General features: G+C 71.2%; 99 protein-coding genes, 4 tRNA genes and 1 pseudogene. 24 read left to right on the top strand and 80 right to left on the bottom strand.

Annotated features, from left to right (window positions below; translation table 11 throughout):
* Nucleotides 1–44: 44 nt before the first annotated feature.
* Nucleotides 45–1,427: a glycine--tRNA ligase gene (locus IE257_RS02875; protein WP_189964160.1), complete on the bottom strand. Its 1,383-nt coding sequence runs from the start codon at nucleotides 1,425–1,427 to the stop codon at nucleotides 45–47.
* Nucleotides 1,428–1,582: 155 nt separating this feature from the next.
* Between IE257_RS02875 and IE257_RS02880 the strand changes: the two genes are divergently transcribed.
* From IE257_RS02880 to IE257_RS02895, 4 genes are read left to right on the top strand one after another with little or no spacing between them, the layout of a single operon-like run.
* Nucleotides 1,583–2,560, top strand: a complete 978-nt coding sequence (locus tag IE257_RS02880; RefSeq protein ID WP_189964162.1) for a metal ABC transporter substrate-binding protein — start codon at nucleotides 1,583–1,585, stop codon at nucleotides 2,558–2,560.
* A 27-nt stretch (nucleotides 2,561–2,587) separates the two neighbouring features.
* Nucleotides 2,588–3,379: a metal ABC transporter ATP-binding protein gene (locus tag IE257_RS02885; protein WP_189964164.1), complete on the top strand. Its 792-nt coding sequence runs from the start codon at nucleotides 2,588–2,590 to the stop codon at nucleotides 3,377–3,379.
* Nucleotides 3,379–4,245 carry a metal ABC transporter permease gene (locus IE257_RS02890; protein WP_189964167.1) on the top strand — a complete coding sequence of 289 codons (867 nt, stop codon included), beginning with the start codon at nucleotides 3,379–3,381 and terminating at the stop codon, nucleotides 4,243–4,245. The genes IE257_RS02885 and IE257_RS02890 overlap by 1 nt, the downstream gene beginning before the upstream one ends.
* A gap of 51 nt (nucleotides 4,246–4,296) precedes the next feature.
* Nucleotides 4,297–4,725 carry a Fur family transcriptional regulator gene (locus IE257_RS02895; RefSeq protein WP_078626133.1) on the top strand — a complete coding sequence of 143 codons (429 nt, stop codon included), beginning with the start codon at nucleotides 4,297–4,299 and terminating at the stop codon, nucleotides 4,723–4,725.
* A 202-nt stretch (nucleotides 4,726–4,927) separates the two neighbouring features.
* On the opposite strand, the gene IE257_RS02900 is transcribed toward IE257_RS02895, so the two are convergent.
* From IE257_RS02900 to IE257_RS02920, 5 genes are all read right to left on the bottom strand, one after another.
* Complete coding sequence (locus tag IE257_RS02900; RefSeq protein ID WP_189964170.1) at nucleotides 4,928–5,476, bottom strand: YcxB family protein; 549 nt, start codon at nucleotides 5,474–5,476, stop codon at nucleotides 4,928–4,930.
* Between the two features lie 49 nt (nucleotides 5,477–5,525).
* On the bottom strand, nucleotides 5,526–6,350 hold the full coding sequence (locus IE257_RS02905; protein WP_189964172.1) for an isoprenyl transferase: 825 nt from the start codon (nucleotides 6,348–6,350) through the stop codon (nucleotides 5,526–5,528).
* A gap of 11 nt (nucleotides 6,351–6,361) precedes the next feature.
* Nucleotides 6,362–7,108 (bottom strand): DNA repair protein RecO, encoded by a 747-nt coding sequence (recO, locus tag IE257_RS02910; protein ID WP_030757462.1) that lies wholly within the window; start codon nucleotides 7,106–7,108, stop codon nucleotides 6,362–6,364.
* Between the two features lie 155 nt (nucleotides 7,109–7,263).
* A complete protein-coding gene (locus IE257_RS02915) occupies nucleotides 7,264–8,766 on the bottom strand; it encodes a nucleobase:cation symporter-2 family protein (RefSeq protein ID WP_229920074.1) in 1,503 nt (500 codons plus the stop codon).
* Between the two features lie 604 nt (nucleotides 8,767–9,370).
* Nucleotides 9,371–10,066 carry a TerB family tellurite resistance protein gene (locus IE257_RS02920; protein WP_189964175.1) on the bottom strand — a complete coding sequence of 232 codons (696 nt, stop codon included), beginning with the start codon at nucleotides 10,064–10,066 and terminating at the stop codon, nucleotides 9,371–9,373.
* 171 nt (nucleotides 10,067–10,237) lie between these two features.
* Between IE257_RS02920 and IE257_RS02925 the strand changes: the two genes are divergently transcribed.
* Nucleotides 10,238–10,996 carry an SDR family NAD(P)-dependent oxidoreductase gene (locus IE257_RS02925; protein WP_189964178.1) on the top strand — a complete coding sequence of 253 codons (759 nt, stop codon included), beginning with the start codon at nucleotides 10,238–10,240 and terminating at the stop codon, nucleotides 10,994–10,996.
* 56 nt (nucleotides 10,997–11,052) lie between these two features.
* Here the strand turns inward: IE257_RS02925 and leuA are convergent, their stop codons facing one another.
* A complete protein-coding gene (gene leuA / locus IE257_RS02930; protein ID WP_189964181.1) occupies nucleotides 11,053–12,816 on the bottom strand; it encodes a 2-isopropylmalate synthase in 1,764 nt (587 codons plus the stop codon).
* Between the two features lie 366 nt (nucleotides 12,817–13,182).
* Between leuA and IE257_RS02935 the strand changes: the two genes are divergently transcribed.
* The 4 genes from IE257_RS02935 to IE257_RS02950 all read left to right on the top strand — a co-directional run bounded on the left by IE257_RS02935 (nucleotide 13,183) and on the right by IE257_RS02950 (nucleotide 16,183).
* Nucleotides 13,183–14,259: a M4 family metallopeptidase gene (locus IE257_RS02935; RefSeq protein WP_189964183.1), complete on the top strand. Its 1,077-nt coding sequence runs from the start codon at nucleotides 13,183–13,185 to the stop codon at nucleotides 14,257–14,259.
* A 9-nt stretch (nucleotides 14,260–14,268) separates the two neighbouring features.
* Nucleotides 14,269–14,538 (top strand): protealysin inhibitor emfourin, encoded by a 270-nt coding sequence (locus tag IE257_RS02940; protein WP_189964186.1) that lies wholly within the window; start codon nucleotides 14,269–14,271, stop codon nucleotides 14,536–14,538.
* A 56-nt stretch (nucleotides 14,539–14,594) separates the two neighbouring features.
* Nucleotides 14,595–15,413, top strand: a complete 819-nt coding sequence (locus IE257_RS02945; RefSeq protein WP_229920075.1) for a GNAT family N-acetyltransferase — start codon at nucleotides 14,595–14,597, stop codon at nucleotides 15,411–15,413.
* Nucleotides 15,414–15,511: 98 nt separating this feature from the next.
* Complete coding sequence (locus IE257_RS02950) at nucleotides 15,512–16,183, top strand: SAM-dependent methyltransferase (RefSeq protein WP_229920076.1); 672 nt, start codon at nucleotides 15,512–15,514, stop codon at nucleotides 16,181–16,183.
* A gap of 85 nt (nucleotides 16,184–16,268) precedes the next feature.
* On the opposite strand, the gene era is transcribed toward IE257_RS02950, so the two are convergent.
* From era to IE257_RS02965, 3 genes are all read right to left on the bottom strand, one after another.
* Nucleotides 16,269–17,219 (bottom strand): GTPase Era, encoded by a 951-nt coding sequence (era, locus tag IE257_RS02955; protein ID WP_030862481.1) that lies wholly within the window; start codon nucleotides 17,217–17,219, stop codon nucleotides 16,269–16,271.
* Between the two features lie 1,085 nt (nucleotides 17,220–18,304).
* The gene (locus IE257_RS02960) at nucleotides 18,305–19,627 is read right to left on the bottom strand and encodes a WxL domain-containing protein (protein WP_189964189.1); all 1,323 of its coding nucleotides are present in this window, start codon (nucleotides 19,625–19,627) and stop codon (nucleotides 18,305–18,307) included.
* Nucleotides 19,628–19,744: 117 nt separating this feature from the next.
* Nucleotides 19,745–20,788, bottom strand: coding sequence for a GlxA family transcriptional regulator (locus IE257_RS02965; protein WP_189964192.1), 1,044 nt, complete (start codon nucleotides 20,786–20,788; stop codon nucleotides 19,745–19,747).
* Between the two features lie 71 nt (nucleotides 20,789–20,859).
* Here IE257_RS02965 and IE257_RS02970 point away from each other — a divergent pair, with 71 nt between their 5' ends.
* Nucleotides 20,860–22,140: an MFS transporter gene (locus tag IE257_RS02970; protein WP_189964195.1), complete on the top strand. Its 1,281-nt coding sequence runs from the start codon at nucleotides 20,860–20,862 to the stop codon at nucleotides 22,138–22,140.
* A gap of 178 nt (nucleotides 22,141–22,318) precedes the next feature.
* Here the strand turns inward: IE257_RS02970 and IE257_RS02975 are convergent, their stop codons facing one another.
* From IE257_RS02975 to hrcA, 12 genes are all read right to left on the bottom strand, one after another.
* Complete coding sequence (locus IE257_RS02975; RefSeq protein WP_189964199.1) at nucleotides 22,319–22,675, bottom strand: cytidine deaminase-like protein; 357 nt, start codon at nucleotides 22,673–22,675, stop codon at nucleotides 22,319–22,321.
* 78 nt (nucleotides 22,676–22,753) lie between these two features.
* A complete protein-coding gene (locus tag IE257_RS02980; RefSeq protein ID WP_189964202.1) occupies nucleotides 22,754–23,116 on the bottom strand; it encodes an MmcQ/YjbR family DNA-binding protein in 363 nt (120 codons plus the stop codon).
* A complete protein-coding gene (locus tag IE257_RS02985; RefSeq protein WP_189964204.1) occupies nucleotides 23,113–24,417 on the bottom strand; it encodes a hemolysin family protein in 1,305 nt (434 codons plus the stop codon). Before IE257_RS02985 ends, IE257_RS02980 begins: the two co-directional genes overlap by 4 nt.
* Entirely contained in the window at nucleotides 24,414–24,911 is a 498-nt protein-coding gene (ybeY, locus tag IE257_RS02990) for an rRNA maturation RNase YbeY (protein WP_189964207.1), read from the bottom strand. Before ybeY ends, IE257_RS02985 begins: the two co-directional genes overlap by 4 nt.
* Before the next feature lie 13 nt (nucleotides 24,912–24,924).
* Nucleotides 24,925–25,968 (bottom strand): PhoH family protein, encoded by a 1,044-nt coding sequence (locus IE257_RS02995; protein ID WP_189964210.1) that lies wholly within the window; start codon nucleotides 25,966–25,968, stop codon nucleotides 24,925–24,927.
* A 161-nt stretch (nucleotides 25,969–26,129) separates the two neighbouring features.
* Nucleotides 26,130–27,230, bottom strand: coding sequence for a carbohydrate kinase family protein (locus IE257_RS03000; protein WP_372453042.1), 1,101 nt, complete (start codon nucleotides 27,228–27,230; stop codon nucleotides 26,130–26,132).
* 219 nt (nucleotides 27,231–27,449) lie between these two features.
* Nucleotides 27,450–28,355: a ribonuclease Z gene (locus IE257_RS03005; protein ID WP_189964213.1), complete on the bottom strand. Its 906-nt coding sequence runs from the start codon at nucleotides 28,353–28,355 to the stop codon at nucleotides 27,450–27,452.
* 3 nt (nucleotides 28,356–28,358) lie between these two features.
* On the bottom strand, nucleotides 28,359–28,718 hold the full coding sequence (locus IE257_RS03010; RefSeq protein WP_189964216.1) for a histidine triad nucleotide-binding protein: 360 nt from the start codon (nucleotides 28,716–28,718) through the stop codon (nucleotides 28,359–28,361).
* Between the two features lie 212 nt (nucleotides 28,719–28,930).
* Entirely contained in the window at nucleotides 28,931–29,674 is a 744-nt protein-coding gene (locus IE257_RS03015) for a 16S rRNA (uracil(1498)-N(3))-methyltransferase (protein ID WP_189964219.1), read from the bottom strand.
* A complete protein-coding gene (locus tag IE257_RS03020; protein ID WP_189964221.1) occupies nucleotides 29,671–30,762 on the bottom strand; it encodes a nitronate monooxygenase in 1,092 nt (363 codons plus the stop codon). The genes IE257_RS03015 and IE257_RS03020 overlap by 4 nt, the downstream gene beginning before the upstream one ends.
* 157 nt (nucleotides 30,763–30,919) lie before the next feature.
* Entirely contained in the window at nucleotides 30,920–32,059 is a 1,140-nt protein-coding gene (gene dnaJ / locus IE257_RS03025; protein WP_030010180.1) for a molecular chaperone DnaJ, read from the bottom strand.
* The gene (hrcA, locus tag IE257_RS03030; RefSeq protein ID WP_189736873.1) at nucleotides 32,060–33,076 is read right to left on the bottom strand and encodes a heat-inducible transcriptional repressor HrcA; all 1,017 of its coding nucleotides are present in this window, start codon (nucleotides 33,074–33,076) and stop codon (nucleotides 32,060–32,062) included. It lies immediately after the preceding gene.
* A 147-nt stretch (nucleotides 33,077–33,223) separates the two neighbouring features.
* Here hrcA and IE257_RS03035 point away from each other — a divergent pair, with 147 nt between their 5' ends.
* From IE257_RS03035 to IE257_RS03045, 3 genes are all read left to right on the top strand, one after another.
* Complete coding sequence (locus IE257_RS03035; protein WP_189964223.1) at nucleotides 33,224–33,949, top strand: MBL fold metallo-hydrolase; 726 nt, start codon at nucleotides 33,224–33,226, stop codon at nucleotides 33,947–33,949.
* Nucleotides 33,950–33,977: 28 nt separating this feature from the next.
* Nucleotides 33,978–34,778 carry a DUF3097 domain-containing protein gene (locus IE257_RS03040; RefSeq protein WP_189964225.1) on the top strand — a complete coding sequence of 267 codons (801 nt, stop codon included), beginning with the start codon at nucleotides 33,978–33,980 and terminating at the stop codon, nucleotides 34,776–34,778.
* Nucleotides 34,779–34,887: 109 nt separating this feature from the next.
* Nucleotides 34,888–35,526 (top strand): ADP-ribosyltransferase, encoded by a 639-nt coding sequence (locus tag IE257_RS03045; RefSeq protein ID WP_189964228.1) that lies wholly within the window; start codon nucleotides 34,888–34,890, stop codon nucleotides 35,524–35,526.
* Between the two features lie 19 nt (nucleotides 35,527–35,545).
* Here IE257_RS03045 and hemW read toward each other — a convergent pair whose 3' ends face one another.
* From hemW to lepA, 3 genes are all read right to left on the bottom strand, one after another.
* Nucleotides 35,546–36,778, bottom strand: a complete 1,233-nt coding sequence (gene hemW, locus IE257_RS03050) for a radical SAM family heme chaperone HemW (RefSeq protein WP_189964230.1) — start codon at nucleotides 36,776–36,778, stop codon at nucleotides 35,546–35,548.
* A 179-nt stretch (nucleotides 36,779–36,957) separates the two neighbouring features.
* Nucleotides 36,958–38,850, bottom strand: a complete 1,893-nt coding sequence (locus IE257_RS03055; protein WP_189964232.1) for an AMP-dependent synthetase/ligase — start codon at nucleotides 38,848–38,850, stop codon at nucleotides 36,958–36,960.
* A 234-nt stretch (nucleotides 38,851–39,084) separates the two neighbouring features.
* On the bottom strand, nucleotides 39,085–40,950 hold the full coding sequence (lepA, locus tag IE257_RS03060; protein ID WP_189964235.1) for a translation elongation factor 4: 1,866 nt from the start codon (nucleotides 40,948–40,950) through the stop codon (nucleotides 39,085–39,087).
* Between the two features lie 256 nt (nucleotides 40,951–41,206).
* Between lepA and rpsT the strand changes: the two genes are divergently transcribed.
* Nucleotides 41,207–41,473, top strand: coding sequence for a 30S ribosomal protein S20 (gene rpsT / locus IE257_RS03065; RefSeq protein WP_030384651.1), 267 nt, complete (start codon nucleotides 41,207–41,209; stop codon nucleotides 41,471–41,473).
* Nucleotides 41,474–41,670: 197 nt separating this feature from the next.
* On the opposite strand, the gene IE257_RS03070 is transcribed toward rpsT, so the two are convergent.
* Together IE257_RS03070 and holA are read right to left on the bottom strand one after the other, a co-directional pair.
* Nucleotides 41,671–42,063 (bottom strand): hypothetical protein, encoded by a 393-nt coding sequence (locus tag IE257_RS03070; RefSeq protein WP_189964238.1) that lies wholly within the window; start codon nucleotides 42,061–42,063, stop codon nucleotides 41,671–41,673.
* 12 nt (nucleotides 42,064–42,075) lie between these two features.
* Nucleotides 42,076–43,068 carry a DNA polymerase III subunit delta gene (holA, locus tag IE257_RS03075; protein ID WP_189964241.1) on the bottom strand — a complete coding sequence of 331 codons (993 nt, stop codon included), beginning with the start codon at nucleotides 43,066–43,068 and terminating at the stop codon, nucleotides 42,076–42,078.
* Between the two features lie 61 nt (nucleotides 43,069–43,129).
* Between holA and IE257_RS03080 the strand changes: the two genes are divergently transcribed.
* Nucleotides 43,130–43,372 carry a hypothetical protein gene (locus tag IE257_RS03080; protein WP_189964244.1) on the top strand — a complete coding sequence of 81 codons (243 nt, stop codon included), beginning with the start codon at nucleotides 43,130–43,132 and terminating at the stop codon, nucleotides 43,370–43,372.
* An 11-nt stretch (nucleotides 43,373–43,383) separates the two neighbouring features.
* Here IE257_RS03080 and IE257_RS03085 read toward each other — a convergent pair whose 3' ends face one another.
* The 14 genes and pseudogenes from IE257_RS03085 to IE257_RS03150 form a co-directional block, all read right to left on the bottom strand.
* Nucleotides 43,384–44,274: a YceI family protein gene (locus IE257_RS03085; RefSeq protein WP_189964246.1), complete on the bottom strand. Its 891-nt coding sequence runs from the start codon at nucleotides 44,272–44,274 to the stop codon at nucleotides 43,384–43,386.
* 136 nt (nucleotides 44,275–44,410) lie between these two features.
* Nucleotides 44,411–46,786, bottom strand: a pseudogene (locus tag IE257_RS03090) (ComEC/Rec2 family competence protein); the annotation flags it as partial.
* Nucleotides 46,783–47,775, bottom strand: coding sequence for a ComEA family DNA-binding protein (locus IE257_RS03095; protein WP_189964249.1), 993 nt, complete (start codon nucleotides 47,773–47,775; stop codon nucleotides 46,783–46,785). The gene IE257_RS03095 and the pseudogene IE257_RS03090, both read right to left, overlap by 4 nt.
* A 98-nt stretch (nucleotides 47,776–47,873) precedes the next feature.
* A complete protein-coding gene (locus IE257_RS03100; RefSeq protein ID WP_189964250.1) occupies nucleotides 47,874–48,719 on the bottom strand; it encodes a DegV family protein in 846 nt (281 codons plus the stop codon).
* 235 nt (nucleotides 48,720–48,954) lie between these two features.
* Nucleotides 48,955–49,686, bottom strand: a complete 732-nt coding sequence (locus tag IE257_RS03105) for a hypothetical protein (RefSeq protein WP_189964252.1) — start codon at nucleotides 49,684–49,686, stop codon at nucleotides 48,955–48,957.
* A gap of 136 nt (nucleotides 49,687–49,822) precedes the next feature.
* A complete protein-coding gene (gene leuS, locus IE257_RS03110; protein ID WP_189964255.1) occupies nucleotides 49,823–52,693 on the bottom strand; it encodes a leucine--tRNA ligase in 2,871 nt (956 codons plus the stop codon).
* 263 nt (nucleotides 52,694–52,956) lie between these two features.
* Nucleotides 52,957–53,029, bottom strand: a tRNA-Ala gene (locus IE257_RS03115).
* A 131-nt stretch (nucleotides 53,030–53,160) separates the two neighbouring features.
* Nucleotides 53,161–53,394 carry a hypothetical protein gene (locus tag IE257_RS03120; protein ID WP_008738908.1) on the bottom strand — a complete coding sequence of 78 codons (234 nt, stop codon included), beginning with the start codon at nucleotides 53,392–53,394 and terminating at the stop codon, nucleotides 53,161–53,163.
* Nucleotides 53,395–53,538: 144 nt separating this feature from the next.
* Nucleotides 53,539–53,611 (bottom strand) — tRNA-Ala (locus IE257_RS03125).
* A gap of 122 nt (nucleotides 53,612–53,733) precedes the next feature.
* A complete protein-coding gene (locus IE257_RS03130; protein WP_189964783.1) occupies nucleotides 53,734–54,390 on the bottom strand; it encodes a histidine phosphatase family protein in 657 nt (218 codons plus the stop codon).
* Entirely contained in the window at nucleotides 54,387–54,833 is a 447-nt protein-coding gene (gene rsfS / locus IE257_RS03135) for a ribosome silencing factor (protein WP_030008628.1), read from the bottom strand. Before rsfS ends, IE257_RS03130 begins: the two co-directional genes overlap by 4 nt.
* 163 nt (nucleotides 54,834–54,996) lie before the next feature.
* Nucleotides 54,997–56,718, bottom strand: coding sequence for an LCP family protein (locus IE257_RS03140; protein WP_189964258.1), 1,722 nt, complete (start codon nucleotides 56,716–56,718; stop codon nucleotides 54,997–54,999).
* A 24-nt stretch (nucleotides 56,719–56,742) separates the two neighbouring features.
* Nucleotides 56,743–57,360, bottom strand: a complete 618-nt coding sequence (gene nadD, locus IE257_RS03145; RefSeq protein WP_030008626.1) for a nicotinate-nucleotide adenylyltransferase — start codon at nucleotides 57,358–57,360, stop codon at nucleotides 56,743–56,745.
* A gap of 56 nt (nucleotides 57,361–57,416) precedes the next feature.
* Nucleotides 57,417–57,584, bottom strand: coding sequence for a hypothetical protein (locus IE257_RS03150; protein ID WP_184791954.1), 168 nt, complete (start codon nucleotides 57,582–57,584; stop codon nucleotides 57,417–57,419).
* Nucleotides 57,585–57,724: 140 nt separating this feature from the next.
* Between IE257_RS03150 and IE257_RS03155 the strand changes: the two genes are divergently transcribed.
* Nucleotides 57,725–58,819 carry a M48 family metallopeptidase gene (locus IE257_RS03155; protein WP_189964261.1) on the top strand — a complete coding sequence of 365 codons (1,095 nt, stop codon included), beginning with the start codon at nucleotides 57,725–57,727 and terminating at the stop codon, nucleotides 58,817–58,819.
* On the opposite strand, the gene IE257_RS03160 is transcribed toward IE257_RS03155, so the two are convergent.
* The 7 genes from IE257_RS03160 to IE257_RS03190 form a co-directional block, all read right to left on the bottom strand.
* Complete coding sequence (locus IE257_RS03160) at nucleotides 58,803–59,948, bottom strand: SCO2583 family membrane protein (protein ID WP_189964266.1); 1,146 nt, start codon at nucleotides 59,946–59,948, stop codon at nucleotides 58,803–58,805. The two genes, IE257_RS03155 and IE257_RS03160, sit on opposite strands and share 17 nt — an antisense overlap.
* Nucleotides 59,949–60,016: 68 nt before the next feature.
* Complete coding sequence (locus tag IE257_RS03165) at nucleotides 60,017–60,568, bottom strand: SCO2584 family spore wall biosynthesis protein (protein ID WP_189964269.1); 552 nt, start codon at nucleotides 60,566–60,568, stop codon at nucleotides 60,017–60,019.
* 77 nt (nucleotides 60,569–60,645) lie between these two features.
* Nucleotides 60,646–61,923 carry a glutamate-5-semialdehyde dehydrogenase gene (locus tag IE257_RS03170; RefSeq protein ID WP_189964272.1) on the bottom strand — a complete coding sequence of 426 codons (1,278 nt, stop codon included), beginning with the start codon at nucleotides 61,921–61,923 and terminating at the stop codon, nucleotides 60,646–60,648.
* A gap of 215 nt (nucleotides 61,924–62,138) precedes the next feature.
* Nucleotides 62,139–62,555: a DUF8830 family protein gene (locus IE257_RS03175; protein WP_229920077.1), complete on the bottom strand. Its 417-nt coding sequence runs from the start codon at nucleotides 62,553–62,555 to the stop codon at nucleotides 62,139–62,141.
* An 88-nt stretch (nucleotides 62,556–62,643) separates the two neighbouring features.
* Nucleotides 62,644–63,771 carry a glutamate 5-kinase gene (gene proB / locus IE257_RS03180; protein ID WP_189964274.1) on the bottom strand — a complete coding sequence of 376 codons (1,128 nt, stop codon included), beginning with the start codon at nucleotides 63,769–63,771 and terminating at the stop codon, nucleotides 62,644–62,646.
* A gap of 79 nt (nucleotides 63,772–63,850) precedes the next feature.
* Nucleotides 63,851–64,282, bottom strand: coding sequence for a GtrA family protein (locus IE257_RS03185; RefSeq protein ID WP_189964277.1), 432 nt, complete (start codon nucleotides 64,280–64,282; stop codon nucleotides 63,851–63,853).
* Nucleotides 64,279–65,277, bottom strand: coding sequence for a glycosyltransferase family 2 protein (locus IE257_RS03190; protein WP_189964279.1), 999 nt, complete (start codon nucleotides 65,275–65,277; stop codon nucleotides 64,279–64,281). Before IE257_RS03190 ends, IE257_RS03185 begins: the two co-directional genes overlap by 4 nt.
* Nucleotides 65,278–65,466: 189 nt before the next feature.
* Between IE257_RS03190 and IE257_RS03195 the strand changes: the two genes are divergently transcribed.
* Together IE257_RS03195 and IE257_RS03200 are read left to right on the top strand one after the other, a co-directional pair.
* Nucleotides 65,467–68,346 carry a bifunctional glycosyltransferase/CDP-glycerol:glycerophosphate glycerophosphotransferase gene (locus IE257_RS03195; protein ID WP_189964281.1) on the top strand — a complete coding sequence of 960 codons (2,880 nt, stop codon included), beginning with the start codon at nucleotides 65,467–65,469 and terminating at the stop codon, nucleotides 68,344–68,346.
* Complete coding sequence (locus tag IE257_RS03200; protein WP_189964284.1) at nucleotides 68,343–69,515, top strand: glycosyltransferase; 1,173 nt, start codon at nucleotides 68,343–68,345, stop codon at nucleotides 69,513–69,515. Before IE257_RS03195 ends, IE257_RS03200 begins: the two co-directional genes overlap by 4 nt.
* A gap of 74 nt (nucleotides 69,516–69,589) precedes the next feature.
* On the opposite strand, the gene galE is transcribed toward IE257_RS03200, so the two are convergent.
* From galE to folC, 18 genes are all read right to left on the bottom strand, one after another.
* Nucleotides 69,590–70,603, bottom strand: coding sequence for a UDP-glucose 4-epimerase GalE (gene galE / locus IE257_RS03205; protein ID WP_189964286.1), 1,014 nt, complete (start codon nucleotides 70,601–70,603; stop codon nucleotides 69,590–69,592).
* Between the two features lie 83 nt (nucleotides 70,604–70,686).
* Nucleotides 70,687–72,303 carry a glycosyltransferase family 2 protein gene (locus IE257_RS03210; protein ID WP_189964288.1) on the bottom strand — a complete coding sequence of 539 codons (1,617 nt, stop codon included), beginning with the start codon at nucleotides 72,301–72,303 and terminating at the stop codon, nucleotides 70,687–70,689.
* Between the two features lie 70 nt (nucleotides 72,304–72,373).
* Complete coding sequence (obgE, locus tag IE257_RS03215; RefSeq protein ID WP_189964291.1) at nucleotides 72,374–73,819, bottom strand: GTPase ObgE; 1,446 nt, start codon at nucleotides 73,817–73,819, stop codon at nucleotides 72,374–72,376.
* A gap of 169 nt (nucleotides 73,820–73,988) precedes the next feature.
* Nucleotides 73,989–74,243, bottom strand: a complete 255-nt coding sequence (rpmA, locus tag IE257_RS03220) for a 50S ribosomal protein L27 (RefSeq protein ID WP_112446573.1) — start codon at nucleotides 74,241–74,243, stop codon at nucleotides 73,989–73,991.
* Between the two features lie 13 nt (nucleotides 74,244–74,256).
* The gene (gene rplU, locus IE257_RS03225; protein ID WP_030384677.1) at nucleotides 74,257–74,577 is read right to left on the bottom strand and encodes a 50S ribosomal protein L21; all 321 of its coding nucleotides are present in this window, start codon (nucleotides 74,575–74,577) and stop codon (nucleotides 74,257–74,259) included.
* A gap of 282 nt (nucleotides 74,578–74,859) precedes the next feature.
* A complete protein-coding gene (locus tag IE257_RS03230) occupies nucleotides 74,860–78,861 on the bottom strand; it encodes an Rne/Rng family ribonuclease (protein WP_189964294.1) in 4,002 nt (1,333 codons plus the stop codon).
* 235 nt (nucleotides 78,862–79,096) lie between these two features.
* Nucleotides 79,097–79,876: a TIGR03936 family radical SAM-associated protein gene (locus IE257_RS03235; protein ID WP_189964787.1), complete on the bottom strand. Its 780-nt coding sequence runs from the start codon at nucleotides 79,874–79,876 to the stop codon at nucleotides 79,097–79,099.
* Nucleotides 79,877–80,003: 127 nt separating this feature from the next.
* Complete coding sequence (locus IE257_RS03240) at nucleotides 80,004–80,807, bottom strand: hypothetical protein (RefSeq protein ID WP_189964296.1); 804 nt, start codon at nucleotides 80,805–80,807, stop codon at nucleotides 80,004–80,006.
* 77 nt (nucleotides 80,808–80,884) lie between these two features.
* On the bottom strand, nucleotides 80,885–82,810 hold the full coding sequence (locus IE257_RS03245; protein ID WP_189964326.1) for a TIGR03960 family B12-binding radical SAM protein: 1,926 nt from the start codon (nucleotides 82,808–82,810) through the stop codon (nucleotides 80,885–80,887).
* 72 nt (nucleotides 82,811–82,882) lie between these two features.
* On the bottom strand, nucleotides 82,883–84,403 hold the full coding sequence (locus IE257_RS03250; protein WP_189964327.1) for a CYTH and CHAD domain-containing protein: 1,521 nt from the start codon (nucleotides 84,401–84,403) through the stop codon (nucleotides 82,883–82,885).
* 49 nt (nucleotides 84,404–84,452) lie between these two features.
* A complete protein-coding gene (gene rodA, locus IE257_RS03255) occupies nucleotides 84,453–85,652 on the bottom strand; it encodes a rod shape-determining protein RodA (protein ID WP_189964330.1) in 1,200 nt (399 codons plus the stop codon).
* 14 nt (nucleotides 85,653–85,666) lie between these two features.
* Nucleotides 85,667–87,838, bottom strand: coding sequence for a penicillin-binding protein 2 (gene mrdA / locus IE257_RS03260; protein WP_189964333.1), 2,172 nt, complete (start codon nucleotides 87,836–87,838; stop codon nucleotides 85,667–85,669).
* A 13-nt stretch (nucleotides 87,839–87,851) separates the two neighbouring features.
* Nucleotides 87,852–88,559 carry a rod shape-determining protein MreD gene (mreD, locus tag IE257_RS03265; RefSeq protein WP_189964336.1) on the bottom strand — a complete coding sequence of 236 codons (708 nt, stop codon included), beginning with the start codon at nucleotides 88,557–88,559 and terminating at the stop codon, nucleotides 87,852–87,854.
* Between the two features lie 11 nt (nucleotides 88,560–88,570).
* A complete protein-coding gene (mreC, locus tag IE257_RS03270) occupies nucleotides 88,571–89,518 on the bottom strand; it encodes a rod shape-determining protein MreC (RefSeq protein WP_189964339.1) in 948 nt (315 codons plus the stop codon).
* Between the two features lie 135 nt (nucleotides 89,519–89,653).
* Complete coding sequence (locus IE257_RS03275; protein WP_008738981.1) at nucleotides 89,654–90,673, bottom strand: rod shape-determining protein; 1,020 nt, start codon at nucleotides 90,671–90,673, stop codon at nucleotides 89,654–89,656.
* Between the two features lie 295 nt (nucleotides 90,674–90,968).
* Nucleotides 90,969–91,379 carry a nucleoside-diphosphate kinase gene (ndk, locus tag IE257_RS03280; protein ID WP_030008577.1) on the bottom strand — a complete coding sequence of 137 codons (411 nt, stop codon included), beginning with the start codon at nucleotides 91,377–91,379 and terminating at the stop codon, nucleotides 90,969–90,971.
* 64 nt (nucleotides 91,380–91,443) lie between these two features.
* Nucleotides 91,444–91,812, bottom strand: coding sequence for a DUF4233 domain-containing protein (locus tag IE257_RS03285; protein WP_189964342.1), 369 nt, complete (start codon nucleotides 91,810–91,812; stop codon nucleotides 91,444–91,446).
* 3 nt (nucleotides 91,813–91,815) lie between these two features.
* Entirely contained in the window at nucleotides 91,816–93,354 is a 1,539-nt protein-coding gene (folC, locus tag IE257_RS03290) for a bifunctional tetrahydrofolate synthase/dihydrofolate synthase (protein ID WP_372453174.1), read from the bottom strand.
* A 116-nt stretch (nucleotides 93,355–93,470) separates the two neighbouring features.
* Between folC and IE257_RS03295 the strand changes: the two genes are divergently transcribed.
* Nucleotides 93,471–94,520: a rod shape-determining protein gene (locus IE257_RS03295; protein ID WP_189964345.1), complete on the top strand. Its 1,050-nt coding sequence runs from the start codon at nucleotides 93,471–93,473 to the stop codon at nucleotides 94,518–94,520.
* A 16-nt stretch (nucleotides 94,521–94,536) separates the two neighbouring features.
* On the opposite strand, the gene IE257_RS03300 is transcribed toward IE257_RS03295, so the two are convergent.
* Nucleotides 94,537–95,685, bottom strand: coding sequence for a sensor histidine kinase (locus IE257_RS03300; RefSeq protein WP_229920078.1), 1,149 nt, complete (start codon nucleotides 95,683–95,685; stop codon nucleotides 94,537–94,539).
* Between the two features lie 242 nt (nucleotides 95,686–95,927).
* Complete coding sequence (locus IE257_RS03305; protein WP_189964360.1) at nucleotides 95,928–98,549, bottom strand: valine--tRNA ligase; 2,622 nt, start codon at nucleotides 98,547–98,549, stop codon at nucleotides 95,928–95,930.
* 127 nt (nucleotides 98,550–98,676) lie between these two features.
* Between IE257_RS03305 and IE257_RS03310 the strand changes: the two genes are divergently transcribed.
* Nucleotides 98,677–99,627, top strand: a complete 951-nt coding sequence (locus tag IE257_RS03310; protein ID WP_189964364.1) for a hypothetical protein — start codon at nucleotides 98,677–98,679, stop codon at nucleotides 99,625–99,627.
* 72 nt (nucleotides 99,628–99,699) lie between these two features.
* On the opposite strand, the gene clpX is transcribed toward IE257_RS03310, so the two are convergent.
* The 5 genes from clpX to IE257_RS03335 all read right to left on the bottom strand — a co-directional run bounded on the left by clpX (nucleotide 99,700) and on the right by IE257_RS03335 (nucleotide 104,393).
* Entirely contained in the window at nucleotides 99,700–100,986 is a 1,287-nt protein-coding gene (gene clpX / locus IE257_RS03315; protein WP_189964367.1) for an ATP-dependent Clp protease ATP-binding subunit ClpX, read from the bottom strand.
* A 153-nt stretch (nucleotides 100,987–101,139) separates the two neighbouring features.
* Nucleotides 101,140–101,814: an ATP-dependent Clp protease proteolytic subunit gene (locus tag IE257_RS03320; protein WP_281064147.1), complete on the bottom strand. Its 675-nt coding sequence runs from the start codon at nucleotides 101,812–101,814 to the stop codon at nucleotides 101,140–101,142.
* 55 nt (nucleotides 101,815–101,869) lie between these two features.
* Nucleotides 101,870–102,487, bottom strand: coding sequence for an ATP-dependent Clp protease proteolytic subunit (locus tag IE257_RS03325; RefSeq protein WP_030026957.1), 618 nt, complete (start codon nucleotides 102,485–102,487; stop codon nucleotides 101,870–101,872).
* 275 nt (nucleotides 102,488–102,762) lie between these two features.
* A complete protein-coding gene (gene tig, locus IE257_RS03330; protein ID WP_189964370.1) occupies nucleotides 102,763–104,151 on the bottom strand; it encodes a trigger factor in 1,389 nt (462 codons plus the stop codon).
* A gap of 165 nt (nucleotides 104,152–104,316) precedes the next feature.
* Nucleotides 104,317–104,393, bottom strand: a tRNA-Pro gene (locus IE257_RS03335).
* Between the two features lie 168 nt (nucleotides 104,394–104,561).
* Between IE257_RS03335 and IE257_RS03340 the strand changes: the two genes are divergently transcribed.
* Nucleotides 104,562–104,632, top strand: a tRNA-Gly gene (locus tag IE257_RS03340).
* A gap of 347 nt (nucleotides 104,633–104,979) precedes the next feature.
* Here the strand turns inward: IE257_RS03340 and IE257_RS03345 are convergent.
* From IE257_RS03345 to IE257_RS03360, 4 genes are all read right to left on the bottom strand, one after another.
* Nucleotides 104,980–105,291 carry a hypothetical protein gene (locus IE257_RS03345; RefSeq protein WP_189964373.1) on the bottom strand — a complete coding sequence of 104 codons (312 nt, stop codon included), beginning with the start codon at nucleotides 105,289–105,291 and terminating at the stop codon, nucleotides 104,980–104,982.
* Nucleotides 105,292–105,358: 67 nt separating this feature from the next.
* On the bottom strand, nucleotides 105,359–105,553 hold the full coding sequence (locus IE257_RS03350) for a membrane protein (protein ID WP_030008564.1): 195 nt from the start codon (nucleotides 105,551–105,553) through the stop codon (nucleotides 105,359–105,361).
* Between the two features lie 176 nt (nucleotides 105,554–105,729).
* Nucleotides 105,730–106,185, bottom strand: coding sequence for an HD domain-containing protein (locus IE257_RS03355; protein WP_189964375.1), 456 nt, complete (start codon nucleotides 106,183–106,185; stop codon nucleotides 105,730–105,732).
* Nucleotides 106,182–107,570: a pyridoxal phosphate-dependent decarboxylase family protein gene (locus IE257_RS03360; RefSeq protein ID WP_189964378.1), complete on the bottom strand. Its 1,389-nt coding sequence runs from the start codon at nucleotides 107,568–107,570 to the stop codon at nucleotides 106,182–106,184. The genes IE257_RS03355 and IE257_RS03360 overlap by 4 nt, the downstream gene beginning before the upstream one ends.
* A gap of 82 nt (nucleotides 107,571–107,652) precedes the next feature.
* Between IE257_RS03360 and IE257_RS03365 the strand changes: the two genes are divergently transcribed.
* Nucleotides 107,653–108,285, top strand: coding sequence for a DUF4232 domain-containing protein (locus tag IE257_RS03365; protein ID WP_189964380.1), 633 nt, complete (start codon nucleotides 107,653–107,655; stop codon nucleotides 108,283–108,285).
* A gap of 92 nt (nucleotides 108,286–108,377) precedes the next feature.
* Here IE257_RS03365 and IE257_RS03370 read toward each other — a convergent pair whose 3' ends face one another.
* A complete protein-coding gene (locus IE257_RS03370) occupies nucleotides 108,378–109,520 on the bottom strand; it encodes a PP2C family protein-serine/threonine phosphatase (RefSeq protein ID WP_189964383.1) in 1,143 nt (380 codons plus the stop codon).
* Nucleotides 109,521–109,637: 117 nt separating this feature from the next.
* On the opposite strand from IE257_RS03370, the gene IE257_RS03375 reads away from it, so the two are divergent.
* Nucleotides 109,638–110,873 (top strand): GNAT family N-acetyltransferase, encoded by a 1,236-nt coding sequence (locus IE257_RS03375; protein WP_189964385.1) that lies wholly within the window; start codon nucleotides 109,638–109,640, stop codon nucleotides 110,871–110,873.
* A gap of 10 nt (nucleotides 110,874–110,883) precedes the next feature.
* Here IE257_RS03375 and IE257_RS03380 read toward each other — a convergent pair whose 3' ends face one another.
* Nucleotides 110,884–111,690, bottom strand: coding sequence for an Fpg/Nei family DNA glycosylase (locus IE257_RS03380; RefSeq protein WP_189964387.1), 807 nt, complete (start codon nucleotides 111,688–111,690; stop codon nucleotides 110,884–110,886).
* A 67-nt stretch (nucleotides 111,691–111,757) separates the two neighbouring features.
* Nucleotides 111,758–112,243, bottom strand: a complete 486-nt coding sequence (locus IE257_RS03385) for a ribose-5-phosphate isomerase (RefSeq protein ID WP_189964390.1) — start codon at nucleotides 112,241–112,243, stop codon at nucleotides 111,758–111,760.
* A 219-nt stretch (nucleotides 112,244–112,462) separates the two neighbouring features.
* Between IE257_RS03385 and IE257_RS03390 the strand changes: the two genes are divergently transcribed.
* Nucleotides 112,463–113,896: an amino acid permease gene (locus IE257_RS03390; protein ID WP_189964392.1), complete on the top strand. Its 1,434-nt coding sequence runs from the start codon at nucleotides 112,463–112,465 to the stop codon at nucleotides 113,894–113,896.
* Nucleotides 113,897–113,963 lie beyond the last annotated feature (67 nt).

Raw genomic sequence — 113,963 nt, forward strand, 5'->3', positions numbered from 1 at the left:
GGCGCACCGGGCCACCCGTCTTTGTGCGGCAGAGCCGGCAGGACCTAGCAGCCGAGCAGGCGGCTGCCGAGGTAGGCCTGGATCTGGTCCAGGGAGACGCGCTCCTGCTTCATGGTGTCGCGCTCGCGCACGGTCACCGCGTTGTCGTCCAGGGTGTCGAAGTCGACGGTGACGCAGAACGGCGTACCGATCTCGTCCTGGCGGCGGTAGCGGCGGCCGATGGCGCCCGCGTCGTCGAACTCGATGTTCCAGTTCTTGCGCAGGTCGGCGGCGAGGCCCTTGGCCTTCGGCGACAGCTGCGCGTTGCGGGACAGCGGCAGGACGGCGACCTTGATCGGGGCCAGGCGCGGGTCGAAGCGCATCACGGTGCGCTTCTCCATGACGCCCTTGGCGTTCGGGGCCTCGTCCTCGTTGTACGCGTCGAGCATGAAGGCGAGCATGGCGCGGTTGACACCGGCCGCCGGCTCGATGACGTACGGGGTGTAGCGCTCACCCGACTCCTGGTCGAGGTAGCTGAGGTTCTGACCGGAGGCGGCGGAGTGGGCCTTGAGGTCGAAGTCGGTGCGGTTGGCCACACCCTCGAGCTCGGAGAACTCGCTGCCACCGAAGTTGAAGCGGTACTCGATGTCGGCGGTGCGCTTCGAGTAGTGGGACAGCTTCTCCTTCGGGTGGTCGTACCAGCGGATGTTCTCCTCGCGGATGCCGAGGTCGCGGTACCAGTTCCACCGCTCCTGCATCCAGTACTCCTGCCACTGCTCGTCCTCGCCCGGCTTGACGAAGAACTCCATCTCCATCTGCTCGAACTCGCGGGTGCGGAAGATGAAGTTGCCCGGAGTGATCTCGTTCCGGAAGGACTTGCCGACCTGCGCGATGCCGAAGGGGGGCTTCTTGCGCGAAGTGGTCTGCACGTGGGCGAAGTTGGTGAAGATGCCCTGGGCGGTCTCGGGGCGCAGGTACGCCTTCGAGCCGGTGTCCTGGGTCGGGCCGAGGTGGGTCTCCAGCATGCCGGAGAACTGCTTGGGCTCGGTGAACTGGCCCTTCACACCGCAGTTGGGGCAGTTGATGTCGGCAAGACCGTTGGCGGCCGCACGGCCGTGCTTGGCCTCGTACGCCTCTTCAAGGTGGTCGGCGCGGTGGCGCTTGTGACAGGAGGTGCACTCGGTGAGCGGGTCCGAGAAGGTGGCGACGTGGCCGGAGGCCACCCACACCTCGGGGGCCAGGATCACGGACGAGTCGAGGCCGACGACATCCTCACGCCCGGTGACCATCGCCTTCCACCACTGGCGCTTGATGTTCTCCTTGAGCTCGACGCCGAGCGGGCCGTAGTCCCAGGCGGCCCTGGAGCCGCCGTAGATGTCACTGCACGGGAAAACGAAGCCACGGCGCTTGCTCAGGCTGACGATGGTTTCGATCTTGTCGGCGGCCACGGTGCTCTCTTCATTACGAGGACGAACGGCGAAGTCTTTAGATTACCGGCGCCCGCACCCCCCCTTTCAAATCGGTTCCCCTTCCACGGCCGCCCGCCCAGGCCTCCCACCTGGGTTTTTGACAATCGTTTCCATCTTTGATGAAAATGGATGTCATGAACGTACGACGCCTCATACCCACCGCCGCCCTCGCCGGAGCCGTCGCCCTCGGCGCCACGGCCCTGACCGCCTGCTCCGGAGCCGCCGGAGCCGCCGGCAGCAAGGACGGCAAGGTCGGCGTGACGGCGTCGTTCTACCCCATGGCATTCCTCGCCGAGCAGATCGGCAAGGACCACGTGAAGGTCGACAGCCTGACCAAGCCCGGCGTCGAACCGCACGACCTGGAGATCACCCCCAAGCAGACCGCGCAGCTCGGCGAGGCCGACGTCGTCATCTACCTCAAGAGCCTGCAGCCCGCCGTCGACAAGGCCGTCGCCCAGTCCGGCGTGAAGAACGTCGTCGACGCCGCCACCCTGACCGAGCTGGAGGTCCACGGCTCCTCCGGCCACGACCACGGCGCCGAGGAGGGCCACGCCGAGGGCGAGGGCCACGACCACAGCCACGGCGAGGCCGGCCAGGACCCGCACGTCTGGCTCGACCCCGCCAAGTACGCGGAGATCGCCAAGGGCGTCGGCGCGGCCCTGGCGAAGGCCGACCCCGACCACGCGGCGGACTACCGCAAGAACACCGACGAGCTGGTCGGCAAACTGACCGCGCTGGACACGGAGTTCAAGGACGGCCTGCAGAACACGGCGTCGAAGACCTTCATCACCACCCACTCCGCCTTCGGCTACCTCGCCGAGCGCTACGGCCTCGACCAGGAGGCCATCTCCGGCGTCGACCCCGAGTCCGAGCCGAGCCCGGCCCGGATGAAGGAACTCCAGGGCCTCGCGAAGCAGGAGAATGTCTCCACCGTGTTCTTCGAGACCCTGGCCAGCGACAAGACGGCCCGGACCCTGGCGGCGGACACCGGTCTGAAGACCGACGTCCTGGACCCGCTCGAAGGAATCACCGACAAGTCCCAGGGCGCTGACTACTTCGAGGTCATGCGGTCCAACCTGAAGAACCTCCAGAAGGCGCTCGGAGCCAAGTAGATGACAGCAGCAACGGAGGCGCGAACCATGCAGTCGACGCCGGCACAGGCAGCGGACCAGCCCGTCATATCCCTGCGCGGGGCCACGGCCTCGCTCGGCTCGCGCCCCGTGCTGCGCGGGGTCGACCTCAGCGTCCACCGCGGTGAGGTCGTCGCCCTGCTCGGTGCCAACGGCTCCGGCAAGTCCACGGCCGTGCGTGCCGTGGTCGGCCAGGTCCCGCTGACCGATGGCGAGCTGTCCCTCTTCGGCACCGACTTCAAGCGCTTCCGCTCGTGGTCGCGCATCGGATACGTCCCGCAGCGCACCACGGCGGCCAGCGGGGTCCCCGCCACCGTCCGCGAGGTCGTCTCCGCCGGCCGACTCGCCCGCTCCCGCTTCGGGATCCTGCGCAAGGCCGACAAGGCGGCGGTCGAGCGCGCGCTGGCCCTGCTCGGCATGGAGGAGTACGCCTCCTCCTCGGTCAACGCCCTCTCCGGCGGCCAGCACCAGCGGGTGCTCATCGCCCGGGCGCTCGCCGTCGAACCCGAACTGCTGATCATGGACGAGCCGATGGCGGGCGTGGACCTCGCCAACCAGGAGGTCCTGGCGAACGCCCTGCGCGAGCAGAAGGCCCTCGGCACCACCCTGCTCCTCGTCCTGCACGAGCTGGGCCCGCTGGAGCCCCTGATCGACCGGGCCGTCGTCCTGCGCGACGGCTGCGTGGTCCACGACGGGCCGCCCCCGGAGGCCGTGGGGCAGCACGCGCTGCCCGGCCACGACCACGTACACCCCCACGCGGCGCACGACGCCGAGCCCCTGCGGACGGGACTGCTGAGCTGATGGACCTCCTCGAATACGCCTTCATGCAGCGGGCCCTGATCGCGGCGGCCATCGTCGGCCTCACGGCGCCCGCGATCGGCACGTACCTCGTCCAGCGCCGCCAGGCGGTCATGGGCGACGGCATCGGCCACGTGGCCACCACGGGTGTCGGCCTCGGCTTCCTGCTCAACACCAGCCCCGTGTGGATGGCCTCCCTCGTGGCCGTCATCGGTGCGGTGGGCATGGAGCACATCCGCTCCCGCGGGAAGACCAGCGGCGACATCGCGCTCGCCATGCTCTTCTACGGCGGCCTGGCCGGCGGCGTCATGATCATCAACATGGCCGGCGGTTCCACCGCCACCCTGAGCAGCTACCTCTTCGGTGGCATCACCACCGTCGCGCCGGAGGACGTCTGGGCCGCGGTGATCCTCGCGGTCTTCGTGCTCGCCGTCACCGTCGGACTGCGCCGCCAGCTGTTCGCCATCAGCCAGGACGAGGAGTTCGCCCGGGTCACCGGCATGCCGGTGCGCGCACTGAACCTCCTGATGGCCGTCACGGCCGCCCTCACCGTCACAGTGGCGATGCGGATCGTGGGCCTGCTGCTGGTCAGCGCCATGATGGTGATCCCCGTCGCGGCCGCCCAGCGGGTCACCCGCGGCTTCGCCGCGACGCTGTCGCTGGCCATGCTGATCGGCGTGCTGGTCTCCCTCAGCGGCGTGACCGCCACGTACTACCTCGACGCGCCCTCCGGCGCGGCGATCGTGCTCCTCGCCATCGCCGTCTTCGTCGTGATGACGGCCGTGTCGGCGCCTCTGGCCAGGCGCCGGGCGAAGGCGGCCCGCGCCGCCACCGAAGAGGTCTGCCCGAGGGACGATGTGAAGGTCTAGAAATGTCGGCCGCCTGGCACAATGGGCCGAGGCCGATACGAGGAGGAACCGGTGGCGACTGCGCCTGGCGAGATGAATACCGCGCCAGTACGAGGACGATCCACCCGGCAGCGGGCCGCGGTCGCGGCGGCGCTGGACGAGGTGGACGAGTTCCGCAGCGCCCAGGAACTCCACGACATGCTCAAGCACCGTGGCGACTCCGTGGGCCTGACCACCGTCTACCGCACCCTCCAGTCGCTCGCGGACGCCGGTGAGGTCGACGTCCTGCGCACCAGCGACGGCGAGTCCGTCTACCGCCGCTGCTCCACCGGCGATCACCACCACCACCTGGTGTGCCGCAAGTGCGGCAAGGCGGTGGAGGTGGAGGGTCCGGCCGTGGAGAAGTGGGCGGAGTCCATCGCGGCCGAGCACGGCTACGTGAACGTGGCGCACACGGTGGAGATCTTCGGCACCTGCGCCGACTGCGCCGCCGCGGGCTGACCGGAACGGCCGGCCCGGGGCAGGCCCGGCTCGGTCGCTGGGCCGTCTCTTTCGGATCTTGTCGGCCGAGCCCGCGGCGTCCGGTGCCGTGGATCGCACGGCGGAGGGTCGTCCTCGTACTGGACGTACTGGGGCGGGCCCGACAACGCAGCGAGGTGCGGTGCCGGGCGCCGCGGGCCCGGCAAGATCCGGAAGAGACGGCCTAGAGCCTGCGCAGGTGCGTGTCCAGGAGGGCCCGCAACCCGTCGACGTCGGCCGGTTCCCGGATCCCCCGCTTGGGCAGGACCGTCATGGCCAGCGCCTGCTTGTCCTCGCTCAGCATGACGAACGCCTCGGCCGTCTCCACGTACCTCGGCTGCGCGGCCCAGCCGATGCGCACCTCGCAGGACGCCGACGTCAGCAGGGCTCCCGAGCCGTCGATGACGGCCCGGGTCTCCCCCGACTTCTCCAGCAGGCCGCGGAAGGCCCGTGCCTGGAGCCGCGGACCGAAGAGGGTGGTCACCCACAACAGCACGCCGGCGGCCACCAGGCCCAGCGGCGCCCCGGTGACGGTCCCGTCGGTGACCGTCACCAGCAGGCCGACGCCGATTCCGAAGCTCCCGGCGGCGGGAAACGCCCATCGCCTGCGCCGCCCCGCGGCCGTGTGTACGTTCCTGGCGCGGAGGGCGTGCGCCATGTCCGCCGTGGTGGTCCGGTAGACGAGCTCGATCGTCCGCTCGTCCCGCCGAACCGCCTGGTCATTCGTGTTCATGACAACGAACCCTACCGACGGGTCGGAGTCCGGCGATCACACGCCCCGGTCAGGCGGAGGTGCCCGGCTCCGGCTGGTTCGGGACGGCGCCGCCGAAGCGGCGGTCGCGCTGCGCGTACTCCAGGCAGGCCGCCCACAGGTTGCGGCGGTCGAAGTCCGGCCACAGGACGTCCTGGAAGACCATCTCGGCGTAGGCGCTCTGCCAGAGCAGGTAGTTGGACGTGCGCTGCTCGCCGCTGGGGCGCAGGAAGAGGTCCACGTCCGGCATGTCCGGGTAGTACATGTACTTGGCGAAGGTCTTCTCGTTCACCTTCGACGGGTCCAGCCGGCCCGCCGCGACATCGCGGGCGATGGCCTGCGCCGCGTCCGCGATCTCCGCGCGGCCGCCGTAGTTGACGCAGAAGTACAGGGTCATGGCGTCGTTGTCGACGGTCTGCTCCTGGGCGACCTGGAGCTCCTGGACGACCGACTTCCACATCTTCGGCATGCGGCCGACCCAGCGGATGCGGATGCCCAGCTCGTTCATCTCGTCGCGGCGGCGCCGGATGACGTCGCGGTTGAAGTTCATCAGGAAGCGGACCTCGTCGGGCGAGCGCTTCCAGTTCTCCGTCGAGAAGGCGTACAGGGAGAGGTTCTTGACGCCCATCTCCAGGCAGCCCTTGAGCACGTCGAGCACGACGCCCTCGCCGACCTTGTGGCCCTCGGTGCGCGGCAGACCGCGATCCTTGGCCCAGCGGCCGTTGCCGTCCATGACGACCGCGACGTGGTTCGGGACCAGCTCACCGGGGATCTTCGGCGGGACCGCGCCGGAGGGGTGCGGCTCGGGAACCTTGTACTCGCGGCGAGAGCGCCCCAGAATCCCGCGTCGTGCCATGTGTCCAGCTCCTATTTCTCGACGTATCGCAGGGAGCGTAGCCCGCGCTCCAGATGCCAGTGCAAATAGGCGGAGACCAGCCCGCTGCCCTCCCGCACGTGACGCGCCTCGCACGCGTCGGCATGCCCCCAGTCGCCCGTCAGCAGGGCGCTGAGCAGGGCGATGGCCTCCGACGAGGGTACGACGCTGCCGGGCACCCGGCAGTCCCCGCATATCACCCCGCCCGCGGCGACGGAGAAGTGCCGGTTGGGGCCGTGGATGCCGCACTTCGCGCAGTCCTCGAAGCTGGGCGCGTAGCCGTTGACGGCGAGGGAGCGCAGCAGGAAGGCGTCGAGGATCAGGTGGGGCTCGTGCTCGCCGCGCGAGAGGGTGCGCAGGGCTCCGACGAGCAGCAGGTACTGCTGCACGGCGGGCTCGCCCTCGTTCTCGGTGAACCGCTCGGCGGTCTCCAGCATCGCGGTGCCGGCGGTGTAGCGGGCGTAGTCCGTGACGATGCCGTTGCCGTACGGGGCGATGATCTCGGTCTGGGTGCAGAGCGGGAGGCTGCGGCCGATCAGTTCGCTGCCGCGGGCGAAGAACTGCACGTCGGCGTGGGAGAAAGGTTCCAGCCGGGCGCCGAATTTGGATTTGGTGCGCCGGACGCCCCGGGCGACGGCCCGCACCCGGCCGTGTCCGCGGGTCAGCAGCGTGATGATGCGGTCCGCCTCACCCAGTTTCTGGGTGCGCAGCACGATGCCGTCGTCGCGGAACAGACTCATGCGCCCATTGTCCCGTACGCCGCCGACAGCGGGACGCGACGGGCAACGGGCGCGGTGCCCGTCCGGCGGGGGCGATCGGTGTCGGGTGGCGGGCACAGCGATGGCCCCTCGTCCGGACCCGGGTCCGGACGAGGGGCCAGCACCCCTTGGGAGGGTCAGGAGGCCGGTGTCCGGGCTGCTTCACCCTCACCCGACGGTTTCGGTACGGCTGCTGCGGAGTCCGCGTCGTCCGCGGTGTCCGCGGTGTCCGCGGCCGCCGCCACCTGGGCGGGCAGTTCGACCTTGGGTACGTCGTGGGCCCCGTCCTCGGCCAGACCGTTGAAGATCAGGTTCAGGACGATGGCGGACGTGGCGCCCAGTGTCACACCGCTGTTGAGCAGCGAGGACAGGTCCGGGTCCATGTGCTTGGTGAAGAACACCGGGACGGTCGCGGGGAGCAGGGCGAAGGCGAGGGAGACGCCGACGATCAGCGCGTTCTTCTCCTCCTTCAGGTCCACCTTGGCCAGGGTCTGGATACCGGCCAGGGCGACCATGGCGAACATGACGGTCGCGGCGCCGCCGAGGACCCCGTGCGGGACGGCGGCGACGATCGCGGCGGCCTTGGGCAGCAGACCAAGAATGATCATGAAGACACCTGCGGCCACGACCACGAACCGGCTCTTCACCTTCGTCATCCGCACCAGGCCCACGTTCTCGGCGAAGGCCACGTACGGGAAGGAGTTGAGGACACCGCCGAGGGCGGTCGCGGCGCCGTCGGCGCGCAGGGCGCGGGCCACGGTCTCGCTGTCGACCTCCTTGCCGACGATGTCGCCGACGGCGTAGGTGTCACCGGTCGTCTCGACCATGGTGATCAGCATGACGATGAGCATCAGGACGATCGGGAACCACTCGAACTTCGGGGCACCGAAGTGGAAGGGGGTGGTGATGCCGATCCACTCGGAGTTGCCCACGTCGCCGAACTTCGCGTCCCCGAGGAGGAAGGCGACGGTGGTGCCGACGACCAGGCCGAGCAGGATCGAGATGCTGGAGAGGAACGGCTTGCCGATCTTCATCAGGATGAGGATGAAGAGCATCGTGCCGCCGGCGTAGGCGAAGTTCTTCGGGTCTCCGAAGTCGGGGCTGCCGAGGCCGCCTGCCGCGTCGTTGAGACCGACCGGGATCAGGACGATGCCCAGCACGGTGATCACCGTGCCGGTGACGACCGGTGGGAACAGCCGCATGACGGTCCGGAACGCCTTGGCCGGCAGCCAGGCGAAGGCGAAGGTGGCGATGCCTGCGGTGATCACCGCGCCGTAGATGACCAGGAGGGCGGCGGTGCCGCCGCCGGCGCCGAGGCCGATGGCGATCATCGGGGAGACCGCGGTGAAGGTCACGCCCTGGATCAGCGGCAGCCGGGCACCGATCCGGCCTATGCCCAGGGCCTGGATGATCGAGGCGATACCGCAGGTGAAGAGGTCCGCGTTGATCAGGTAGACCAGCTGTTCAGGGCTCAGCTTCAGCGCATTGCCGACGATGATCGGAACGATCACCGCACCGGCGTAGAAGGCGAGTACGTGCTGGAAGCCGTACAGCGCGAGCTTGGGGACGGGGAGCACCTCGTCGACCGGGTGGGTGCTCTGCTCTCCGTCGGTGGAAAGCCGGGCGGCGACACGTGCCATCTCAGCCTTGCCCTTCAAGGTAGGTAAGTGAGAGGAGATCTGGTTGTCCCTGGGCGCAGTGGGTCGCTAACCCGTTGGTACGCCAGGGTTGTCAGTACGTTCACGTCGAGGTGAATCGAAGCCGCGCTGTGTTAACGGCGCCGTCTTGTCGTGTGACCGGAATTGAACGCCTGTGGGAGGCCTCACAGGTATCGTCGACTTCGACAAACTGTTGACGTTCAGGCGTGCTCGATCTGGAGGTTTCTCCAGTGGTGCGGACTCCGCGACAGGAGTATGCGCGCAGCGCCGTGGAGTCCGGCCTTTCCGCCCCGCGACCGCGAAGCGCACCTGCCGTGACGTGCGGGTACGGCGTTCGCGACGGCCCCGACGGGCAAACGAGAAGGCGCTGTTCCGGCCGTCCGACTGGTGGACAGACCGGGCTTGGAGGGATCGCCTCCGGCCTTCACGCGACGTTCACGCGTCCCGAAATCGGCCCTGCGAGGCCGGATCGTTACGTCGAGGAGGGCCGTTTCGGACGGATCGGGGCCACCGAACGGACACGAAGAGGCCCTGCGCCGCATCCTCGCGCAGGGCCTCTCGCCTCTCCACGTCCTGTCCCCGCTCGCTACGGCGCGCGTACCGCCGACAGCAGCCGGGACACCTCGTCCGTGTCGATCCGCAGGGCCGAGCCGACCGTGGCGAGCACCTCGCGCTCCGCCGGGGTGTACGGGCCGTCCGCGAGCGCGATACGGGCCCCCTGGAGCAGGATCGATTCGCGGCCCGGGCCGGCCAGGTGCGGAGCCAGCGGCTCCAGGGCCTCGTGCAGCTCTATCGACAGCGCCGCCCCGCAGCACTCCGGGACGTCGTACAGCCCGAGCCGGCCCTCGTCCGTGGACAGCGCCTCCACGAGGGACTCCAGCTGCTCCTCGGTGCAGTCCTGGAAGCCCGCGGCCCGTACGGCGCCCACCGCGGCCTCCAGCGCGCTGCGAGAGGCCGTGCCGCCCGCGGTGAGCACGGCCAGCGCCACGGTGTGCACCGCGTCCCGCAGCAGGGCGGTGAAACGGGTCGTGGTGAGGTGGTCCAGGACGTCGGTGTCGAAGCGGGCCCGGCAGCCCTGGCACTCGATGACGGGCCCGTCCTGCCCGCGGGGCAGCAGCGGCACCCCCAAGACGGTGAACCGGCGTCGTCCGGTACGCCGGCGGTAGTTGCGGTCGCCACCGCAGGCGGGGCAGAAGAACTCCCCGTCGCCCACGGTGCTCCAGGTGGTACGGGTGCCCCAGACCGTCAGCTTCCGGCCGTCCCCACCCCGAACTGGCAGCACGTCGCACCTCCGTAACCTTCCGGCAACATCGCCGGGTGGGCGTGATGTTAGCCACATCGATGAGGATGCGTCAGTCGTGTGACAAGACAACATGTGCCGGGCGGCGGACTTGGCCGGTCTGCGCCCCCGGCCTCCCCGCTTCCCCGCCCCGCTCGCCCTAGGGTTCGCGTCATGAACGAGAAGTCCTGTCTGGTCACGGGCGCGGCGAGCGGGATCGGCCGGGCCACCGCCCTGCTCCTGGCCCGCTCCGGGGCCCGGGTGACCGCGGCCGACATCAATGGCCCGGGGGTGGAGGCCCTGCGCGGAGAACTGGCCGCCGAGGGGTACGAGATCACCGCGGTCGCCGGTGACGTCGCCGATCCGGAGGCCAATCACGCGATGGTGGCGGCCGCGACCCGGGCGTACGGGCGCCTGGACGTCGCCGTGGCCAACGCCGGGGTGCTGCCGCTGTCCGACGTACGGGAGACCAGCCCCGAGGACTGGGACCACGTCATGGCGGTGGACGGCCGCGGCATGTTCCTGACCTGCAAGTACGCCATCGAGGCGATGACCGCGCAGCCGCGGCCCGGCGGGGCTCTGGTCTGCGTGTCCTCGATCTCGGGAGTGGCAGGGCAGGCCCGCCAGGCCGCGTACGGGCCCGCGAAGTTCGTCGCGTCGGGGCTGACCAAGCACCTCGCGGTGGAGTGGGCCGCGCGCGGGATCCGGGTCAACGCGGTGGCGCCCGGAACCATCCGTACGGAGCGGGTGATCGCGCTGAAGGACGAGCCGGGCGGGCCGGAGTACCTGGCCGAGATCACGGGCGCGCACCCGATGGGCCGGCTCGGCGAGCCCGAGGAGGTGGCCCGGGTCATCGCCTTCCTGGCCTCCGACGCGGCCTCGTTCGTGACGGGCGCGATCGTGCCGGTGGACGGCGGCTATCTGGCCCGCTGAACGGCGGAGCCCCGCCCCCTCCGGCGAGGAAGGGGCGGGGCTTCACGAAGGAAGGGTCAGCGGCCCGCGCGGTTGACGGCGGAGATGACCGCCTTCAGGGAGGCCCGGGTGGTGTTGGCGTCGATGCCGATGCCCCACAGGACGCGGCCGTCGATCGCGCACTCGATGTACGAGGCGGCCACGGCGGAGGCGCCCTCGCTCATGGTGTGCTCGGTGTAGTCCAGCAGGCGGGCGTCGACGCCGATGCCGGCCAGCGCGTCGAAGAAGGCGGAGATCGGACCGTTGCCGGTGCCGTTCAGGACCGTCTCCACGCCGTCCACGACCGCCTCGACGGTCAGCGTGTCCGTGCCGTCCTTGTCGGTGGCCGTCGAACCGGAGCGCAGCTGGATGCGGCCCCACGGGTTCTCGGGGTTGGGCAGGTACTCGTCGGAGAAGACGTCCCAGATCGCCTTCGGCGTGACCTCGCCGCCCTCGGCGTCGGTCTTGGCCTGGATGATCCGCGAGAACTCGATCTGCATGCGGCGCGGCAGGTCCAGCTTGTGGTCGTTCTTCAGGACGTACGCGATGCCGCCCTTGCCGGACTGCGAGTTGACCCGGATGACCGCCTCGTAGGAGCGGCCGACGTCCTTCGGGTCGATCGGCAGGTACGGGACCGCCCACTCGATGTCGTCGACCGTCTTGCCCCGGGCGGCCGCGTCGGCCTCCATGGCGTCGAAGCCCTTCTTGATGGCGTCCTGGTGGGAGCCGGAGAAGGCGGTGTAGACCAGGTCGCCCGCGTACGGGTGGCGCGGGTGGACCTCCATCTGGTTGCAGTACTCGCTGGTCCGGCGGATCTCGTCGATCTGCGAGAAGTCGATCTGCGGGTCGATGCCCTGCGAGAACAGGTTCATGCCCAGGGTGATCAGGTCCACGTTGCCGGTGCGCTCGCCCTGCCCGAACAGGCAGCCCTCGATGCGGTCGGCGCCGGCCATCAGGGCCAGCTCGGCGGCGGCGACGGCGGTGCCGCGGTCGTTGTGCGGGTGGACGGAGATGCAGATGTGCTCGCGGCGGGTCAGGTTGCGGGCCATCCACTCGAAGCGGTCCGCGTGCGTGGACGGCGTCGAGCGCTCCACGGTGGCGGGCAGGTTCAGGATGATCTCGCGGCCCTCGGACGGCTGCCAGACGTCGCAGACGGCCTCGCAGACCTCCAGGGCGAAGTCCAGCTCGGTGTCGGTGAAGATCTCCGGGCTGTACTGGTAGCCGAAGGTGGTCTCCGGGCCCAGCAGCTTCTCGGCGTACTCCATGACCAGGCGGGTGCCCTCGACGGCGATCTGCTTGATCTGCTCCTTGGAGCCGCGGAAGACGACCCGGCGGAAGGTCGGGGCGGTCGCGTTGTACAGGTGCACGGTGGCGCGCTTGGCGCCGACCAGGGACTCCACCGTCCGCTCGATCAGGTCCTCGCGGGCCTGGGTCAGTACGGAGATGGTGACGTCGTCCGGGATCGCGCCCTCTTCGATGATGGAGCGCACGAAGGCGAAGTCGGTCTCGCCGGAGGAGGGGAATCCGACCTCGATCTCCTTGTAGCCCATGCGCACCAGCAGGTCGAACATCTCGCGCTTGCGGGCGGGGGTCATCGGGTCGATCAGCGACTGGTTGCCGTCGCGCAGGTCGGTGGAGAGCCAGCGGGGGGCCTTGGTGACGCGGGCGTCCGGCCAGGTGCGGTCCGGGATGTCCACCTGCTCGTACTGTCCGTACTTGTGGATCGGCATCCCGGTGGCCTGCTGGGTGTGGGTCGCGTTCGTGATGGGCGTGGGGCGACCGACAAAAGGCTGCTGGCTCATGGCGTTGGGCTCCTCGCGTGTCCGCGTGTAGTTCGCTGGGACGGCCGACGGCGGTAGTGAAAACCGCAACACCAAACTCCGCGGGGAGGGGGTCGGCCTACGACTACAGACCCTCGCCGCGGCAGCTAAGGAGAAGCAGCCCGAAACGCATGATGGACCGAGCCTAGCCGAGCCGCGCCGTATCGCGAGGACCTGTTTCAGTATGCAAGACCCGCTGGTCCGATTTGCACCAAATGTGAGCCAAGCCTCGTTTCGCCCCGCGGAGTCGGGATGTTCCGTCAATCCGGCGTTGCCGCTTTCAGACAAGTGAATGAATCATGGTCGCAGCTAGTGACAGCGTCATGACCCACTGCCACATTGCCGGGCATGGATGCCTCCCACGCTCACCGCCATCACCCCGTCTTCTGCACGGTCGTACCGCCGCACCTCCTCGACAAGGCCGCCCGGTCCGCCGACGCCCGCCGCGCCGACCTCGCCCAGCGCACCCTCGAACGCGACTCCCTCCTGCGCACCAGGCGCCGGGTCACGGCCGTGCGCGGGATCGTCCCCACCCTCGCCGCGCCGGCATCCGACGAACCGGACCGGACGATCTACGACGCCCAGCACCGCACCCGGCTGCCCGGCAGGAAGGTCCGCGGCGAGGGCGACCCGCTGAGCAAGGACGCCACCGTCAACCGCGCCTACGCGGGGCTCGGAGCCACGTACGACCTGTTCCTGAAGGGCTTCGGGCGGCGCTCGATCGACGACTCCGGGCTCGCGCTGGACGCGACCGTCCACTACGGCGAGGAGTACAACAACGCCTTCTGGGACGGTCAGCAGATGGTCTTCGGCGACGGGGACGGGGACCTCTTCCTCGACTTCACCGTGTCGGTGGACGTCATCGGGCACGAGCTGACCCACGGGGTCACCCAGTACACGGCGAACCTGACCTACCACGGGCAGTCCGGCGCCCTGAACGAGTCGATGTCGGACGTCTTCGGCTCGCTGATCAAGCAGTACTCGCTGGAGCAGACGGCCGAGCAGGCCGACTGGCTGATCGGCGCCGGGCTGCTCGGCCCCAACGTCACCGGGGTCGCACTGCGCTCCATGAAGGCACCCGGCACCGCGTACGACGACGACGAGCTCGGCAAGGACCCGCAGCCGGCCACGATGGACGACTACGTGAACACCCACAGCGACAACGGCGGGGTCCACATCAACTCGGGCATCCCCAACCACGCCTTCTACATCGCGGCGACCGAGCTGGGCGGCAAGGCCTGGGAGCGGGCCGGGCAGATCTGGTACGACGCCCTGACCGGCGGGGAGCTCGCCGAGAACGCGGACTTCGCCGACTTCGCCCGGCTCTCGACGGCGGCGGCCGTCGCCCGGTACGGAGAGGGCGGCGCCGAGCACCAGGCGCTCCAGAAAGCGTGGTCCGCGGTGGGCGTCCCGCTCGTGGGGTAGAGGGCTCCCATGCGGATTCAGGTGATACGGACGGGCGGCTTCGCGGGCATCGAGCGCCGGGCCGAGGTGGACACCACGGGCCGGCCGGACGAGGTCGAGTGGCAGGCCCTGGCCCGGCTCGCGCTGCGGCCCGGTTCGCCGGGCCACCCGGCCGACCGGGTACGGGACGGCTTCTCGTACCGGATCACGGTGGACGGGCGGACGGTGGCCTGCGAGGAGCCGAACCTCTCGGAGGCCCAGCGGACCCTGATCTCAAGGGTCTTGAAGGAGGGCGCCTGACGGAGGGCGCCCGGAAAGAAGGTGCCCGGGCGGCGCCGCTTTGTTTGGATGGCCGGATGACCGACCACATGATCGAATCAACGCTGTCCGAGCTGGAGCGGTACTACGACACGGTGCCGCGGGTGGGCGGGGCCCGCGCCGAGGACTTCGGCGCGCTGACCCTGTTCGTCCAGGAGGGCGCGGGCTGGCCCTACTACGCCCGGCCCGCGCTCGGCGGCCCCGAGGCGACCCCGGCCGACGTGCAACGGGTCCTGGAGCGCCAGCGGGAGCTGAAGGCGCCCGAGGCCTTCGAGTGGGTGGCCGAAACCAGCCCCTCACTGCGGACCGCGGTGGAGGCGGCGGGACTCCATGTCCACGCCCACCCCCTCATGGTGCTCGACCCCTCGGCCGAAGCCCTTCCCCCGCATCCGGACGTACGTCTGCTCGGGGCGGACGACCCGCTGCTGACCGCCGCGGTGACGGTCCCGGCCCTGGCCTTCGCGGCCCCGGGCACGGCGGTGGGCGAGGCCGGACCCGCGGAACTGGCGGCGGCGACGGCGCAGCCCTCGGCCGAGGAGGGCCGGGCCCGGGTGGCCGGCAAGCTGGCGGCGGGCACTTCGGCCATGGCCGCGGCCGTACGGGACGGCGTCGTCCTCTGCTCCGGCATGTACAACCCGGTCGGGGACGTCGCGGAGGTCGTGGGTGTCGGCACCCTCCCGTCGGCCCGCCGCCAGGGCCTGGCCCTCGGCGTGACGGCCGCGCTCGTCGCGGAGGCCCTGGCGCGCGGGGCCCGTACGGTCTTCCTCTCGGCCGGCGACGAGGACGTGGCCCGCGTCTACGCCCGCATCGGCTTCCGCCGGGTGGCCACGGCCCTGATCGCCGAACCGCAGGGGTGACGCGCTCCCTGTTTGCCGGAACGGCAACAGAGTTTGCCCGTACGGACGGGTCGGGCGGAGCATCGGCCGTACCGGCACCCGTACTGGAAGAGGGACCCATGACCGAACACACGCACACGCACGCGCACTCCCACGACTACCCCGTGGACGGGCCCCCGGCGGGCGAGGAGTTCTGGGACGGCCGCTACGGCGAGAGCGACCGGATCTGGAGCGGCGAGGCCAACGCCATGCTGGTGCGCGAGGTGTCCGGCCTCGCCCCGGGGCGGGCCCTGGACCTCGGCTGCGGTGAGGGCGGCGACGCCGTCTGGCTGGCCCGCCAGGGGTGGACCGTCACCGGGACCGACATCTCCGGGGTCGCCCTCGGCCGGGCGGCCGAGCACGCGGCGGACGCCGGGGTCGCGGACCGGATCTCCTTCGCCCGGTACGACCTGACGGAGTCCTTCCCCGAGGGGGAGTTCGACCTCGTCTCGGCGTGCTTCCTGCACAACTACGGGGACTTCCCCCGTGATGTAGTCCTGCGCACGGCCGCCGCGGCCGTGGCCCCCGGCGGCACCCTGCTGGTGGTCGGCCATGCGGGCTGGGCACCGTGGCAGGAGGAGCGGGAGGAGGCGCACTTCCCCACGCCCGAGGAGGTCCTCGCGCAGCTGGAGCCGGTCACGGCGGGCTGGGAGGTGCTGCGGGCCGAGGAGACCGAGCGGGTCCAGGCGCAGCCCGACGGTACGCCGGGCACCCGTACGGACAACGTGGTGCGGGTGCGCCGGCCCGCGTAGCCGCACCCGGACGAACGACGACGCACGGACGCGGTCCCCCGGCGGGGGCCGCGTCCGTGCGTCGTCGTGTCGTTCGCTTCGCGCCTCAGAAACCGAGCTTGCGCAGCTGCTTGGGGTCCCGCTGCCAGTCCTTGGCGACCTTCACGTGCAGGTCGAGGAAGACCGGGGTGCCGAGCAGCGCCTCGATGTGCTTGCGCGACTTCATCCCGACCTCCTTCAGGCGGGAGCCCTTCGGGCCGATGATGATGCCCTTCTGACTCGGCCGCTCGATGTAGACGTTGGCGTGGATGTCGAGCAGCGGGCGGTCCGCCGGACGGTTCTCGCGGGGGATCATCTCCTCGACGACCACGGCGATGGAGTGCGGGAGCTCGTCCCGTACGCCCTCCAGCGCGGCCTCGCGGATCAGCTCCGCGACCATGACCATCTCGGGCTCGTCGGTGAGGTCGCCCTCCGGGTAGAGCGGCGGGCTCTCCGGCAGCAGCGGCGCGATCAGGTCGGCCAGCAGCTGGACCTGGGTGTCCCCGACGGCCGAGACCGGGACGATCTCGGTCCACTCGAAGCCCAGCTCCTCGGCGAGCTGGTGGACGGCGAGCAGCTGCTCGCCCACCTGCTTGGACTCGACCAGGTCGGTCTTGGTGATGATGGCGATCTTGGGGGTCTTCTTGATCCCCGCAAGCTCCTTGGCGATGAACTTGTCGCCGGGGCCGAGCTTCTGGTCGGCCGGCAGGCAGAAGCCGATCACGTCGACCTCGGCCCAGGTGGTCCGCACGACGTCGTTGAGGCGCTCGCCGAGCAGGGTGCGCGGCTTGTGCAGGCCGGGCGTGTCGACGAGGACGAGCTGCGCGTCGGGGCGGTGCACGATGCCGCGGACGGTGTGGCGGGTGGTCTGCGGCCGGTTGGAGGTGATCGCGACCTTGGTGCCCACGAGTGCGTTGGTGAGGGTCGACTTCCCCGCGTTGGGGCGGCCGACGAAGCAGGCGAACCCCGCACGGTGCGGGGCGGTGGACTCGGGGGAACGATCGCTCATACGGGCCATTCTCCCCGATGCGGCCCGCAGCGCCGACCAGATCGCCGCGGCGAGGGCCGGCAGGGCCGTGAGCGAGGGGTACTCGGCGAGGTCCGCACGGCCCTGAGCTGTGGTTCCGTCGGCCCGGGCGTGCACCGTGACCTCGGCCCATTCCGCTCTGGGCGCGCCCTCCCAACGGGCGCCGATGCGTACTTCCTGACCCGGCAGCAGCTCGGCGGGCAGCCCGCCGGTCTCGCGGCCGAGGAGCCGGCGGCCGAGGACTCCGGTGGCGGTGAGGGCGACGCGGGGGCGGAGGGTGACATTGCCGGTGTTGTGGAGCGTGTACGAGATGTCCGCGCCGGAACCGCGACGGTTCACGGTGACCCCCCGGACGGTGAGGGCGGGCGCGGTGGGGCCGGTCACCCGCAGGTACAGCCGGGCGGCGACGGCCCGCTGTACGCCGATCCCGCCGCCGGTGGGGGCCGCGGCGGGGCGCTCCTCCAAAGCCACGACGGCGCCGGGGTGGTCCCCCGGTTCCGCCCGGTCGGGGACGGTGACGGTGAAGCCGACGGCGACCGAGCCCCCGGCCGGTACGGTCACCCGCTCCCGGTCCAGCTTCGCCCACGCGCCGGCGGCCGACCGCGGCTCGTCGGGCCCGCGCACGGCGAAGCCGCCGTCGCGGGCGGTGTTGTGGGCGTCGGCGGCGTAGAGGCGGAAGGTGCGGGGCCGGTCGGTGCGGTTGGTGACGGTGACGGCGTCGGTCACGGCCTGGCCGGGCGCGGCGGCGAGGTAGAAGCAGGGCCGCTGCGCGACGCTGTTCGCGACGGGCAGGACGGACCACTGACCACTGTCCACGGCGGCGGCCGTCCCGCAGAGCCCGCCGAGCCCGCCGAGCATCACCAACGCCGCCCCTCCTGCGGCTGCCGCTGCGCGGAGCCGTCCCCCACCCGCCCATCCGCCGTTCCCCGGGCTCTGCCCGGACCCGGTCCTCGAACGCCGGACGGCCTGAATATCAGCCCCGCCGGCGTTTGAGGCGCGGGGTCTGGGGAGCACCAGGAAACGGAGAAGGGGCGGGGCGGGGACAGCTCCGCGCAGCAGCGGTCGCAGACGGCCCGTCACGACAGGGTCAGCGTCAGGACCGCCGTGTACGCACCCGGCGGGGTGTACGGCGGCACCTGGAGGGTGACCGTGGCATCGATGGTGAAGGTGCCGCCGACCAGGGGCGCGTCGGGGGTGGAGGCGAGGAGGGCTCCGTCCGGCCCGACCACACCCGCACTGCCCGCCGTACACGCGCTCCGGCTCCCCTCGGCGGCCACGCACCGCGGGGTCCAGGACAGGGAGGCGCCCGGGATGCGGATCCCACCGGGGCCGGTGAAGTCGGTGACCTTGCCGATCAGGGACCAGCCGGCCGGGCCGCCGCGGGCGTCGGTGACGGTGACCGTCCCGATCCGGCCGGGGGCCGCGCCACCGGCGCCGTAGGGGACGGCGCCCAGGGTGATGTCCTCGCCGGTCTGGATCAGGCCGAGGGCGCCCGGCTCGACCGTCGCCGTGACCTTCTGGGTACCGGAGGGCGGCGGCGGGGTGACGGAGGGCGGCGGGGTGACGGCGATGACGGTGTACGCGGCCGGGCCCGAGCCCTTGCCCGCCGACCAGGCGGCGCCCTCGTAGGCCACCACCCCTGTAGTGGCCCGGTCCGTGACCGGCAGCTCGACCAGAGCCGTGCCCAGTGCGTCGGCGGTGGCGCGGACCCGGTCGGCGGTCTCGGCCGCGCCCGCCCGCCCGGCCACCGTGACGGCCGTGCCCGGCGGGAACCCCGCGGCGGTGACCTTGACCCGGGCGCCCGGGCCGCCGTGGGCCGCGCCGAGGAAGACGCTGCGCAGGTTGGCCGTGGGCAGTGCGGTCGCGGTCAGGCGTGCGGAGACGGGGGAGGCGGTGTCCGCGGTGCAGGTGGTGTCGAGCTCCAGCGGGTGGCTGGTGTGCAGGGTGTAGCTGCCCGGGGCCAGGGTGGTCTCGCCGGGCGCGGTGACGGTGAAGGTGCCGGTCATGGTGACGGCCGGCAGGGGCTCGCCCGCCGGGACGGGGTCGTTGCGCTTGACCCCGACCACGGTGACCTCGCCGCTCTGGGCGCCCGCCAGCAGGATCCGGCCGGTCGGGGTCAGCGTGTCGGCGGGGAGTTCGCCGCCGGCCCCGTCCGGGTCCAGGGGCGCGACGGCAGGGGTGCGGAGCACCTGGTAGGTGACGGTGACGGTGTCACCGACCCGCGGGGCCGGGTTGTCGACGGTGATCCGAGCGGTGGTCGGCCCGTCCGCGGGCGGGAGCCCGGCCTCCTGGGGCGGCAGGCAGTGCGACGGGAAGTCCACCTGGCCGGGGGGCGTCTCGCCCTCGGCCGCGGCGGGCCCGCTCAGGGCGCCCCCGGCCGTGGCGGCCAGCACGGCCATGCCGACGGCTGCCGACCATCTCCGCTTCCGCGCCCCTGTTCGCACTGCCCGCCCCCTGGGTTCCCTCGCGCCCGCGCCCTGCGCAGGGGGTCATTCACGAGCGGGGGGCAGGAGAAGTCAATGCACGGGTCCGGCATCAACTGATGGCCCATCAGGAGGTGGCAGGTTACCCGCCGGCTCCGTCGCGGCTGCCGCACGGAAGGTGCGGCGGTAGGCAGTCGGGCTCACCCCCAGCGCCGCCTGCACGTGCTTGCGCAACGACTGGGCCGTCCCGAAGCCGCTGTCCCGCGCGACCTGCTCCATCGGCAGCTCTGTCTGCTCCAGCAGCTGACGGGCCCGCTCCACCCGCCGGCCGACGATCCACTGGCCGGGGCTGACGCCCGACTCCTCCCGGAAGCGGCGCGTGAAGGTCCGCACCGACATGGCCTCCTGCCGGGCCAGATCGGTCAGCCGGAGCGGTTCGTGCAGCCGGTCCAGCACCCACGCGCGGGCCGCCGTGGTGGTGGCGAGCTGCGGCTCGGGCATCGGACGTGCGATGAACTGCGCCTGCCCGCCATCGCGGTGGGGCGGCACGACGGTTCGCCGGGCCACCTCGTTGGCGACGGCCGTGCCGTGGTCGCGGCGCACGATGTGCAGGCACAGATCGACGCCGGCGGCGACCCCGGCCGAGGTCAGCACGTCCCCGTCGTCGGTGTAGAGCACGTCCGGGTCGACCCGGACGGCCGGGAAGAGCCGCTGGAAGTGTTCGGCCGAGGCCCAGTGGGTGGTGGCGGGACGCCCGTCGAGGAACCCGGCGGCGGCCAGCACGTAGCCGCCCGTACAGATGGAGACGAGCCGGGTGCCCGGACGGATGTGGGCGAGGGCCGCCGCGAGCTCGTCGGTCAGCCTGCCCTCCTCGTGCACCGGGCCCAGTTCGTACGAGGCCGGCACCACCACCGTGTCGGCCGTGGCCAGCAGTTCGGGGCCGTGCTCGACGTGGATCGCGAAGTCGGCGTCCGTGCGGACCGGCCCGGGGGCGAGCCCGCACGTGAGGATCTCGTACAGCGGCCGCCCGGCCGGGTCCTTGGCCCGCCCGAAGATCCGGTGCGGGGTGCCGAGCTCGAAGGGCAGCAGCCCGCTGAGCGCGAGGACGACGACCCGATGTGCCTGTTGCGACTCCATGGCCCGATCGTAGCGAAGCATGACAGTCAAGCCACTTTCGTACGGTCCCCCGCCGGCCGGAAGCTGTCGGCGTGACCCAGACAGTCCCCGCCTCCACGGCCCCCGCGCGCGCCCCGCGGCAGCCCGCCCGCATCCACCGCGCCTGGTTCGTCGCCGCCGTCGCCTTCGTGACGATCATCGGCGCGGCCGGCTTCGCCTCCCTGCCCGGACTGCTCATCGAGCCTCTGCACGCGGAGTTCGACTGGTCGCGCGGCACCATCGGCCTCGCCGTCTCGGTCAACCTCGCGCTCTACGGGCTCACCGCGCCCTTCGCCGCGGCCCTGATGGACCGCTTCGGCATCCGCCGGGTGGTGGCCGTGGCCCTGCTCGTCATCGCCTGCGGCGCGCTGGCCACGGTGTGGATGACCGCGCCGTGGCAGCTGGTGCTGTGCTGGGGCGTACTGGTCGGACTCGGCAGCGGCTCGATGGCCCTGGCCTTCGCGGCGACGGTGACCAACCGCTGGTTCACCGCCCGGCGCGGCCTGGTCACCGGCGTCCTGACCGCGGCCGGGGCCTCCGGTCAGCTGGTCTTCCTGCCGCTGCTGGCCTGGCTGGTGGACCACCACGGCTGGCGCCCGGCCACGGTGACGGTCTCCCTGGCGGCGCTGGCCGTCGCCCCCTTCGCGTGGCTGCTGATGCGCGACCACCCGGCGGACGTGGGGCTCGCACCGTACGGCGGCACGTACGAGCCGAAGCCGGCCCCCACCCCCGGGGCGACCCGGCGGGCGCTGAAGGTACTCCTCGACGCGGCCCGGACCGGGCCCTTCTGGCTGCTGGCGGGCACCTTCGCGATCTGCGGCGCCTCGACGAACGGCCTGGTCAGAACCCACTTCGTGCCCGCCGCCCACGACCACGGCATGCCGGTGACGGCTGCCGCCGGGCTACTGGCGGTGGTCGGCGTGTTCGACGTGATCGGCACGGTGGCCTCGGGCTGGTTCACGGACCGCTTCGACTCCCGGCGGCTGCTGGCCGTCTACTACGCCCTGCGCGGGATCTCGCTCCTCTTCCTGCCGATCCTGCTGGCGCCGTCGGTCCGGCCACCGCTGGTCTTCTTCATCGTCTTCTACGGCCTGGACTGGGTCGCGACCGTCCCGCCGACGATCGCGCTGTGCCGCGAGCACTACGGGGACGACGGCGCGATCGTCTTCGGCTGGGTCCTGGCCTCGCACCAGCTCGGCGCGGCGGCGGTGGCGTTCCTGGGCGGCCTGGCCCGTGACCTCACCGGCTCGTACGACGGGGTCTGGTACGCGTCGGGCGCGCTGTGCGCGATCGCTGCGCTGCTGGCCATGACCATCCACCGCCGCCGCCACTAGCCTCCGACGGCCCGGGCCACCTTCACGCTCGCCCGGCCGAATCCAGCCCCGCCGGCGTTTGAGCAGGTGCACCTCCCAGCGGTAGCTGGGGGAGGGTCCGGGCGGGGCCGGGTCCCGGCGGAGCCGCCCCAGACCCCGCCTCAAACGCCGGCGAGGCTGAGGGTGTCCCGCCGGGAGGCTAGGCGCCGGCCGGGGTGGTGGACTTCAGGGTGCCGTCCGGGCCTGCCAGCAGGACCGGGGTGTCCGGGCCACCGAGGTCGCGGACCGCCGCGCGGTCGGCCTCGGCCGGGGCGTCGGCCGCGCTGACGACGGCCGCCGCCTCCAGGGACCGCGCCCCGCTCGCCACCGCCATCGCGACCGCCGTCTGCAGCGCGGTCAGCTTCAGGGAGTCGAGCTCCACCGTCCCGGCGACGTACGTGCGGCCCGTCTCGTCCCGCACCGCCGCCCCTTCGGGCACCGCGTTGCGGGCCCGGGCGCTGCGCGCCAGCGTGATGATCTTGCTGTCCTCGGGGTCGATCCCGGTGCTGTCGGTCATGGTCGAAAGCATAGGGAGCCGCCCTGCGCCCCCGCACGACCACCCCGCCGAAGCCCCGCCGAAGCCCCGCAGGGCCCGTCACGGCCGGTCGAGCCGCAGCCGCTCCGCCCTCGGCAGACCCGCGACCACCAGGTCGTACGAGTCCTCCACCAGCTCCCGCACCAGCCGGTCCGGCAGACCGCCCGGCCCGCCCACCGTCACCGTGTTCCAGTGCCGCTTGTTCATGTGGTAGCCCGGCACGATCGCCTCGTGCTCCTCGCGCAGCCGCACCGCCAGCTCCGGGTCGCACTTGAGGTTGACCTTCAGCGGCTCCGCGTCCAGCGCCGACAGCGCGAACACCTTGCCCAGCACCTTGAACACCGAGGTCTCCGGTGTGAAGGGGAACTCCTCCACCGCCGCGTTGAAGCCCAGACAGAACGCGCGCAGCTGCTCCGGGGTCATTCCCGCTCCTCCCCCGCGGACTCCGCCGCGGCCACCGGCTCCACCAGCACCGTAACGATCTTGTTCCGCCGTCCCGCCGGGGACTCGGCCGTCAGCCGCAGCGGACGGCCGTCCGGCAGCTCCACCACCGACGAGGCACCGGCGATCGGTACCCGGCCCAGCGCCTTGGCCAGCAGCCCGCCGACCGTCTCCACGTCCTCGTCGTCGAAGGCCTCGACCTTGAACAGCTCACCGAGGTCGGTGATGTCCAGCCGCGCCGTGACCCGGTAGCGGTCCTCACCCAGGTCCTCGACCGGCGGGAGTTCCCGGTCGTACTCGTCGGTGATCTCGCCGACGATCTCTTCCAGGATGTCCTCGATGGTGACGATGCCGGCCGTGCCGCCGTACTCGTCGATGACGACCGCCACGTGGTTGCGCACCTGTTGCATCTCGCGCAGCAGATCGCCCGCGTTCTTGGTGTCCGGCACGAAGACCGCCGGCCGCATCGCCGTCGACACCAGGTCGGCCTCCGCCTCCCGGCTGATGTGCGTCTTGCGGACCAGGTCCTTCAGGTAGACGATCCCGACTATGTCGTCCTCGTTCTCCCCGGTCACCGGGATGCGCGAGAAGCCGGACCGCAGCGCGAGCGTGGTCGCCTGACGGACCGTCTTGTACCGCTCGATGCAGACCAGGTCGGTGCGCGGCACCATCACCTCGCGCACCAGCGTGTCACCGAGCTCGAAGACCTGGTGCACCATGCGGCGCTCGTCGTCCTCGATGAGCGATTCCCGCTCCGCGAGGTCCACCATCGCGCGCAGCTCGGCCTCGGAGGCGAACGGCCCCTTGCGGAAGCCCTTCCCGGGCGTGAGGGCGTTGCCGATGAGGATCAGCAGCTGCGGAATCGGGCCCATGATCCGGGCCAGCGGTACCAGCACGTACGCGGCGGCCGTCGCCGTGTTCAGCGGGTGCTGGCGGCCGATCGTACGGGGGGACACGCCCACGGCGACGAAGGAGACCAGCACCATGACGGCGATGGCCACCAGCAGCGCGGTCCAGTTCTCGCCGAACTCGTCGAGGCAGACGTAGGTGACGAGCACCCCGGCGGCCATCTCGCAGGTGACCCGGACCAGCAGGGCCACATTGAGGTAGCGGGTGGGGTCACCGGCGACCTGGGCGAGCTTCTCGCTCCCGCGCCGGCCCTCCCGTACCGCCTGCTCGGCCCGGAAGCTCGAGATGCGGGCGATGCCGGACTCGGCGCACGCCGCGAACCAGGCCACCACCACCAGCAGGACGGCCCCGGTGATCAGTTGCGGCGCGTTCACGAGACGGTCGGAGCCGGGGACGGGCCCGTGATACCGCGCTCGCCGCGCCAGCCGTCGACGATGGCCGCCTGGAGGCCGAACATCTCGGCCTTCTCGTCCGGCTCCTCGTGGTCGTAGCCGAGCAGGTGCAGCACTCCGTGGACGGTCAGGAGCTGGAGCTCCTCGTCCATGGAGTGCTCCGTCGGGGCTTCCTCGCCCTGCCTCTTGGCGACCTCGGGACAGAGCACGATGTCACCGAGGAGCCCCTGCGGGGGCTCCTCGTCGTCCTTGGTCGGCGGACGGAGCTCGTCCATCGGGAAGGACATGACGTCGGTCGGACCGGGCAGATCCATCCACTGGATGTGGAGCTGCTCCATGGCGTCCTCGTCGATGACGATGACGGAGAGCTCGGAGAGCGGGTGGATCCGCATCCGGGTGAGCGCGTAGCGGGCGATGTCGAGGATCGCCTGCTCGTCGACCTCGGTTCCGGACTCGTTGTTGACGTCGATCGACATGGTGCGCTGGGTTCTACTTCCGTGGATGGCCGTTCGCGGCCTGCTGGCTGTCGTCGTACTTCTCGTACGCGTCGACGATACGGCCGACCAGCTTGTGGCGGACGACATCCTCGGACGTGAGCCGCGAGAAGTGGATGTCCGGGAGCCCTTCGAGGATCTCCTGGACCTGACGCAGACCGCTCTTGGCGCCACCCGGCAGGTCGATCTGCGTGACGTCACCGGTGACGACGATCTTCGAGTCGAAGCCGAGCCGGGTCAGGAACATCTTCATCTGCTCGGCGGTCGTGTTCTGCGCCTCGTCGAGGACGACGAACGCGTCATTCAGGGTGCGCCCCCTCATGTATGCGAGGGGCGCGACCTCGATCGTGCCGGCCGCCATCAGCCGCGGGATCGAGTCGGGGTCGAGCATGTCGTGCAGCGCGTCGTAGAGCGGGCGCAGGTACGGGTCGATCTTGTCGAACAGGGTGCCCGGCAGGAAGCCGAGCCGCTCGCCCGCCTCGACGGCGGGCCGCGTCAGGATGATCCGGCTGACCTGCTTGGACTGGAGTGCCTGGACGGCCTTGGCCATGGCGAGGTAGGTCTTGCCGGTACCGGCGGGGCCGATGCCGAAGACGATCGTGTTCTTGTCGATCGCGTCGACGTACCGCTTCTGGTTCAGGGTCTTGGGGCGGATGGTGCGGCCGCGGCTGGAGAGGATGTTCTGGGTGAGCACCTCGGCCGGTGTCTCGGCGGGCCCGTTGCCATTGCCGTTGCCGCTCGCCCTGAGCATGTCGATCGAACGTTCCACTGCGTCCTCCGTCATCGGCTGCCCGGTGCGGAGCACCAGCATCATCTCGTCGAAAAGTCGCTGGATCAGGGCGACTTCCGCCGCTTCGCCGATCGCGCTGACCTGATTGCCTCGAACATGGATGTCGGCCTTCGGGAAGGCCTTCTCGATCACGCGCAACAGGGCGTCGCCCGAGCCGAGGACGGTCACCATCGGGTGCGTGGCCGGAACGGTGAAGTGGGCTCGCGCCTGCCCCGGCGCAGGGATGTGGCCTGTCGGTGTCTGAGTCATGGGCCGGCACTGTGGCCTGCACATACCTCCCGCTGAGGGGCCGCGCCGATCGACGACCTCCGGATTACCAAGCGTACGTCTCCGCCGCGGCTTCCCCGAGGGGTTTTACCGCCCGTCCGCGCGCACGCACGCCCCGCCCGCCCGCGCTCCCGCCCGCGCTGCTACGCGGAGTGCCGGAAGCCGATCGTCGGTACGGCCCTGCGCCGGGCCGCCGGGGCTCCGCCCGACGGGATCAGGTCGTCGAGGAAGCCGTACCGGCCGCGCAGCTCCTGCGGGGCCGCCTGCCACCAGTGGGCCACCTCCGGCCAGCCCGGGGCGGACAGGGAGCCGCCGAACTCCTGGACCGACAGGGCCGCCGTCAGGCCGGCGAAGGCGAGCCGGTCCGCGAGCGGCCAGCCCGCCAGGGTTCCGGTCACGAAGCCCGCCACGTAGACGTCGCCCGCACCGGTCGGGTCCAGCTCGTCCACCGTGATCCCGGGGACGTGCGCCGTCTCCCCGGTGCGCCCGTCCACCGCGTACGAGCCCTCCGCGCCCATCGTCACCACCGCGATCGGCACCTTCTCGGCCAGCGCCCGGGCCGCGGCTCTCGGACAGTCGGTCCGGGTGTACCGCATCGCCTCGCCCGCGTTCGGCAGGAAGGCCTCGCAGTGCTCCAGGTCGGCCAGGGCCCCCAGGTCCCAGCGGCCGCTCTCGTCCCATCCCACGTCGGCGAAGATCCGGGAGCCGCGCCGGGCGGCCTCGCCGATCCACTCCTCGCCGCGGCCGGGCCCGAGCGAGGCCACGGCCGCACGGGCCAGCGGCGGGCACTGCGGGAAGGGGCCGGGGCCCGCGGGCGGAGGGGCTTCGTGGCCGTGCGAGACCATCGTGCGCTCGCCCTCGTAGGCCATCGAGACGGTGACGGGGCTGTGCCAGCCGGGGATGGTGTGCGACATGGACAGGTCGATGCCCTCGCCCTGCTCCAGGGCGTCCCAGCAGTACTCGCCGTAGTGGTCGTCCCCGAAGGCGGCGGCCAGTGAGGTGCGCAGACCGAGCCGGGCCAGGGCGGTGGCCATGTTGGCGACGCCGCCGGGGCTGGAGCCCATGCCGCGCGCCCAGGACTCCGTACCGCGCACCGGGGCCGAGTCGAGGCCGGTGAAGATGATGTCGAGGAAGACCGTTCCGGTCAGGAAGACGTCGCAGCCCGGTTCCTGGGGGTCGCGCAGCGGACCGAGCGGGTCCACTGCTGCTGCGCGGATTTCGTAGTCCCGACCGGTCACGGCGATCTCCCCGTTGCTTCTCGAAGGCCCGTTTCTGCATGACGTTTTCCAGTGGAAAGCTGCCGGTCCTGCCCGCAGCGGGCAGGACCAAACCCAGTGTGGCGCAGATCACCCTCGGGTGGCCCCTCGTCACTCGGACCACTCGACGAACGGCTCGACGAACCGCTCGGCGAGCCGGGACCCGGCCGGCACCCGGCGGGGACCGGACCGGCCCCCGGGCCGCCGTCAGCCCCGCTTGGGCAGGGGCACCCGCATCAGGTCGGCGGCCACCGTGAGCTCGCCCTCGAAGCCGGCCGCGCGCGCCTGGCGCTCGAACTCGGCGGGGTCGGTGTAGCGCTGCGAGAAGTGCGTCAGCACGAGGTGCCGCACGCCCGCGTCCCGCGCCGCGCGCGCCGCCTGGCCGGCGGTGAGGTGTCCGTGGTCGGTGGCCAGCCGTTCGTCCTCGTCGAGGAAGGTCGACTCGATGACCAGCATGTCGCAGCCCTCGGCGAGCGCGTCCACGCCGGGGCACAGCCGGGTGTCCATGACGAACGCGAACCGCTGCCCGGGCCTGGGCTCGCTCACCTCCTCCAGGGTGACCGCGCCGAGCCTGCCCTCGCGCTGGATCCGGCCCACGTCGGGCCCCTTGATCCCGTGCCGGGCGAGCAGCTCGGGCACCATGCGGCGCCCGTCGGGCTCGGTGATCCGGTAGCCGAAGGACTCGACGGGGTGCGAGAGCAGCCGGGCCTCAAGGGTGTACGAGGGGCCCTGTGCCAGCGCGCCGTCTGCGGAAACCGGTTCCTCGCGGAGCGGGACGGTCTCGCGGTAGGCCGTGGCGTACCGCAGCCGGTCGAAGAACTTCTGCCCCGAGGCCGGGTAGTGCGCGGTGACGGGGTGCGGGACCTGGTCGAGGTTGATCCGCTGGATCACCCCGGCGAGGCCGAGGCTGTGGTCACCGTGGAAGTGGGTGACGCAGATCCGGTTGATGTCGTGCGCGGCCACCCCGGCACGCAGCATCTGGCGCTGGGTGCCCTCGCCCGGGTCGAAGAGGATGCCCTCGCCGTCCCAGCGCAGCAGGTATCCGTTGTGGTTGCGGTGGCGGGTGGGCACCTGGCTGGCGGTGCCCAGCACCACGAACTCTCGTACGGACACGTGCTATCCGGGGGGCCACTGGAGGCCGCGGCCGCCGAGGACGTGCGCGTGGGCGTGGAAGACGGTCTGACCGGCGCCTGAGCCGGTGTTGAAGACGATCCGGTAGCCGTGGTCGACGATCTTCTCGTCGAGGGCGACCTGGCCGGCCTCGCGCAGTATGTCGGCGGCGACGGCCGGCTCGGCGGCGGCCAGCGACGCCCCGTCGGCATAGTGCACCTTCGGGATCACGAGCACGTGCGTGGGCGCCTGCGGGTTGATGTCCCGGAAGGCGACCGTGGTCTCCGTCTCCCGGACCACGGTCGCGGGGATGCTCCCCGCGACGATCTTGCAGAACAGGCAGTCGGCCTGCGGTTCCCCGGCCATTGCTGAGCCTCCCGTGACGTTGATCGGTCCGGGCATCGTATCCAGCCCGGCGCCTGCCGCGGGCGGGCATTTCGGCCCGCCGGACCCGAGTCCGGAGCCCGTCGGGGCGGGGGGCACGGCCGGTCGGGCCGATCGGGGCCGGACACGGCCGGACCGGGAGGCGGAGCGGACCGTCAGGACCGGCTCGCCGTCAGGAGCACGTCAGGACCGCGTCAGGACCAGCGGCCCGTGCGGGCCAGCAGGACCGCGGTCGCGGCCGTCCCGGCCGTGGAGGTCCGCAGGACGGAACGGCCCAGGCGGTAGGGGCGGGCCCCCGCCTCGGCGAAGACCGCGAGCTCCTCCGGGGAGACGCCCCCCTCCGGGCCGACCACCAGGACGACGGAGCCCGAGGCGGGCAGCTCGGCCGTGGCCAGGGCCCCGGAGGGGGTGTCACGGTCCTCGTGCAGGACCATCGCCAGGTCGGCGCCGGCCAGCAGGGCCGCCACCTGCTTGGTGGACATGGCCTCGGCCACCTCCGGGAAGCGCACCCGGCGGGACTGCTTGCCCGCCTCCCGGGCCGTGGCCCGCCACTTGGCCAGGGACTTCGCGCCGCGGTCCCCGCGCCACTGCGTGATGCAGCGGGAGGCCTGCCAGGGCACGATCGCGTCCACGCCGGTCTCGGTCATCGTCTCGACGGCCAGCTCGCCCCGGTCGCCCTTGGGAAGGGCCTGGACCACCGTGATCCGGACCGGCGGCTGCTCCTCCTGCCCGGCCGAGGAGACCGCCACGACGAGCCGGTCCTTGCCCTCGGCGGCCTTGACGACCGCCTCCGCCCAGCCACCCCGGCCGTCCGTGAGGACCACGGCCTCGCCCGGGTTCAGCCGCTTCACGGACACGGCGTGCCGGCCCTCCGGGCCGTCCAGGACGAACTCCGCCCCCGCGGGGACCTCTTCCACCACGAACACCGGGGCGGTCATGACGCACTCCTCATCTGCATTGCCTTCAACGTGCTCTGTGCCTCGGCCAGTTCGGCCGCCAGCACCTCCACCAGCTGCCCCGCCGGGAGCGGTCGCGCCAGCCGGTGCCCCTGGCCCGCCCACAGGGCCATGCCCTGCGGGTCCCCGGCCGCGGCGGCGGCCTTGCGCAGCCCCGAGGTCAGGTGGTGGACCTGCGGGTACGCGGCCGGGGCGTACGGCCCGTGCTCGCGCATGAAGCGGTTCACCAGCCCCCGCGCCGGCCGCCCGGAGAACGCCCGGGTGAGCTCGGTGCGGACGAACAGCGGGTCCGTCAGCGCCTTCTTGTGCACCGGGTCCGCCCCGGACTCCGGGCAGGCCAGGAAGGCCGTCCCGAGCTGCGCCGCCTCCGCGCCGGCCGCCAGCAGGGCCGCGATCTGCGCGCCGCGCATGAGACCGCCCGCCGCGATGATCGGGAGGGCCACGGCCTCGCGTACCTGGGCCACCAGCGCGAGGAGGCCCACGGCCGCCGTGCCGTCGATCTGCGGGTCGTCCCGGTGGGTGCCCTGATGGCCGCCGGCCTCGGTGCCCTGGACGCAGACCGCATCGGCGCCCGCGTGCTGAGCACTGCGGGCCTCCTCGACGGAGGTCACCGTGACGACGGTGTACGTACCGGCCTTGCGCAGCGCGGCGAGGGCGGCGGAGGCGGGGCAGCCGAAGGTGAACGAGACCACGGGGACCGGGTCTTCGAGGAGGATGGCGAGCTTGGCGTCATAGCCGTCGTCGCTGGTGCCGAACACCTCCTCGTCGGCGAGCGAGATCTCGTACCAGCTCGCCTCACCGGCCAGCTGCCCGCGGTAGGTCTCCACGGCGGCCGGATCGACGTAACCGGTCTGCGGCATGAAGAGGTTGACGCCGAACCGGCGCCGGGTGAGCGCGCGCACCTGCTTGATCTCGTGGTACATCCCGTCGGCGGTCTTGTAGCCGCCGGCCAGGAACCCCAGTCCGCCCGCCTCGCACACGGCGGCGGCGAGCGGGGGACAGGAGGCGCCGCCCGCCATGGGAGCCTGCACGATCGGGTACGGGGAGAGACCGTTCGGTGCCGAGGACATGGACTGCATCGTGCCACGTCCCGGGCAGGGGGCCGAACCACCGCATTCGCCTGGCATAGTCCCCTTCCCGACGGGGCTGCGGTCCCCGGCCGGGCTCGTGCGACGAGCCCGGCGGGGGGATTCCCCGGCCGGGCTCGTGACGGTGGTGCGCGGTCGGTCAGCGACCGTTGAACGCGTCCTTCAGACGGCTGAACAAGCCCTGCTGACCCGGCGCGAACTGGCCCATCGGCCGCTCCTCGCCGCGCAGCTTCGCGAGCTGGCGCAGCAGGTCCTCCTGTTGGGCGTCCAGCTTGCCCGGGGTGGTGACCTCGACGTGGACGATCAGGTCGCCGCGTCCGCCACCGCGCAGGTGGGTGACGCCGCGGCCGTGCAGCGGGATCGCCTGGCCGGACCCGGTGCCGGGCCGGATGTCGATCTCCTCCAGCCCGTCGAGCGTCTCCAACGGGCATTTGGTGCCCAGTGCGGCCGCCGTCATCGGGATGGTCACCGTGCAGTGCAGGTCGTCCCCGCGCCGCTGGAAGGTCGGGTGCGCCAGCTCGTGGATCTCCACGTACAGGTCACCGGCGGGGCCGCCGCCGGGGCCGACCTCGCCCTCGCCCGCGAGCTGGATCCTGGTGCCGTTCTCCACACCTGCCGGGATCTTGACCGTGAGGCTGCGGCGGGAGCGGACCCGGCCGTCGCCCGCGCACTCGTGGCACGGGGTCGGGACCACGGTGCCGAAGCCCTGGCACTGCGGGCAGGGGCGCGAGGTCATGACCTGGCCCAGGAAGGACCGGGTGACCTGCGAGACCTCACCGCGGCCGCGGCACATGTCACACGTCTGCGCCGAGGTGCCGGGAGCGGCGCCCTCACCGGAGCAGGTGTTGCAGACCACGGCCGTGTCGACCTGGATGTCCTTGGTGGTCCCGAAGGCCGCCTCGTCCAGCTCCAGGTCCAGGCGGATCATGGCGTCCTGGCCGCGGCGGGTCCGCGAGCGCGGGCCGCGCTGCGAGGCCTGGCCGAAGAAGGCGTCCATGATGTCGGAGAAGTTGCCGAAGCCACCCGCTCCGAAGCCGCCCGCTCCGCCGCCGCCGCCCGAGGAGGACAGCGGGTCGCCGCCGAGGTCGTAGACCTGCTTCTTCTGCGGGTCCGACAGCACCTCGTAGGCCGCGTTGATCTCCTTGAAGCGCTCCTGCGTCTTCGGATCCGGATTCACATCCGGGTGGAGTTCACGCGCGAGGCGCCGGAAGGCCTTCTTGATCTCGTCCTGCGATGCGTCGCGGCGCACGCCGAGAACGGCGTAGTAGTCCGTGGCCACTTACGACTCCGCCAGGATCTGTCCGACGTAACGTGCCACTGCGCGTACCGCTCCCATCGTTCCGGGGTAGTCCATGCGGGTCGGTCCGACCACGCCGAGTTTGGCGACTGTTTCGCCGCCCGAACCGTAACCGACCGAGACGACCGACGTGGAGTTCAGTCCCTCGTAGGCGTTCTCATGCCCGATCCGTACGGCCATTCCCGACTCGTTGGCCTCGCCCAGCAGCTTGAGGAGCACGACCTGCTCCTCCAGCGCTTCGAGCACCGGCCTGATCGTCAGGGGAAAATCATGTCCGAAGCGGGTGAGATTGGCGGTACCGCCGATCATCAGCCGCTCCTCGGCCTCCTCGACCAGGGTTTCGAGGAGGGTCGCGAGCACCGTGGAGACCGTGCCGCGGTCCTCGGCCTCGAAGGATTCGGGGAGGTCCTGGACGAGCGGGGGCACATCGGTGAAGCGCCGCCCGACCACCCGGCTGTTGAGCCGGGCCCGCAGGTCCGCGAGAGAGGTCTCGCCGAAGGGGCTCGGGCAGTCGATGAGCCGCTGCTCGACGCGTCCGGTGTCCGTGATCAGTACGAGCATCAGGCGCGCGGGAGCCAGCGAGAGCAGCTCCACGTGCCGGACGGTCGACCGGGTCAGGCTCGGGTACTGGACGACGGCGACCTGCCGGGTGAGCTGCGCGAGCAGCCGCACCGTGCGGCCGACCACGTCGTCGAGGTCGACGGCGCCGTCGAGGAAGTTCTGGATGGCCCGGCGCTCGGGCGACGACAGCGGCTTGACCCCCGCCAGTTTGTCGACGAAGAGGCGGTAGCCCTTGTCGGTGGGGATCCGGCCGGCGCTGGTGTGGGGCTGGGCGATGTAGCCCTCCTCCTCCAGCACCGCCATGTCGTTGCGCACGGTGGCGGGCGAGACGCCGAGCCGGTGCCGCTCGGTGAGCGCCTTGGAGCCGACCGGCTCCTCCGTCCCGACGTAGTCCTGGACGATGGCGCGCAGCACTTCGAGTCTGCGTTCGCTGAGCATCGCGCGCACACCTCCAGCTGTGGTCCGTTGCCGTGTTCTGCCGTGTTCGTTGGCACTCTGATCGTTCGAGTGCCAGAGAACCCCCGCTCAGTGTACGGCCGGGCGGTGAGCCCCTGGCAAGGGAGGCCCGCCAGGTAGCGTCGCCGCATGGACGTGCATTGGGAAGACTCCGGCTGGGAAGGGCTGACCGGACGGGCCGGCCGGCGGCGGCTGCCGGTGTGGGACTGCACCGTGGGGCTGGTGGTGGGCGAGGATTCGGTCCTCCTGATCGACCCCGGATCGTGTCTGCGCGAGGGCGCGCAGGTGCGGGCCGAGGCGGAGCGGCTGACGGGCCGGAGCGTGACCCATATCGCATTCACGCACGGCCACTTCGATCATGTCCTGGGCGGAGCCGCCTTCCCCGGGGCCGAGGTGTTCGGGGCGGTCGGGCTGGCCGCGCTGCTGTCGACGGGACGCGAGGAGCTGCGCGGGGACGCGGTACGGCACGGGCTCGCGGAGGCGGAAGCGGCGGAGGCGGTGGACCTGCTGGTGCTGCCCCGGCACGAGGTGTCGGGCGAGTGGACGCTGGAACTGGGCGGCGTACAGGTGCTGCTGGCCAATGTGGGGCCCGGGCACACCGGGCACGACCTGGCCGTCTTCGTGCCGGGCGAGCGCGAGGTGGTCTTCTGCGGGGACCTGGTCGAGGAGTCGGGCGAGCCCTTGGCGGGCCCGGACGCCGTCCCGGGGCAGTGGCCCGCCGCCCTGGACCGGCTGCTGTCGCTGGGCGGGGACGACGCACTGTACGTACCGGGTCACGGAGCGGTGGTCGGGGCGGAGTTCGTCCGTGCGCAACGCGCCACACTGGCGGCCCGTTCCGGCGTGTCGGAGGCGTGACGAGCGCGGCTCTCCTAGTCTCGGCCGGATGCGCGAGTACTCCCCCGACCTGACCCCGCAGTGGAAGCGACCCGAGGCCGTGCCGGAGGTGGCGGCGGACCGGGACCTCGTGGTCGAGGTCGCCGGTACGGACTTCTGCGGCGCGGTGGTGGCCTGCGAGGCGGGCACGGTGACGCTGGAGGACCGCTTCGGCAAGCGGCGGGTGTTCCCGATGGAGCCGCGGGGGTTCCTGCTGGACGGCGAGGTGGTCACCCTGGTCCGGCCCGCGCGCGGGCCCTCGGGGCCCCGACTGACGGCCTCGGGCTCGCTGGCCGTTCCCGGGGCGCGGGCACGGGTGGCGCGGGCGGGCCGGATCTACGTCGAGGGCCGGCACGACGCGGAGCTGGTGGAGCGGGTCTGGGGGGACGACCTGCGGATCGAGGGCGTGGTGGTCGAGTACCTGGAGGGCATCGACGACCTCCCGGCCGTCGTCGCCGAATTCGCCCCGGCCGCGGACGCCCGCCTCGGCATCCTGGTGGACCACCTCGTCCCGGGCTCGAAGGAGTCCCGCATCGCGGCGTCGGTGACCTCCCCGCACGTCCTGATCGTGGGCCACCCGTACGTGGACGTCTGGCAGGCGGTGAAGCCGTCCGCGCTGGGCATCCCCGCGTGGCCGGTGATCCCGCCCGGCCAGGACTGGAAGACGGGCGTCTGCCGGGCCCTGGGCTGGCCGGAGAACACCGGCGCCGCCTGGCAGCACATCCTGTCCCGGGTGACGTCCTACAAGGACCTGGAGCCGACGCTCCTGGGCCGCGTCGAGGAACTGATCGACTTCGTGACGGCCCCCTGATCGGACGGCGGGCAGACGTTCGTCAAGCAGGATGCACCTCGGGGCGGACACGCCCACCTTCGAGTGACGGTGCGTAATCGCCATCGCGCGGAACGCAAGGGTGACCTTCATGATCACCTTTGCTCTGCGGCATCGAGCCGCCCTCTTCGCGACCGTGCTCGCCGCCACCCTTCTGCCGTCCGCCTCCGCCTCCGCCGTCGCCGAGGCGCCCGCGCACACCACGCGTGCCGCACACGCCGCCCCGGCGAACTCCTGTCCGCGCGTGGACGACCACCTCTTCGCCGCCGCGGACCAGCGGGCCGACGTCGCCCGCATCACCCCGACCCCCGCCTGGCGCACCAACTGCAAGCAGCTCTACCGCGCGGACAGCCGTCCGCCGTCGATCGTGTTCGCGGAGGGCTTCCACCCCAGGGCCACGCTGGACGGGCAGTACGACATCGAGCAATACGTCCTGGTCAACCAGCCCTCCCCGTACGTCTCCACGACCTACGACCACGACCTGTACAAGACGTGGTGGAAGAGCGGCTGGAACTACTACATCGACGCCCCGGGCGGGGTGGACGTCAACGAGACCATCGGCGACACCCACAAGTGGGCCTCCCAGGTCGAGGTGGCCTTCCCCGGAGGCATCGAGCGCTCCTTCATCGTCGCGGTCTGCCCGGTGGACAAGACGACCAAGACCGAGATCATGAACGAGTGCCAGGACAACCCGTACTACCAGCCCTGGCGCGAGAACCACCCGGGCTGAGCGGCCCCTCGGGACCTGGTCAGTCGACCAGGTCCCGGACCACGGCGTCGGCGAGCAGCCGGCCGCGCAGGGTCAGGACGGCCCGCCCGGCCTCGTACCGCGCGGCGTCCAGCAGCCCGTCCGCGAGGGCCTTGCGGGAGGCCGCGAGCCCGGCCGGGGCGAGCAGGGACAGCGGGACCCCGTCCACGAGGCGCAGCTCCAGCAGGATCCGCTCGACGCGCCGGTCCTCCTCGGAGAGGAGCTCCCGGCCCGCGCCCGGGGAGCGGCCCTCGGCCAGGGCCGCCGCGTAGGCGCCCGGGTGCTTGACGTTCCACCACCTGACCCCGCCCACGTGCGAGTGCGCACCCGGCCCCGCGCCCCACCAGTCGGCGCCGCGCCAGTACAGCTCGTTGTGCAGGCAGCGGCCGGCCTCCGAGGTGGCCCAGTTCGACACCTCGTACCAGGAGTACCCGGCCTCGGCCATGACCTCGTCCGCGATCAGGTAGCGGTCGGCGTGCACGTCGTCGTCCGTCATGGGGACCTCGCCGCGGCGGATCCGGCGCGCCAGCTGCGTGCCCTCCTCGACGATCAGCGCGTAGGCGCTGATGTGGTCCGGCCCGGCGCCGAGCGCGGCGGCGAGCGACGCCCGCCAGTCCTCGTCCGACTCCCCGGGCGTCCCGTAGATCAGGTCCAGGTTGACGTGCTCGAAGCCCGCCGCCCGCGCCTCCGCGACGCACGCCTCGGGCCGCCCCGGCGTGTGGGTGCGGTCCAGCACCTTCAGGACGTGCTGCTTGGCGCTCTGCATGCCGAAGGAGACCCGGTTGAAGCCCCCGGCGCGCAGCTCGGCCAGGTACTTCGGGTCCACCGACTCCGGATTGGCCTCCGTGGTGATCTCGGCGTCCTCGGCGAGGCCGAATTCGTCCCGGATCGCCGCGAGCATGCGTACGAGGTCGGCGGCGGGCAGCAGCGTGGGCGTGCCTCCTCCGACGAAGACGGTCCGGACCTGGCGCGGGTCGTCGCCGAGCACCTTCCGCGCGAGCCTGACCTCGTCGATCAGGGTGTCGGCGTAGTTCTCCCGGGAGGCGAGCACGCCGCCGGTGCCCCGCAGCTCGGTGGCCGTGTAGGTGTTGAAGTCGCAGTAACCGCAACGCGTGGCGCAGTAGGGGACGTGCAGGTAGAAACCGAGCGGCCGCTCCCCCGCGCCCGCCAGGGCATGCGACGGCAGCGAGCCGTCTTCGGGCATGGGTTCACCGTCGGGGAGTGCGGAAGGCATGCCCCCATCATCCCGCACCCCGCACATGGTCGGCCCCGCCGGCGTTCGAGGCGCGGGGTCCGGGGCGGAGCCCTGGGAAGCGGACCCGCAGGGGAGCCTGAACCGGCAGCCCCCTCACGGGCCCCGCCAGGGCCCGGTGGGGCGGCTCGCCGGCCGCCCCACCGGGCCCGCGGCAGGCGCTACGCCTCGCGGGACCCCTCGTACATCTCCTCGATCAGGTGCTTGAACTCACGCTCGACCACCGGCCGCTTCAGCTTCAGGCTGGGCGTGAGGTCGCCGTGCTCGACATCGAGGTCGCGCGGCAGCAGCCGGAACTTCTTGACCGTCTGCCAGCGCTGCAGTCCCTCGTTGAGGGTCTGTACGTAGGTCTCGATCAGGCGGTTGGTCTCCGGCGCCGCGAGGACCTGTCCGTACGTCTTGCCCTCCAGCCCGTTGTCGGCCGCCCAGGTCAGGATGGACGGCTCGTCGAGGGCGATCAGGGCGGAGCAGAAGTTACGGTCGGCGCCGTGCACGACGATCGTGGACACGTACGGGCAGATCGCCTTGAACTGGCCCTCGATCTCCGCCGGGGCGACGTACTTGCCGCCCGAGGTCTTGATCAGGTCCTTCTTGCGGTCGGTGATGCGCAGGTAGCCGTCGGCCGACAGCTCGCCGATGTCGCCCGTGTGCAGCCAGCCGTCGGACTCCAGGACCTCGGCGGTCTTGTCCGGCTGCCCGTGGTAGCCCTGCATGATGCCGGGGCCGCGCAGCAGGACCTCGCCGTCGTCGGCGATGCGTACCTCGGTGCCGGGGAGCGGCTTGCCGACCGTGCCGGTGCGGTAGGCCTCGCCCGGGTTGACGAAGGAGGCCGCGCTGGACTCGGTGAGGCCGTAGCCCTCGAGGATGTGCACGCCCGCGCCCGAGAAGAAGAAGCCGATCTCGGGGGCCAGGGCGGAGGCGCCGGAGACGGCGGCGCGGAGCTTGCCGCCGAAGGCCTCGCGGAGCTTGGAGTAGACGAGCGCGTCGGCGATCTTGTGCTTGGTGGTGAGGCCGAAGGGAGCGGTCGCCCGGCCGGTGCGGCGGAAGTTGTCCTGCGTGACCTTGGCGTACTCGCGGGCGACGCCCGCCGACCACTGGAAGATCTTGTACTTGGCGCCGCCGGCGGCCCGGGCCTTGGCGGCCACGCCGTTGTAGACCTTCTCGAAGATGCGCGGGACGGCCGCCATGTAGGTGGGCTGCACGACCGGCAGGTTCTCGATGATCTTGTCGATCCGGCCGTCGACGGCGGTCACGTGGCCGGCCTCGATCTGCCCGGAGGTCAGCACCTTGCCGAAGACGTGGGCCAGCGGCAGCCACAGGTACTGGACGTCGTCCTTGCCGATCAGCCCGGTGGCCGTCATGGCCTTGGCCAGGTACGACCAGTTGTCGTGGGGCAGCCGGACGCCCTTGGGGCGGCCGGTCGTGCCGGAGGTGTAGATGAGGGTGGCGAGCTGGTCCGAGGTGATGGACGCGATCCGCTCGTCGACCGCCTCGGGGTGCTTGGCGAGGTACTCCTTGCCGCGGGCTTCCAGCTCGGCGAGGGAGAGCACCCAGCCCTCGGGGTCGCCCTCGGCCGCGACCGCGTCGGCGGCGTCCAGGACCACGACGTGTGCGAGATTCGGCAGGTCGGCGCGGCGCTCGCGCGCCTTCGCCAGCTGCTTCGCGTTCTCGGCGATGAGCACCCGGCTCTCGGAGTCCGAGAGGATGAAGGCCGACTCGTCGGCGTTGGTGCTGGGGTAGATCGTGGTGACCGCGCCACCGGCGCACATCACGCCGAGGTCGGAGAGGATCCAGTCGACCCGGGTCTCGGAGGCGAGCGCGACGCGCTGCTCCGTCTCCAGGCCGAGGGAGATCAGCCCGGCCGCGATGGCGAATACCCGCTCGGCCGCTTGGCCCCAGCTGAGTGATTTCCAGTCGTCTGGGCCGCCCCGGCCGCCGGCCGCGGGCACCGGGTACCGGTAGGCCTCGTCGTTCGGCGTCGCGGCGACGCGCTCAAGGAAGAGCACCGCCACGGTGGGCGGGCGGTTCTCGAGATAGGTCTGTGTGTCGCTCACGACATCCTCCGGACCGTTCCACGCGGCAGTGCGTGGGCGTGGGGCGCTGGGGGCGCTTGGGACTGGCGGGTTTGCAGCCGTTGACTTTTTAAACTGGCGAGTAACCGTCGAGCAGTGATCAGACTAGAGCGACTCCGCCGCGCGCGTAAGAGCCCGCGAGCGGCCGCTTCATAACGAAACAGGCCCCCGCACCGGAGTGCGGGGGCCTGCTCGCGACGGGTGACGGCGGGGCGGCTACTTCTTCTTGCCGCCGGACTCGTCACTGGAGAGGACGGCGATGAAGGCCTCCTGCGGGACCTCCACGGAGCCGACCATCTTCATCCGCTTCTTGCCTTCCTTCTGCTTCTCCAGCAGCTTCCGCTTACGGGAGATGTCACCGCCGTAGCACTTGGCGAGGACGTCCTTGCGGATGGCGCGGATGGTCTCGCGGGCGATGACGCGGGAGCCGACGGCCGCCTGGATCGGGATCTCGAAGGCCTGCCGCGGGATGAGCTCGCGCAGCTTGGCGACCAGGCGCACGCCGTAGGCGTAGGCGGCGTCCTTGTGGCAGACGGCGGAGAAGGCGTCGACCTTGTCGCCGTGCAGCAGGATGTCGACCTTGACCAGGCTGCCGGACTGCTCCCCGGTGGGCTCGTAGTCCAGGGAGGCGTAGCCGCGCGTCTTGGACTTCAGCTGGTCGAAGAAGTCGAAGACGATCTCCGCGAGGGGGAGGGTGTAGCGGATCTCGACGCGGTCCTCGGAGAGGTAGTCCATGCCGAGGAGGGTGCCGCGGCGCTGCTGGCAGAGCTCCATGATCGCGCCGATGAACTCGGAGGGCGCGAGCAGGGTGGCCCGGACGACCGGCTCGAACACGTCCGAGATCTTGCCCTCGGGGAACTCGCTCGGGTTGGTGACGGAGACTTCCTTGCCGTCTTCCATGACGACGCGGTAGACCACGTTGGGCGCGGTGGCGATCAGGTCGAGACCGAACTCGCGCTCCAGGCGCTCGCGCACCACGTCCAGGTGGAGCAGGCCGAGGAAGCCGACGCGGAAGCCGAAGCCGAGCGCCGCCGAGGTCTCCGGCTCGTAGACCAGCGCGGCGTCGTTGAGCTGGAGCTTGTCCAGAGCCTCGCGCAGGTCCGGGTAGTCCGAGCCGTCGAGCGGGTACAGGCCGGAGAAGACCATCGGACGCGGGTCCTTGTAGCCGCCGAGGGCCTCGGTCGCTCCGTTGTGCAGGCTGGTGATGGTGTCACCGACCTTGGACTGGCGGACGTCCTTCACGCCGGTGATGATGTAGCCCACCTCGCCGACGCCGATGCCGTCGGCCGGGGTCATCTCCGGGGAGGAGACACCGATCTCCAGCAGCTCGTGGGTGGCGCCGGTGGACATCATCCGGATGCGCTCGCGCTTGTTGAGCTGGCCGTCGACCACACGGACGTAGGTCACGACGCCGCGGTACGAGTCGTAGACCGAGTCGAAGATCATCGCGCGGGCCGGGGCGTCCTTGGGGCCGACCGGGGCCGGGACCGTGGCGACGATCTTGTCCAGCAGCACGTCCACGCCGAGACCGGTCTTGGCCGAGACGCGCAGGACGTCCTCCGGCTGGCAGCCGACCAGGTTCGCGAGCTCCTCGGCGAACTTCTCCGGCTGGGCGGCCGGCAGGTCGATCTTGTTCAGGACCGGGACGATCGCGAGGTCCTTCTCCATCGCCAGGTACAGGTTGGCGAGGGTCTGGGCCTCGATGCCCTGGGCGGCGTCCACGAGGAGGACGGTGCCCTCGCAGGCGGCGAGGGAGCGCGAGACCTCGTAGGTGAAGTCGACGTGCCCGGGGGTGTCGATCATGTTGAGGACGTGGGTGTTGCCCTGACCCTCGCCCGTGGTGGGCGCCCAGGGCAGCCGGACCGCCTGGGACTTGATCGTGATGCCGCGCTCACGCTCGATGTCCATGCGGTCGAGGTACTGGGCACGCATCTGCCGCTGGTCGACCACACCGGTGAGCTGGAGCATCCGGTCGGCGAGGGTCGACTTGCCGTGGTCGATGTGCGCGATGATGCAGAAGTTGCGGATCAGCGCCGGGTCGGTACGGCTCGGCTCGGGCACGTGGCTGGGGATCGCGGGCACGCAGTGTCCTGATTCTCGGTCGCAGTCGGAAGCGTTTGCGGAGCGTCGGTCGGAGCGAAAGTCCGGCTCCCGTCGCTCTCGGCGGCGCGATGTCGGATCTATACGCAGACTCCCATGGTCCCATGGACGGGGCAGTGCGCTCGGTTTGGGCCGCCAGGAGCGTGCCTGGTAGCCTGGGCAGCTGTGTCTCGTATGCCCTCTCAGCTGTCGAGGCACAATCCGAAGATCAACCTCTGAACCTGAAAAGGCTCTATTCGTGGCGAACATCAAGTCCCAGATCAAGCGGAACAAGACGAACGAGAAGGCGCGCCTGCGCAACAAGGCCGTCAAGTCCTCGCTCAAGACCGCGATCCGCAAGGCCCGCGAGGCCGTCGTCGCCGGTGACGTCGAGAAGGCCACCGTGGCTTCCCGCGCTGCCGCGCGTGCGCTCGACAAGGCTGTCTCGAAGGGTGTCATCCACAAGAACGCCGCCGCCAACAAGAAGTCGGCGCTGGCCACCAAGGTTGCCTCCCTGCAGGGCTGAGCTCCCTGATGTGAATGCCGGGAAGGACCCAGCGGGCCCTCTCTCCCGCTCCTGACCGGCACCCCGCTCCGCACACGAAGCGTTCGCCACGCGGGTGCGGAGCAATCCAGAAGTAACCCGAAGGCCCCGGCCTCCACCCTTCCCCAGGGCGGTGGCCGGGGCCTTCGTGCTGCCCGGGGGCCTCACCCCGGGCGGGCTCAGTCGTAGATGTGCTGAGGCGGTACGCGGTGCGGCAGGGGCCTGCGCCAGTCGCCCTCGCGGGCGACGAGGATCCGGCGGGCCAGGGTGCGCACCTCGCTCCAGGCGGGCTCGGCGGTCAGTGACCGGGCCCACAGGCCGGCGCGGCCACGGATGTCGGCCTCGCCGAGGATCCGGCCGATGGCCCGGAGGTCCTGCAGGGCCTCGGGGGCGAAGGTTCCCCGCTCCGCCATCCCCTCGGCCAGGTGGAGGACGAAGTCGGCGTCGTCGGTGACAGGAACGCTCTTCACCCCGTGCTCACCGGCCCAGGCCAGCTGATCCGCGGCATCGGCGGCGAGGACGGCCATCAGCCTCGCGATCCAGCGCTCCCAGCAGTCGGCATCGTCATACATGCGGGGTGCGGGCTAACGGCGCTGGGGGCGGGCCGCGCGGGCCACCGCCACGACGGCCTTCTCCAGGGCGTACTCGGGGTCGTCGCCGCCGCCCTTGACCCCGGCGTCGGCGGCGGCCACGGCGCGCAGGGCCTCCGAGACCCCGTCCGCCGACCAGCCGCGCATCTGCTGGCGGACCCGGTCGATCTTCCACGGGGGCATGCCCAGGTCCCGGGCGAGGTCACCGGGGCGGGCTCCGCGCGGGGCCGAGGCGAGCTTGCCGATCGCGCGGACCGCCTGGGCCAGGGCGCTGGTGATGAGGACCGGCGCCACCCCGGTGGACAGGGACCAGCGCAGGGCTTCCAGGGCCTCGGCCGCCCGCCCCTCGACCGCCCGGTCGGCGACCGTGAAGCTGGAGGCCTCGGCCCGGCCCGTGTAGTAGCGGGCGACGACGGCCTCGTCGATGGTGCCCTCGACGTCGGCGCACAGCTGCGCGGCCGCACTGGCCAGCTCCCGCAGGTCGCTGCCGATCGCGTCCACCAGGTTCTGGCAGGCCTCCGGGGTCGCCGACCGGCCGAGCGTGCGGAATTCGCCCCGCACGAAGGACAGCCGGTCCGCCGCCTTCGTCATCTTCGGGCAGGCGATCTCCCGCGCGCCCGCCTTGCGCGCCGCGTCCAGCAGGCCCTTGCCCTTGACCCCGCCCGCGTGGAGGAGGACCAGGATGATCTCCTCGTAGGGCGCGGCGAGGTAGGCCTTGACCTCCTTGGCCGAGTCCGCGGACAGGTCCTGCGCGTTGCGCACGACCAGCACCTTGCGCTCGGAGAAGAGCGAGGGGCTCGTCAGCTCGGCGAGCGTGCCGGGCTGGAGCTGCTCGGAGGCGAGGTCGCGGACGTCCGTGTCGGCGTCGGCGGCGCGGGCGGCCGCCACCACCTCGCGCACGGCGCGGTCGAGCAGCAGCTCCTCCTGCCCCACCGCGAGGGTGAGCGGGGCAAGCGGATCGTCGGTGGAGTTCTTCCTGGTGGCCATCGCGTCCAGCATCCCACGCCGCACTGACAGCCCTCCGCCCCGCGTGCCCGAGAATGGTCGCGTGAATGTGCGACATGTACTCGTCCTGCCCGACCGCGACGCCGCCGAGGAGGTGGCCCGGGAAGCCGTCGACCGCTTCGGACTCCCGGAGGAGCCGCAGTTGTTCCGCGACGCGCTGGCCGGCGAGGACGACGCCGAGGACGCCCAGTGGCTGGTGGTCGTCGAGGACCCGCGGGAACGGCTCGACACGACCTCGCTGGACGACCTCGCCGCCGAGTACGAGGGCTGGCTGGAAGCCCCGTAGGGCTCTGCCGATCAGGCCTTGCGAACGGCCTGGATGTCCAGCGTCACTTCCACGCTCGAACCGATCGCCGCGATCCCGTGCGCCAGCATCGACTGCCAGTTGAGGGTGAAGTCCTCGCGGTGCAGTTCGGTGGTGGCCCGGCAGGCCGCCCGCAGTTCGCCCTCCATTCCGGTGCCCAGACCGAGGTACTCGGTGTCCAGGGTCACGGACCGGCTGACCCCGTGCAGGGTGAGCGCGCCGGCGACGGTCCAGCGGCTGCCGCTGCGGTGGATGAACCGCTCGCTGTAGAACTCCACCGTGGGGTGGCGGACCGCGTCCAGGAAGTCCCCCGACCTCAGGTGGTCGTCGCGCAGCCGCACCCCGGTGTCGATGCTGGCCGCGTCGATGATCACGTGCATGGAGGAGTCCTCCATCCGCTCGGCTATCCGCACCGCCCCGGCGAACGTGCTGAACCGGCCGCGGATCCGGGCCAGGCCGATGTGCCGGGCCGTGAACCCGACGGTCGAGTGCGTCGGGTCGAGCTCCCAGTGGCCGGGCTGCGGCAGCAGCGGCGGCTCCACCGCGTCCAGGATGATCTCCGCGGTGCCGGACTGCGCCGGGTCCCCCACGATCGTCACCCCGTGGAACGGCGCGTACCCCTCGGCGGTCACCGAGAGCCTGTACTCCCCCTCCGGCACGGCCGCGGTGAAACCGCCGTACGGATCGGTCTCGCCCCTGACGATGCGGCGGCCGATCGGGTCGGTCACCTCGAACTCGGCCTGCCGGAGCGGCCGGTGAACCGTGTCGAGGACCCGGCAGCTGAGCAGGCGCGCCGTCGGCGGCAGCGTCAGTGTCGCGGATGTGGAGGGACTGGAACTCCCGGCCGTCCCGGCCGATTCCATCCCCCGTCTGCGACCGAACATGGCTGATGCACCCCCGTGCTGTGTGGACTTGGACCGTTCTGGCGAAGACGCATTCGATCATGCTGTCGGGTTGTGGGCAAACAGAGCGGTCACGCCCGGTATGACCGCGCCTTTTCCGCCGCCCTCCGGCCGGAAACACCTGTAGTCGAACTCCGGCTCCGGCAACGGCGATCGAGCCGTCGATGTCGGTACGCAGCACGGTCGCCCCCATCTCCCGCAGCCGGGCGAGCGTACCCGGCGCGGGGTGTCCGTAGCGGTTGCCCACGCCGACGGGAACCAGCGCGACGCGCGGCCTCACCCGTGCGTACAGCTCGGGGTCCTGGTGCGCGGAGCCGTGGTGGGCGACCTTGAGCACGTCCACCGGACCGAGATGCGGGTGCGCCCTCAAGAGGCCCTGCTGCGCGGGCGGTTCGAGATCTCCGAGCAGCAGCAGGGTCAGGCCCGCACCACGCACCAGCAGGGCGACGCTCGCGTCGTTGGGCCCTTCGGGCGGCGGGCCGCCCGGCGGCGGCCAGAGCACCTGCCACTCGAGCGCCCCGGCCCGGCGCCGCTCCCCCTGCACGGCCCGCACGATCGGCACACCGGCGGCCGCCGCGGTCCGCCGGACGAACTCGGCCTGCGCCGGGGGCTCTTCCAGTGCGGTGGCCTGGATCACACCCACGGACCGGCCCCGCAGGACGCCCGACAGGCCTCCCACGTGGTCGGCGTGAAAATGCGTCAGCAGGAGCAGCGGCACCCGGTGCACCCCCAGGGTGCGCAGGCACTCGTCGACCGGGCCGGGATCCGGGCCGGCGTCGACCACGAGGGCCTCGCCCGGGCCGACGGCAAGGACGGCGGCGTCCCCCTGCCCCACGGCGCACTGGACGTAGTTCCAGTCGGGCGGAGGCCAGCCGGTGAGCGTACGGGTGAGCTGCGGCGGCCGCAGCACGGCCAGGAGCAGCAGCAGCGCCAGCGCCGAGCAGAACCACCCGCGCCCCCGGAACCGGGCACCGGCGAGGGCCACGACGGCCAGGGTGACGCCGGCCAGCAGTACGCCACCGGTGAGCCCGCCCGGCCAGGGCAGCTCCGCGCCCGGAAAGCCCGCCCCGGCCCGGGCCACCCCCGCGATCCACCCGGCCGGCACCCCGGCGCACCGGGCCAGCACCTCCGCGGCGGGCATCCACATCGGGGCGGCCGCCAGCGCGGCGAAACCGAGGACCGTCGCCGGACCGGCCGCCAGCTCGGCCAGCAGGTTGCAGGGCACTGCCACCAGGCTGACCCGGGCGGCGAGGACGGCCACCACGGGCGCGCACACCGCCTGGGCGGCCGCAGCGGCTCCCAGCGCCTCGGCGACCCGGGGCCCCGTTCCACGGCGCCTCAGTGCTTCGCTCCACCGGGGCGCGAGGGTGAGCAGCGCCCCGGTGGCCAGGACGGAGAGCAGGAAGCCATGGCTGCGGGCCAGCCACGGGTCGTGGAGCACCAGCAGCAGCACGGCCGCGCCCAGGGCCGGGATCAGGGACCGGCGCCGCCCGGTGGCGATGGCCAGCAGGGTGACCGCCCCGCAGGCCGCGGCCCGGAGCACGCTCGGCTCGGGCCGGCACACCACCACGAACGCCAGAGTCAGGGCCGCCCCGCACAGGGCGGTGACCCTCAACGAGAGCCCGAGCCGGGGTGCCAGCCCGCGCCGCTCGGCCTGCTGCGCGCGGGCCGGGGGCCCGATGAGCAGGAACAGCACCACGGTCAGGTTGGACCCGGAGACGGCCAGCAGGTGCAGCAGGTCGGTGGCCCGGAAGGCCTCGTGCAGATCGGGCGGAACCCTGGAGGTGTCCCCGACGACCAGTCCCGGCAGCAGGGCCCTGGCATCCGGCGCGAGCCCCTCGGTGGCCTCGCGCAGCCCGGCCCGCAGCCGCCCCGCGAACCGCTGGACGGCGTCCGGGCCACCGGTCACCCGGGGCGGGGTGTCACCGGCCGGCCGGAGCAGCGCCACGGCCCGCTCCCCGGACCGCGCCGGGGCCAGCCGGGCGACGACCACCACCCGGGTGGACGGCTGGAGCCGAGCCCATTGCGCATGCGCGGCCAGCACCCGCACGGGGGTCTCGACCCGGGTGCTCGCCCCGTCGGGCCCGGTCACCCGGGTCACCACCGCGTCCAGGACCGTCACCGGCGGCCCGCCCCCGCTCCGGGCGGCCCTCGGGTCGGAGCCCACGGTGAGCTCCGCGAGCACGCGGGCGTGTTCCTGCGCCAGCCCCGCCACCGGCCCGGCCCGCGCCTCGGCCCTCTGCAGCCCCGCCACGCCGGCCCCGGCGGACGCGCACAGCAAGGCCGCTGCCGCGGCCGGGGCGAGCCGCCAGAGCCGTCCCGGACGCAGGCACGCGCACAGCATCAGCAGGCCCGCACAGGCCACCCCCAGCCCCACCCCGAGGGCAGTGCGGCCGACGGGCGCGTCCAGGGCGAGGGCGGCGGCCGCCCAGGCGGACACGGCGGGCACCGCGAGGCGCAGGTCCACGGGGCCCGCGCCCTCCGGGCCGTTCACGGCCGCACCAGCGTGCGCAGGTCGGCGAAGCGCCGCTCCCCGATGCCGTCGACCTGGCGGAGCTCCTCCACGGAGCGGAAGCCGCCGCGGGCCGTACGGAAGTCGACGATGTGCTGGGCCAGCACCGGCCCGACCCCCGGCAGGCCGTCCAGCTGGGCGACCGTGGCGGAGCCGAGACTGAGCGGTCCGGGGGCCGGCCCGCCGCCCGCCCCGCCCGGTGGCGGCTGCGCCGGGGCGCCGACCACCACCTGCTCACCGTCCACCAGCACGCGGGCCCGGTTCAGCCCGGTGGTGTCGGTTCCCGGGCGCACTCCCCCGGCGGCGGCCAGCGCGTCCTCCACCCGCGAACCTGCGGGCAGCCTCCGCACCCCCGGGTCCCGGACCTTGCCGCTGATGTCGACGACGATCCGCACAGCGCCACCGGACCCACCGGCACTGCTTCCCCCGGCCGGAGCCCCTGCCGACGCCGCGGACGCCGCCGGTACCGCCCCCGGGGTCACCACCGCAGGTGCGGTGACCGTCTGCGGCCGGGCCCTCCAGTACTGCTGCCCGGCGAATCCGACGGCGGCGACCAGCACCACCGCGACCGCCGCCACCGTGCGCGGCCGTACCTCGCACCGGTCCTGCAGCCACAGCGGCAGTCGCTCCCGGACGGCCAGCCCCCGCGCGGCCCCCGGGGACAGCCCGGGCGCCTCGGCAGCCGGCACCTGCGGATCCGCCCCGGCCCGAGCCCCGGCCGACACCCCGGCCGGCACCTCGGGCAGCGCCTCAGCCGCAACCTCGGCCGGCGCTCCGGCCGATGCCTCGGGCGGGCTGCTCCCCCCGAGCAGGACCTCGGCCCGCCGACGCACCGCGCCCGGGTCGGGATGAGCAACCAGCCGGCCGCGACGGGCCGCACGGCGGTGCCGCAGACGGCTGTCGGAGAGTCGGGGACGGCCCGGGCCGCTGGTGGCGCCCGACGGATACGAAGCACGCGTTCGAAGAGTCATGCGACGACCGTAGGGGCCGATCCCCGACCCCGTTCGGAACACTCAATTCCGGTGGAAAAAAAGATCGTTGTGGATAACCGGGCCACTCGTTCCGGTGGTCAGCGGGGTGAGACGACCGCCGCCAGAAGCCCGGGCCCGGTGTGCGCCCCGATCACCGCGCCCACCTCACTGACGTGCAGCTCGACCAGGCCGGGGATGCGCTCGCGAAGCCGCTCGGCGAGTTTCTCCGCCCGCTCCGGAGCGGCCAGGTGGTGCACCGCCACGTCCACAGCGGCGGACCCGGCGCGGTCGACGGCCAGCTCCTCCAGCCGGGCAATGGCCTTGGACGACGTACGGACCTTCTCCAGCATCTCGATCCGCCCGCCGTCCAGCGTCAGCAGGGGCTTCACCGCCAGGGCGGAGCCGAGCAGCGCCTGCGCGGCCCCGATCCGGCCGCCGCGGCGGAGGTAGTCGAGGGTGTCGACGTAGAAGTACGCGGACATGTCGGCCGCCCGCTTCTCGGCGGCCGCCACCGCCTCGTCCACGGACCCGCCCGCCTCGGCCACCTCGGCGGCGGCGAGCGCGCAGAAGCCGAGGGCCATCGCGACCATGCCGGTGTCCAGGACGCGGACGGGCACGGGAGCGGTCCTCGCCGCGACCACGGCGGCGTCGTAGGTGCCGGAGAACTCGGCGGACAGGTGCAGGCTGACGATGCCGGTCGCCCCGGCGTCCGCCGCCGCCCGGTAGGCCCGGACGAACTCCTCCGTGCTGGGGCGCGACGTGGTGACCGAGCGACGCTTCTGCAGGGCCAGGGCCAGGCTGCGCGCCGAGATCTCGGTGCCCTCCTCGAGTGCCTCGCCACCGAGTACGACGGTGAGCGGGACGGCGGTGATTCCGTGCCGCGCCATGGCCGGTCGGGGCAGGTAGGCCGTGGAATCGGTGACGATGGCGACATGGCGGGACATGAGCCGGAGGTTACCGCCAGTGGGGGCAGGACGGCAGCCTGGGCCCGTGACGCGACCGTGGACGGTGCTCCCGAAGGCGACGCGAGCCTACGGCACGAGCCCCCGCCCGGCTCACCTGCCGGCCCTACCGCTCCCTGCTCCGGCCCGCCAGGCCCGCCCGGTCAGCCCGTCCCGGGGCGTGAACGCAAGCCGTGCCCGCAAGCCGTGCCCCCAGGTCGCGCCTGCAAGCCGTGCCTCAGGTCGTGCTCTCAGGCCGGCGCGTCTTCTGCCAGGGGTACTGCGGCGCCGGGGCCGCCGGGTTCAGGGCGGCCCGGGACTGCTCCGTGCCCGGGCCCGTACCGGCCGCCGGCCCCGCCGCCGGCCCGTTCGCCTGGGCCGCGTCCCATGCCGCGGCCGCCGCCGCGAGGTCGTCCACCGGCTCCCGCGACCAGTCCCGCAGCGCGTCGGACTCGACCTCGATCTGCTCCGACAGCGTGGACAGGTCGTCCTGTGCGAAGCGCTGGGCCCGGTCCCGCGCGGCCCACCGCAGCGAGTCCGCGGCCTGTTTGATCTTGGCCGTCCGCTCCCGCAGGTCCGGCAGGCGCTCCGCGATCCGCCCGCGGTCCGGGTCCTGCTCCAGCCGCTTCAGCTCGTCGTCGAGCTCGCGTCCGTGCGCGCTCAGCCGATCGAACAGCGCGATCGACTCCTGGAGCGAGGCGTCCGTCCGGACCCCGTCCTGCAGGGCCTGCTCCGTGGCACGCATCGAGGTCCGCAGGTCGAGCCGCAGCTGCGCCAGCGCTCCCGCGACCCCGACCTGCCCGAAGCTCTTGGCGCGCAGAGTGGTGTCCTCCACGGTCCGGCGCGCCTGCGTGATGGTCCGGTCCACACCGCGCTTGGTCGCCTGCACCACCTTGACGGTCGCGTACACACCCAACCCCAGGAAGGTGAAAAGCACCATCAGCGCGAAGATGATCAACGCGGCCTCCATGAGCGTCCCTTCCCCAGAACCCGACGGCTCTTTTCCGTCCCCTCCACGGTAAACGCAACGGGCAGGTCGGGGGTTCCCATCGAACCCCCAACCTGCCCGTACGGGATCCCCCCTACGCGGGAGGGGCGCCTCGGACTCAGATGACGATGTTCACCAGCTTCGGCGCGCGCACGATCACCTTGCGGATCTCCGCGCCGCCCAGCGCCGCCACGACACCCTCATCGGTCACGGCCAGCTGCTCCAGCTCCGCCTCCGAGATCGTCGGCGACACCTCCAGCCGCGCCTTGACCTTGCCCTTGACCTGCACCACGCACGTCACGCTCTCGTCCACGACGTACGCCGGGTCCGCGACCGGGAAGTCCTGGTGAACCACCGACTCGCTGTGGCCCAGGCGGTGCCACAGCTCCTCCGCGATGTGCGGGGCCAGCGGGGCTACCAGCAGGACCAGGGCCTCGGCGACCGAGCGCTCCAGCGGGCGGCCGGCCTTCGTCAGGGCGTTGTTCAGCTCGGTGATCTTCGCGATGGCGGTGTTGAAGCGCAGCCCCGTCAGGTCCGAGCCGGCCCCGTCGATCGCCTTGTGCAGCGCGCGCAGCGTGTCCTCTGCGGGCTCGGCGTCGACGACCGTCACCGCGCCCGTCTCCTCGTCCACGATGTTGCGCCACAGGCGCTGCAGCAGCCGGTACTGGCCGACCACGGCCCGGGTGTCCCACGGACGGGAGACGTCCAGCGGGCCCATCGCCATCTCGTACAGGCGCAGGGTGTCCGCGCCGTACTCCTCGCAGATCTCGTCCGGCGTGACGGCGTTCTTCAGGGACTTGCCCATCTTGCCGTGCTCGCGCTTGACCTGCTTGCCCTCGTAGAAGTAGGCCCCGTCGCGCTCCTCGACCTCGGCCGCCGGGACGTACACACCGCGCTCGTCGGTGTAGGCGTACGCCTGGATCATGCCCTGGTTGAAGAGCTTGTGGAACGGCTCCGCCGAGGACACGTGACCCAGGTCGAACAGCACCTTTGACCAGAACCGGGCGTACAGCAGGTGCAGCACGGCGTGCTCGGCGCCGCCCACGTACAGGTCGACACCGCCGTGCGGCGCGCCCTCGCGCGGCCCCATCCAGTACTGCTCGATCTCCGGGTCCACCAGGGCCGAGGCGTTGTTCGGGTCCAGGTAGCGCAGCTCGTACCAGCAGGAACCGGCCCAGTTCGGCATGGTGTTGGTCTCGCGGCGGAAGGAGCGCACGCCCCGGCCGTCGCCCAGGTCCAGCTCGACGTTCACCCACTCGCCGTTGCGCGACAGCGGGGTCTCCGGCTTGGAGGTGGCGTCGTCCGGCTCGAAGGTGCGCGGGGAGTAGTCCTCGACCTCCGGCAGCTCCAGGGGCAGCATCGACTCGGGCAGCGGGTGTGCGACGCCGTCCTCGTCGTAGACGATCGGGAAGGGCTCGCCCCAGTAGCGCTGCCGGCTGAACAGCCAGTCGCGCAGCCGGAAGTTGACCGTCCCCTCACCGATACCGCGCTCGGCCAGCCAGTCGGTGATCGCGGCCTTCGCCTCGACGACGCCCAGGCCGTCCAGCGCGATGCCCTCGCCCGTCGAGTTGACCAGCTTCGCGTCGTAGGAGACGAAGGCGTCGTCCCACTCGGCCGGGTCGGTGCCGCGCCCGTCCGACGGCTCCACGACGCAGCGCATCGGCAGCTCGAAGGCGCGCGCGAACTCGAAGTCGCGGCCGTCGTGCGCCGGGACGGCCATGATCGCGCCGGTGCCGTAACCCATCAGCACGTAGTCGGCGATGAAGACCGGGACCTTGTCGCCGCTGACCGGGTTGATCGCGTACTCGCCGGTGAAGACACCGGTCTTGTCCTTGGCCTCGGCCTGCCGTTCGACGTCCGACTTGGAGGCGGCCTGCTTGCGGTACGCGCCGACGGCCTCGGCCGGCGTGGCGTGCCCGCCGGTCCACACCTCGTGGGTGCCCTCGGGCCAGGCGGCCGGGATGAACTTCTCGACCAGCGGGTGCTCGGGCGCCAGCACCATGTAGGTGGCGCCGAACAGGGTGTCGGGGCGGGTGGTGAAGACGGTGATGGCCTCGTCGCCCAGCGCGAAGTCGACGCGCGCGCCCTCGCTGCGGCCGATCCAGTTGCGCTGCTGCAGCTTGATGGCCTCGGGCCAGTCCAGCGCGTCCAGGTCGTCCAGCAGCCGGTCGGCGTAGGCGGTGATCCGCATGTTCCACTGGCTCAGCCGGGACTTGAAGACGGGGAAGTTGCCGCGCTCGGACCGGCCGTCGGCGGTGACCTCCTCATTGGCCAGTACGGTGCCCAGCCCCGGGCACCAGTTCACCGGCGCGTCCGAGGAGTACGCCAGCCGGTACTCGTTCAGCACGTCGGCCCGCTCGGCCGCGGTCAGACCGGCCCAGGCACGGCCGCCGGGGACCTCACGGGAGCCGTCCTCGAAGGCGGCGACCAGCTCGGTGATCGGCCGGGCCTTCTTCGCGTCGGCGTCGTACCAGGAGTTGTAGATCTGCAGGAAGATCCACTGGGTCCACTTGTAGTAGTCGGGGTCGATCGTGGCGAACGACCGCCGCTTGTCGTGGCCCAGGCCCAGCCGGCGCAGCTGGACCTTCATGTTCTCGATGTTGGCCTCGGTCGACACGCGCGGGTGCGTGCCGGTCTGCACGGCGTACTGCTCGGCCGGCAGGCCGAAGGCGTCGAAGCCCAGGGTGTGCAGGACGTTGTGGCCGGTCATCCGCTGGTGGCGGGCGAAGACATCGGTGGCGATGTACCCGAGCGGGTGTCCGACGTGCAGGCCGGCACCGGAGGGGTACGGGAACATGTCCATGATGAACTTCTTGGGCCGTGCGACCACCGCGGGATCCCCGGCCAGGTCACCGGTCGGGTTCGGGGCCTCGTAGGTGCCCTGCGCGTCCCATACGTCCTGCCAGCGTGCCTCGATGTCGGCGGCCATGGCAGCCGTGTAACGGTGCGCCTCGGCCGCCTCGGGGGCCGGGGTGTTCGTCTCGCTCATGATTTCTGAAGCTCCATCGATCGTCTCTGCCGTCTCTGCCTGCCCAAACGAAAAAACCCCTCGCACAGGAGGGGACGCCGCGCCGGGTCCGACCATCTCGGAGGGTCGGTACTGATCAGCGCGGCTCGGTAAGCAGAAGGCGTACGGCACGCATGGCGTCAGGGTACCGCAGCGGCCCCTTCCGACGCTCGGCCGTTCCACCCGTCGACACGGGGCACAACGAGAAGAGGGCCACCCGATCCGGGTGACCCTCTTCTTCACTGTGGAGCTAAGGAGAATTGAACTCCTGACCTCCTGCATGCCATGCAGGCGCTCTACCAACTGAGCTATAGCCCCTCGTTGTGCTTGCCTCTTCGGTTCCCCTTGCCGGTTCCCCTTGGCGACGTCCCAAACATTACACGGTCATGGCCCTGGTCCAAAAATCGGTTTCCGCCGACCATGGGCCATGTCCGATTTGATCCAACTTGTCACGCTCGCGCGAACTGATAGAACCGCTTGAGCGTGCAGTGCTCGTCGAGCAGCCGCCCGTAGATCGGCTCCCCTTCCAGCTCCCGGTACGTCTCGATCGGGTCGCCCTTTATGATCAGCGCCCGCGCGCATTCCTCGCACCAGTACTGGTAGTCGGGGTTGACCGGGTCCATGTCCCGCACGATCGGCGTGCCGTTGTTGCACCAGTCGCACCGGCGCCGGTGTGCACCCATCCGTCAGCGACTCCCTCCCGCGTCGGGCCGTCGTCTCCCCCTCCGGCGGTCACGATTCTGCCATGCCGGTGCGGGGCAGGTCAGCAAACGCAAAGGGTACAAAAGCAAGGATCCCGCCCCCCATTGGGGACGGGATCCTGATTGTGGAGCTAAGGAGAATTGAACTCCTGACCTCCTGCATGCCATGCAGGCGCTCTACCAACTGAGCTATAGCCCCGCTCTCCGCCGCGCTCCCCCCGTCTCCGGTGTTCTGCGCTGCGAACAAGAAGAACTCTAGCCTGTGACCAGCCGGAAAGTGAAATCCGGGTGGCAGCCCCACCGGGGGCGGCGGAAGGCCGGTCAGTCGTCGTCGCCGAGCACCGGTTCCGGCAGCGTGCCGGCGTTGTGCTCCAGCAGGCGCCAGCCTCGCGCGCCCTCGCCGAGGACGGACCAGCAGCAGTTGGAGAGCCCGCCCAGGCCCTCCCAGTTGTACGAGTCCAGCCCGAGCAGCCGCCCGATCGTCGTACGGATGGTGCCGCCGTGGCTGACCACGACGAGCGTGCCGGACTGCGGGAGCCGGGCGGCGTGTTCCAGCACCACCGGCGCGGCGCGGTCGGCGACCTCGGTCTCCAGCTCACCGCCGCCGCGGCGAACCGGTTCGCCGCGCTTCCACGCCGCGTACTGCTCGCCGTACTTCTCGAGGATCTCTTCGTGTGTGAGGCCCTGCCACTCGCCGGCGTACGTCTCGCGCAGTGCCGCGTCCCGGGTCACCGGCAGCCCCGTGACGGCGGCCAGCTCGGCAGCCGTGTCGGAGGCGCGCCGGAGGTCGGAGGCGACGATGGCGTCGGGCTTCAGCGAGGCGAGCAACCGGGCGGAGCGGCGCGCCTGCGCCACACCCGTCTCGGTCAGCTCGATGTCCGTGGAGCCCTGGAAGCGGCGCTCCAGGTTCCACGAGGTCTGGCCGTGTCGCCAGAGGACGATCTTCCTACCGGACTTGCCCGAGGTGGTCGTGCTCAGAACAGATCACCGTCCAGTTCGTCGTCGCCCGCCGCCTCTCGCAGCTTGGCGTGCTCCTCGGCCTTGCCGATGGTGAGCTTGGCGTCCTCGGGAAGCTCGATCTCGGGGCAGTCCTTCCACAGACGCTCCAGCGCGTAGAAGACGCGCTCCTCGCTGTGCTGGACGTGGACGACGATGTCGACGTAGTCGAGGAGGATCCAGCGGGCGTCGCGGTCGCCCTCGCGGCGCACCGGCTTGGCGCCGAGCTCCTTGAGGAGGCGCTCCTCGATCTCGTCGACGATCGACTTGACCTGGCGGTCGTTGGGCGCCGAGGCGAGCAGGAAGGCGTCGGTGATCGACAGCACGTCGCTGACGTCGTACGCGATGATGTCGTGCGCGAGCCGGTCGGCCGCAGCCTGGGCGGCGGCGGTGATGAGCTCGATGGAGCGGTCCGTGGCGGTCACTGGCCATGCTTTCGGGTTGGCGGGCAGATCCTTACAAGGGTCTCATGTACCGCCGACACCGCCCGCGCGCAGCGTCGCGCGCGGGCGAAAGCCCCCTCGGGGCCCCCTCGGACCCCCGGGGAGTCCCCTCCCGGGCCCCGGACGGGACGGGGACGCCGCCCGGTCAGGACGCCTTGTAGTCCTTGCCCAGGATCACCACGACCTCCGCGTTCACCGCGTTCTCGGCCTTCTTCACGACCGTCTCGGGCAGCCCGAGGGTCTTGGCCACCTCGATCGCGCGGTCCCGCTGCGCGTCGTCCTGGTAGGTGATCTGCGAGGTGGTGGCGCTCTTGTCGGCCTTGCCGCCGTCGACGAAGGTGTAGCCGCCGTTCATCAGCGCCGCCTTCGCCGCGATCTGCGTCTTCTCGTCGCCAGTGGCGTCCTTGAGGCCGACGCGCGGGGCGGCGCCGGGCTGCGCCGCGCCGACCGAGCCGCCCAGTACCTCCTTGACGACGTTCTTGTTGGCCTCGTCCGTGAGCGTGCCGTCCTGCTTCACCGTGAGGACGTCGGTGCGGTACGCGCCCACCTTGGCGTGCTCGCCGAGCCGGGACAGCAGGGCCCCGAGGGTCTGCGCGTTCAGGGCCGGGTCGAGGATCTGGCCGATGCTCTCGACGGTCACGGCGGCCGCCTTCGGGTCGCTCGGGACCTTGCGCAGCACCGCCTGGAGCACCTTGCCCACCCGGTCCAGCTGCTTGGCCTCCGGCTCGCCCTGGCCGCGGAAGGTGGCGTACGCCACGGCCATCGGGCCGCTCAGGCTCTGCTTCTGGCCCTGGGCCACGGCCGGGGTCTTGGCCGCGTCGTCGGCGGGGACCGCGGTGTCGGTGTCGACCTCGATGCCGCCGACCAGCTCGACCAGGTTCTCCAGGAAGGGGGTGTCCAGGCGCCAGGTGCCGCCGATGTGCGTGCCGAGCACGGAGTCGAGGGCCTCGCGGGTGCCGAGGCCGCCCTCCTCGACCGACTTGCCGAGCGCCATGACCGTCCCGTCCTGGCCGGTGACGCCGAGGGTGTTCGGCAGCAGCACGGTGGCGCCCTGCTTGGTGGTGACGTTGTCGACGAGCAGCGCCGAGGAGGTGCCGCCCTTCTTGGTGTTGTGCAGGTGGACGACGATCATGTCGCGCTTCTGCGCCGCGGCGTCGGCGGTCGCGACGGTCTTCTTCTGGCCGAGGCCGTCGAGGAACGGCAGCTTGCCCGCGTACCAGAGGTAGCCGAGGCCGCCGACGACGAACAGGGCGAGGACGACGATCAGCGCCACCACCCGGTTGCGGCCGCGGCGGCGGGCCTCCTCGCGGCGCTCGGTGCGGCTCTCGGTGAACTTGAGCCAGTCGATGACGTCCTCGGAGTCCTCGTCCGGCTGGTCGATGAAGGCGAACATCTCGGTGCGGTAGTCCCGGTCCGCCGCCTCGGGCTCGCCGCCGGACCCACCACCGGGCTCGCCGTCGGGCCGGCGCGGCTCGGGGACCCGTTCGGCCGGCCGCTCGACGGCGGGGGCCGGGGGCTCCGGGGCGGTCTGCTGCGGGATCCACTGCTGGGTCTGCTGCGTGTCGTACCCGTAGCCGGGGGCCTGGGTGTAATCCTGCTGCCCGTACTCCTGGGCGGCCGGCTGCTGCTGTTGTTGTTGCTGCTGCTGCTGCTGGGGGTAGTACTGCTGCTGACCGTAGCCCTGGTAGTCGTAGCCGTACTGCTGCTGTTCGTACGACTGCTCGTACTGCTGCTGGGCAGCCGGAGCGGGCTGCTGGACGGGGTGGGCGGGCACCCGGCCGTACACCGGCCGCCCGTACGCGTCGTAGCCGACGAGCTGCTGCTCCTGGGCGGCATACGGGTCGTACGGATCCTGTCGGTCGTTCACCGCGGGGCCCCTCTCTCCGGAAGCTCAGGCTCCCCGGTACAGCTCACGCTTGTCGATGTAGCGCACCACGCCGTCCGGCACCAGGTACCAGACAGGATCCCCCTGGGCGACCCTCGCACGGCAGTCGGTGGACGAGATCGCGAGTGCGGGAACCTCCACCAGGGAAACACCGCCTTCCGGGAGCCCGTCGTCGGTGAGCACGTGGCCCGGCCGGGTGACTCCGATGAAGTGGGAGAGCGAGAAGAGCTCTTCGGCGTTGCGCCAGGTCAGGATCTGCGCGAGCGCGTCGGCACCGGTGATGAAGAACAGGTCGGCGTCGTCGTTCTGCGCCTTCAGGTCCCGCAGGGTGTCGATGGTGTACGTCGGCCCACCGCGGTCGATGTCGATGCGGCTCACCGAGAACTGCGGGTTCGAGGCCGTGGCGATGACCGTCATCAGGTAGCGGTCCTCGGCCGGCGAAACGGCCCGCTGGGACTTCTGCCACGGCTCGCCGGTCGGCACGAACATCACCTCGTCGAGGTGGAAAAGGGCGGCCACCTCGCTGGCGGCCACCAGGTGTCCGTGATGGATCGGGTCGAATGTCCCGCCCATCACGCCGAGCCGGCGCTTGACCGGACCGGTAGGCATCTCCTGCTCTCCCATGAGCGCAGAGCCTACTGGCCCGGCGGACGAAGCGGTCCCGGCGGTCTCGGCGGGACTCAGCGGTCGCGGTTCAGGCGCGTGGTGACCCAGAGCATCAGCATCAGGATGACGAAGGCGCCACCGCCGGTCAGGTACGGGTTCAGGCTGTCGTGGTTGCCGCCGTGCTGCTCGGCCCCCTCCGAGGCGAGGACGACCAGGTTGTGGGCGGTGGAGGCGAGGCTCATCAGGCAGGTACCTATCGAGTCGGGGAGCGGGCGGAGACTTCGCTCACATCGTATGCGGGGGCCTGGGGCACGCTCACGCCGACTCAGGCGTTGGAGAGGATAGACGCAGGGTCGAGCAGGTCCATCCAGGGGAGGGCGCTATGACGGAAACAGGCTTCGAGAAGGTACCGGCGCGGGACCGCCGGAGGTTCCCCGGCATCTCGTCACGGGCGTACGAGCATCCGGCGGACCGTTCCGCGCTGGTGGCGCTGCGCAAGCTGAGCGGCTTCGACACAGTGTTCAAGGCCCTGAGCGGGCTGCTTCCGGAGCGGAGCCTTCGGCTGCTGTTCCTGTCGGAGTCGGTGCGGGTGGGCGAGACGCAGTTCCCGCACCTGCACGCGATGCTGCGGGACGCCTGTTACATCCTGGACCTGGAGAAGGTCCCGCAGATGTATGTGCAGCAGGACCCGAATCCCAATGCCATGTGCATCGGGCTGGACGAGCCGATCATCGTGGTGACCACGGGCCTCGTCGAGCTCCTCGACGAGGAGGAGATGCGGGCGGTGGTGGGCCACGAGGTGGGCCACGCGCTGTCGGGGCACGCGGTCTACCGCACGATCCTGCTGTTCCTGACCAACCTGGCGATGAAGGTCGCGTGGATCCCGCTGGGCAATGTGGCGATCATGACCATCGTGACCGCGCTGCGGGAGTGGTTCCGCAAGTCGGAGCTCTCGGCCGACCGGGCCGGGCTGCTGGTGGGACAGGACGTGCAGGCCTCGATGCGGGGCCTGATGAAGATCGCGGGCGGCAACCACCTCCACGAGATGAACGTGGACGCCTTCCTGGCCCAGGCCGAGGAGTACGAGTCGGCCGGCGATCTGCGCGACTCCGTGCTGAAGATCCTCAATCTGCTGCCCCGGACGCACCCCTTCACGACGGTGCGGGCGGCCGAGCTGAAGAAGTGGGCGGAGAGCCGCGACCACCAGCGGATCATGGACGGCCACTACCCGCGGCGCGAGGACGACAAGGACACCTCGGTGACGGACTCCTTCCGGCAGTCCGCCGCTCACTACGCCGACACGGTGCGCACCAGCAAGGACCCGCTGCTGAAGCTGGTGGGCGACATCGCGGGCGGCGCGGGCGACCTGGGCGGCAGGCTCCGCGACAAGTTCACCGGCGCGGCTGCCGCGGGCGGATCCGGGACCGGTACCGCCGCCGGGCCCGAGGGCAAGGGCGGGGCTACGGAGCAGGGCTGACCGGAGGGGCCTGCGGGGTCGCGGGCGGGGCCAGTACGCCGCACAGCCCGGCCGTGCGCCGCGGCTGGCCGCTGGCGTACGGGTCGCTCGCGGCCGGGCCCACCGTGGTCGGGGCGGCGCCCGCCAGGAGCGGGCGGAAGGCCCCTGCCGGGTCGGCGGAGCAGTCCTGCGGGCCGGCCATCACGTAGGCCGAGGCCAGCTCCAGGCGCCGGGCCCCCAGGTCGTCCCGGTCGAAGCGCAGCCGCAGCTCCCGCCGGACGGTGAAGAGCGAGGCCCCGTCGGCCGCGGCCGGTGCTCCGGTGGCCGGCCGTACGGCGTACACGAAGGTGTGGTCGGTGGTGACCTCCAGCAGGTCCGGGGCCACCTCCTCGAAGGCGAGCGTGCCGCTCACCCGGACCCGGGAGTCGGCCACGACGGCGGTGGCCTGGTCGAAGCGGACCAGCCAGCCGGTGGCTGCGTGACGGCCGTCGCCGGAGGGCGAGGTCATGCTGCGGTCGAACTGCGCGAGCTGGTCGGGGTCGAGCAGGACGCGCACCGGGCGGGTGGCCGCTCCGGCCAGGATGTCGGGGTCCAGCGAGGACTGCACCAGGTAGTCCTTGGCGATCGACAGTGCGGTGACGACCTGGGTGTCGGTGAAGTGGTGCGTGCGGCGCACGGCGGGCAGGGCGATCCCGGCCGCCCCGACCCGGTAGTCGGCGGCGGGGCTGCTCGCGTACAGGTCGGCGGGCCGTCCGCCGGGCACGTCGGTGGTCGGCGCGAGCGGGACCACGGTGCTGGTGAGCGGCTGGGCGGCGGTGCCGGGCGGGGGCTGGTACGGGTTGCGCAGGCCCATGTAGACGGCGGCGGCGAAGGCCGAGGCGATGAGCAGCACCAGGAGCATGCCCTGCCGGGCACCGCGGCCGGGGGTGCTGGTCCGGGAGGCGGAGCCGCCGCCGGACCAGACGGAACGGGTGCGTACCGCGCGGGCGTGTTCGCCCATGCGTTCCTGCGCCGAGTACTCCTGCAGCCGGGCAGCCCGGACGAAGTCCTCGTCGAACACCACCGATCGGTACTCGTCCGACCGGAATTCGTCGTCGCCCCCGCCCATGCCCTCGGGGGTGCTGTTGGGTGGATCTCCTGGCACGGCCATCGCTTCTCCCCGCTGTCCCCGCTTCAGAGAAGCCCCCGGCTCCGGCGTACGCGAGTGGGGTCGTACCTTCAGGGTTGGCGAACGGAGGGGTACGTAAACGCGCCGACGCCGGTGACTTCACCCCTGGGGGTGCTGGCGGGCGCCGGAGCGGGGTCCGCCTCGCCCGAGGCGCTGCGGTAGACGGCGCTGAAGGCGAGGGCGACCATGCCGAGGCCCATCACGAAAGCGAGCACCCAGGCGACCGGGCGCAGCCAGGGCGCACGTCCGCGGTACGGGCGCAGGCTGCCGCCGTAGGCCCCGTACGGGCCGTCCGGGTATCCGTGGCCCCGGTCGTCGTGGTCCCAGCCGTGGTCGTCGTAGCCGTCGGGATGGCCGTAACCGTAGCTGTCGTAGTCGTCGTCGCCGGTCCAGCCGCCGGCGACCGCGCGGGCCGCCTCGGCCTCCGCGCGCGCCCGGTCCGCCGCCCGCTGTCGCTCGGCGGCGCTCGGTTCACGGATCTCGGCGTTCCGGACGAAGTCCTCGTCGAACACCACGGAGGCGAAGTCGTACTCCGCGCCTCCGCGGTCGTCGTCGGGCTCCCCGTCGTCCGGGAACGGCTTGCCCCCCACGTCGTCCGGCACAGGACCAGCCTAGACCTGGGGGGCCGCCTTGGGCAGGGTGTCCGCCGAATTTCGGCCACACCGCGCTCAGAGGGTGACTACCGAATGTGACCGTCACCGGTGACGATGTACTTGGTGGAGGTCAGCTCGGGAAGCCCCATCGGGCCCCTGGCGTGCAGCTTTTGGGTGGAGATGCCGATCTCGGCGCCGAACCCGAACTGTCCACCGTCCGTGAACCGAGTGGATGCATTCACGGCGACCGTGGTCGAGTCGACCAGCTGGGTGAAGCGGCGTGCGGCGGCCTGCGAGGTGGTGACGATCGCCTCGGTGTGACCGGAGGTCCAGCGGCGGATGTGGGTGACGGCGTCGTCGAGGGAGTCCACGACTCCGGCGGCGATGTCGTAGGACAGGTACTCGGCGGCCCAGTCCTCGTCCGTGACGGGCAGCGCGCTGACCTTGCTGCCCTCGGCGGCGGCGAGGACGTGGGCGTCGCCGTGGACGGTGACGCCCGCCTCGGCGAGCGCGTCGAGCGCGCGCGGCAGGAAGGCGTCGGCGATGTCCCGGTGGACGAGGAGCGTCTCGGCGGAATTGCAGACGGAGGGTCGCTGGGCCTTGGAGTTGATGAGGATGTCCACCGCCATGTCCAGGTCGGCCTGGGCGTCGACGTAGACGTGGCAGTTGCCGGTACCGGTCTCGATGACGGGGACGGTGGATTCCTCGACCACGGTCTTGATGAGGGAGGCGCCGCCGCGCGGGATGAGCACGTCCACGAGGCCGCGGGCGCGCATCAGCTCGCGGACGGACTCGCGGGACTCGCCCGGGACGAGCTGGATCGCGTCGGCGGGCAGGCCGACGCTCTCGATTGCGTCCCGCAGGATGGTGACGAGAGCGGTGTTGGAGGAGTAGGCGGAGGAACTGCCGCGCAGGAGGACCGCGTTCCCGGACTTGAGGCAGAGGGCGGCGGCGTCGACGGTGACGTTGGGGCGGGCCTCGTAGATGATGCCGACGACGCCGAGCGGGACGCGGATCTGGCGGAGGTCGATGCCGTTGGGGAGGGTGTTGCCGCGGACGACCTCGCCGACGGGGTCGGGGAGGGCGGCGACGTCGCGTACGTCGGAGGCGATGGCGGCGACGCGCTCGGAGGTGAGGGTGAGGCGGTCGATGACGGTCTCGCTCGTGCCGGCGGCGCGGGCCCTGTCCGTGTCCACGGCGTTGGCGGCGATGATCTCGACCGTACGCGCCTCCAGCGCGTCCGCGATCGCCAGCAGGGCGATGTCCTTGGCGGACCGCGGGAGCGGGGCGATGGCGGCGGCGGCGGAACGGGACCGCTGCGCGGTGGCGAGGACGGGCGAGGTTGCGGCATCGAGCGAGGTCATGCCGCCCAGGGTAGTCCCCGGTCCGGCCCGGTCCGCCGGGCTTCCACCCCGCGAGACGGTCTCCGGCCGTTGCCCTGGCCGGGCGGGGGTGGGGGCGCTGCGCGGGCTGTTCTCCCCGCCCCGCCCTTTCGCCGTTTCCCGGGCTCTGCCCGGACCCGGTCCTCAATCGCCGGACGGGCTGAAAGATGCCGGCGGGCCGGAGGCGCGGGCCGCGTTCAGTACGGGTGCACGCCTACCGGGTGGGCCGGGGGCGGGCCGTAGCCCTCTGCCACACGCTGGTGGTAGGTCGCGCGGTCGATGACCTCAAGGCCGACGATCTCCCAGGGCGGGAGCTGCGCCGAGGAGCGGTGTTCGCCCCACAGGCGCAGGGCGACGGCCGCCGCGTCGTGGAGGTCACGGGCCTCTTCCCAGTAGCGGATCTCCGCGTGGTCGTCGGCGTAGCGGCTGGTCAGCAGGAAGGGGTGGTCGTGGGCCAGTTGTTCCAGCCCGCGCCGCACCTCGGAGAGCGGGGCCGGCTTGCCGGAGACGCTCAGGGTCACGTGCCACAGGCGCGACGCGTGATCCTGCTCCTCGCCACCACCACCGCCGCCGTCACCGTCCCCCGTGCCGACGCTGGTCAGCGCTCGCCTCACCAGCCGCCTCCTGTCTCCGCCACGCGGGTCCGCCCGCCCTTCACAGTTGACCAGTCCACGGGCCGCCGCGCTGCGCTTTTGGCGAACCTCAGCCCTCCAGCAGGACCAGATCGTCCCGGTGGACGACCTCCCGCTCGTACGCGGGTCCGAGTTCCCGCGCGAGCTCGCGAGTGGAGCGGCCGAGGAGCTGCGGGAGCTCCTTGGCGTCGAAGTTGACCAGGCCCCGGGCGACGGCACGGCCGTCGGCCGCGCGCAGTTCCACCGGGTCCCCCGCGACGAAGTCGCCCTCGACCGCGGCGATGCCGGCCGGGAGGAGCGAGCTGCCGCGTTCGGTGACGGCGCGGACCGCGCCGTCGTCCAGGACGAGGTGCCCCTGGGGGGTCGACGCGTGCTGGAGCCAGAGCAGCCGGTCCGCCGAGCGGCGCCCCGTGGCGTGGAACAGCGTGCCGGTGCCCCGTCCGGCGAGGGCGTCGGCGGCCTGGCTCGCGGAGGTCAGTACCACGGGGATCCCGGCGGCGGCCGCGATCCGGGCGGCCTCGACCTTGGTGACCATGCCGCCGGTGCCGACGCCCGCCTTGCCGGCGCTGCCGATGGAGACGTGTGCGATGTCCTCGGGTCCGCGGACCTCTTCGATGCGCGTGGTGCCGGGCTGGGACGGGTCTCCGTCGTAGAGGCCGTCCACGTCCGAGAGGAGCACGAGGAGGTCGGCCCGGACCAGGTGGGCGACGAGCGCCGCGAGCCGGTCGTTGTCGCCGAACCGGATCTCGTCCGTGGCGACAGTGTCGTTCTCGTTGACGACGGGCAGGGCGCCCATGGCGAGCAGCTGGTCGAGGGTGCGGTAGGCGTTGCGGTAATGGGCGCGGCGGCTGGTGTCGTCGGTGGTGAGGAGCACTTGGCCGACGCGGACGCCGTACCGGGCGAAGGAAGCGGTGTAGCGGGCGACGAGCAGGCCCTGCCCGACGCTCGCGGCCGCCTGCTGCCGGGCCAGGTCCTTCGGGCGCCGGCGCAGGCCGAGCGGCGAGAGTCCGGCGGCGATGGCTCCGCTGGAGACGAGGACGATCTCCTTCTCTCCCCCGCTGCGGGCCTTGGCGAGGACGTCGACCAGCGCGTCCACCCGGTCGGCGTCGAGTCCGCCGGCCGCGGTGGTCAGGGAGGAGGAGCCGACCTTGACCACGATCCTGCGGGCGTCCACGACACCTTGCCTAGCCGCTGACACGTCTGTCCCCTTGCCCCTGTTGCCCAAAATGCCTGCCGTCTCAATCTACGGGGTGGGCGCGCGGGGCTGCTCGGGGGTTTCAGCCCCTGGACGAGGCCCCTGCTCCCACCTGCTGGGCCTCTTCGGCCCGGGCGGCGCCCGGCACGAGGATCTTGCGGGACAGCAGGAAGGTGAAGGGGATGGCCACGACGGCGGCGACCAGCGGGGCGATCCGGGTGTCCATCCCGGCCCAGGTCACCAGGGCGTAGAGGCCGGCGGACTGGATGACGTAGTTGGTGACGTTCGTCAGCGGGAAGAGGAGGAACTTCTTCCAGGTCGGCCGGGTCCGGTAGGTGAAGTAGGTGTTCATGAAGAACGAGCCGATCATCGCCAGGACGAAGGCCAGCGAGTAGGCGGCGAAGTACGGCATCCACGGGTGCAGGAGCAGGTAGATGCCGAAGAAGGTGCCGGTGTTGATCCCGCCCACGAGGGCGAAGCGGAAGATCTGGCCGAGCTGGTCCCTGCGGCTCATCGGGTGCTGCGCTCCACGATCGTCGGCTCCTCGGCCGGGGCGGCCGCCGGCCCGGTCCGCGGCAGCGGCTGCGCGCCGTGCGACTCCTTCACCAGGAAGTGCGGCCTGCGCTTGGTCTCGTAGTAGATACGGCCGATGTACTCCCCGATCAGGCCCAGCATGATCAGCTGTACGCCGCCCAGGCCCGTGATGATGGCCACAAGGGTGACGTATCCGGGGGACTCGACGCCGTTGGTGATCGCCATGATCGTGATCCACAGCGCGTACAGGCCGGTCAGGGCGACCAACGACACGCCGAACCAGATCCCGATCCGCAGCGGCCTGTTGTTGAAGGAGATCAGGCCGTCCATGCCGTAGTTCAGCAGGGAGCCGAACTTCCACTTCGTCTCGCCGGCCTCGCGCTGCGCGTTGCGGTAGTCGAAGTGGACGGTGTCGAAGCCGATCCAGGAGAACAGCCCCTTGGAGAAGCGGTTGTACTCCGGCAGCGACAGCAGGGCGTCCACGGCCGGGCGGGAGAGCATGCGAAAGTCGCCGACGCCGTCGGTGAGCTCCACGTCGACCCAGCGGTTGACGCCGCGGTAGTAGAGGCTGCTGAGGGCGGAGCGGAGTTTTTTGTCACCCTCGCGCGTGCGGCGGGCGATGATCTGGTCGTGGCCCTGCCGGTAGTGCTCCAGCATGGTCGCGATGAGCTCCGGCGGGTGCTGGAGGTCCGCGTCCATGATGACGACGGCGTCGCCGGTGGCCTCGCGCAGGCCGGCGAGCATGCCGGCCTCCTTGCCGAAGTTGCGGCTGAAGGAGACGTACCGGGTCTGGTCGCCGTACTCGGCGGCGATCTTCCGGAGCTTGCCGAGGGTGCCGTCGCGGCTTCCGTCGTCGACGTAGCAGACCTCGTACTCGACGGGGAGGGCGTCCAGAACCCTTCGGATCTCCACGTCGAAGCTGTCGATGACGGCTTCTTCGTTGTAGCAAGGGACAACTACGGACAGCTTCGTCATGAACACTTCCTGCTGGGTCCGAACGGGTGATTGTCGGCGACCGGACCCGCCTCTCACCTCTTCCTTAGAAGTATGCACGGCGAGGGTCGGGCGGGAGTCGGGCTGCCGGAGCCGAGGGCGGCACACGGTAGCTTTGACGAGATAAGCGGAATCGGATTGAGCTCAACGTAACGAAACGAAGGGATCGAGGTGCACGTGCCCGACGTCTCCGTGGTCGTCATCGTCTACAACGACGCAGAGCGTCTGCCGACAGCAGTCCAGTCGGTTCTGGACCAGACCCTGCACAGTGTCGAAGTCGTGATCGTCGACGACTGCAGCAAGGACCGCTCGTACGCGGTCGCCCAGGAACTGGAGTCCACGCATCCGGGGAGAGTGCGCGCCTTCCAGCTGCCGGAGAACAGCGGCGGCTGCGGTGCGCCCCGCAACCACGGCATCCAGCAGGCCACCGGAACGTACGTGATGTTCCTCGACAGCGACGACGTGCTGGAGCGCAACGCCTGCCGGAACATGCTGGACGCCGCCGAGCGGACCGGCTCCGACCTGGTCGCGGGCATGTGCGTACGCGTGCACCTCGACAACAGGTGGGGCAAGACCACCGAGTGGTACCCCTGGATCTACTCCCGCACCCGCACGCTGGAATCGATCACCGAGTTCCCCGACCTGCTGGTCTACGACACCCTCTCCACGAACAAGTGCTACCGGCGCGAGTTCCTGCTGGAGCAGGGCCTGGAGTTCCCGGTCGGCATCCACTACGAGGACCTGCTGTTCTCGGCGCAGGCCTACGTGGCCGCCCGCCGCATCACGCTGATCCCGAACCACGTCTACTTCTGGAACGTGGTCGAGAAGGCTGCGGCCCTGTCGATCAGCAACCGGCGCCACGAGATCGCGAACTTCGTCCATCGGATGGAGATCCACCGCCGCGTCGACCGCCTGCTGGCCGAGAAGGGCCACACGGACATCAAGTCCGCGAAGGACGCCAAGTTCCTCAAGCACGACCTCGTGCTGCACCTGCGCGACCTGCCGCTGCTGAGCGACGAGTACCGCCAGGAGTTCGCCCGCCTCGCCAACGGCTACCTTGCGGGGATCGATCCGGCTGCGTACGAGAACGTCACGTACCTCCAGGCGATCTGCGCCTACCTGCTGGGCAAGGAGGACTGGGACAACCTGCTCCCGGCCGCCGACGCGATGACCAACAAGGGCCGGCTCACCTCCCCGCTCGCCGAGCGCGACGGCCGCGTCTACTGGTGCGCGCAGCACATCGACGGTCCCGACGGCGACGAAGCGCGCCGGATACTGGACGTCACCGAGCAGGCGTTCCACACCACCCCGCTCACCTCCCTCACCCTGGGCAACCGCCTCACCTCCTACGAGGACGACGGCCGGGGCACCGTCACCATGTCCGGCTCCCTCGTGAACCCGCTGGGCCGGATCCCGGCCGACGCGGAGCTGAAGGCGACCCTGGAGTTCCGGGCCCGCCGGCAGATCGGCGTACGGTCCTTCGGCTTCCCCGTGGCAACCGTGCGCCACGCCGGTGACACGATCGAGTGGACCGGCACCGCCGACATCGCGAGCACCGTCCGCCCGCTCGGCATCATCGACGCCGTCTGGGACGTCCGGCTCAAGCTGACCGCCGGCGGCGAGCGGATCACCACCCGCGTCGCGATCGGCGGGGTCGACCTGGAGTCGGCTGCCCGGCTGCGCGTGCGCCCGCGGCTGACCCGGCTGGTATCCGACCGCTTCGGGCCCGAGATGACCAAGAAGGGCAACCTCAGCTACGTGCTGAGCGCCGAGGGCGCCGCCGCCGTCCGCACCCAGTCGCTGATCAACAACGCCATACAGGGCAAGGCGGCCGGCGTGGTCAAGCGGGGCCTGCGCAAGGCACTGCGGGCCCGCCGGAACCTGGGCTCCGGCGAGCAGAAGGTGAAGGTCTACCACGAGATCTTCTCGAAGCTGCCGATCAAGAAGGGCACGGTCGTCTTCGAGAGCCACATGGGCAAGCAGTACAGCGACAGCCCCAAGGCGATCTACGAGGAGATGGTGCGCCAGGGCGCGCCGTTCGAGGCGATCTGGTCGTACGCGGGTGCCAGGCCCACCGGCTTCCCCAAGGAGGCCACCCTGGTCAGGCGCTGGAGCTGGCAGTATCTGCGCGCCCTGGCCCAGGCCGAGTACTGGGTCGACAACCAGGGCTTCCCGCTCGCGCTCGCCAAGCGCCCGGGGACCACGTACATCCAGACCTGGCACGGCTCGGCGCTCAAGCGGATGGGCTTCCACGAGCCCCGGACCAAGGCCCAGGGCCGGGCCGGCCAGGCCCGCTTCCAGGCGGCCGTCGACCGCTTCGACCACTTCCTGATCCGCTCCGAGCACGACACCCGCACCCTCGCCAAGGGCTTCCGGCTGCGCGACGAGGTGCTGCTGCGCACGGGCTACCCGCGCAACGACGCCCTCGTCGAGGCGTACCGGACCGAGGCGGACAGCGGTGAGCGGGTACGCGGACCGCTGGCCGTGGAGCTCGGCATCGACCCGGACAAGAAGGTGCTGCTGTACGCGCCGACCTTCCGGGCGGGCGCGGACGGCGCGGTGGAGGGCTTCACCTTCCCCTTCGACGTGGAGGAGTTCGCGGACCGGCTCGGCGACCGCTTCACGCTGCTGGTGCGGACCCACTACCTCAACAGCGTCTCGCTGCCGCCGTCGGTCGCGGGCCGGGTCGTCGACGTGTCCCGGCACCACGACATCACCCCGCTGCTGGCCCTCGCCGACGGTCTGATCACCGACTACTCGTCCGTGATGTTCGACTACGCGGTCCTGGACCGGCCGATGCTGTTCTTCGCGTACGACTACGAGAAGTACGCCACCGACATCCGCGGCACGTACTTCGACCTGAAGGAGAAGGCCCCGGGCCCGGTGGTGGCCACGGCGGACGAACTCCTGCAGGCGCTCGCCGCCTTCGAGGAGGCCGACGCCAAGTACGCCCAGGCGCGGGAGCGTTTCCTCGCCGAGTTCGGCGAGTACGACCGCGGGGACGCGGCCCGCCAGATCGTAGAGAAGTTCTTCACCAGGAGCGGCAAGTGAGCCAGCAGACCGCCACCCCGGGCGGCCGTGACATCTTCATCGTCTCCAACAACGTCGACGAGATCGGCGGCGTGACCACCTGGTCGCACCAGATGGCCCGGCAGTTCACCGACCGCGGCCACCGCGTGCACATCGTCGGCATCGCCCCGGTCGCCGAGGAGATCCGCCAGAAGCTGCCGCAGGGCCTGCCGTACGAGATGACGACGCTCTACGAGGCCCACCCGCCGTCGGCCCGCCGGCTGCGCGGGATCAAGGGCCGGCTGAACGCGCCCGAGCGGCGCCGCCAGGCGGCCCGGCGGGCGAAGATGCGGGTCAAGGCCGAGCAGCTGAGCGAGCTGCTGCGCGCGGCCCGGCCCGGCGGTGTGGTCATCGTCACCCAGGTCTGGGCGATGGAGTGGGTGGCACTCGCCGACACCAAGGGACTCTCCGTCATCGGGATGAGCCACGAGTCGTTCGAGGCCAGCCAGAAGTCCACCCGCGGGGAGCGGGTACGCCGCTTCTACCCGCAGGTCGACCGGCTGCTGGTGCTGACCGCCGAGGACGCGGACCTGTGGATCCGGGCGGGCATGGAGAACGTCGGCAGCATGCCGAACCCGCTGCCCTTCATGCCCGACTCCCCCGCCCCGCGCACGGAGAAGGTCGTGGCGAGCGTCGGCCGCCTCGCCTTCGAGAAGGGTGTCGACCTGCTGCTCGACACCTGGGCGGACGTCTCACCGCACCACCCCGACTGGACCCTGAGGATCTACGGGGCGGGCGTGGAGGAGGCGACGCTGAAGGCGCACTGCACCTCGCTGGGCCTGGACGACTCCGTGGAGTGGATGGGCAGCACCGACGATGTGCTGGGCGCGCTGCGCGGCGCCTCGGTCTTCGCCCAGGCCTCACGGGCCGAGGGCTTCCCGATCACGCTGCTGGAGGCGATGGCGGCGGGCGTGCCGGCTGCCGCCTTCGACTGCGCACCGGGTGTACGGGAGATCGTCGAGCACGGTGAGGACGGGCTGCTGGCCCGGCTGGGCAACACGATGGAGCTGGCCGGGCACCTGCGCGCGATGATGGCCGACCGCGAGCTGCGCGACCGGCTCGGGGACAACGCCTTCCGTTCCGTGCAGCGTTACTCCAGCGCCGAGATCACCGACCGGTGGGAGGAGCTGTTCTCCTTCCTGGAGCGCTGACCGCGCCCTCCACGGCAGCTACGCCACGGCCCGCCCCGGGAACCTCCGGGGCGGGCCGTGGTGTGCAGTGCGGATCAGGGCTTGTGGACGTCCCGGTGGGCGTCCTTGCGGGCCACCTTGTTGGCCTGCCAGCCCGCCCAGGCGGAGGTGATCATCTCGCGGACGTCGTGCCGGGCCTTCCAGCCGAGCTCGCTGGTGATCCGGTCGGCCGAGGCCACGACCTTCGCCGGGTCGCCGGGGCGGCGCGGGCTGATCACAGGGGCGATGTCGTGCCCGGTGCTCTCGTTCATGAGGGCGACCATCTCGGCGACCGAGACGCCCTCGCCGCGCCCGATGTTGACGGTCAGGTCCCTGTACTCGCCGGCCGCGCCCCACTCGGCGAGCTTGCGGGCGGCCGCCACGTGGGCCTCCGCGAGGTCCTCGACGTGGATGTAGTCGCGGATGCAGGTGCCGTCCGGGGTCGGGTAGTCGTCACCGAAGATCTTGGCGCCCTGGCCGGCGTCGTAACGCTCGAAGACCATCGGAACCAGGTTGAAGACGCCGGTGTCGGCAAGTTCGGGGGTCGCGGCGCCCGCCACGTTGAAGTAGCGCAGGCAGGCGGTGGAGATGCCGTGCGCCCGGCCCGCGGCGCGCACCAGCCACTCGCCGGCCAGCTTGGTCTCGCCGTAGGGGCTCAGCGGCGCGCACGGGGTGTCCTCGGTGACCAGGTCCACGTCGGGCATGCCGTAGACGGAGGCGGAGGAGGAGAAGAGGAAGTTGCGGATGCCCGCGTCGGCCACGGCCTGGAGCAGGACGGCGAGGCCCTGCACGTTCTCGTGGTAGTAGTGCATCGGCTTCTCGACGGACTCGCCGACCTGCTTCTTGCCCGCGAGGTGCACCACGCCGGTGATCTTGTGCTTGCGGATGACCTCGTCCACGACCAGCCGGTCGAGGACGGATCCGACCACCAGCCCGACGCCTTCCGGCACGCGGTCCTCGTTGCCCGTGGAGAGGTCGTCGAGGACGACGACCTCCTCCCCCGCGAGCAGCATCGCGCGGACGACGTGCGCGCCGATGTACCCGGCGCCACCGGTGATCAGAAACGTCATGTGTATCTCCTTGGTCCTGTCCGACTTCGGGATGAGGGGCACGGCCTTCCGCAAGGGCTTCCTGCGGGACCCGCCCCGGGCCGTCAGCCCGCCCCGCGGCCCGCCCGGGCCCGGTGGATGCGGTTGCGTACGAGGTACAGCGCGCCCTCGGCGCCGGGCGCGAGGCGCAGCGCGAGGGCGCCGGCCCCCGTCCGGTAGGGCTGCGCCAGCAGAACACCGTACCGGCTGCTGGGCAGCGCCCGACGGCGAAGCAGTCGGCCCTGGGGGCGCAGGGAGGTGAACACCGAGCTCCCGTCGGTGCACCGCACGCCCACCCCCACGTTCCACGCCTGCATCCTGCGCAGCCCCTGGCGGCGGCCCGTGACGGCCAGATCGGCCAGGCGGAACGGCAGTACGGCGATCCAGCCGCCGCTGCGGTCGGGCTGCAGCGGTACCGGCTGCGCGAGGACCGGGTCGCCGCCCGCCCGGGGCAGGAAGCTCAGCTGGGCGGTGACGGGCCCGGCCTCGGCGAGGCGCCCGTACAGGTCGTGCACGCGGATCCGGACGGCACCGCGGCCGGCCGGTTCGGCGTCGACCGTGACGGGCAGTTCGGCGACCGGCAGCACGGGCAGGTCCGCCAGCTCCACCGGGAGCTCCTCGCTCCACACGGGCGCGCCGGTGGGGCCGGTCGCGTACGGGGGCAGCAGCCGCGGCGGTTCGGCGGCCAGCCGGGTGAGCCGCTCGACGTCGGCGGGCGGGGTCGGCGTGGCGCGCAGCACGGACACGATCCAGCGGGCGTGGGCCGCAGCGGACTCGATGTCGGCCTCGGGGAAGGTGTCGAGGTACTCGCGGGTCAGGGTCCACCAGGCGGCCTGGTACTCGGGGTCGCGGCCGAGCTCGCGCAGGTACATGCGCAGGTCGTACTCCAGGAACTTCACCCGGCAGGCACTGCCCAGCACGGGGGCGGCCTCTTCGAGGATCCCGGCGGCGGTGCGGTGGGCCTCGATGCGGGCGCGCCAGTTCCCGACGTCCTTGCGGTCCAGGGAGATCGACACCTGGGCGGCGCTGCGCCGCACGTGCCAGACGTAGACGAGGTCGCCGGTGACCGCGATGCGGGGAGCCGCGGCGAGCACGCGGGCGGTGAAGACGAAGTCCTCGTAGACGAACCGGCCGTCGGGGAAGCGCAGGCCGTGATCCTGGAGGAAGGAGCGCGCGTACAGCTTGTTGACGCAGAGGGTGTCGCGGACGAGATCGGGCCGGTCCACCGGCCGCTCGATGACATCGCCCGGCGTATGGAGTCCGGGCATCCACGGGACGTCGTGGTGCTGGGGCAGCTCGCGCCGCACCGCCGCTCCGACGGTGACCGGGGCGCCGTGCTCCTCGGCGGTGCGCACCAGGGCGTCGGCCGCTCCCGGTGGCAGGATGTCGTCGCTGTCGAGGAAGAGGACGTAGCGGCCGGATGCGGCCGCGATCCCGTCGTTGCGCGGGGTGCCGCACCCCCCGCTGTTCTCCGTCCGGTGCACCACCTTGAGGCGGGGGTGGACGGCGGCCAGTTCGTCCAGCACCCGCGCGGTGCCGTCGGACGAGGCGTCGTTCACCGCGATGACCTCGGCGACCACCGGACCCTGGGCGAGGGCCGAGGAAACGGCCTCGCCCACGAGCCCGGCGTCGTTGTACGCGATGACCACGACGGAAACCGTGGGGGGGTTGCTGCTGTTCACCCGGAAGATCCTAGGCGACCGATGTAAAGGCGCCTTCAAACCTTCCGGGCACACGTCCCTCGGGAGGGGCTCAGAACGGCCGGAATTCGTCGTACTCCTGCTGCGCCGAGTCCCCGCGCTTGGCGTCCTTCTCCTTGCGGCGCGTGGTGGCCGGGCGCGGAGCCTCCAGACGGTGGTCCTCGCCGCGGCGGCCCAGCATCTCGGCACCGGCCATCATGGTCGGCTCCCAGTCGAAGACGACCGCGTTCTCGTCGGAGCCGATGGCCACGCCGTCACCGGCGCGGGCGCCGGCCTTCTTGAGCGCCTCCTCGACGCCGAGGCGGTTGAGGCGGTCGGCCAGGTAGCCGACGGCCTCGTCGTTGTTGAAGTCGGTCTGGCGGACCCAGCGCTCCGGCTTCTCGCCGCGCACCTTGTAGACGTCCTCGACCTCGTCGTAGGTGACGGTGAAGCCGGCGTCGTCCACGGCCTTCGGACGGATGACGATGCGGGTCGCCTCCTCCTTCGGCTTGCGGGCGCGGGCCTTGGCGATGACCTCGGCGAGGAAGTAGGAGAGCTCCTTCAGACCGGTACGGGCGACCGCGGAGACCTCGAAGACCTTGTAGCCGCGGGCCTCCAGGTCCGGGCGGACCATGTCGGCGAGCTCCTGGCCGTCCGGGATGTCGACCTTGTTGAGGACGACGAGGCGCGGACGCTTCTCCAGGCCGCCGCCGTAGAGCCTCAGCTCCTCCTCGATGACGTCGAGGTCGGCGATCGGGTCGCGGTCGGACTCCAGCGTGGCGGTGTCCAGGACGTGCACCAGCACCGAGCAGCGCTCGACGTGGCGCAGGAACTCCAGGCCCAGGCCACGGCCCTGGCTGGCGCCGGGGATCAGGCCCGGGACGTCCGCGATCGTGTAGACCGTGGAGCCGGCGGTGACGACGCCCAGGTTCGGGACGAGGGTGGTGAACGGGTAGTCCGCGATCTTCGGCTTGGCCGAGGAGAGCACCGAGATCAGCGAGGACTTGCCGGCGCTCGGGAAGCCGACTAGCGCCACGTCGGCGACGGTCTTGAGCTCCAGGACGACGTCGCCGGTGGTGCCGGGGACGCCGAGGAGCGCGAAGCCGGGGGCCTTGCGGCGGGCGGAGGAGAGCGCGGCATTGCCGAGGCCGCCGCGGCCGCCCTCGGCGGCGACGTAGGTGGTGCCCTGGCCGACGAGGTCGGCGAGGACGTTGCCCTCCTTGTCGAGGACGACGGTGCCGTCCGGTACGGGCAGGACCAGGTCCTGGCCGTCCTTGCCGGAGCGGTTGCCGCCCTCGCCGGGCTTGCCGTTGGTGGCCTTGCGGTGGGGGCTGTGGTGGTAGTCCAGCAGGGTCGTGATCGCCTGCTCCACCACCAGGATGACGTCGCCGCCACGGCCGCCGTTGCCGCCGTCGGGGCCGCCGAGCGGCTTGAACTTCTCCCGGTGAACGGAGGCGCAGCCGTGGCCCCCGTTACCCGCGGCGACGTGCAGCTCGACGCGGTCCACGAAGGTGGTCATGGGTGTTCCTCCAGATACATACGGGAATGTCCCGGGCAGGCCTTGCTGCCCATTAAAACGTGGTCTGTATGACAACGCGCCGAGGGCGGACCTCTCTTCCCGGCTTGCGCCGGAAAGAGCTGAGATCCGCCCTCGGGAAGTTACGAACGCTCGATCAGCCGAAGCTGGATCAGGCGGCCGGAACGATGTTGACGACCTTGCGGCCACGGTGCGTGCCGAACTGGACCGAACCGGCCAGCAGCGCGAACAGCGTGTCGTCGCCACCACGACCGACACCCGAACCCGGGTGGAAGTGGGTGCCGCGCTGGCGGACGAGGATCTCACCAGCGGAAACGACCTGACCGCCGAAGCGCTTCACGCCGAGCCGCTGGGCATTGGAGTCGCGCCCGTTCCGGGTGGACGATGCGCCCTTCTTGTGTGCCATGTCTCAGTCCCTCTTACTTCGCAGCCGCGGGGATACCGGTGACCTTGATCGCCGTGTACTGCTGGCGGTGACCCTGGCGACGGCGGTAGCCGGTCTTGTTCTTGTAGCGCAGGATGTCGATCTTGGCGCCCTTGTGGTGGTCCACAATCTCGGCCGTGACCTTGATACCGGCCAGGACCCACGGGTCGCTGGTCACGGCTTCGCCGTCGACAACGAGCAGGGTCGAGAGCTCGACCGTGTCGCCAACCTTGGCAGTGGAAATCTTGTCAACCTCAACGATGTCACCAACAGCAACCTTGTGCTGGCGACCACCGCTGCGCACGATGGCGTACACGCGGATCTCTCTCTCACTCGGGACGGATGCTCCTGAAGCCAGCCGCTCAGACGGAACCCGCCTCAAGGACGGGACCACGCTGATCCGGATTGGACGAGCGGCCTCTCTCGCACGACGCTTGCGCGTACGGCGTGAGGAAGGTGCTCAGGAGCGCGGCGCGCGCTAAAACACGCCGACGGTCTAGGTTACGGGGCCGGTCCCGTAGGAGCAAACCGGGCCCCGCACGGCCGTGGGCCCCGCCGTTCGGCGGGGCCCACGGCCGCTGTGTCACTCAGCGGTGAATCAGGCCTCGGTCGGAGCCGAGACGGAGGGCAGCGTCTGCTGCTCCGCCGCCGCGGTCTTCTTCGTCGTCCGCTTCGCCGCGGTCTTCTTGGTCGTGGCCGCCTTCTTGGCCACGGTCTTCTTGGCGGCCGCCGCCTTCTTGGCCGGAGCCTTCTTCGCGGCGGGCGCCTTCTTGGCCGCAGCCTTCCTGGCGGTCTTCTTGGCCGGTGCGGCCTCCTCGACCGGTGCGGCCTCCTCGGCCGGCGTCTCGGCCTCGGTCGCCGGGGCCTCCACGACCACCACGGCGGCCTCCGCCGACCCGGCCGGGGAACCGGCGGGTGCGGTGGCCTTGCGGGTGGCACGGCGGCGCGGACGGGCCGGAGCGGCCTCCGCGACGGGGGCCTCCTCGACCTCGGCGACGGCGACGGGCTCGGGCTCGACGACCGGCTCCGGCTCCGGCACGACGACCGGCTCCGGCTCCGGGGCCACCTCGACCGCGGGCGCCGGGGCGCCGGCCGGGGCAGTGGCCTTACGGGTCGCCCGGCGACGGGTACGGCCCTTCGGCGCGGCTTCCTCGGTCACCGCTTCGGCCACGACCTCCGCGACGACCTCCGAGGCCTCCACGGCTTCGGAGACGACCTCGGCGGCCGGCTCCAGCACCGTGTCGGCGGGCTCGATCACCGGCTCGGCCTCGACCACGGGGGCCGGGGCCTGCGCCGGAGCGACCGCACCGCGCGGGGCACCCGCCGGAGCGGTGGCCTTGCGGGTGGCACGGCGCCGGTTGCGGCGGCCGCTGATGCCCGCGGCGGCCTCGGCCTCGGCCGGGCTGCTGTAGAGCTCCTCGTCCGCGACGAACTCCGGCTCGGGCAGGGCCCGCGGCGCGGCGGCCTCGGCGGCCACCTCGGCCTCGGACTCGAAGCCCTCCGTGTCGACGGTCTCGACCTCGTGGTCGTGCTGGTCGAAGTCGGCGCGGCCACCGCGGCGCTTGGAGCGCTTGCCGTTGCCACCGCCGCCGACCGCGGTCGGGGTCTCCATGTGCACGATGACACCGCGGCCGTTGCAGTGGACGCAGGTCTCGGAGAAGGACTCCAGCAGACCCTGGCCCACCCGCTTGCGGGTCATCTGGACCAGGCCCAGCGAGGTGACCTCGGCCACCTGGTGCTTCGTACGGTCGCGGCCCAGGCACTCCAGCATGCGCCGCAGGACCAGGTCGCGGTTGGACTCCAGGACCATGTCGATGAAGTCGATGACGACGATGCCGCCCAGGTCGCGCAGCCGCAGCTGGCGCACGATCTCCTCGGCCGCCTCCAGGTTGTTCCTGGTGACGGTCTCCTCGAGGTTGCCGCCCTGACCGGTGAACTTGCCGGTGTTGACGTCGATGACGATCATCGCCTCGGTCTTGTCGATCACAAGCGAGCCGCCCGAGGGCAGCCACACCTTGCGGTCGAGCGCCTTGGCGAGCTGCTCGTCGATCCGGTACGTCGCGAAGACGTCGACCTCGGAGGTCCAGCGGGACAGCCGGTCGGCCAGGTCCGGGGCCACGTGGTTCACGTAGCCGTGGATGGTCTCCCAGGCGCCGTCACCGCTGACGATGACCTTCGAGAAGTCCTCGTTGAAGATGTCGCGCACGACGCGGACGGTCATGTCCGGCTCGCCGTACAGCAGGCTCGGCGAAGAGGTCGAGATCTGCTTCGACTTCTTCTGGATGTCCTCCCACTGGGCCTGCAGACGCTCGACGTCGCGGCGCAGCTCGTCCTCGCTCGCGCCCTCGGCGGCGGTGCGCACGATGACGCCCGCGTCCTCGGGGACGATCTTCTTGAGGATGGTCTTCAGACGCGCGCGCTCGGTGTCGGGCAGCTTGCGGCTGATGCCGGTCATCGAGCCCTCGGGCACGTAGACCAGGTAGCGGCCGGGCAGCGAGACCTGGCTGGTCAGGCGGGCGCCCTTGTGGCCGATCGGGTCCTTGGTGACCTGCACCAGGACCGACTGGCCGGACTTGAGGGCGGACTCGATGCGGCGCGGCCCGTTGGCCATGCCGAGCGCCTCGAAGTTGACCTCACCGGCGTACAGGACGGCGTTGCGGCCCTTGCCGATGTCGATGAAGGCGGCCTCCATCGACGGCAGCACGTTCTGGACCTTGCCCAGGTAGACGTTGCCGACGTACGACGTGGCCTCTTCCTTGTTGACGTAGTGCTCGACGAGCACGTTGTCCTCAAGGACGCCGATCTGGGTGCGCTCGCCGGCCTGGCGGACGACCATCACGCGCTCGACGGCCTCACGGCGGGCCAGGAACTCGGCCTCGGTGATGATCGGGACGCGGCGGCGGCCCTGCTCGCGGCCCTCGCGGCGGCGCTGCTTCTTCGCCTCCAGGCGGGTCGAGCCCTTGATGGACTGGACCTCGTCGGCGCTCGAACCGGGTTCGGCCTTCTCGCGCGCCGGGCGCGGCTCGCGGACCTTGACGACGGTACGGACGCCGTCCTCGTCGCCCGCTTCGGCAGCCTCGGAAGAGCTCTCGCCACTGCGGCGGCGACGACGACGACGACGGCGGCTGGAGCTGGAGCCGAGGGCCTCTTCGGCGTCCTCGTCCTCTTCCTCCTCGCCCTCCTGATCGGCGGCGTCGCGCTCGGCGGTCTCGGTCTCCTCCTCGGCGGACTCGTCGAGGTCGGCGGCCTCACCGCGGCGGCGACGACGGCCTCCGCGACGGCGACGGCGCGACGGGCGCTCGCCCGACTCGTCGCCCTCGTCGAACTCCTCGTCGAGCTCGGCGGCCTCGGCCTCCGGCTCCTCCTCCGCGAGCACCTCGGGAAGGGAGACGGGAGCGGTCTCGGCGACCGGAGCGGCCTCGGCGGCGCCGCGACCACGGCGACGGCGGCGGCCGGCGGGCTGCGCGGCCGGGGCCTCGGTCTCGGCGGTGACCTCGGTGAGCTCCTCCTCTTCGACCTCCTCGGCCGGGGCGGCGGCGCGGGCGGCCGCGGCGGCCATGGCGGCGGTCTCCGGGGTCTGGAACATCGGCTCGGCGAAGACCGGGGCCTGGAAGACGGCCACGGCGGGACGCGCGGCACGGCGGGCGCGGGCCGGGGCGGCGGGCGCCTCGGCCTCGGCGGCCGCGGCGGGCTGCGCGGGGGCGGCCGGTGCGGTGGTGGAGCGGGTGGCGCGGCGGCGGCCGCCGCGCTTCGGGGAGTCCAGGGCGTCGGCCACGGTGAACGTGCGGGCGGTGGCCTTGGGGGCCTCCTCGACGACCGGCTCGGCCTCGGCGGCCGGGGTCTCGACCACAGCAGCGGCCTCGGCAGCCGGAGCCGCAACGGCGCGAGTGGCGCGACGACGGGCACGCGGAGCCGGAGCAGCCGCAGCCTCCTCCACGACCGGCGCGGGCTCGGCCTCGGCGGCCGGGGCCTCGACCACAGCAGCAGCCTCGGCAGCCGGAGCCGCAACGGCCCGAGTGGCGCGACGACGGGCACGCGGAGCCGGAGCAGCCGCAGCCTCCTCGACAACCGGCGCGGGCTCGGCCTCGGCGGCCGGGGCCTCGACCACAGCAGCAGCCTCGGCAGCCGGAGCCGCAACGGCCCGAGTGGCGCGACGACGGGCACGCGGAGCCGGAGCAGCCGCGGCCTCCTCCACGACCGGCGCGGGCTCGGCCTCGGCGACCGGGGCCTCCGGGGCGGCCACGGCGCGGGTGGCACGGCGGCGGGTACGCGGAGCCGGAGCGGCCGGAGCCTCCTCGGCGACCGGCGCGGGCTCGGCGGCCGGGGTCTCGACGACGGCCTCGGCAGCCGGGGTCACCGGAGCGGCCACGGCGCGGGTCGCGCGGCGGCGGGGACGAGCGGGGGCGGCTGCCGGAGCGGCCTCTTCGGCGGGGGCGGCCGGTGCGGCCTCCGTCACCGGGGCGGTCTCCGCGACGGCCCCACCGGGCGGACCGGCGGGCCGGGAAGCGGCACGGCGGCGACGGCGCGGCGGCAGGTTGTCGCTGGGGCTGCCGTTGTCGGCGCTGCCGGCAGGGGTGGTGTCATTTTCGTTGTTGAGCATTGCGGGCGGTTCTCCCGTCACGCTCCCGGGCGCCGCGGCTGACTTCCGGTCCGGCACGGCTCCGCGTAATGAGCGCGGAACCGGCCTCCGGGGCGCGTTCGCCACACGGGAGCTGTAGTCCATGGCCGCCGGTTCCGTACGTGTTGTCCGTACGGCCTGGCGGAAGTCTTCAGGTCAGTGCGCGGCCCGACCCAGGTGGCTCCCGAGTACCAGGGCTGCGCGACGACGACGATCCCTACGCGGCGGGACCTTCCGGCGCCTTCGCGTCGGCTGCTACGGCGGCCGTGGGTGGGGCGGCCGTGTCAGCCTCGCGGTCGGGCGCGAGCGGGTCGGTCACCGTGCCGGACTCCTCGTCGAAGAGCCCCTGCGCCAGCCTGGTCACCGCAGAGGGGACCGGCGGCGCCAGGTCGGCCACAGCTCGGAGACCGGACAGGACGTCGTCGGGTCGCACGGCAGGTGTCAGATGCCGAACAACCAGGCGCAGTATCGCACAAGCATTGTCCAGCGGCCTATCAGCCGGGGCGGGAAGGGCTTCCAGGCTGACGACCGCGCCACGCGTGTCGAAGGTCCGCATGCCGTTCTTGGTCCGGCGCTGCACCTCCACGGTTTCGGCGGCGAGGAACGCCGTCACGGCCCGCTCGGCCTCCGTGGGCTCCACGCCGTCCAGGCGCAGCTCCCACACGGAGGCGGTCAGCCGGTCGGCGAGGCCCGAGGTGCGGGCCTCGACGGCGTCGATGATGTCGAGCCCGGTCGGCATCGACTCGTCGAGCAGCTCACGGAGCTTCTCGGGGTCGCGGGGCTCGGCGAGGGCGATCTCCAGGTACTCCGCCTCGCTGCCGGTCCCGGTCGGGGCGGCGTTCGCGTACGAGACGCGCGGGTGCGGGGTGAAGCCTGCCGAGTACGCCATGGGCACCTCGGCGCGGCGCAGGGCCCGCTCGAAGGCGCGCTGGAAGTCGCGGTGACTGGTGAACCGGAGGCGGCCGCGCTTGGTGTAGCGCAGTCGGATGCGCTGCACCACCGGTGCGGGAGGCGGGCCTTCGGGCTGTCGCTTGCCCAGTGGTTCTTCTCCTTGTGCGGGGCTCCGCGGCTCGCGCGTCGCCCTGAGCGTCTGTGGGGCCGGCGGGCGCCGCCCTGCTTCCGGCTCACCCCTGCCGTTCGTGGAGGGAGATCTCGGGAGCGGGCGTGTTGCCTGCGGCTGTCGTACTACCCAGAGTACGCGCCCGTGACCTCGTCGGTTCCACGGGAGGAGTACCGAACAGTGCGCGGCGGACCTCGGCGCGGACCTCCCGGACGGTGTCGCGGACCGGCCGCCACACCGCGCGCACGAGATGTCCGGCCGGTGTCAGGACGTACCGGTACACCTGCGCGGCCGGCCATCCGATCAGTACCCGGCCGCTCCACTTCACGGCCCGCCACAGCGCTCCGGTGATGAGCCCGGCCACGTGCCAGGCCCGGGCGAGGGCCTTGCCGAGCGGGGTGAGGACGTACCGGTGGAGCGGCAGGAGCAGGTACCGGTGGATCGCCTCGGCCAGCCATATCAGGGCCCGCCCGGCCGGAACGAGGACGTACCGCCAGGTCACGAGGGCCAGCGGGCGCAGGACGTACACGTACAGCACCCGCCCGATCGGAGCGAGGAGGCGGGCGTAGAGCCACGAGCCCACCGGGCGCAGGACGTAGCGCCACAGTCCGACCCAGGGCCAGACGAAAACGACCTTGACCAGCGTGGTCACCAGCCACCCCAGGGCGCGCAGCACCGGTTCCACGAGGTGGGTCAGCACGGGCTTGAGCACGTAGCGGTGGAGCAGCCGCCCGAGGGCGGTGAGCAGGTCCCAGACCACCCGTACGGGCAGTACGACCAGCAGCGCCACGATCTTCACGGGGATCCGGAGGGCCCCGACCAGGCAGCCCTCACCTCCGGGGGCGGGCTGCGACGTCTCGGTGTTCATGGGACACAGGACGCAGGAAGGGCCCCCGACCGTTGCAGTCGGGGGCCCTTCACCTGCGGATCAGCGGATGGAACCGGTCACTTCACGACGGACAGCGGCAGCAGCTTCTTGCCGGTCGGGCCGATCTGGATCTCGGTCTGCATCTGGGGACAGACGCCGCAGTCGAAGCAGGGGGTCCAGCGGCAGTCGTCGACCTCGGTCTCGTCGAGGGCGTCCTGCCAGTCCTCCCAGAGCCAGTCCTTGTCGAGGCCGGAGTCCAGGTGGTCCCAGGGCAGGACCTCTTCGTAGGTGCGCTCGCGGGTCGTGTACCAGGCCACGTCCACGCCGTAGGCGGGCAGCGTCTTCTCGGCCGCCTCCATCCAGCGGTCGTAGCTGAAGTGCTCGCGCCAGCCGTCGAAGCGGCCGCCCGACTCGTACACGGCGCGGATGACGTCGCCGATGCGGCGGTCACCGCGCGAGAGGAGGCCCTCGACGATGCCCGGCTTGCCGTCGTGGTAGCGGAAGCCGATGGAGCGGCCGTACTTCTTGTCGCCGCGGATCTTGTCGCGGAGCTTGCCCAGGCGGGCGTCCGTCTCCTCGGCCGACAGCTGCGGGGCCCACTGGAAGGGGGTGTGCGGCTTCGGCACGAATCCGCCGATGGACACCGTGCAGCGGATGTCGTTCTGGCCGGAGACCTCACGTCCCTTGGCGATGACGTTGACCGCCATGTCGCCGATCTGCAGGACGTCCTCGTCGGTCTCGGTGGGCAGGCCGCACATGAAGTACAGCTTCACCTGGCGCCAGCCGTTGCCGTAGGCGGTGGAGACGGTCCGGATCAGGTCCTCTTCGGAGACCATCTTGTTGATGACCTTGCGCATGCGCTCGGAGCCGCCCTCGGGGGCGAAGGTCAGGCCGGAGCGGCGTCCGTTGCGGGTCAGCTCGTTGGCCAGGTCCACGTTGAACGCGTCCACACGGGTCGACGGGAGGGACAGGCCCACCTTGTCGTCCGTGTAGCGGTCGGCGAGGCCCTTGGCGATGTCGGCGATCTCCGTGTGGTCCGCGGAGGACAGGGAGAGGAGACCGACCTCCTCGAAGCCGGTGGCCTTCAGGCCCTTCTCCACCATTTCGCCGATGCCGGTGATGCTTCGCTCCCGCACGGGGCGCGTGATCATGCCGGCCTGGCAGAAACGGCAGCCGCGGGTGCAGCCGCGGAAGATCTCCACGGACATGCGCTCGTGGACGGTCTCGGCGAGCGGGACCAGGGGCTGCTTGGGGTAGGGCCACTCGTCGAGGTCCATGACCGTGTGCTTGGACACGCGCCACGGCACGCCGGAGCGGTTGGGCACGACACGGCCGATGCGGCCGTCCGGCAGGTACTCGACGTCGTAGAAGCCCGGCACGTAGACGTTGCCGGTCTTCGCCAGGCGCAGCAGTACTTCCTCGCGCCCGCCCGGCCGCCCCTCGGCCTTCCAGGTGCGGATGATCTCGGTCATGTCGAGGACGGCCTGCTCGCCGTCGCCGATGACCGCGCAGTCGATGAACTCCGCGATCGGCTCGGGGTTGAAGGCCGCGTGGCCGCCCGCGAGGACGATCGGGTGGTCGACGGTGCGGTTGCGGGCCTCCAGGGGGATGCCGGCGAGGTCCAGGGCCGTGAGCATGTTGGTGTAGCCCAGCTCCGTGGAGAAGGACAGGCCGAACACGTCGAAGGCGGAGACCGGGCGGTGGCTGTCCACGGTGAACTGCGGCACCTTGTGCTCGCGCATCAGTTCTTCGAGGTCCGGCCACACGCTGTAGGTGCGCTCGGCGAGGACGCCCTCGCGCTCGTTGAGCACCTCGTAAAGGATCATGACGCCCTGGTTGGGCAGCCCGACTTCGTACGCGTCCGGGTACATGAGCGCCCAGCGGACGTCGCAGCTGTCCCACTCCTTGACCGTGGAGTTGAGTTCACCGCCGACGTACTGGATGGGCTTCTGCACATGCGGAAGCAGGGCCTCAAGCTGAGGGAAGACCGACTCGGTCATCACGCGACTTTCGTGAAGCGGGCAGGGGGCAGCTCTCAAGCGTACCCCGAGGCTCGGCCACCCCCACCCACATGATCATTCCAGTCCGGACCGCATCGCGGGGGCGGAGGCCTTCGCCCAGATATCCGGAAGCTCCCTTTCGCTCCGCTCGGCCAGGGCCTCCTCGCGGGCGTAGAGCACGCCCCAGGTGAAGGCCGACTCCCCCGCCCCCGCCGCCTGGACGGCGAGGCCGCGCAGGGCGTCGCGGGCGACGACGCTGTCCTGGTGGTCACCGAGCAGGGTCTGGACCTTCTTCACGGCTTTGGCCAGGTGTTTCGCGGGTTTCCCGAGGGCCGGTACGGCTGCCTCCGCCGCGTAGCGGGAACGCTTGGCCGCCTTGCGGGCCTCGTGCAGGGCCAGGTCCCGCTCATGGCCCGGCGCAAGGGTCAGTGCCGTGTCGATCCGGTCCGCGAGGCGCTTGTAGTCGTGGAGCACCGCCTTCGGCAGGATGCGTTCGGCCTGCCCGTCCGCGGCTTTCAGCAGCGGGGGCCTCTCCAGCAGGGCGTCGAGGGAGTCCAGAAGGGCCAGGTGGCGCGCGCTGTCGAGCGCGCCGAGCGACCGGCGCCGCGCATCCGAGCGGCGGGCGGCATTCCAGATCTTCAGCCGGGCCCGGACGGGGCCGAGCAGCAGGGTGCGCGGCAGCTCGCCGAGGTGGCCCTGGATCCGCTCCAGCAGGACCTCCCGGTCGCGGTCGACACCGAGTTCGGCGGCGAGCCAGCGCAGTTCCTCACCGATCGGGTCGGTGACGCCGCGGTCCAGGACCTTGCGGTAGGTCTTGAAGGCGCTGCGCAGCCTGCGGCAGGCGACCCGCATCTGGTGGACGGAGTCCGGCAGGTTGCGCCGCACGGCCGGATCCTGCGCGACCAGGGCGTCACGTTGTTCGCGCAGGTACGCCAGCACGTGCGCGCCGGCGGAACCCTCGGGGGCGCCGCCCTCGGGCCGGACCGGGGGCTCGGCATCGGTCTCGGCGAGGGCCCGGGCGAGCTTCGAGGGGGCGTCGGAGACGCGGAGCCCGGCCTTGCGGAAGGTCTTCTCGACGGCGTCGAGCAGTTCGGGGTCGACGCCGTCGGCGAGTTCGACCTCGACCTCGGTCCAGGCGGCGGTGGTGTCGCCCCGCTCCGCCAGTACCTCGTCGGTGCTCAGTTCCGCGAGCAGGGCCCCTTCGGCGTCGAGCAGGTGGCTGACGCGGCGCGAGGAGACCAGCCTGACCTGCGGCCGGAGCCCGGCGCCGCGTACGCGGGAGCGGACGAGGGCGGCGAGGGAGGGCGGGACGGTGTCGCTGAGCGAGGCCCCGATCTCGTCGCGCACTCCCGGGGAGACGGGCAGTTTGAGGTGCCAGCCCTCGTCCGTGCCGCCCGTTCTGCGCCGGAGGGTGAGGCCGTCGGCGGCGAGCCGCTGGTCGGGGGTGTCGTAGTACACGGCGTCGAGGTCGACGGTGCCCTGGTCGGAGACGGCCGCGATGGCAGCCGTGCCCGTCAGGTCCGGCACCCCGCGCCGGGCAGATGTGGCCTTGGAGAACTCGAATTTTCGCTCGATTTCGCGCTTGGTGTCCGCCATAGACCGAACTTAGTCCTGAACGGATCAGGTCGGCAGGGTGAACGGCACATCAGGCCGACAATGGCCGTTGCACCTTGATCGACTGGAGTAGCCCGATCGCCACCCAGACCGCGAACATCGACGAGCCTCCGTACGAGACGAACGGCAGTGGCAGCCCGGCGACCGGCATGATCCCGAGGGTCATGCCGATGTTCTCGAAGGACTGGAAGGCGAACCAGGCGATGATCCCGGCGCACACGATCGTCCCGTACAGCTCGGTGGTCTCCCGGGCGATCATGCAGGCCCGCCACAGGATGACGCCGAGCAGGAGCAGGATCAGCCCGGCCCCGAGGAAGCCCAGCTCCTCACCCGCCACCGTGAAGACGAAGTCGGTCTGCTGCTCGGGCACGAACTGGCCGGTGGTCTGCGAGCCCTTGAAGAGACCGGATCCGGTCAGCCCGCCGGAGCCGATCGCGATGCGCGCCTGATTGGTGTTGTAGCCGACGCCGGCCGGGTCGAGCTCGGGGTTGGCGAAGGCCGCGAAGCGGTTGATCTGGTACTCGTCGAGGACGCCGAGCTGCCAGATCAGGATGGCGCCGCTCGCGCCCGCCCCCATCAGGCCCAGCACCCAGCGGTTGGAGGCACCGGAGGCCAGCAGCACCCCGAGCACGATGACGATCATGACCATCACGGAGCCGAGGTCGGGCATCAGCATGACGATGCCCATCGGGGCGGCCGCCAGGCAGAGCGCCTTGACGACCGTGCGGTGGTCCGGGTGGGCGAGATCGCCCGCGTCCACCCGGGTGGCCAGCAGCATCGCCATCACCAGGATGATCGTGATCTTCACGAACTCGGACGGCTGGAGGGAGAACCCGCCGCCGATGACGATCCACGCGTGGGCGCCGTTGATGGTCGCGCCGAGCGGGGTCAGCACGGCCAGGATCAGCACGAGGGACAGTCCGTAGAGGACCGGCACCGCGCCGCGCAGGGTGCGGTGGCCGAGCCAGACGGTGCCGATCATCAGGACGAGGCCGATGCCGGTGTTCAGGGCGTGCCGGGCCAGGAAGTAGTACGGGTCGCCCTGGTTCAGCGAGGTCCTGTTGCGGGTCGCCGACCACACCAGCAGGGCGCCGAGGAAGGAGAGGGCGATCGCGGAGAGGAGGATCGGCCAGTCGAGCCGGCGCACCACCGAGTCGCGGGCGGTGAGTTTGGCCATCGCCCCGCGCTCGGGCGCGTACCGGGAGACGGAGAACTTGTTGGCGGTCGGCATGTCGTATTCGATCCTCAGTCGTGCCGTGTCGGGGGTGGCCCGGCGAGCACCGGCGGCTCCAGCTGCTCCGGGGACGGCGGTACGTACGGGCGGATCTCGGGGGAGTCGATGGAACCGTCCGGGTTGACCCTGGGCAGTCCGGCCTGCGGGCCCGGCAGCAGGGCCCCCTTCGGGCTCGGCTTCCCGTCCATGGTCAGACCGTAGATGGCGTTGTAGAGGTTGCGAACGGCGGGGCCGGAGGCTCCGGAGCCGGTGCCGCCCTGGGAGATCGTCATGACGATCGTGAAGTCCTTGGTGTAGGTCGCCAGCCAGGACGTGGTCTGCTTGCCGTAGACCTGTGCAGTGCCGGTCTTGGCGTGCATCGGGATCTTGTCCATCGGCCAGCCACCGAACCGCCAGGCGGCGGTGCCGCCGGGCTCGACGACCGAGCGCAGGCCCGTGTCGAGGTCGCTGATGGTCTTGGCGCCGATCGGCAGCCTGCCGTGGGACTGGGGCTTGATCATCTCGACGTGCTTGCCGTCCGGGCTGATCACGGCCTTGCCCACGGTGGGGTTGTAGAGGGTGCCCCCGTTGCTGATGGCGGAGTACGCGGTGGCCATCTGGATGGGGGTGACGAGGACGTCACCCTGCCCGATGGCGAAGTTGATGCTGTCGTAGGCCTTCAGCTGGTTGCCCTCGAGGCAGCTCTCGTAGGCGATCTGCTCGACGTAGGTGCCGCCCCGCTTGCCCTGCTTGCACCAGGCGTTCTTGTTGGCCTTCCAGAAGTTCTGCTTCCACTTCCGGTCGGGGATGCGGCCGGTGACCTCGTTCGGCAGGTCGATCCCGGTCTCGGAGCCCAGTCCGAACTCCCGGGCGGTCCGGTAGAACCAGTCGTGTGCGTCCTTCTTGGGGCTGAGGCCGCCGTCGCGCTGCCACTCCTTGTGGCCCAGGGCGTAGAACACGGTGTTGCAGGAGAACTTGAGGGCGTCGCCGAGGGTGATGGGGCCGTGTCCCTTGGACTCGAAGTTCGCGAAGCTGCGGCCGCCGAGGCTGTAGGAGCTGCTGCAGTTGTACTTGTCGTCGAACTTGTAGCCGGCCCGGACGGCCGCGCTCGCGGAGACCACCTTGAAGATGGAGCCCGCGGGGGCCATGCCCTGGATGCCCCGGTTGAGCAGCGGGTAGTTGGAGCTCTTGCTGGTGAGCCTGGCGTAGTCCTTGCCGGAGATGCCGCCGACCCAGGCGTTGGGGTCGTAGTCGGGCTGGGAGGCCATCGCGACGATGCGGCCGGTCTTGGCCTCCATGACGACGACGGCGCCCGAGTCGGCCTCGTACTTGCGGCCGGTGATGTTGTCGGTCTCGTTGCGGACGACCTTCATCGCGTCCTGGAGCTCGTACTCGGCGACGGCCTGGACCCGGGCGTCGATGCTGGTGACGAGGGTGGATCCGGCGATGCCCGGGTCGGACTTGGTCTGGCCCATGACCCGGCCGAGGTTGTCGACCTCGTACGAGGTGACTTCCGCCTTGCCGCGCAACTGCCGGTCGTAGGTGCGCTCGATCCCGGAGCGGCCGACCTGGTCGGACCGCAGGTGCGGAGAATCGGTGTCCTTGGCCTTCTGGATCTCCTCGTCGGTGACCGGCGAGAGGTAGCCGAGCACCTGCGAGGTGCGGGCCCCGCCGGGGGCCGGGTAGCGGCGGACCGCGGTGGGCTCCGCCGTGATGCCGGGGAACTCCTCCGGGCGTTCGCGCAGCTGCAGCGCCTGCTGCGTGGTGGCTTCGAGGGTGACCGGGATCGGCTGGTAGGGGGAACCGTTCCAGCAGGGCTTGGGGGTCTGGGAGTCGCAGAGCCGGACCTTGTCCATGACCTCTTTGGGGTCCATGTCCAGGACGTCGGCGAGGCGGGTCATGACGCCCTTGCCCTTGTCCTTCATCTTCATCAGCGCGGTGCGGCTGGCGGAGACGACGAGGCGGGTCTCGTTGTCGGCGAGCGCGACCCCGCGGGCGTCGATGATCGAGCCGCGCACGGCGGGCTGGACGACCCGCTGGACGTGGTTGCTCTTCGCCTCGTGGTAGTACTCCGCGCCGTTGCGGATCTGGAGGAACCAGAGTCGGCCGCCGAGGGTGATCAGCATCGAGAAGACGAGGACCTGCATGATGACGAGCCTGATGTGCACCCGGGAGGTGCGGGCGGTCTCCGGGACGTTGGTCACGTCTGCTCCTGCCTCACAGCTTCTTGACGCTCTTCACACCCTTGGCCGGCTTGATGCCCTTTATGCGGACCGCCTTGTTGGCGCGGGACCGCGCGGTCTTCAGGCGCAGGCCGCCGCGCTGGCTGCCGATGCGCAGGCCCGTACCGCCGGCCAGCCAGCCGGCGGAGACGTCGGCCGCCTTGTTGGCGGGGCCGCCGCCGGCCTCGACGGCCATCGGGTCGTTCTCGGCGCGCCGGGCCAGGGCCATGATGAACGGCACGGTGAACGGCGCGAGCAGCAGGTCGTAGAGGGTCGCGGTGAACAGCAGCCCGGTCAGGCCCACGTGACGCGCCGCGGTGTCGCCGACGAGGGCGCCCACCCCCGCGTAGAGCAGGGTGGAGCCGATCGCGGCGGCGACGACGGTGAGCATCGGGCCCCAGGCGGAACGGAACCGGCCGCCGTCGGGACGGACCAGTCCGGCGACGTAGCCGATGACGCACAGGACGAGCGCGTACCGTCCGGCGGCGTGGTCGGCGGGCGGGGCCAGGTCGGCGAGGAGACCGGCGGCGAACCCGATGAGCGCACCACTGACGTGCCCGTACACGAGTGCGAGCGAGACGACGGTGAGCAGCAGCAGGTCGGGCACGGCGCCGGGCAGTTGGAGCCGGCCCAGGACGGTCACCTGGATGACGAGGGCGACCACGATCAGGGTCGCCGAGAGCAGGATCCTGTTGAAGCGCATGACGATCTTCCCTACTCGTCGGCCGGCTTGCCGGGCACACTGGCGGACCCGGACGGGGTGACCGTGACAGTGACCGTCGGGGTGGGCTTGGGGGCCTCGGGCTTGGGCGGCAGGACCGCGTCACGCGGGTCCTCGCGCGGCGGCATCACCACGACGCCGACGATGTCCAGGCGCGAGAACCCGACGAACGGACGCACCCAGACGGTGCGGGTCAGGTCGCCGCGGGAGGGGTCGACCTTGACCACCTCGCCGATCGGCACCCCGGGCACGAACGGCTTGTTGCCGCGCGAGCCGAAGGTGACGAGCCGGTCGCCGGGGTTGACCTTGGCCTTGCCGTTGAGCATCTGGACGGAGAGGGCGCGGTCGCCCTGACCGGTGGCGAAGCCCAGTTCACCGGTCTTCTCCAGGCGGGTGCCGACGGTGAAGTCGGGGTCGTTGGCGAGGACGACCGTGGCGGTGTCGGGGCCGACCGTGCTGACCCGGCCGACGAGCCCGTCGCCGTTGAGGACCGTCATGTCGCGCTCGATGCCGTCCTTGCTGCCGGCGTCGATGGTGACGGTCCAGGAGAAGCCCTGGGCCGCTCCTATCGCGATGACCTCGGCGCCCTTGATGCCGTACTGCCCGGCGCCGGCCCGCTTGAGCATCTCGTCGAGCTCGTGGATGCGGCTGCGGGTCTGGTCCTCGCTGCCCAGCTTGGCCTTCAGCGCCGCGTTCTCACGCTCCAGGACGGCGATGCGGTTGTGGCGCTCGCCGGAGTCCCTTACCGCCCCTATGGCGTTGGCGACCGGATCGACCGCGGTCGCCACACCTTCCTCGACCGGACCGAAGACCGCTGCGGCGGCCTGCCGGGCACCGTCGACCGGCGACTCCTCGCCTGCCCTGATGTCCACCGTGATCAACGCGAACGCGATGGCGATCAGAAGCACCAGGAGCAGCCGGCTTTCTCGTGTGTCCCTCACGTGCGGCGGCCGTGCCTTCCTCGTCGGAATTCTCTTTTGCCTGTATATCAACGATCCGCCGCACGGGCCCGGTAGCACCCGTACGGCGGATCCTTGTGTTCCGCATGGCCCCTCCCGGCAAGGGAGGGGCATCTGTCAGCGACGGGGCTGGGCGTCCAGGACCTGCTGGAGGGCCTCGAACTCCTCGACACACTTGCCGGAGCCGAGCGCGACCGAGTCGAGCGGGTCCTCCGCGATGTGGATCGGCATGCCGGTCTCCCGGCGCAGCCGCTCGTCGAGGCCGCGGAGCAGGGCGCCGCCACCGGTCAGGACGATGCCGCGGTCCATGATGTCGCCGGAGAGCTCCGGCGGGCACTTGTCGAGCGTGGTCTTGACCGCGTCGACGATGGCGTTGACCGGCTCCTCGATGGCCTTGCGCACCTCGGCGGCCGAGATGACGACCGTCTTGGGCAGGCCCGAGACCAGGTCGCGACCGCGGATCTCGGTGTGCTCGTCCTTGTCGAGGTCGTACGCCGACCCGATGGTGATCTTGATCTGCTCGGCCGTGCGCTCACCGAGGAGGAGCGAGTACTCCTTCTTGATGTGCTGGATGATCGCATTGTCGAGCTCGTCACCGGCCACCCGGATGGACTGTGCCGTGACGATTCCGCCGAGGGAGATGACGGCGACCTCCGTGGTGCCGCCGCCGATGTCCACGACCATGTTGCCGGTGGCCTCGTGGACGGGCAGGCCCGAGCCGATGGCGGCGGCCATGGGCTCTTCGATGATGTGCACCTGGCGGGCGCCGGCCTGCGTGGACGCCTCGATGACGGCGCGTCGCTCGACTCCGGTGATGCCGGAGGGAACGCAGACGACCACGCGCGGTCGAGCCAGGTAGCGGCGCTTGTGGATCTTGAGGATGAAGTACCGGAGCATACGCTCGGTGATCTCGAAGTCGGCGATCACGCCGTCCTTGAGGGGCCGTACGGCGACGATGTTGCCGGGCGTGCGCCCGATCATCTTCTTCGCCTCGGAGCCGACCGCCAGGATGCCACCGGTGTTCGTGTTGATGGCGACCACGGACGGCTCGTTCAGGACGATCCCCCGGCCCCTCACGTACACCAGCGTGTTGGCGGTCCCGAGGTCGATCGCCATGTCACGGCCGATGAACGACATTTTGTTCCCCTTGTTCCCCATGAGGAGCGTCTGGCCTTCCAGTTGATAGCGGCTGCTGTCAGGTCGGCGAGTGGGTGTGTGGGTGGAGGCCCCATCGTAGTGCCGCAAGTACGAAGACCGCGCGACGGGACTCCGGCAATCCCGCCGGAATGGATACCCGCCCCCTCAGTGGTGACGACGTGTCCTGCCCAGGCGTTCCCGCTCCGGCCCGGAAATACCGGGGGGCGACCGAAATTACTTCGGTCGCCCCAGGTCATGAGCGCTATTCGGCTGATGTTGCGTCAGGAAAGAGTGCTCAGAGCGCGGGGAAGAACAGCTTCAGCTCACGCTCGGCGGACTCTTCCGAGTCCGAGGCGTGGATCAGGTTCTCACGCGTGATCGTGCCGAAATCACCCCGGATGGAGCCGGGTGCCGCGGCAATCGGGTCAGTGGGTCCGGCCAGCTGGCGGACACCCTCGATGACGCGCTCCCCCTCGACGACCAGGGCGACGATCGGACCGCTCGCCATGAAGCCCATGAGGGGCTCGTAGAACGGCTTGCCCTTGTGCTCGCCGTAGTGCGCCTCCAGGGTCTCCTGGTCCAGCGTACGCAGCTCCAGTGCGGGGATCGTCCAGCCGGCCTTCCGCTCGATGCGGCCGATGATCTCGCCGACCAGACCGCGACGGACGGCGTCGGGCTTGAGCAGGACGAGGGTGCGCTGGGTCATGTTGCGGCTCCTTGCGGCAAACGGGTGCGGTAGGGCGAATCTACAGGGCCGATCAGGGGACCCGTCACGCAGCGTCAGGCGCCGCGGGCGCCCCCTGCGCCTCCTGGGCGGCCGCCCAGCGCGCCTTGATCGTGTCGATCTTGCGTCCGTAGTGCACGGAGCACCACCACAGTCCGGCGAACACCGCGCCGAGGAAGAACATCGTCGGCACGACGAACCCGCTGAGGACCAGGCCGATCTGCAGGGCCCAGCCCAGCTGGACCGCCCCGGGACGCGACAGCATCCCGCACAGCAGCACCGACAGCAGCATGGTGACCCCGCACACCGTCCAGACCGCGGTCTGGGTCAGGTCGGGGTCCTTCATCGCCACCAGCCCCGCGAAGCCGATCACGAAGAACTCGCCGATCAGCGTGCTCGCACACAGCGTGCGCATCCCTCAGCCCCTCTTCAGCAGCAGGCGGGCCTCGCCCACCGTGATCACGGAACCGGTCACCAAAACCCCGGCCCCTCCGTACTCGGCCTCTTCCTCCGCCAGGGTGATCGCCGCCTCCAGGGCGTCGTCCAGCCGCGGCTCCACCTGCACCCGGTCCGCGCCGAAGACCTCGACCGCGACGGCCGCCAGCTCGTCCGCGCCCATCGCCCGGTGGCTGGAGTTCTCCGTCAGCACCACCTCCGCGAAGATCGGCTCGAAGGCCTCCAGCACTCCGCGGACGTCCTTGCCCTCGCTCGCGGCGACGACCCCGATCAGCCGGCTGAAGCCGAAGGACTCGGTGACCGCCTCCGCGGTGGCCGCGGCGCCGGCCGGGTTGTGGGCCGCGTCCAGGACCACGGTCGGACTGCGCCGGACGACCTCCATGCGGCCGGGCGAGGCCACCGAGGCGAAGGCCTTTCGTACGGTCTCCAGGTCCAGGACCCGGGCGTGCTCCTGGCCGATGCCGAAGAAGGCCTCCACGGCGGCCAGGGCGACCGCCGCGTTGTGGGCCATGTGCGCGCCGTACAGCGGCAGGAAGATGTCGTCGTACTCGCCGCCCACGCCGCGCAGCGTCAGCTGCTGGCCGCCGACCGCGACCTCGCGCGAGACGACGCCGAACTCCATGCCCTCACGGGCCACGGTCGCGTCCACCTCGACGGCCTTCTTCAGCAGCACCTGCGCCGCGTCCACCGGCTGCTGGGCCAGGATCACGGTGGCGTCCTGCTTGATGACGCCGCCCTTCTCCACGGCGATCTCACCGGGCGTGGAGCCGAGCCGGTCGGTGTGGTCCAGGCTGATGGGGGTGACCACGGCGACGGACGCGTCGATGACGTTGGTCGCGTCCCAGCTGCCGCCCATGCCCACCTCGACCACGGCCACGTCCACCGGGGCGTCCGCGAAGGCCGCGTAGGCCATCCCGGTGAGCACCTCGAAGAACGAGAGCCGGAACTCCTCGGCGGCGTCGACCATTTCCACGTACGGCTTGATGTCGTGGTACGTCTCGACGAACCGCTCGGCGGTGATCGGCGCCCCGTCGAGGCTGATCCGCTCGGTGATCGACTGCACGTGCGGGCTGGTGTAGCGGCCGGTGCGCAGCTCGAAGGCGTTCAGCAGGGCCTCGATCATGCGGGCCGTGCTCGTCTTGCCGTTGGTGCCGGTGATGTGGATGGACGGGTACGCGCGCTGCGGCTCGCCCAGGACGTCCATCAGCGCCGCGATCCGCGACACCGAGGGCTCCAGCTTGGTCTCGCCCCAGCGGGTGGCGAGCTCCTGCTCCACCTCCAGCAGCACCTTGGCGACCTCCGGGTCGACGGGCCGGGCGGGTACCGGGTCGCCCTGCGGCGATCCGGCCCGGGCGCGCAGGGTGCGGCTACCGGCCTCGATCACCGCCAGGTCGGGGTCGCGGTCGGACTCTTCCGCCACGATCTGGTCGAACTCGTCGAAGGTACCGGCGAGGTCGTCGTTGTCGTCGCGGTCGTGGCTCTCGGGCTGCTGGTCACTCACAGGGCCAGTCTACGGACGGGGACCCCCGGGACTTTCGGCCCGGCCGTTTCGGGACCTCCGGCGGCCGGAGCGACCGGATCGTTATGCAAGCCTTGCGGCAGGAGATAGGGGACTAAATGCCGCAGGCCAGCAGCAACAAGACAGCATCCAGCCGCGACATAGGGATCGACCTGGGCACCGCCAACACCCTCGTCTACGCACGGGGGCAGGGGATCGTCCTCAATGAGCCGTCCGTGGTCGCCGTGAGGGCGGGCACCACCACCGCCCTGGCCGTCGGCGCGGACGCCAAGGAGACCATCGGCCGCACCCCGGGCTCCATCACCGCGATCCGCCCCCTCAAGGGCGGCGTGATCTGCGACTACGAGGCCGCCGAGGAGATGATCCGGCACTTCGTCCGCAAGGCGGTCCCGGGCCGGCGCCCCCGCACCCGGATGGTGATCTGCGTGCCCTCCGGGGTCACCCCGGTCGAGCGGCGGGCCATCGTCCAGGCGTCCACCCGGGCCGGCGCCCGGGCCGTGCACCTCATCGAGGAGCCGATGGCGGCGGCGATCGGCGCCGGGCTGCCCGTGGCCGAACCCCGCGGCTCCATGGTCGTGGACATCGGCGGCGGCACCTCCGAGGTCGCCGTCATCTCCCTGGGCGGCATCGTCACGTCCCGGTCTTTGCGGGTCGGCGGGGACCGGCTCGACGCGGCGGTCATGGACCACGTACGCAAGGAACACGGGCTGCTCGTCGGCGAGCGCACCGCCGAGGACGTCAAGCTCGGCATCGGCTCGGCCTGGCCGGTGCCGGACCGTCCGGAGCTGGAGACCCGTACCTTCACCGTGCGGGGCCGCGAGAAGGTCGGCGGCATGCCCAAGACCCTCCTGCTGACCGCCCCGGACGTCCGGGGCGCGCTCGACGAACCGATCGAGGCGATCATCGCGGCCGTACGCACCACCCTGGAGGAGTGCCCGCCGGAGCTGGCCGGCGACGTGATGGAGCACGGCATCGTGCTGACCGGCGGCGGGGCGCTGCTGCCCGGCCTGGACCTGCGGATGGCCTCGGCGACCGGCATCCCGGTCTTCGTCGCGGACGACCCGCTCGGCTGCGTCGCGCTGGGCACCGGCCGGTGCGTGGAGGAACTGGACACCCTGGGCGGTCTGCCGGCTCCGGCAAAGGCCTAGACGGCCCAGGGCCGGGTCAGCCGCGCGGAAGGGTGGCCACGACCTCGTACGTGTCGCGGGTGCGCGTCGTCGTCAGGGTTCCGCCCAGGCTGCGGACGCGCTCGGACATGCTCGCGGTGCCCGAGCCCGCCGAGACGGGGGCCCGGCCCGGGGTCCGGGCCGGCAGGGCATTGCTGACGGCGATCCGCAGCCGCGGGCCGTCCGCCGTGATCGACACGTCGATGGTCTCGCCGTGCGCGTGCTTGGCCGCGTTGGTCAGGCACTCCTGAACCACCCGGTAGACCGCCGCCTGCCGCAGCGGCGACAGGGCGTGCGCGTCCTCGTCCATGGCGAGCCGGACGGGCGATCCGGCCCGCCCGCTCTCCTGCGCGAGCGCGGCCAGCCCGTCCACGCCCGGGGTCGAGGCCCGCTCCCCGCGCTGCACGATGATCTCGTTGAGCACCAGATGGGCCCGGCGCGCGGTGTCGGCCAGCTCCTCGAAGTCCGGCCCGTACGCCGTTTCGCGCGCCCGCATCGAGAGCACCTCGGAGCGGACCGTGAGCAGGGTCAGCTCCCGCCCGACGAAGTCGTGGACGTCACGGGCGACGGAGGTGCGCTCCTGCTGGACGGCCTGGAGCACGGCGGACTCGGCCCGCCGCGCGGTCAGCTCCCCCACCAGGTCGTGCCGGTAGGCGGCGATGCCCACCGCCGAGGCGAGCACCCCGATCGGCACGACCAGACTGAGGAAGCCGCTCAGGGTCTGCCCCTGCGGCTCGGGCCAGCCCGGCAGGACGAACATCACCAGCGCGAAGGCGACGTACCCGAGCGTGGCGAGGATTCCGGCCCGGCGCCCCCGGTAGCGGCCGACCGAGTAGAGGGCGAACTGGATCAGGGTCAGCTCGTGCAGCCACCAGATGAAGAGCAGTGCGGCCAGGTACGAGATCCAGGGCTGCCGGCGGCGCACCAGCAGGCTCGCGCAGCCCAGGGCGAGGACGACGGCGGCGGTGGGACCGCTCAGCGAGTTGTCGGCGGCGGCGAGGCCCGGCAGGTCGAGGGCCATCAGGCCGAGGCAGCCCAGCGCGGTGAGCACGTCCACGGCCCGGGGAGACCCGGCCCAGCCCGCGGCGAGCCGACGGCCGGAGGCCACCAGCCGGTCGAAGGCCGGGACGACGGGCGTGACGCGCATGCACTCCATCATCCGTGGTCGGCGTCCCGGTTCGGACGGCCCCAGAACGGAAAACGGCGTGATTTCGGGCACTTCGGACAGGCCGGGTCCCTGCCCCGCCGCCCCCGCCGATCCGAGCGGGACAGGCGACCGCCCGCCGGGACGCCGGCCCCCGCACGGGGAAGGCATACGGGGAATGCCCCCGCGTCGACCGACGGCGCGGGGGCCTTCACCTGTGCGTACCTACGGGGCGCTACCGGGTGCTACGCGGCCGGCAGGCCCGCCAGCTGCGCCTGGAGCCGGGCGATGTCCGCCTCGGCCTTGGTCAGCCGTCCCTTGATCTTGTCCACGACGTTGTCGGGGGCCTTGGCCAGGAAGGCCTCGTTGCCCAGCTTCGCCTCGGCCTGCGCCTTCTCCTTCTCGGCGGCGCCGAGGTCCTTGGTCAGGCGCTTGCGCTCGGCCTCGACGTCGATGGTGCCCGACAGGTCGAGGGCGACCGTGGCTCCGGCGACCGGGAGGGTCGCGGAGGCGCTGAAGGCGTCGCCCTCCGGCTGGAGGCGCAGCACCTGGCGGATGGCCGCCTCGTGCGCGCCGAGCGCCGTACCGGACAGGTCGAGGCGGGCCGGCACCTTCTGCTTGTCGTCGAGGCCCTGCTCCTTGCGGAAGCGGCGGACCTCACGGACGAGGTTCTGGACGTTGCCGATCTCGGTCTCGGCGGCCTCGTCACGGAAGCCGCTGTCCTTCGGCCAGTCGGCGATGACGAGGGACTCGCCGCCGGTCAGCGTGGTCCACAGCGTCTCGGTGACGAAGGGGACGACCGGGTGGAGCAGCCGCAGCATGACGTCGATGACCTCGCCGAGGACGCGGCCGGAGACCTGGGCCTGCTCGCCGCCCGCGAAGAAGGTCGTCTTCGACAGCTCGACGTACCAGTCGAAGACCTCGTCCCACGCGAAGTGGTAGAGCGCCTCGCTGAGCTTCGAGAACTGGAAGTCCTCGTAGTACGCGTCGACCTGCGCGACCGTCTTGTTCAGCCGGGACAGGATCCAGCGGTCGGTGGCCGACAGCTGCTCGACCGGCGGCAGCTCGCCCTCGATCGTGGCGCCGTTCATCAGCGCGAAGCGCGTGGCGTTCCAGATCTTGTTGGCGAACTTGCTGGACGCCTGGACCCAGTCCTCGCCGATCGGGACGTCGGTGCCGGGGTTGGCGCCCTTGGCCAGGGTGAAGCGGACGGCGTCGGAGCCGTACTTGTCCATCCAGTCCAGCGGGTCGACGACGTTGCCGAAGGACTTCGACATCTTCTTGCCGCGCTCGTCGCGGACCAGGCCGGTCAGCGCGATCGTCTTGAAGGGGACCTCGCCGTCCATGGCGTACAGGCCGAACATCATCATCCGGGCGACCCAGAAGAAGATGATGTCGTGGCCGGTGACCAGGACGTCGGTGGAGTAGAACTTCGCCAGGTCCGGGGTCTTCTCCGGCCAGCCGAGCGTGGAGAACGGCCACAGGCCGGAGGAGAACCAGGTGTCGAGGACGTCGGTGTCCTGGGTCCAGCCCTCGCCCGTCGGCGCCTCGTCGTCGGGGCCGAGGCAGACGACCTCGCCGTCCGGGCCGTACCAGACCGGGATCCGGTGGCCCCACCACAGCTGACGCGAGATGCACCAGTCGTTGAGGTTGTCGACCCAGTCGAAGTAGCGCTTCTCCATCTCCTGCGGGTGGATCGCGACACGGCCGTCGCGGACCGCATCACCGGCGGCCTTGGCGAGGGTCTCGACCTTGACCCACCACTGGAGGGACAGGCGGGGCTCGACGGTGGTGCTGCAGCGCGAGCAGTGGCCGACGGAGTGCAGGTACGGACGCTTCTCCGCGACGATGCGACCCTGCTCGCGCAGGGCGCCGACGACCGCGGAACGGGCCTCGAAGCGGTCCTGGCCGAGGAAGGGGCCGTGGACGGTGATGACACCGTGCTCGTCCATGATCGTCATGTTGGGCAGGTTGTGCCGCTGCCCGATGGCGAAGTCGTTCGGGTCGTGGGCGGGCGTCACCTTGACGCAGCCGGTACCGAACTCGGGGTCGACGTGGGTGTCCGCGACGACCGGGATCGAACGGTCGGTCAGCGGGAGCTTGATGAGCTTGCCGACCAGGTGCTTGTAGCGCTCGTCGTCCGGGTGGACGGCGACGGCCGTGTCGCCGAGCATCGTCTCGGCGCGGGTCGTCGCGACGACCAGGCTGTCCTCGCCCTCGCCGTACCTGATGGAGACGAGCTCGCCCGCGTCCTCCTGGTACTCCACCTCGATGTCGGAGATGGCCGTCAGACAGCGGGGGCACCAGTTGATGATGCGCTCGGCCCGGTAGATCAGGCCGTCGTCGAAGAGCTTCTTGAAGATGGTCTGGACGGCCTTGGACAGGCCCTCGTCCATGGTGAAGCGCTCACGGGACCAGTCGACGCCGTCGCCGAGGCGGCGCATCTGGCCGAGGATCTTGCCGCCGTACTCTTCCTTCCACTGCCAGACCCGCTCGACGAACTCCTCGCGGCCCAGGTCGTGGCGGGACTTGCCCTCCTCGGCGAGCTGCTGCTCGACCTTGTTCTGGGTGGCGATACCGGCGTGGTCCATGCCGGGCAGCCACAGCGACTCGTAGCCCTGCATCCGCTTGCGGCGGGTGAGGGCGTCCATGAGCGTGTGCTGGAAGGCATGGCCCAGGTGCAGCGAGCCGGTGACGTTCGGCGGCGGGATGACGATCGTGTACGGGGGCTTCTCGCTCGCAGGGTCGGCGGTGAAGTAGCCACGCTCTACCCAGCTCTCGTAGAGCTTCCCCTCTACGGCCGCCGGGGCGTACGCGGTCGGCAGTTCGGAGTCGGGGCTGCTGGGTGTCTGCGTGTTCTCGGTCACGGGGCACAGTTTAGAGCGGTAACAGTCCAGTCATGAAACCGGTATTCCCGGGGCCCGGCGCCCTGCCCGCCCCAGGCTTCCGTCAGGATGTGAGAAACGTATAAGCAACCTCATTGGGGGACGCGGGATGAGCTACAACCAGCCAGGGCCCTACGGGCAGCAGCCTCAGCAGCCGGGACCGTACGGGCAGCAGCCCCCGCCGCCGGGACCGTACGGCCAGTCCGCCCCCCAGCCCAACCCGTACGGCCAGCCCGGCCAGCCCGGCCAGCCCGCGGCCCCGCAGCCGGGCTACGGCTACCCGCAGCAGCCGGGCGTCACCCCGCAGGGATACCCGCAGCAGCCGCCGACTCCGGCCTACGGCTACCCGCAGCAGCAGCCCCCCTACGGCGGCCAGCCCCCGAAGAAGTCCAAGGCCGGCGTGATCATCGGCGTGGTCGTCGCGGTCGCGGTGATCGCGGGCGGCGGCTGGTACCTCCTGGGCGGCGGCGCGGGCGGAAACATCTCCGCCGACACCAAGGGCTACAAGCTGGTGGCCCCGGAGTCGGTGGACGACTTCAAGAAGGACCCGAAGTACAAGGACAAGCCCTTCACCGATGAGGACAAGAAGGAAGCCGAGGCGGCCGGCGTCAAGAACGCGACCCAGGTGGGGATGACGTACGTGGCTGGCGACCCGAAGAACCCGCTGACGGCCAAGGGCCTCAACTTCTCCGGCGTCTACGGCGAGGTCGCCGACCCGGAGAAGGCGGTGGACGGGTACTTCGCCAAGGCCAGGTTGGAGGCCGCCAAGGACGGCAAGTCCGATGTGCAGCTCCTCGGCAGCCCCAAGACGATGTCCCCGGCCAACTTCAAGGGCGCCGTGATGAAGTGCCAGGACATCAAGTTCACTTCGAAGGACACGAGCACCAAGGGGCCCAAGGAGGCCACGCTCCCCTTCTGCGTCTGGGGTGACTACAGCACCCTGAGCATGGTCAGCGCCTCGGACGTGGCGTCCATCCTGGCCGGCAAGCCCGGCTACACCCAGGAGCAGACCGCCGAGCTCGCCGCGAAGCTCTACAACACCGCCCGCGTCAAGAAGTAACCGCGCGGCACATGCAGAAGGGGCGCCCCCGGTCGGGGGCGCCCCTTCTGCATGTGCTCTACGGCCGGTCGGCTAGGCCGACTTCTCGTGCGGGCCCTGGTCCTTCGGGACGATGCGCGGGACCAGCGTCGGGTTGACGTTGGAGCGGACCACGTCCGAGGTGATGACCACGCGGGCCACGTCCTTGCGGGACGGGACCTCGTACATCACCGACATCAGGACCTCTTCCATGATGGCGCGCAGGCCGCGCGCGCCCGTCTGGCGGAGGATGGCCTGGTCCGCGATGGCCTCCAGCGCCTCGCGCTCGAACTCCAGCTCCACGCCGTCGAGTTCGAACAGCCGCTGGTACTGCTTCACCAGCGCGTTGCGCGGCTCGATGAGGATCTGGAGCAGGGCCTCGCGGTCCAGGTTGTGGACGGAGGTCAGCACGGGGAGGCGGCCGATGAACTCGGGGATCATCCCGAACTTCACCAGGTCCTCCGGCATGACCTCCTGGAACTGGTCGCTGGCCTCGATCTCGCGCTTCGAGCGGATCGTCGCCCCGAAGCCGATGCCCTTGGCTCCGGCACGCGACTCGATGATCTTCTCCAGGCCGGCGAAGGCGCCGCCCACGATGAAGAGCACGTTCGTCGTGTCGATCTGGATGAATTCCTGGTGCGGGTGCTTCCGGCCGCCCTGCGGCGGTACGGAGGCGGTCGTGCCCTCCAGGATCTTCAGCAGGGCCTGCTGCACGCCCTCGCCGCTCACGTCGCGCGTGATCGACGGGTTCTCGCTCTTGCGGGCCACCTTGTCGATCTCGTCGATGTAGATGATCCCGGTCTCGGCCTTCTTGACGTCGTAGTCGGCGGCCTGGATCAGCTTCAGGAGGATGTTCTCGACGTCCTCACCGACGTACCCGGCCTCCGTCAGCGCCGTCGCGTCGGCGATGGCGAACGGAACGTTCAGCATGCGGGCGAGGGTCTGCGCGAGCAGCGTCTTGCCGGAGCCCGTGGGGCCCAGCAGCAGGATGTTGGACTTCGCGAGCTCGATCGCGTCGTCCCGGCCCTGCGCGCCGCCGTTCTCGCCGGCCTGAACCCGCTTGTAGTGGTTGTAGACCGCTACCGAGAGCGCCTTCTTCGCCGGCTCCTGGCCGACGACGTAGCTCTCCAGGAACTCGTAGATCTCACGGGGCTTGGGGAGTTCCTCCCACCGGACCTCGGAGGTCTCCGCGAGCTCCTCTTCGATGATCTCGTTGCAGAGGTCGATGCACTCGTCGCAGATGTACACACCGGGTCCTGCGATGAGCTTCTTCACCTGCTTCTGGCTCTTTCCGCAGAACGAGCACTTGAGCAGATCGCCGCCGTCACCGATGCGTGCCACGAGGTGCTTCCCCTTCGCCTGGGAGACGCCTGGTTCAGCGCTCCTGGTGCCTCATATCCGACGGTACCTTGCCGGGGGCCCCGTGCGGGGCCCCCTTGACGTGGTTCACATCTCCGAGTCCGGAGACGTGCTCACGCCAACTGGTGGCAAGGATCAGGCCTTGCTGCTCTTACGGGTGGAGACGATCTGGTCGATCAGCCCGTACGCGAGAGCGTCCTCGGCCGTGAGGATCTTGTCGCGCTCGATGTCGTCGCGGATCTTCTCGATCGGCGTCGTCGAGTGCTTGGCCAGCATGGTCTCCAGCTGGTCACGCATGCGCAGGATCTCGTTGGCCGCGATCTCCAGGTCGGAGAGCTGCTCGCGGCCGGTGCCACCGGAGGGCTGGTGGATCAGCACACGGGCGTTCGGCAGGGCCATGCGCTTGCCGGGGGTACCGGCGGCGAGCAGGACCGCGGCGGCGGAGGCCGCCTGGCCCATGCAGACCGTCTGGATGTCCGGCTTCACGAACTGCATCGTGTCGTAGATCGCCGTCAGCGCGGTGAAGGAGCCACCGGGGCTGTTGATGTAGATGGAGATGTCGCGGTCCGGGTCCATCGACTCCAGGCACAGCAGCTGCGCCATGACGTCGTTGGCGGACGCGTCGTCGATCTGCACGCCGAGGAAGATCACGCGCTCCTCGAAGAGCTTCGCGTACGGGTCGTACTCGCGCACGCCCTGCGAGGTGCGCTCGACGAAGCGCGGGATGACGTAGCGGTTGTCCACCTGCGGGCCGGTGTAGAGGCCGTTGGCGCTGGCGGAGAAGTTGTTCTGCATCTGGGTGTTCACCATCCTGGTGGCGTTCTGCGGGCTTTCGGCTGCGGGGTACTGACGGTGGATCCCGGGATCAGGCCCCGGTGCCGCCGCCGCCCGGAACGTTGGACGCTGCCGAGATGATCTCGTCGATGAGGCCGTAGTCCTTGGCCTCCTCGGAGGTGAACCAGCGGTCGCGGTCACCGTCGCGGATGATCGCCTCGACGGTCTGGCCCGAGTGGAACGCGGTGATCTCGGCCATCCGCTGCTTGGTGCGCAGCAGGTACTGGGCCTGGATCTTGATGTCCGACGCGGTGCCACCGATACCGGCGGAGCCCTGGTGCATCAGGATGTCGGTGTTCGGCAGGGCGAAGCGCTTGCCCTTGGCGCCACCGGTGAGCAGGAACTGGCCCATCGAGGCCGCCATGCCCATACCGATCGTGACGACGTCGTTCGGGATGTACTGCATGGTGTCGTAGACGGCCATACCGGCCGTCACGGAGCCACCGGGGCTGTTGATGTAGAGGTAGATGTCCTTCTCCGGCTCGGCGGCCAGGAGCAGGAGCTGCGCGGTGATCTTGTTGGCGATGTCGTCGTCGACCTGCTGGCCGAGGAAGATGATGCGCTCGCCGAGCAGCCGGTTGTAGACATGGTCGCCGAGGCCGCCACCGATGGACGGCTCACCCGCGGCGTAAGGCTTCAGATTCGTCACGTATCCACCTGCTCGTCTCCGACGGCCATGTGCCGTCTCAGCGTCTCGTTCTGGGGCCCGGTCCGGCCGGAGCGGACGAGTCCGCCGGCGCCCGGGTACTCACGTGCCCTCGTATTCATGGACCCTAACGCGCAGGTAGGACAACGCCATCCCGCTTCCCGAACTGTTCGCTCGGAGCGCAAGGTCCGCGGGCCTTACGGGGACACGCCGAAGGGCCCGGACGCGACGGCGTCCGGGCCCTTCGGGGCACTGCTCAGTGGGCTTCGCCCGGGGTGTTACTTGGCCTCGTCGGCCTTGACCTCGTCGTCGCCGTCAACGGCGGCCTCGACGGTCTCGGCGACCTGCTCCTCGTCCTCGTCGGACAGGTCCACGACCTCACCGTTGGTGTCGACGACCTTGGCGGCCTCGACGACGACCGCGAGGGCCTTGCCGCGGGCGACCTCGCCGACCAGCATCGGGACCTGGCCACCCTCGACCACGGCCTGGGCGAACTGGTCGGGGGACATGCCGGAGGAAGCGGCGCGGCGCATGAGGTGCTCGGTGAGCTCCTCCTGGTCGACGCCCAGCTTCTCCTTGTTGACCAGCGCGTCGAGGACGAACTGGGTCTTGATGCCCTTGATCGCCTGCTCGGAGGTCTCGGCGTCGAACTCCTCGACCGTCTTGCCCTGGAACTCCAGGTACTTCTCGATGGTCAGACCCATCTGGCCGAGCTGGTGGTGCTCCAGGTTGTGCTTGCGGGTCTGGACCTCGTCCGCGAGGAGCTTCTCGGGGATCGGGACCTCGACGAGCTCCAGCAGCTTCTCCAGGACGCGCTCCTGGGCCTGCGTGGCCTGGTCGTACTGCTTCATGTTCTCGAGGCGCTTGCGGCTGTCGGCCTTGAGGTCCTCGAGGGTGTCGAACTCGCTCGCCATCTGCGCGAACTCGTCGTCCAGCTCCGGGAGCTCCTTGGCGGAGACCTTGGTGACCTTGACGGTGACCTCGGCGTCCTTGCCCTCGGCGGAGCCGCCCTTGAGCTGGGAGGTGAAGGTGGCCTCGCCACCGGCCTCCAGGCCCGTGACGGCCTCGTCGATGCCCTCGAGGAGCTCGCCCGAGCCGATGGTGTAGGAGACGTCGGAGGCGACGCCGTCGGGCAGCACCTCGCCGTCGACCTTGGCCTCGAGGTCGATGGTGACGACGTCACCCTCGGCGGCGGCGCGCTCGACGTCCTTGGTGGACCCGAAGCGGCCGCGCAGCTGCTCGACGGACTTCTCGACGTCCTCGTCGGAGACCTCGATGGCGTCGACCTCGACCTCGATGCCGGAGAAGTCCGGGATCTCGATCTCGGGGCGGACGTCCACCTCGGCGGTGAAGGCGAGGACCTCGCCGTCCTTCAGCTCGGTGATGTCCACCTCGGGCTGGCCCAGCGGGTTCAGGTCGGCCTCATTGACCGCCTCGGTGTAGAACTTCGGGAGGGCGTCGTTGACGGCCTCCTCCAGCACCGCACCGCGGCCGAAGCGCTGGTCGATGACGCGGGCCGGGATCTTGCCCTTGCGGAAGCCCTTCACCGTGACCTGCTGGTTGATCTTCTTGTACGCCGCGTCGAGGCTGTCCTTGAGCTCCTCGAAGGGCACCTCAACAGTGAGCCGAACCCGAGTCGGGTTCAGGGTCTCCACGGCGCTCTTCACGGTTCGGTCTCCTTGGTGGCTGACTGCTGGGGATTCTGCCGTCACGCTGTGATTCAGCGGTTCAGCGGACTTCGGCCCGGTACATCAGACACACGGGCACGCAGCTTGCATAGTAACCGCAAGCGGCAATCAGCCCACAACGCGATCTTGTGGAGACACTGCTGCTGGTCGGGGTGGCCGGATTCGAACCGACGACCTTCCGCTCCCAAAGCGGACGCGCTACCAAGCTGCGCCACACCCCGTCGGTGCGACACGTAGGGTACATGCCCGGGGACACTCTGATGCGCGGGGTTTCCCGAGGCATTTCGGGCAGGTCTCCGCCACGGCGCCGAATGTGGTGTGCACCCACCGGGAGCGACCCGCTAGGATGCTGTCCGTGCCGAGGTCCCCGGACCTGCGGCGCGAGCGTTGCGGGTGTAGCTCAATGGTAGAGCACTAGTCTTCCAAACTAGCTACGCGGGTTCGATTCCCGTCACCCGCTCAGAAGTACGAAGGGCCAGGTCAGAGGGCATCTCCTCGACCTGGCCCTTTGTCGTTCCCGGGGTGCTGATCGGCTCTCCGTACCCCCTGCGTGCCCCTTGCGCGGGGCTCTGCAGGAGTTCCTGAAGGAGATGGGCCGGAACGGCTCCGGGCCCCGCGCACTGGACGGCGGACGACCGCGGTGCCGCCGTCAACGACGGCGCGTACTCCTTCCGCAACCCCGCCAACCGCTTTGCGCTGCCGGCGGATCGATTGTCCCGGGTGGCCGCCGCGCTGGCCCCTTGACCCGTGCACTTCCCTCTCGACGTGGTGTCCTCGACCGAGGCTCTGCGACTGCTGAGGGCCGGGTCAGAGGACGCCTCCTCGACCTGGCCCTTCCTCGCTCCCGCATGCGCAGTCGAGGTCGGGGCCGATGCCGGCCGTGTGCAGTTCCTCCACGGCGCTGGTGGGGATGCGGGCAACGGCGACGCAGACGCGTTCCGGGGCGGTCGGGGTCCTGGCCGTGATTTCGACTTTCGCCTGGTACTCCGGGGTGGCCGTCACGAGCACGTCGAAGACGTAGGAGTCTCCGTCGATCGCATAGCCGTCGGCCCAGACTTCGACGAGGCCGCCGCCGGCCAGGCGGACGTGCCAGCGGGACGGGGGGTCGAGGAGGTTCACCCCGGCAGACCAGAACAGGGAAACGCCGGCGAAGGGCGTCCGGTCCGGGGGGCGCCCGGGGGCGGGGTCAGAGTTTGATGTTCGCGATCATCGTCGCGAGGGAGTTCAGAAAACGGTTCACATCGTCCGCGATCGAGCTGGACGCGAGGAAGAAGCCGAAGAGCGCCGCGACGATGGCGGGGCCCGTCTTGATGTGGTTGCCGCGGATCAGCACCACCAGGATGACCGCCAACAGAACCACCACTGACAGCGAAATGGCCACTACTGATCACACCTTCGGTCGTCCCCTGGTCGGCCCGGGGCGCACGGCCAGGCACACCCCCACATGGACCATCCTCCCACCAACGGGCCCCGGCTATACGCCCCGTGACGAATAGCTCTGGTTCCGTTTCCGCCAACCACATGTGCGACAGGAATATTTCGGGCGCGGGGCACCGGTCACGGGGTGGTGAGGCCGAGGAGGGAACGGATATTCGCATACTTTGCGGACAGCCGCTCGCGCGTGGGACCGTCCAGCACGGAGAGGCGTACGGGGTCCGCGTTGTGCGCGAGGTCGGCCTCCTTGACCAGCAGGGCGCCCGGGGTGGCCAGGATGCGGGCCGCGTACCGCTCGACCGGCTCGCCCGGGCGTTTGGTGACCGCGAGGACCATGTCCTTCACCGTCTGCGGGAGGGCCGCCGCATCCAGCCAGGTGAGGCTGAGGGCCTCGTCCTCGATGGCGTCGTGCAGCCAGGCCGCCGCCTGCTGTTCGGGGCTGCCGCCGCGCAGCCGGACGCCCTCGGCCACGGCCGCGAGGTGTTCGGCGTAGGGCCGGCCGGCCTTGTCCGTCTGGCCCTCGTGCGCGCTGCGGGCGAGGGACTCGACCTCGATGAGGGTCAGGGGGCTGTTCGTCATGCGATCTCCCTTGCCGCTGCGCCGAGTGCCTCCGCTGCCCGGCGTACATCGTCTTCAGTGGTACGCCAGTTGGAGAACGCCGCGCGCAGCCCTGCGGTTCCCCCGTACACCGTCGGAGTGACGAACACCTCGGCGGCCACCGCCTCCCGCAGGGCGGCGACGCGCTCCGGGGTGGGGGCCTCGGCGAGGGTGAAGCAGACGACGTTGAGGCGGACCGGGGCGAGGAGGGTGAGGGCCGGATCCTCCTCCAGGGCGGCGCCCAGGGCGCGGGCGCAGGCGATGTCGCGCTCGACGATCTCCCGGTGGCCCTGACGGCCGTACGCGCGGAGCGTGAACCAGGCGGCGAGGGCGCGCAGCCGGTGGGAGTTCTCCGGGGTGAGGTGGACGAGGTCGGGGTGGTCGCCGAGCGGGCCGAGGTAGGCGGCGGAGTTCTGGAAGACGCGGGCCTGGAGGTCGCGGCGGCGGGTGAACTGGACGGCGCTGTCGTAGGGGACGTTGAGCCACTTGTGCAGGTCGATGCAGAGGGAGTCGGAGGCGTCGAGGCCGTCGGTGAGGTGCGCGTGCTCCGGGGAGAGGGCGGCGAACGCGCCGAACGCGGCGTCGGTGTGGAGCCAGAAGTCGTGGCGTTCGCGCAGGGCCGCGATCGCCCGGAGGTCGTCGAAGTCCACGGTGTTGACGGTGCCCGCGTTGGCGACGACCACGGCCGGTCCGGGGGTGTCGGCCAGCGCCCGCTCCAGGGCGGCGGGGTCGACGGCCTCGCGGCCGGGCAGGGTGGGGACCCGGACCAGGGAGGCGCGGCCCAGGCCGAGGACCGAGAGGGCCTTGCCGATCGAGGAGTGCGGGGCGCCGGAGAGTACGCGGACCGGGCCGAGGGCGGCTGCGCCGTCCTCGGCCGGGGAGACGCCGAGGCGTTCGCCGAGCCATTCGCGGGCGATGGCGAGGCCGGTGGTGTTGGACATGGTGGCGCCGGAGACGAAGGTGCCGGAGTGCGCGGCGGAGAGCCCGAAGAGTTCGCGGAGCCAGCCGACGGTCTCGCGTTCGAGGTCCTGGCCGCCCCCGTCGAGTGCGGAGTTGGAGTTCTGGTCGTGGGCGGCGGTGAGCCAGTCCCCGGCGAGGGCGGCAGGGGTGGCGCCTCCCGTCACGAAGCCGAGGTAGCGCGGTCCCGCGGAGGCCGACAGCCGCGGCTCCCAGCGGTCGTGGAAGGCGGCGAGGGCGGCTTCCGTGCCGGTCGCGCGCTCCGGGAGGGATTCGGGGGCGGGCGGCTCCCCGGTGGGCGGTACGACGGGACGCGTCGCCAGCGTGGCGAGCGCTTCGGCGGCCGCGGCGCGGGTGGCGTCGAGGAGTTCGGGAAGCCGGGCGAGGTCGGCGGCGAGCGTGCGGTCCATGGGGGCACGGTAGGCGCGGCAGGGGCCGAGGGGGCGGGCCAATCCGCCGCAATTGGCCCGCGTGGCGCCGTAGGCTCACCGGATGATCGCGAAGCGGCGGGTGCTGATGGGGCGATGGATACCGGCCCTGGTGACGGCGGGGGCGCTGGCGGGGGTCGCCGGGTGCGGGGCGCCGCCGGCCCCGAGGGCGGCGCCCGGACCGACCGCGGTGACCGCGACCGCGAAGCCGGCGCCCGGCCGGAGCGCCCCCTCGGCGCCGCCGGCTTCGACGGAGCCCTGCCCGGAGGGCGGGGTGCGGCTCGTCGAGATGGACGGGGACGCGGCCATGGGGCTGCGCGTGGCGAACTTCCAGCTGGTCAACTGCGGTGCGCAGCCCTACGTCCTGGAGGGCTACCCGCAGCTGTCGCTGCGCGACGACCGCAACGATCCGGTGGAGGTCGCGGTGGAGCACGGCTCGGCGGGGATCACCACGGGCACGCTGAACCTGGACGAGGCTCCGGGGCGGGTGGCGCTGGCTCCGGGCCAGGCGGCCTTCTTCGGGATCGTGTGGCGCAACCTCGTCACCGACTCGGCGGTACCGGCCACCACGGCGCGGATCGTGGAGGTCGAGCCCCGGCCCGGCGCGCCCCGGTTGTGGCTGCGGCTCGGCGCGCCGGTGGACCTCGGGAACACCGGGAAGCTGGGGCTCGGACCGTGGCGGCCGCTGGTCCGCTGAAGCGACGACGGCGACTGCGACTGCGACTGGGACTGGGACTGCGACGAGGGCGACTTCGAGGGCCGGTGCCGGCAGCCGGCCCCCGCCCGGGCTCAGGAGGAGCGGCGGATGAGCAGGAGTGCGCGGTCGTCGTTGACGTCCTTGGCGACCTTTTCGATGAGGTGCCAGGCGGCGCCCTCCCAGCCGGCGGCCACGTAGCGGTCGGCCTCGCCGGTGAGGCGGTCGATGCCCTCGCTGATCTCGCGGTCGGAGGTCTCGACCAGGCCGTCGGTGAAGAGCATCAGTACGTCGCCGGGGCGCAGGTTGCCGCGGGCAGGGGTGAATTCGGCTCCGTCGTAGACGCCGAGGAGCGGGCCCTCGCCGGTCTTCTCCTGCCAGCGGCCGGTTCCCGCGCAGAGCTGGAGGGCGGGGAGGTGGCCGGCCGAGAGGAGTTCGTAGTCGCCGGTCTCCAGGTCCAGGACGAGGTGGATGGAGGTGGCGAAGCCCTCGTCCCAGTCCTGGCGGAGGAGGTAGCCGTTGGCGGCGGGCAGGAAGCCGTGCGCGGGCAGGGCGCCGAGCAGGCCGCCGAAGGCGCCGGACAGGAGCAGGGCGCGGGAGCCCGCCTCCATGCCCTTGCCGGAGACGTCGGTCAGCACGATCTCCAGGGTCCGGCCGCCGTTGGTGCGGGCCGCGACGACGAAGTCGCCGGAGAAGGACTGGCCGCCGGCCGGGCGCAGGGCCATCTCGCGGTGCCAGCCGCGCGGCAGGGCGGGCAGCTTGCTCTGGACGCGGATGCGTTCGCGCAGGTCGAAGAGCATGGTGCCGCCGCGCCGCCAGGGCACCCCGACGCGGCTGCGGAACTGGGCGATGACCAGCCCGAAGAACCCGCAGGCGGCGACCACCAGCACGGTGCCGGGGGTGACGCGCGCCGGGCCCTGGGTATACGGGCCCAGTACGAGGGCCTCGACGATCAGTGCGGTCGCGGAGGCGGCGTACAGGGCGAGGAGGCTGGCGGGGCGCAGCAGCAGTCCGCCGGCGACGATCGGCAGGACGAGCGCCGACGGCGAGAACCAGACAGGCAGCATCAGCGTGCCGCAGGCGATGGCGGGGACGGTGAGCAGCAGTCCGCCGAAGGCGAGCCAGTCGGAGGCGTCGCCGCGGAAGTAGTCGACGGCTGATTTGCGCAGGGCGGTGCGGCCCCGGTGCGACAGCATGCGCATCCGGGCCATGAGGGATTCCACGCGTGCTCCGGCCATTGCTTCGGGACCTTATCCATCCTGGCTGTGGATGCGCAGGGGTACCCCCGGACCGGGGGCCCGGACCGGACCGAAAACAGATCGACTGGGGCGGAATGCCCTGATAGGGATGGCCGTATGGCTCTTGAGATGCGTGTATTACAGGCGGATGAGTGGGATGTCTGGTACGACCACCTGGAACTGGCGTTCGGTGGTGTGCCCGACTCCCCCGAGGAACGCGAGCTGTACAAGTCGCTGACCGATGTCGACCGTTCGCTCGGCGTCTGGGACGGTGACGCGTGCGTGGGCTCGGCCGGCGCCTTCACCTTCCGGCTGTCCGTGCCGGGCGGGGCGCTCGTCCCGGCAGCCGGCGTCACGATGGTGGGTGTCTCCCCCGTCCACCGCCGGCGCGGGGTGCTGACCTCTTTGATGCGCCGCCAGCTCGACGACATCCGGGCGGGTGGCGAACCGCTGGCCGTGCTGACGGCCTCGGATCCGGCCATCTACGGACGCTTCGGCTACGGTCCGGCCTCCTACGCCATGGCGGTGGAGGTCGACACGACCCGCGTACGGCTGTCCGTGCCGCCGGGGACGGACGCGATACGGCTGCGCCTCGTGGACCCGCAGCGGTCGCTGGCCGACTGCGAGCGGGTCTACGCGGCGCTGGTGCCGACCCGGCCGGGCATGCCGGCCCGGCAGCCGGGCTGGGAGCGCCAGTCGCTGCTGGACCCGCCCGCGATGCGCGGCGGCGCGTCACCGCTGAAGTGCGTGGTCGCCGAGCGGGAGGACGGCGAGGTGGTCGGGTACGCCCGCTACCGGGTCAAGCCCGACTGGGACCTGACGGGTTCGGAGGGCAGGGTCGAGGTGAGCGATCTCGACGCGCTGGACCCGGCGGCGTGCGCGGCCCTGTGGCGCTACCTGTTCTCGATCGACCTGACCTGGACGGTGCGGGCGCCGCGGCGGCCGGTGGACGACCCGCTGCTGCACCTGGTGAGCGACATCCGGCGGTCGCGGCCGCGGACCCGGGACTCGTTGCACGTACGCCTGGTGGACCTGGCGGCGGCGCTGGAGGCGCGGACGTACGGGGCGCCGGCGGACGTGGTGCTGGCGGTGACGGACGCGTTCTGCCCCTGGAACGAGGGGCGGTGGCGGCTGGTCGTGGACGCCAAGGGCGTGGCCCGCTGCACCCGGACCGAGGAGCCGGCGGACCTGGAGCTGTCGGTCCGGGAGCTGGGGTCGGCGTACCTGGGCGGGATCACCCTCACCTCACTGGCCGCGGCCGGCCTGGTGCGGGAGCTGCGCCCCGGCGCGCTGACGGAAACCTCGCGGGCCTTCGCCGGGGACGTGGCGCCCTGGCTGCCGCACGGCTTCTGACCCACCCGCGTCAGCGGTACTGGCAGCCGGGGCACCAGAAGAGGTTGCGGGCGGCGAGGTCTGCGGTGCGGATCTCGCTGCCGCAGATGTGGCACGGCATGGTCGCCCGCCGGTAGACGTACACCTCGCCGCCGTGGTCGTCGACGCGCGGCGGCCGGCCCATCGCCTCGGGCAGGTGCTCGTCGCGGACGGTGTCGATGCGGTTGTTGCGCACGCCCTCGCGCATCAGGGCGGCGAGGTCGAGCCACATCGCGTCCCATTCGCCGCGCGTGAGGTCCTTGCCCAGGCGGTACGGGTCGATGCCGTGACGGAAGAGGACCTCGGCGCGGTAGACGTTGCCGACGCCCGCGATCACCTTCTGGTCCATGAGCAGGGCGGCGACGGTGGTGCGGGAGCGGGAGATCCGCTGCCAGGCCCGGTCGGGGTCGTCGGCGGGGCGCAGCGGGTCCGGGCCGAGCCGGTCGTGTATCGCCTTCTTCTCGCCCTCGCCGATCAGTGCGCAGGCGGTGGGGCCGCGCAGGTCCGCGTAGTGGTCCTCGTTCAGCAGGCGCAGCCGGACGGTGTCCGTGGCGGGCGGGGCCGGGGCGGGGCCGAAGCCGAGCTTGCCGAACAGGCCGAGGTGGATGTGGATCCAGGCGTCGCCGAGTTCCAGGAAGAGGTGCTTGCCGTGCGCCTCGGCGCCGTCGAGCTCGCGCCCGTCGAGTACGGCCGCGCTCTGCTCGAAGCGGCCCTGGGGGCTGCTGACGCGGACCGGCCGGCCCGCGAACCGCTCGGCGTGGTCCTGGGCGAGGCGGTGGATCGTATGCCCCTCGGGCACGGCGAAGCTCCTCTTAACGAGAAACCGGCCGTACCGCCCCTGGGGGGCGGCACGGCCGGAAGGGGAATCAGCCCTGCGGGTGGTGGGCCGGGATCTGGGGGAGCTCGCCGGTGGTCTCGTAGGCCGAGAGCATCTCGATGCGGCGGGTGTGGCGCTCCTCGTCGGAGTACGGGGTCGCCAGGAAGGCCTCGATGAAGCTGACGGCCTCGTCCTGCGTGTGCATGCGTCCGCCGACGGAGATGACGTTGGCGTTGTTGTGCTCACGGCCGAGCTGGGCGGTCTGGACGCTCCAGGCCAGGATGGCGCGGACGCCCTTGACCTTGTTCGCGGCGATCTGCTCCCCGTTGCCGGAGCCGCCGATCACGATGCCGAGGCTGCCGGCGTCGGCGGCGGTCTTCTCCGCGGCGCGGAGGCAGAACGGCGGGTAGTCGTCCACCGCGTCGTAGATGTGGGGCCCACAGTCGACGGGCTCGTGGCCGTTGTTCTTGAGCCAGTCCACCAGGTGGTTCTTGAGCTCAAAGCCGGCATGGTCGGATCCGAGGTACACGCGCATGGGACGAGTGTGGCACGAGGACGTCCGACAGCCCGCAGCGGGTGTCGCGTAAATCACTTCTAAAGCTCAAGTAAACCCAAAGAACGCAGATGGGACACGGGAGGGCTCTGGTCCTGGACGTTCGCCCTAAGGCAACGATCCGGACTGAGGTCTTCCGCCCTGCGTTCATCTCAGGTTTGAATGCCGGGGCTCGCAACCCGAGAACCTAAGGATCCGTCCATGAGCTCCACGACGACCCTTCAGAAGGAAGGCGACCCCACCGGGAACCCCGGGGACGGTCAGCCCTCCGACGGTCTGAAGGCCGGTCTCAAGAACCGCCACCTGTCCATGATCGCCATTGGCGGCGTCATCGGCGCCGGTCTGTTCGTCGGCTCCGGCGGCGGCATCGCCAAGGCCGGACCCGCCATCCTGATCTCCTACGCGCTGGTCGGCGCGATGGTCGTCTTCGTGATGCGGATGCTCGGCGAGATGGCTGCCGCGAGCCCGAACTCGGGCTCCTTCTCGGCCTACGCCGACCGCGCGCTCGGCCGCTGGGCCGGCTTCTCCATCGGCTGGCTCTACTGGTTCTTCTGGGTCGTCGTCCTCGCCGTCGAGGCCACCGCCGGTGCCGCCATCCTGGAGAGCTGGATCCCGGCCGTTCCGCAGTGGGCCTGGGCGCTGATCGTGATGGCGGTGCTGACCGCCACCAACCTCGGCTCGGTCGCCTCCTACGGCGAGTTCGAGTTCTGGTTCGCGGGCATCAAGGTCGTCGCCATCGGCGCGTTCGTGATCGTCGGCATGCTGGCCGTCTTCGGCGTGCTGCCGGGCTCGGACAACCCCGGCTCGGGCTTCGCGCACCTCACCGACGCCGGCGGGTTCTTCCCCAACGGCTACGGCGCGGTCCTCACCGGTGTGCTGATGGTCGTCTTCTCCTTCATGGGCAGCGAGATCGTCACCCTGGCGGCCGGCGAGTCGGAGAACCCCCGCAAGGCGGTCACCCGGGCCACCAACTCCGTCATCTGGCGGATCGGCGTCTTCTACCTGGGCTCGATCTTCATCGTGCTGACCCTGCTCCCGTGGAACGACAAGTCGATCACCGAGAAGGGCTCGTACGTCGCCGCCCTGGACTCGATCGGCATCGCGCACGCCGGCACGATCATGGAGGTCATCGTCCTGACCGCCGTGCTGTCCTGCCTGAACTCCGGCCTCTACACCGCCTCCCGCATGGCCTTCTCGCTCGGTGAGCGCGGTGACGCCCCCAAGGCGTTCGCCAAGGTCAACAAGAACGGTGTGCCGGTCGCCGCGATCCTGGGCTCCACGGTCTTCGGCTTCGTCGCCGTCTACTTCAACTACGCCTTCAAGGACACGGTCTTCAACTTCCTCCTCAACTCCTCGGGTGCCATCGCGCTCTTCGTCTGGCTGGTGATCTGCTTCACCCAGCTGAAGATGCGCGGGATCCTGGTCCGCGAGGCCCCGGAGAAGCTGACCGTGAAGATGTGGCTGTTCCCGTGGCTGACCTGGGCCACCGCCGCACTGATCATGTTCGTGATCGGCTACATGTTCGTGGACGACGCAAACCGCGAGGTCGTGACCCTGTCCACCCTGGTCGCCGGCGCGGTCGTGCTCGTCGGTGTGGTCCTGGACTTCCGCCGCAAGCGGGCCCTGCAGGGCTGATCGCACATGCACGTACGCCGGAGCCCGGCCCGCCTTCACAAGGCGGGCCGGGCTCCGGTGCGTTTCG

The organism is Streptomyces avidinii (assembly GCF_014650695.1).
Taxonomy (GTDB): domain Bacteria; phylum Actinomycetota; class Actinomycetes; order Streptomycetales; family Streptomycetaceae; genus Streptomyces; species Streptomyces avidinii.

What these genes read in the sequence shown, in the direction of transcription:
- ndk (WP_030008577.1), bottom strand. Translation starts at nt 91,379, where the DNA reads ATGACCCAGCGCACCCTCGTCCTGCTCAAGCCCGACGCCGTCCGTCGC.
- IE257_RS03275 (WP_008738981.1), bottom strand. Translation starts at nt 90,673, where the DNA reads ATGTCGTTCATCGGCCGTGACATGGCGATCGACCTCGGGACCGCCAAC.
- IE257_RS03360 (WP_189964378.1), bottom strand. Translation starts at nt 107,570, where the DNA reads ATGGACCGCACGCTCGCCGCCGACCTCGCCCGGCTTCCCGAACTCCTC.
- IE257_RS03035 (WP_189964223.1), top strand. Translation starts at nt 33,224, where the DNA reads ATGGACGTGCATTGGGAAGACTCCGGCTGGGAAGGGCTGACCGGACGG.
- era (WP_030862481.1), bottom strand. Translation starts at nt 17,219, where the DNA reads ATGGCCCGTATGAGCGATCGTTCCCCCGAGTCCACCGCCCCGCACCGT.
- IE257_RS03010 (WP_189964216.1), bottom strand. Translation starts at nt 28,718, where the DNA reads ATGGCCGGGGAACCGCAGGCCGACTGCCTGTTCTGCAAGATCGTCGCG.
- IE257_RS02995 (WP_189964210.1), bottom strand. Translation starts at nt 25,968, where the DNA reads ATGACTCAGACACCGACAGGCCACATCCCTGCGCCGGGGCAGGCGCGA.
- IE257_RS03240 (WP_189964296.1), bottom strand. Translation starts at nt 80,807, where the DNA reads ATGAACACCGAGACGTCGCAGCCCGCCCCCGGAGGTGAGGGCTGCCTG.
- IE257_RS02945 (WP_229920075.1), top strand. Translation starts at nt 14,595, where the DNA reads ATGACCGACCACATGATCGAATCAACGCTGTCCGAGCTGGAGCGGTAC.
- obgE (WP_189964291.1), bottom strand. Translation starts at nt 73,819, where the DNA reads ATGACCACCTTCGTGGACCGCGTCGAGCTGCACGTCGCCGCGGGTAAC.
- IE257_RS03285 (WP_189964342.1), bottom strand. Translation starts at nt 91,812, where the DNA reads ATGCGCACGCTGTGTGCGAGCACGCTGATCGGCGAGTTCTTCGTGATC.
- IE257_RS03160 (WP_189964266.1), bottom strand. Translation starts at nt 59,948, where the DNA reads ATGGCCGTGCCAGGAGATCCACCCAACAGCACCCCCGAGGGCATGGGC.
- IE257_RS03310 (WP_189964364.1), top strand. Translation starts at nt 98,677, where the DNA reads ATGAGCTACAACCAGCCAGGGCCCTACGGGCAGCAGCCTCAGCAGCCG.
- galE (WP_189964286.1), bottom strand. Translation starts at nt 70,603, where the DNA reads ATGACGTTTCTGATCACCGGTGGCGCCGGGTACATCGGCGCGCACGTC.
- IE257_RS02885 (WP_189964164.1), top strand. Translation starts at nt 2,588, where the DNA reads ATGCAGTCGACGCCGGCACAGGCAGCGGACCAGCCCGTCATATCCCTG.
- holA (WP_189964241.1), bottom strand. Translation starts at nt 43,068, where the DNA reads ATGGCCACCAGGAAGAACTCCACCGACGATCCGCTTGCCCCGCTCACC.
- mreD (WP_189964336.1), bottom strand. Translation starts at nt 88,559, where the DNA reads ATGCGCTTCAACAGGATCCTGCTCTCGGCGACCCTGATCGTGGTCGCC.
- IE257_RS03070 (WP_189964238.1), bottom strand. Translation starts at nt 42,063, where the DNA reads ATGTATGACGATGCCGACTGCTGGGAGCGCTGGATCGCGAGGCTGATG.
- IE257_RS03100 (WP_189964250.1), bottom strand. Translation starts at nt 48,719, where the DNA reads ATGTCCCGCCATGTCGCCATCGTCACCGATTCCACGGCCTACCTGCCC.
- IE257_RS03170 (WP_189964272.1), bottom strand. Translation starts at nt 61,923, where the DNA reads ATGACCTCGCTCGATGCCGCAACCTCGCCCGTCCTCGCCACCGCGCAG.
- ybeY (WP_189964207.1), bottom strand. Translation starts at nt 24,911, where the DNA reads ATGTCGATCGACGTCAACAACGAGTCCGGAACCGAGGTCGACGAGCAG.
- IE257_RS03085 (WP_189964246.1), bottom strand. Translation starts at nt 44,274, where the DNA reads ATGTTCGGTCGCAGACGGGGGATGGAATCGGCCGGGACGGCCGGGAGT.
- IE257_RS02880 (WP_189964162.1), top strand. Translation starts at nt 1,583, where the DNA reads ATGAACGTACGACGCCTCATACCCACCGCCGCCCTCGCCGGAGCCGTC.
- IE257_RS02890 (WP_189964167.1), top strand. Translation starts at nt 3,379, where the DNA reads ATGGACCTCCTCGAATACGCCTTCATGCAGCGGGCCCTGATCGCGGCG.
- IE257_RS02950 (WP_229920076.1), top strand. Translation starts at nt 15,512, where the DNA reads ATGACCGAACACACGCACACGCACGCGCACTCCCACGACTACCCCGTG.
- IE257_RS03370 (WP_189964383.1), bottom strand. Translation starts at nt 109,520, where the DNA reads ATGGCCGGAGCACGCGTGGAATCCCTCATGGCCCGGATGCGCATGCTG.
- IE257_RS02975 (WP_189964199.1), bottom strand. Translation starts at nt 22,675, where the DNA reads ATGACCGACAGCACCGGGATCGACCCCGAGGACAGCAAGATCATCACG.
- IE257_RS03020 (WP_189964221.1), bottom strand. Translation starts at nt 30,762, where the DNA reads ATGTCCTCGGCACCGAACGGTCTCTCCCCGTACCCGATCGTGCAGGCT.
- IE257_RS02980 (WP_189964202.1), bottom strand. Translation starts at nt 23,116, where the DNA reads ATGACCCCGGAGCAGCTGCGCGCGTTCTGTCTGGGCTTCAACGCGGCG.
- rodA (WP_189964330.1), bottom strand. Translation starts at nt 85,652, where the DNA reads ATGCCGACCGCCAACAAGTTCTCCGTCTCCCGGTACGCGCCCGAGCGC.
- IE257_RS03040 (WP_189964225.1), top strand. Translation starts at nt 33,978, where the DNA reads ATGCGCGAGTACTCCCCCGACCTGACCCCGCAGTGGAAGCGACCCGAG.
- IE257_RS03105 (WP_189964252.1), bottom strand. Translation starts at nt 49,686, where the DNA reads ATGGAGGCCGCGTTGATCATCTTCGCGCTGATGGTGCTTTTCACCTTC.
- nadD (WP_030008626.1), bottom strand. Translation starts at nt 57,360, where the DNA reads ATGGGAGAGCAGGAGATGCCTACCGGTCCGGTCAAGCGCCGGCTCGGC.
- IE257_RS03375 (WP_189964385.1), top strand. Translation starts at nt 109,638, where the DNA reads ATGGCTCTTGAGATGCGTGTATTACAGGCGGATGAGTGGGATGTCTGG.
- IE257_RS02900 (WP_189964170.1), bottom strand. Translation starts at nt 5,476, where the DNA reads ATGAACACGAATGACCAGGCGGTTCGGCGGGACGAGCGGACGATCGAG.
- rpmA (WP_112446573.1), bottom strand. Translation starts at nt 74,243, where the DNA reads ATGGCACACAAGAAGGGCGCATCGTCCACCCGGAACGGGCGCGACTCC.
- IE257_RS03365 (WP_189964380.1), top strand. Translation starts at nt 107,653, where the DNA reads ATGATCGCGAAGCGGCGGGTGCTGATGGGGCGATGGATACCGGCCCTG.
- IE257_RS03155 (WP_189964261.1), top strand. Translation starts at nt 57,725, where the DNA reads ATGACGGAAACAGGCTTCGAGAAGGTACCGGCGCGGGACCGCCGGAGG.
- IE257_RS02925 (WP_189964178.1), top strand. Translation starts at nt 10,238, where the DNA reads ATGAACGAGAAGTCCTGTCTGGTCACGGGCGCGGCGAGCGGGATCGGC.
- IE257_RS03230 (WP_189964294.1), bottom strand. Translation starts at nt 78,861, where the DNA reads ATGCTCAACAACGAAAATGACACCACCCCTGCCGGCAGCGCCGACAAC.
- IE257_RS03045 (WP_189964228.1), top strand. Translation starts at nt 34,888, where the DNA reads ATGATCACCTTTGCTCTGCGGCATCGAGCCGCCCTCTTCGCGACCGTG.
- IE257_RS02965 (WP_189964192.1), bottom strand. Translation starts at nt 20,788, where the DNA reads ATGGAGTCGCAACAGGCACATCGGGTCGTCGTCCTCGCGCTCAGCGGG.
- IE257_RS03190 (WP_189964279.1), bottom strand. Translation starts at nt 65,277, where the DNA reads ATGACGAAGCTGTCCGTAGTTGTCCCTTGCTACAACGAAGAAGCCGTC.
- IE257_RS02905 (WP_189964172.1), bottom strand. Translation starts at nt 6,350, where the DNA reads ATGGCACGACGCGGGATTCTGGGGCGCTCTCGCCGCGAGTACAAGGTT.
- leuA (WP_189964181.1), bottom strand. Translation starts at nt 12,816, where the DNA reads ATGAGCCAGCAGCCTTTTGTCGGTCGCCCCACGCCCATCACGAACGCG.
- IE257_RS03095 (WP_189964249.1), bottom strand. Translation starts at nt 47,775, where the DNA reads ATGACTCTTCGAACGCGTGCTTCGTATCCGTCGGGCGCCACCAGCGGC.
- hrcA (WP_189736873.1), bottom strand. Translation starts at nt 33,076, where the DNA reads ATGCTCAGCGAACGCAGACTCGAAGTGCTGCGCGCCATCGTCCAGGAC.
- IE257_RS03185 (WP_189964277.1), bottom strand. Translation starts at nt 64,282, where the DNA reads ATGAGCCGCAGGGACCAGCTCGGCCAGATCTTCCGCTTCGCCCTCGTG.
- IE257_RS03385 (WP_189964390.1), bottom strand. Translation starts at nt 112,243, where the DNA reads ATGCGCGTGTACCTCGGATCCGACCATGCCGGCTTTGAGCTCAAGAAC.
- IE257_RS03015 (WP_189964219.1), bottom strand. Translation starts at nt 29,674, where the DNA reads ATGACCGCCCCGGTGTTCGTGGTGGAAGAGGTCCCCGCGGGGGCGGAG.
- IE257_RS03300 (WP_229920078.1), bottom strand. Translation starts at nt 95,685, where the DNA reads ATGCGCGTCACGCCCGTCGTCCCGGCCTTCGACCGGCTGGTGGCCTCC.
- recO (WP_030757462.1), bottom strand. Translation starts at nt 7,108, where the DNA reads ATGAGTCTGTTCCGCGACGACGGCATCGTGCTGCGCACCCAGAAACTG.
- IE257_RS03390 (WP_189964392.1), top strand. Translation starts at nt 112,463, where the DNA reads ATGAGCTCCACGACGACCCTTCAGAAGGAAGGCGACCCCACCGGGAAC.
- IE257_RS03320 (WP_281064147.1), bottom strand. Translation starts at nt 101,814, where the DNA reads ATGGTGAACACCCAGATGCAGAACAACTTCTCCGCCAGCGCCAACGGC.
- IE257_RS03355 (WP_189964375.1), bottom strand. Translation starts at nt 106,185, where the DNA reads ATGACGAACAGCCCCCTGACCCTCATCGAGGTCGAGTCCCTCGCCCGC.
- hemW (WP_189964230.1), bottom strand. Translation starts at nt 36,778, where the DNA reads ATGCCTTCCGCACTCCCCGACGGTGAACCCATGCCCGAAGACGGCTCG.
- leuS (WP_189964255.1), bottom strand. Translation starts at nt 52,693, where the DNA reads ATGAGCGAGACGAACACCCCGGCCCCCGAGGCGGCCGAGGCGCACCGT.
- IE257_RS02935 (WP_189964183.1), top strand. Translation starts at nt 13,183, where the DNA reads ATGGATGCCTCCCACGCTCACCGCCATCACCCCGTCTTCTGCACGGTC.
- IE257_RS03295 (WP_189964345.1), top strand. Translation starts at nt 93,471, where the DNA reads ATGCCGCAGGCCAGCAGCAACAAGACAGCATCCAGCCGCGACATAGGG.
- IE257_RS02960 (WP_189964189.1), bottom strand. Translation starts at nt 19,627, where the DNA reads ATGGCCGTGCTGGCCGCCACGGCCGGGGGCGCCCTGAGCGGGCCCGCC.
- IE257_RS02940 (WP_189964186.1), top strand. Translation starts at nt 14,269, where the DNA reads ATGCGGATTCAGGTGATACGGACGGGCGGCTTCGCGGGCATCGAGCGC.
- IE257_RS03120 (WP_008738908.1), bottom strand. Translation starts at nt 53,394, where the DNA reads ATGGGTGCACACCGGCGCCGGTGCGACTGGTGCAACAACGGCACGCCG.
- IE257_RS02915 (WP_229920074.1), bottom strand. Translation starts at nt 8,766, where the DNA reads ATGGCACGTGTCGCCGCCCGGCTTTCCACCGACGGAGAGCAGAGCACC.
- IE257_RS03150 (WP_184791954.1), bottom strand. Translation starts at nt 57,584, where the DNA reads ATGAGCCTCGCCTCCACCGCCCACAACCTGGTCGTCCTCGCCTCGGAG.
- IE257_RS03250 (WP_189964327.1), bottom strand. Translation starts at nt 84,403, where the DNA reads ATGGCGGACACCAAGCGCGAAATCGAGCGAAAATTCGAGTTCTCCAAG.